The sequence below is a fragment of the Streptomyces sp. A0642 genome (assembly GCF_004795105.1).
Classification (GTDB): domain Bacteria; phylum Actinomycetota; class Actinomycetes; order Streptomycetales; family Streptomycetaceae; genus Streptomyces.
In genome coordinates this window covers 1-114975 of record NZ_SSBL01000006.1, presented here as the reverse complement: position 1 = coordinate 114975, position 114975 = coordinate 1, and the positions used below count along the sequence as shown (strand labels likewise).

The window sequence follows — 114975 nt, the reverse complement described above, 5'->3', positions numbered from 1 at the left end:
ATGCCGCTCGCGGCGACCCTCGTGCGGTAGGCGAGGGTCGCCGCGAGGAAGCGGAAGACGGGTCCGGGCAGCCGCCCCAGGACCAGGGCGGCGAACCAGCCGAACACCACGGTGAAGAACGCCGCGACCTCCAGGAGGACCAGCACGATGAAGTGCGGGATCAGCAGCAGAAGACGGAACAGGACGGTGAGACGGCGCTGGCGGACCGGCTCGATGATGTCCAGCACCGGCAGGAATTCATCGGCGTCCGCCGCCCTGCGTCCCGGACTCCACTGCGCGTCGGCCATGTCGCTCCCCTTCGGCGGGTGATCCGTACGCCTGGCGGACATGCGGCGTCCCCTCACGCTGGGTCAGCCGCGAGTGCCCCGCAATCGGCAGCGGGCCGAACGGGTGCCCGGCCCGCGTGCCGGTCGCCTCCCGCCGCGGAGCGCCCGGGCCCGGGTCAGCTCTTGCGGACGCGTCCGCGGGTGAGGCCGGCCCGTAGCGTGTGGAGCCTCCCCGTCCGCGCCGGGGCGGGCTCGGGCTCCGGCCGCGGGGCCGGTTCCGGCAGAGCCTTGGGCTCCGGTCCGGCCGCGAACACGTGGTAACGGTGACTCAGGCGCCGCCCCAGCAGGAAGTAACCCAGCAGGGCGCCCGCCGTGTTGAGGATGACGTCGTCGACGTCGAAGGCGCGCCCCGCGACCAGCGCCCCCTGCACCAGTTCGACCACGACGATGACGAGGACGGTCAGCAGGACCATGCGGATCATGCGCAGCCGCCGGGGAACGAGGATGGGCAGCAGGACACCGAACGGCATGCCCAGCACGAGGTTGCCGCCGGCCTGCTTGCAGGCGGCGAGGAAGGTGTAGTCCTCGGCGTACTGGCGCAGCGAGCGCCCCGGGCGGAGGTTGGAGGTGACGAGATCCTGCGAAGCGGGTGACGGTGTGAGCGTGACCTTGGCCAGCACGATCGAGAATCCGACCATGGCCAGAAGGGCCGTCACCAGGATGACGGCCTGGAGCAGCACCCGGCCCCAGGCCCGGTGACGTGCTCCTTGCCGCGCGTCTCTTTCCGCTTCTTTTTCCATGGGCGACAGATGCCCCCGCCCGGCGCGGCCACACCTGATGTCCGTACCCCGCGCGCAAGGGTGCGGTGCGACGGGGGCGGGTGCGGGGCAGACTGGTCGGAGCGGCCGGGTGGACGGACGGCCCGGAGGGCACGGCAGGTCCGACCGATGCGGAGATCCCATGACGAACGACCGCGGGAATCAGCCTCCGCGCTGTCTGGTCACCGGCGCCACCGGGTACATCGGGGGCCGGCTGGTCCCGGAACTGCTGGCGGCGGGGTACCGGGTGCGCTGCCTGGCCCGGACCCCGGAGAAGCTGCGGGACTACCCGTGGGCCGGTGAGGTGGAGATCGTGCGCGGCGACGTCACCGACGCTCGATCGCTCGCGTCGGCGATGAGCGGCGTGGACGTGGCCTACTACCTGGTGCACGCCCTGACGGCCGGCAGTGGTTTCGAGGAGACGGACCGCAGGGCGGCCACTGTCTTCGGCGAACAGGCCCGCGCCGCCCGGGTGGGCCGCATCGTCTACCTCGGCGGCCTCACCCCGTACGACGTCCCCGAGCAGGAACTGTCGCCCCATCTGCGGTCGCGGGCCGAGGTCGGCAGGATCCTGCTGGCCTCCGGCGTCCCGACCACCGTGCTGCGGGCCGCCGTCATCATCGGGTCCGGGTCGGCCTCCTTCGAGATGCTGCGCTATCTGACGGAGCGGCTGCCCGTCATGGTGACGCCGAGCTGGGTGTCCACACGGATCCAGCCGATCGCCGTCCGGGACGTGCTGCGCATCCTGGTGGGCAGTGCCCCGATGCCGCACGACGTGAACCGCGCGTTCGACATCGGCGGGCCCGACATCGTCACCTACCGGGACATGATGCAGCGGTACGCCGAGGTCGCGGGCCTTCCGCACCGGCTCATCCTGCCCGTGCCGATGCTGAGCCCCCGGCTGTCCAGCCACTGGATCGGACTGGTCACGCCCGTACCCCGGTCGCTCGCCCGCCCGCTCGCCGAGTCGCTGCGGTACGAGGTCGTGTGCCGGGAACACGACATCGCCGCCTACGTTCCCGACGGTCCCGGGCAGCCGTTCGGCCTCGACAAGGCGCTGCAGCTTGCGCTGCAACGGGTCAGGGATGCCCGGGTGACCACCCGGTGGTCGTCCGCGTCGGTGCCCGGGGTGCCCAGCGACCCCCTGTCGACCGACCCCGACTGGGCCGGTGGCAGCCTGTACACGGATGTGCGCCGACGGGACGTCGACGCGTCCCCGGAGGCCCTGTGGCGGGTGGTCGAGGGAATCGGCGGCGAACACGGCTGGTACTCGTTCCCCCTCGCCTGGGCGGTGCGCGGGTGGCTCGACCGGCTGGTGGGAGGGGTGGGCCTGCGACGGGGGCGGCGGGACACCGACCGGCTGCGCGTGGGCGATTCGCTGGACTTCTGGAGGGTCGAGGAGATCGAGCCGGGCCGCCTGCTGCGGCTGCGCGCCGAGATGCGGCTGCCGGGCCTGGCGTGGCTGGAGATGTACGTGGAGCCGGACGGCCGGGGCCGGTCGCGCTACCGCCAGCGGGCCCTCTTCCATCCGCGCGGGCTGCTCGGCCACGCGTACTGGTGGAGTGTGTGGCCCTTCCACTCGGTGGTGTTCGGCGGGATGGCCCGCAACATCGGCCGTACGGCAGCGGGCGCGGCTTCACCCGAACGGGCGAGCGCCGCGGTGTCGCCCTGAGGGTTGTCCGCGCCGGCGGCCCGGAGACGGCAGCATGGCACCTCCCCGGCCCCCCAGGAGTTGCGCCATGACCGTAGCGGTCGTCCTGTTCACCGCCGACCTCCGGCTGCACGACCATCCCCCGCTGCGGGCGGCGCTCGGCGCCGCGGACGAGGTCGTGCCGCTGTTCGTCCGCGACAGGGCGATCGACGAGGCCGGGTTCGCCGCCCCGAACCGCCTCGCCTTCCTCGCCGACTGTCTGCGGGATCTCGACGCCGGGCTGCGTGAGCGGGGCGGCCGGCTGGTGGTCCGCTCGGGCGATGTCGTCGAGGAGGTGGGCCGGATCGCCTCCGAGACCGGGGCGGTGGACGTCCATCTTTCGGCCGGCGGCAGCGACTACGCCCGTCGCCGTGAGGAGCGGCTGCGCAAGGCGCTGGAGTCGGGCGGGCGGCGGCTGCACGTCCACGACGGCGTGGTCACCGCGGTCCCGCCGGGCGCCGTGACGCCCGCGGCCTCCGACCACTTCGCCGTGTTCACGCCGTACTTCAGGCGCTGGTCGGAGGAACGGGTACGGGAACCCTTCGCCGCACCCCGGACGGTGCGGGTCCCGGACGGCCCCGGGTCCGAGGCCGTGATGTCCCGCGAGGCGGTGTCCGGGGTGTCGCGGGGCCTGGCCGAGGGCGGCGAGCGGCAGGCCCGCAGACAGCTCACCGCATGGCTGCGCGACGGGCTCTCGGCGTACGAGGAAGGACACGACGACCTGGCCGGCGACTCCACGTCCCGGCTCTCACCGCATCTGCACTTCGGCACCCTGTCCGCGGCCGAGCTCATCCACCGGGCCCGCGCCGCCGGCGGGGCCGGGGCCGAGGCCTTCGTCCGGCAGCTGTGCTGGCGCGAGTTCCATTACCAGGTCCTCGCGGCACGGCCCGCCGCGTCCTGGCGGGACTACCGCACCCGGCACGACAGCTGGCGGTCCGAGGCGGACGCGGCCGAGGACATCGAGGCCTGGCGGCAGGGGCTCACCGGCTATCCCGTGATCGACGCGGCGATGCGCCAGCTGCGGCACGAGGGCTGGATGCACAACCGCGGGCGGCTGCTCACCGCGGGCTTCCTGACCAAGACGCTGTACGTGGACTGGCGCATCGGCGCCCGGCACTTCCTGGACCTGCTGGTCGACGGCGATGTCGCCAACAATCAGCTGAACTGGCAGTGGATGGCCGGCACCGGGACGGACAGCCGCCCCAATCGCGTGCTCAACCCGGTGGTCCAGGGCAAGCGGTACGACCCGGACGGCCGCTACGTCCACCGCTGGGTACCGGAGCTGGCGGGGGTGCCCGGGCCCGCGGTGCACGAGCCGTGGAAACTGCGCGGCCCCGGGCGTACGGACCCGGACTACCCGGGGCCGGTGGTGGAGCTGGCCCACGGGCTGGCGCGCTTCAAGCGGGCGCGAGGGCTGGACTGACAAGGGGAAGCCCCGGCCGGATCGGGGGAATCCAGCCGGGGCGGCTACGGAGTGGGCGCTCAGCGCGTCATCCACATATAGGTGAACGATAAATCATCGCGCCCCGTTCCCGGGAATCCGCACCGAGGACTGTGATCCACAGCACGGAGGACCGGGCCGGAACGGGCGGGTCACTCGCCGGTGACGGGCAGCCCGGCGCCGTAGCGACGGTGGAACCGTTCGATCCGGCCGGTCGTGTCCAGCACCTGCCGGGATCCCGTGTAGAACGGGTGGCTCGCCGACGAGGTCTCCACGTCGATGACGGGATAGCTACGGCCGTCCTCCCACGTCACACGCCGATCGGAATCCGCGGTGGAGCGGGTGAGGAAGGCCGCCCCCGCGGCGCGGTCGCGGAAGACCACCGGACGGGAGACGGGGTGGATTCGGGACTTCATGGGTGTTCCTTCCCTGGTGCGAGGACGGACGGACGGACGGCGCGGGGCCGCCCGGCGAGGGTGTGGCGACGGTCAGCGTTCCTCGCGGAACAGCACGTGCCGGCCGGCCGCGGGGTCGTACTTGCGCAGAACCAGGCGGTCGGGGTCGTTCCGACGGCTCTTGCGCGTCACATAGCTCTGACCGGTTCCTGCGGTCGAGCGGAGGGTGACGACGGGGCGGGTCTCACTGCGGGCCATGGGCACCTCCGGGCTGCTGCACCGATCCCGACCCTTGATGGGAACGGGATTCGTTTTCGTTCTGCCGATGTAACGCGGGCGCACGCGGGAGCATTCCCGGCCCCCGGCCCGCCCTCCGGACGCCACCCGGGCAGCCCCCGGCGGCCGTCACGCGGGACCGGGGCGCTCGTTGATCTCTGCGCCCGGCATTCCCGCCGACTTCCCGAGGAACGTGAGACATGCGCCCGAAGAACACCCTGACCACGCTCGCGGCCGCCGCGATGATCACCGCCTGCTCCCTCACCGCGGCCGGCCCGGCGGCCGCCGCCGGGGACACCGCCCCCGCGTGCGTGGCGCGCGAGGTCGTCAAGCAGAACAAGACCGCCTGGACGACCAACAACTGCGGCCGGAACATGCACATCCAGCTGGTGATCGACCACGGCCCCGACCGGAGCTGCTGGACCACCACCCCCGGCGAGACCCTCGAGTGGAAGTGGAAGATGGGCTCCTACGGCCGCATCGCCCTCTGCTGACAGCGCGGACAGCCCTCACGGCCGGAGCCCCCGCCCCGCGTGGGGGCTCCGGCCCGCATATGCCCGGCCGGCCCGCGCGACCGCGCGAAAGCAGCGCTCAGGGGCGGGCGCGCAGGGATCGAGCCCGGGATGACTTGCATCAACAGCCGTAGACAGCAAGGGTGTTCGAAGGAAACCGGTTCCGATCAGCCGCTGACATATGCCAGCTGCAAGAACGCATCGAGTGTTGCCAAAGCACTTACGGGCTCATGGCGGCTGTGCGACAGTCGTATCCGGTCCACCCTCACACCTGGTTGTACCGCGCCTGTATCGGAGTACGACATGCAGCCCCACCCGCCGGCGGACCGCCCCGCCCCCCAGCCGCCCGAGCGCGATGCCGTCGACGCGTTGATCAACCGGACGCACCGGCTGCGCGGCGACGTGGACGCGGTGCGGCGGGAGACCGTCCTCGTCGACGAGGACGACCCCCAGCTCCGCTGGCAGCGTGCGCTGTGCGATCTGGCGGTCCATCAGCTCGACGACCTGGGCGCCCACCTGGGACAGCTCAGGCAGGGGCTGCCGTCGGAGGCCGCGGACCGGTTCGCCGCCGGAGCCGCGCTGCCGCCTTCCCGGAACGCGACCGCCGACGAACAGGCCGGTTCGCTGATCGGCCGGGTCGGCAGCGCCGAATGGAATCTGCTGACCGACGAGGTGAGCTGGTCGCAGGAGCTGCTCCGGATCTTCGGCCGCACCGCCGAGGCGGGTCCGCTCTCTCTGGACGACCTCCCCTCCGTGCTCGTGCCCGAGGACCAGCCTCTGCTCACGGCGCTGGTGACGGCCTGCCTGGTCGACGGCAAGCCGATAGACGGCGAGTTCCGCATCCTGCGCACTGACGGCCAGACCCGCACCCTGCACATGATGGGCGAACCCGTCCTCGACGCCGACGGCTGCACCGCCTCCATGTGGGCGGTCCTGCGCGATGTCAGCGCGCTGCGCCGCAGCCAGCAGGTTCTGGACCGGACGCAGGACTCGCTGCGCCGCGAGCAGCACATCGCCAGGACCGAACGCCGGATGGCCGTGGAACTGCGGGAGGCCGTGCTTCCGCCGTGGCGGGGTTCGCTGACCCTCCCGGACCAGGGGCCCGGTTCGCTGGACATCGCGTCCCACTACCTGCCGTCGGATTCGATCGCCCTGATCGGCGGCGGCTGGTACGACGCGATGGAGCTGCCGGACGGCCGGACGCTGCTCACGGTCGGCGATCTAACCGGTCACGGCATTCAGGCGACCTCCTCCATGGCGATGATCCTGGGCGCGCTGCGCGGCATGGCCGTGGCCGGGATCGAGCCCGGAGCCCTGATGGGCCACCTGAACCAGTTAATGGAGACATCGGTCCAGCCCGCGCTCGGCAGCGCGGTGTGCTGTCGGTTCGACCCCGCCACCCGCAGTCTGGAATGGGCGCAGGCCGGACACCCGGCGCCGCTACTCTTCCGCAACGGAGCCGGGCGTCCGATTCCCCCGCCGGACGGGGTGCTCCTGGGAGCGGCGTCCGGGGTCGCCTACGAGCAGGACGAAGTGCACCTGCTGCCCGGCGACGTGCTCGTCCTGCACACCGACGGGCTCGCCCGGGGCACCGGGAGCCCGCACAACGGCCTCCGGCCTGGCACCGACACACTGCTCGGACTGGCGCCGCGCTTCGCCGAAGCCCGTACGGCGCAGGAGTGCGTACAAGCGGTCGTCGAGGAGTTCGGCGGAGCCGAGCGACTGGACGACGCGTGCGTGCTGATCGCCCGCATCGGGGCGTAGCGCGAACCGGGCATGGTGGGTGGGGAGCGGCGCCGACGCGATGGAGCGCCCCTGTGCTTCACGGCACGCTTCTGGACCGCGCCTTCTGAATCCCGCCTTCTTCGCGGCCTCTCTTCTTCCTGGACCCTTGTCGTCACGGCGCCGTCGCCGTGGCGGCCGGGATCAGATCTCTGAATTCCTGGGCCTCTTGGTGCCGGAGGTCGGCGGCAGCGAGAGCTCGATCTCCTCGCGCAGGTCCTTGATCTTCGCGTAGCCCGCGAACTGGCCCGTCAGCCGGTACATCTCGCGCAGCCGGTCCCAGGTGCGGTGCGAGGAGGTCTCCCCCATCGTCACCAGGGCGAGCCGGGCGTAACGGTCGGCCTGCTCGGGGTCGTCGGCGATGAAGCAGGCCGAGGCGAGCGAGATGTAGTCGAAGATCTTGGAGCGTTGGCGTCCGTTGATCCGCAGCTCCAGTGCCTGCTTCGCGTGGCGCTGGGCGGTGACGGCCGCCGAGGGGTCGTGTTCGGCGAGCGTGCGGAACGCCAGGGCCTGCATGCCGTGCAGATCGGCCTCGTCGAACATCTGCATCCAACTGGGCGGTGGCACATCGCCCTTGTCGGAGACGAACAGCTCCTCCGCCAGGCCGAGCGTGCGCCGCATGGCCTGCCCCCGGCCCATGGACGCCTGCGCCCAGGCCTCGATGGTGTGCAGCATCGCCTGAGTGCGGGGCAGAACCATGTCGCCCGAGCCGGATTTGGCGAGTTTCATGAGGTCGAGCGCGTCGTCGGGGCGGCCGAGGTGGACCATCTGACGGGCCGCCCTGGACAGTGCTTCGCCCGCCCGCGGCCGGTCACCGCCTTCGCGCGCGGCGTGCGCGGCGATGACGAAGTACTTCTGGGCGGTGGGTTCGAGGCCGACGTCGTGGGACATCCAGCCCGCGAGTACGGCGAGATTGGCGGCAACGCCCCAGAGACGGCGCTGCAGGTGGTCGGGGTGGCGGTAGGCGAGCATGCCTCCCACCTCGTTCAGCTGGCCCACCACGGCCTTGCGCTGGAGGCCGCCGCCGCGGGCGGCGTCCCAGGCTCGGAACACCTCCACGGAGCGTTCCAGCGCCTCGATCTCCTCCGAGCCGATGGGCGCGGCCTCGTACCGGTCGTAGCCGGCCGGGTCCGCGTGCACGGGGTCGTCGATGCGTGGGGCGTCGGCCGCCAGTACGGGGTCGGTGTGCAGCCAGTCGTGCATGGGGCCGGCGATCGTGGAGCCGGCGGCGAGCGCGGCGCCCGCGCTCACCAAGCCGCGTCGGTTGAGCATGAGGTCCATTCCCGTGAATTCGGTGAGGACCGCTGCCGTCCGCTCGGGCGCCCACGGGAGTTGATCGGGATTGTCTTCCGTCCCGGTCTCTCGCCGCTTCCCCACACGCCCGCGTCGGCCGAACCCGAGGTCCTCGATGGTCACGACACGACCGAGCCGCTCGGTGAACAGGGCTGCCAGCACCTCGGGCACGGGATCGCGCGGGGATTCCCCCATGTCGATCCAGCGCCTGACGCGCGAGGTGTCGGTCGCCAGCTGCGGGTGGCCCATGGCCGCCGCCTTCCGGTTCACCGCTCTCGCGAGTTCGCCCTTGGACCAGCCGGCGAGGCCGAACAGATCTGACAGGCGGGTGTTGGGTTCTCCGGTCACGTCAAGCCCCCAGGTTCTCGGCTGTGTTGACAGTAACCCCGTGTCAGATGCCTCGCGACTATTCGCCAGGGTTCGCCAGGGTGCGCTAGGTCGAGAGACACCCGTGCTCCGGTGTCAGGTAGGAAAGCGCCACCCCGCCCGGCAGCCCTCGGTACTCCCCAGGGTGCCGGACGGCCGCCGGCCGGGGCGGCGCACGCAACTTGTCGGCGCACGAAGGGATCTGTCTCGCCCATGTACACAGCATCGTCCTCCGTGTCCGCCCCGCCCCGGCCGCTGCGTCCCCTGGGAGGCGGTGGCGGACCGTATCTCGACCCTCGCGCCGTCGTTCCCGCGCCCGCCATCGGCCGGACCCGGCGCGTGGCAGGGCCGGGCGCCCCTTCCCTCAGCGGGAGGCTGGACCTGTCCGGCCCGCAGGGCGCTCAGCTGAGGATGGCGATCGCCTCGGTGCACCGCATCTGCCCGGAGTTCAACCCCGTGCAGGTGCTGCGGCGCAGCGGCCGTTCGGTCCTCCTCGTCGGTTCCACCGGCCGCGCGACCGCGGTCGCCAAGTGTTTACTGGACCACTCCCCCGCGTGGTCGGAGCGTTTCAGGCACGAAATAGCGGCATACCGGGCGTTCGTCCGGCACCGCCCGCCGGTCCGGGTGCCCCGGCTCATCGCCGCGGACCCGGAGAACTGCACCCTGGTCATCGAGCGGATGCCCGGCCGGGTGGCGGCGTTGACCAGGCACCCGGCGGAGGCTCCGCCCCGGGCCGATCTGCGGGCCGTGCTCGGTGCGGTCAGCCGGGTCAACGCCTGGCGTCCGCCGGCCGGTCTGTTCGACGCCCCGCTGGACTACGCGGCACGCATCGCGCGCTATCACGAGCTCGGTCTGTTCACCGACCGTGATCTGGGCGACCTGCAGAAGCTGCTGCACGGCCTGGCCCACGCCGGGGGCCGGCAGGGCATGGGGCAGTTCTGCCACGGTGACGCGCTGCTCTCCAACATCCTCCTGTCGCCGACCGGTCCGGTCCTGGTGGACTGGGAACACGCCGGCTGGTACCTGCCGGGATACGACCTGGCGACGCTCTGGACGGTGCTGGGCGACGCCCCGGTGGCGCGGCGTCAGATCAGTCAGCTGGCCCAGGTCGCGGGCCCTGCGGCGCGGGACGCTTTCCTGGTCAACCTGATGCTGGTGCTGACCCGGGAGATCCGTACGTACGAGACGGCCCTCCAGCGGGCGATGCGGGACACCACCGCGCCGGCCAGGACGGGGCAGGACCGACCGGGGGCGCTCTCGTCGAGTGAGGAGCAGCGGCTGCTGCTGCGCCGCCTGCACGACGACTGCGCCATGGCGCGGAGTGCCGTGCGCGCTGCCGTCGGTACTCGCTGACCTGTCCGACGGGGGAAATGCGCGCTGCGGGTCCGGTGCCGACACACCGGCCCCGCAGCGCGCTGTCGTGCCGCCCCGGCCCACGGGGGCGTTCGCGCTCAGTGTGCGCGGACGATGTCCACGTCGGATGCCTTCACGAAGGCGATGCGGTGGCCGATCTGGACCGTCACGTACGTTTCCTTGCCGGGGAAGTACGCGTGGTCCAGGGGGTAGGAGGAGTCGATCGTCGGTGCGTAGAAGAAGCCGGTGGGGGCCTCCCCACCGCCGGGGTAGGACTGCCCGGACTTGATGGTGTAGGGCAGGGGCGTGCCGACCCGTTGGTCCGCGAAGCCCGCCGGGTACTCGGACTTCTCCGGGTAGGCCACCCCGTACACCGGCACCTCCGCCTTGCCTGCCTTCGGCTTGACGACATAGCCGGAGGTGGGGGTGGTGGTGCGGGTACGGTCCGGGGTGCTGAACCAGGCCTTCTTGCCATACCACCAGATCGCCGTCCAGCCGGGTGCGTGGTCGGCGACGACGGCCTGCTGGGTGGCGCTGATCTTGCTGCCCCAGTCGGCGGCGCAGTTGGTGCCCGGCGAGCCGTCCGTGTGCAGACCCGGGTCGGAGAACAGCGGTGAGTCCGCGGAGGGTTCCGTGTGGAGCGGGACGGCGCTGGAGCCCTGCACGGGGAGGTCGACGCCCTTCTCGCAGTCGCGGAACGCCTGCGGGTTGTCCTTGAACCGCGGGCTGACGGTGATGAGTTCGCTGCCCTTGTGGGCGGTCGGCACGGTGGGCTTGTGGAGGAGCGCCATGAAGCGGTTCCAGTCCCAGTAGGTGCCCGGGTCCCAGTGCATGTTCCTGGTGCCGGCGGCGCTGGTGGGGGGCACCCCGTCGTGGCCGATGATGTGCTGGCGGTCGAGCGGGATGTCGTACTCGGCGGCCAGGTAGCGCACGAGTGCGGCCGTCGAGCGGTACATCTCCGGCGTGTACCACTGCGCGCCCTCGGTGGCGACGCCTTCCTGCTCGATCCCGATCGAGTGGGTGTTGAGGTACCAGTTCCCGGCCTGCCAGGCGACGTCCTTGTTCTTCACCATCTGCGTGACATGGCCGTCGCCGGAGCGCACCACGTAGTGGGCCGAGGTCTGCTTCAGCGGGTTCTGGAAGATCTTCAGGGTGGTGTCGAAGTCCTCCTCGGTGTCGTGGAGGACGATGAATTTGATCTTGTTGCTGTGCGGCCGGTCCGCGGTGTCGAAGTTGCCGTACGTCTCCTTGTCGGCGGGGTTGCCCGTCTGCTGGTAGGCGGCCGGCACCCCGTCGCAGTCGAGACCGCGCGGGCACTCCGGCCGCACCCCGTCCGCGCCGGCGTGTGCCGCGGGACTGAGCAGCGCCAGACTCAGTGCGCCGGCGGTGGTCAGCGCGCGTGCGCGTCCGGTCCTCTGCTTGGACGTCATGACAACCCTTCTTGGTGCTGGGCGTGGGCGGAGCCGTGCGTAGGGAGAGGTGTGCGTGGTTCCGATCTCGTGTTCCGTGGTGCGCGCACACTCTCCGACCCCAGGTGATGGCACGTCAAGGGCGCTGGGAGGGCAGCCGGTCGAGCCAGTGGACCAGACCACTGGCAGGTGCTCTGACCTGCGGACCGAAAGGGCCGACGGGATTCTGGCGGTGGCGCGTTACCGGAGTTTTACGCGAGGGACGGCCCGGCCGCACCGTCCCTCGAACGAGCGCACTTCTTGTGTGACTAATAGCGGCTGCGCGTGCCCCGGACGGCCGAAGGGTAGTGCTCGCGCCGACAGGACCGATCCGCGTGGCACTCACGCGGAGGCTCTTCGAAAGGCCGGACGCACATGGCACAGCCCTTCACCCTGCCGGACTTCTATGTTCCGTATCCGGCGCGCCTCAACCCGCACGTCGAGGAGGCGCGTCAGCACACGAAGACATGGGCGCGGGCCATAGGGATGCTGGAGGGTTCCGGCATCTGGGAGGAGAAGGACCTCGACTCCCACGACTACGCGTTGCTGTGCGCCTACACCCACCCCGACTGCTCGGCCGAGGCGCTGTCCCTGGTCACCGACTGGTATGTGTGGGTCTTCTTCTTCGACGACCACTTCCTGGAGCTGTTCAAGCGCACTCCCGACCGCGCGGGCGGGAAGGCGTACCTGGACCGGCTGCCCGCCTTCATGCCGATGGAGCGGGGGGCGCCGACGCCTGAGCCGGCCAACCCCGTCGAGGCGGGGCTGGCGGATCTGTGGGCGCGGACGGTGCCCGGCATGTCCGACGCCTGGCGGGTGCGGTTCGCCGAGTCGACGAAGAACCTGCTGAACGAGTCGCTGTGGGAGCTCGCCAACATCAACGAGGGCCGCATCGCCAATCCCGTCGAGTACATCGAGATGCGGCGCAAGGTGGGCGGCGCGCCGTGGTCGGCGGGGCTGGTGGAGTACGCGGCGGGCGCGGAGGTGCCCGAGGCGGTGGCCGGCGAACGGGCACTGCGCGTGCTGCGCGACGCGTTCTCCGACGGTGTCCATCTGCGCAACGACCTGTTCTCGTACCAGCGAGAGGTCGAGGACGAGGGCGAGAACAGCAACGGCGTCCTGGTCCTGGAGCGCTTCCTCGGCTGCTCGACGCAGGAGGCCGCGGAGGCGGTGAACGATCTGCTGACGTCACGGCTCCAGCAGTTCGAGAACACCGCGCTGACGGAACTGGGCCCGCTCTGCGCCGGCAAGGGCCTCGACGCCGCGCAGACGGCGGCCGTGCTCGCGTACGTCAAGGGCCTGCAGGACTGGCAGTCCGGCGGCCATGAGTGGCACATGCGCTCCAGCCGCTACATGAACGACGGAGGGGCCGAGAAGGCCACGCCCGGCTTCGGGATGGCCGCCGCGTCGATCCGTTTCACGCCCCGTTCGGAATCCGCCAGGCTGCGCAGCCATACCCATCTGCCCTACCGGCACGTCGGCCCGTCCCTGCTGCCCGACTTCGACCTGCCGTTCGGTACGTCGCTCAGTCCGCATCTGGACGGGGCCCGGGTCCGCATCGTCGACTGGGCGGACCGGATGGGGATCCTGCAGGCGCAGCCCGGGGTGCCGGGTTCCCACATCTGGGACGAGGAGCGGCTGCTGGCGATCGACCTCCCGCTGTGCGCGGCGGGGATCCATCCGGACGCCACCCCGGACGAGCTCGACCTGTCCTCGCAGTGGCTGGCCTGGGGGACGTACGGGGACGACTGGTTCCCCGTGGTGCACGGGCGGTCCCGTGATCTGGCGGGTGCCCGGCTGGCCAACGAGCGGCTGTCGCTCTTCATGCCCTTGGACGGGGGCGTGCTGCCGGAGCCGGTCAACGCGCTGGAGCGTGCCCTGTCCGACCTCTGGGTGCGCACGTCGGCGCCGCTGGACGAGGGCGGCAGGCGTGCTTTCCGCAAGGCCATCGAGGACATGACCGCCAGTTGGCTCTGGGAGCTGGCGAACCAGGCGCAGAACCGGATTCCCGACCCGGTGGACTACGTCGAGATGCGGCGCATGACGTTCGGCTCGGACCTGACGATGAGTCTGTGCCGGCTCGCGCACGGCAGGAAGGTGCCGCCGGAGATCTACGAGAGCGGCCCGCTGCGCTCCCTGGAGAACGCGGCCGCCGACTACGCCGCGCTGCTGAACGATCTGTTCTCGTACCAGAAGGAGATCGAGTACGAAGGGGAGGTCCACAACGGGGTGCTGGTCGTGCAGAACTTCTTCGGGGTGGACTATCCGACCGCGATGGAGATCGTGTACGACCTGATGAAGTCCCGGCTGCGCCAGTTTCTGCATGTCGCCGAGCAGGAACTCCCGGTGCTGTACGACGACTTCGCCCTGGACTCCGAGGCGCGGGAGGTCCTTGCCGGTTATGTGCGGGAACTGAAGAACTGGATCGCGGGCATCCTGATCTGGCACCGGGGGTGCAGGCGCTACCGCGAGGAGGACCTGCGGCGGGGCACCGGGGCCCCTTGGCATCTGAACGGTCCCGTGGGGCTCGGTACTTCGGCGGCGCAGGTGACCGCGCTGTTCGCCCGGTTGTCGGGGGCCGGCGTGTAGCGCCGGCCCGGGTGCGGCCCGTCGTGATGACCGCTCGGCGGGCCTGCCCGGCTCCCCCCTTCCACGTCGGCGGGGAAGCCGTGCGCCGGGCTCAGCCCTGCTGGAAGAGCTCGGCGGGCAACGGCTTCAGGAGGGTGTACAGATCGTCGGTGATGGGCCGGTCCCAGCTGGCGATGGTGACGAGGACACCGTCGCTGCGGTCGAACTGGACGCAGGAGATGCGGCTCTCGGAGAGCTTCACCCGGCGGACGATCATCAGGTTGTCGCCCTGCATCACGGGCATGTCCTCGGTGCCGGTGACCTCGACCGGCTCGTCGTTCTCCAGCGCGAGCAGCAGCTGGGCCACCTCGAAGGGGACCTGGCCCTCCTCGGTCTCGCGGGCGGGCGAGCCCTCCGGGAGGTTGCCGATGATCATCGCGGGGCCGCGGCCGCCGAAGAGGTCGTAGCGCAGGAAGACGCCCTGACAGCTGCCGTCGGGGGCGGGCAGCAGACCGGCGCCGAGGTTTCCGGGCCAGTCGCCCGGGTCCATGGCCAGGACGTCGAAGTCGGGGCCCGCGGGTGTGGCGGCGCTACGGCGGCGGAGGAAGGACATGCAGACATGTTACGTGTCCTGGGCCGCCCCGCCGAGCCGGGCCGGGCAGCCTCCGCCCTGCCGCGGGTCCCGCGGTGGGCCGCGGGCGGCCTCTGCGCCCCGGCCGGCCGCCGGAGCCTCGCGCCCCGGGGTCATCCAGCAGCCGACTCCGCCGCAAGCGTCTCCAGCACGGCCACGGCCTCGGCGGCCCGGTCGTACGGGACGAAGAGGTGGTCGTGGTGGAATCCGGCCACCACGTTGCAGCTGATCCCCGCATCGGTGAGGGCGAGCGAGACGGCGGCGGTCAGCCCGACGGCCTCCAGGGCCGAGTGCACACGGAGGGTGATCCAGCCGGCGACGTAGGAGTACGGCAGCCGGGCGGCAGCGGCCTCGGCCTGCGGGAGTACCAGAGTGAGGCCTTCGGCCTCACGGACCGTGACGACGGGGCGCGCGCCCTCGGGCACGACTCCGTCGGGCGCGGTCACGTAGACGTAGCGCCCCGGGTTCAGCTCCGGACGCAGGCCGCTCAGCAGGACGCGAAGATCACTCTCACCTGTCACACCCCCGACGCTACCCAGGCCGGCGCGCTGCCGCGCGTGAGGGCGTGAGGCAGGGGGGGCGCGCGCCGCCCGGTGGGCGGCCGTCAGCCCGGGTCGAACTCGCCGTGCCGGGCGTTCACCACGAAGGTGCGCCATTGCGCCGGATTGAAGACCAGCGGCCGGCTGCCGGGGCGCCCGGCGTTGCGCATCGCGATGAAGCCCTCGACGAAGGCGATCTGGACGTCGCCGATGCCCTGACTGCCGGATGTCCACCGGGCGTTGCCGAGGTCGAGATCCGGCTCGTCCCAGTGGGCCACGTGCTGCCGGGGCGTCGTCCTGGGTGCCACATCGGCTCCTCCCGCTCGTCCTTGCGGCCGGAACAGAGCCTAGCCACCGCGGGCGCTCCCGAACAGGCCGCGGTACGCGGCGGTGCGGCCTGTCCGGGCGGCTGGTCGGGCGTCGGGCGGTTCGGCCCGCGCCGCTGGTCAGGCGTCGGGCGGTTCGGCGCCGACGAGCCACATGGAGAAGAACTGCGCTCCGCCGCCGTAGGCGTGCCCGAGCGCCCGCCGTGCGCCGTCCACCTGGTGCTCGCCGGCCCGGCCCCGCACCTGGAGTGCGGCCTCGGCGAAGCGGATCATTCCGGAGGCTCCGATGGGGTTGGTGGAGAGCACTCCGCCCGAGGGGTTGACCGGCAGGTCCCCGTCGAGTTCGGTGACTCCGGCCTCGGTGAGCTTCCAGCCCTCGCCCTCGTCGGCGAAGCCGAGGTTCTCCAGCCACATCGGTTCGTACCAGGAGAACGGCACGTACATCTCGACGGCGTCGATCTCCCGGCGCGGGTCGCTGATCCCGGCCTGCCGGTACACGTCCGCGGCGCAGTCCTTGCCGGCCTGCGGCGAGACGAAGTCCTTGCCGGCGAAGAGGGTCGGCTCGCTGCGCATCGCGCCTCCGTGCACCCAGGCGGGCGGATGCGGTGAACGGTCCGCGCCCGTGCGGTCGGTGAGGATCATCGCGCAGGCGCCGTCGGAGGACGGGCAGGTCTCCGAGTAGCGGATGGGGTCCCAGAGCATGGGCGCGGCCTGGATCTTCTCCAGGGTGACGTCCGGGTCGTGGATGTGCGCGTACGGGTTCTTCAGCGCGTTGCGCCGGTCCTTGTACGCGACGAGGGAGCCGACGGTGTCCGGCGCCCCGGTCCGCCGCATGTAGGCGCGCACGTGGGGGGCGAAGAAGCCGCCCGCACCGGCCAGCAGCGGCTGCTGGAACGGGATGGGGAGCGACAGGCCCCACATCGCGTTGGACTCCGACTGCTTCTCGAAGGCGAGGGTGAGGACGGTCCGGTGCACCCGGGCGGCGACGAGGTTGGCGGCGACGAGCGCGGTCGAGCCGCCGACCGAGCCCGCGGTGTGGACGCGGAGCATGGGTTTGCCGACCGCGCCGAGGGCGTCGGCGAGGTAGAGCTCGGGCATCATCACGCCTTCGAAGAAGTCGGGCGCCTTGCCGATGACGACGGCGTCGATGTCCGCCCAGCTCAGCCCGGCGTCCTGGAGGGCGGCCACGGCGGCTTCGCGGACGAGGCCGGCGAGCGAGACGTCGCGGCGTGCGGAGACGTGCTTGGTCTGGCCGATGCCGACGACGGCCACGGGCTCCTTAGGCATGAGCGCTCTCCCCTTCGAGAACGGCGACCAGGTTCTGCTGGAGGCAGGGCCCGGACGTGGCGTGGGCGAGCGCCCGGTCGGACTCGCCGCGGTGGATGCGGGCGGCGGCCTCGCCGAGGCGGATCAGCCCGGCCGCCATCATGGGATTGGCGGCGAGCGCACCGCCGGACGGATTGACCCTGACGTCGTCGCCGAGGCCGAGCGCCTTGCGCAGGACCACCTCCTGCGAGGTGAACGGGGCGTGCAGCTCGGCCGTGTCGACGGGGCGGTCGAAGGCCCCGGCACGTTCGGCGGCGAGCCGGGCCGACGGTGATTCCGTCAGCTCGCGCACCCCGAGGCCGTGGGCCTCGATGCGGTGGTCGATGCCGCGGATCCAGGCGGGCCGGGGGCACAGGGCCCGCGCGGTGTCACCGGCGGCGAGGATCACGGCGGCGGCGCCGTCGCCGACGGGCGGGCAGTCCCCGGTCCGCAGCGGCTGGACGAGGTAGTCGCCGGCCTCGACCGCCCCGCTGAGCTGGGCGTGCGGGTTGCCGGCGGCGTCGGCGCGGCTGCGGGCGGCGATGGCCGCGAGCGCGGTCTCGTCGGTGTCGCCCGCGTCGATCAGGGCCTGGGCCTGGAGGGCGGCGAGGGCGACGGAGTCGGGCCACAGCGGTGCGGTGTAGTACGGGTCCAGCTGCCGGGTGAGGACGTCGCGCACTTCGCCGGGCGAGGACTTCCCGTACGCGTAGACGAGCGCGGTGTCCGCCTCACCGGTCCGGATCTTCACCCAGGCCTCGTACAGGGCCCAGGCGCCGTCCATCTCGACATGGGACTCCGAGATCGGCGGGTGCGCGCCCACGCCGTCCAGCGCCATGGTGAAGGAGAAGGCCCGGCCGGCGAGGTAGTCGCTGGAGCCGGAGCAGGTGAAGCCGATGTCGCTGGTCCTCAGGCCCGTCGCGTCGAGGACCTGGTGCAGGACGGGCATCAGCATCTCGACTTCCGAGAGGTCGTCGGTGCGCCGCAGGTGGTCGGTCTGCGCGAAGGCGACGATCGCTACGTCCCGCATCTAGACCAGCTCCTTGTACGCGTCGTAGTCGGCGTCGGGCTCGCCGGTGGGCCGGTAGTGGTCGGGGTGCCGGCTTCCCTCGGCCCATACGGGCTCGACGCGCAGTCCCATCCGCACCTGGTCGTACGGGATGCCGCCGATCCGGGCGTGCAGGGCGAGGTCCGCGCCGTCGAGGGCGATGTGCGCGTAGACGTAGGGCACCTCGATGTCGAGGTTCTTCGCCTTGATGTTGACGACGCAGAACGTGGTGACCGTGCCGCGCGGCCCGACCTCCACCTGCTCGGCGGTGGCGACGCCGCAGGTGGGGCAGGCGCCGCGGGGCGGGACGTACACCTTGCGGCAGGACGGGCAGCGTTCCCCGACCACGCGCCGGCCGGCGAGTGCTTCGAGGTAGGCGCTCTGGGCGCGGCCGGGTGAGTAGGTGTAGTCGAGGCGTGCGGGGGTGACGATGCCGGTGACCGGGCTCGCGAACTCGCCGGCGTGCGGTGCGGGCGCGGATCCCCTTGGCTCGCCCTCGTACGGTTCGAAGCAGGCGATGTCCGTGATGGCGCCGGTGCGCGACCCGGCCCAGCGGACGCGGACGCGCATGCCGGTGCGGACGGCGTCGGGCCCCGGTGCGTCCAGGACGTGCAGGAGTGCGGTGTCGGCGCCGTCGAGGCGGACGAGCACCCAGGCGAAGGGGGTCCCCAGGGGCTGGTCGCGGCGGGGGGACGGGTTCCAGGCCCAGGTGGTGACCGTGCCGGTGGCGGCGACCTCGACCAGGTCACGGATCTCCTCGGCGGTGACGGGGTCGTACTCGACCGGCGGGACCAGGACCTTCCCGTCACCGGTCCGGACACCGAGCACGGTACGTTCGCGCAGGCCGGTGAGGAAGGCGCTCTGTACGGGGCCGAGGGAGCGGGTGAAGGGGAACTCGACCACCAGCGGTGCGCTGAGGACGTCGGGCACGGGTGCCTCCTTGGTTGGGGAAGTGTCCGCCGAACGGCCCTGGGGCCTTTCGGCGGACCGTCGGATGCGGTGCATCGCAAGGTGGAGAGGCGCCCGCATACGGGGTGTATTCGGGCGTTTCGACAACGCGGCGAGGTGCCGTGGCTGTCGTCGCGCGCCCGCCGGGAATCACGGGACAGCCCTTAGGCCCTGCGGTAGACGGGCGGGCGCTTCTCGGCGAAGGCGCGGGCTCCCTCCTTGGCGTCGGCGGTGGAGAACACGGGCCGGCCCCGCTCGAGTTCGGCGGCCAGTCCGTCGGCCTCGGTCATCTCCGCGGTCTCGTAGACCGAGGCCTTGACCTCCTCGACGGCGAGCGGGCCGCAGGCGTTGATCTGTTCGGCGACGCCGAGGGCCGTCTCCAGTGCGGCGCCGTCGGGGACGACCCGGCCGATGAGCCCGATCCGGGCCGCCTCGCCGGCCGTGTAGGGGCGGCCGGTGAGCAGCATCTCGAGTGCGTGGGTGCGGGCGATCTGCCGCGGCAGCCGTACGGTCGATCCGCCGATGGGGAAGAGGCCGCGCCGGACCTCGAAGAGGCCGAAGGTGGCACTCTCGCCGGCGATGCGGATGTCGGTGCCCTGCAGGATCTCGGTGCCCCCGGCCACGCAGTGGCCCTCGACGGCGGCGATGACCGGCTTGCGGGGGCGGTGGTGGCGCAGCATGGCCTTCCAGTGCAGATCGGGGTCGGCTGTCATCCGGTCCCGGTACTGCTCGCCCTCCATGCCGCCGCCCGCGAGGGCTTTGAGGTCCATCCCGGCGCAGAAGCAGCCGCCGGCTCCGGTGAGGACGACGGAGCGGATCTCCTCGTCCTCGTCGGCGGCGAGCCAGCCGTCGTACAGGCCGACCAGCATCGGCAGCGAGAGCGCGTTCTTGCTCTCGGGCCGGTTCAGGGTGAGCACCAGTGTGGCGCCTTCGCGCTGCACGGTGAGGTGTTCCGTACCGCCCATGGTCTGTCTCCCGTCTCAAGGCTAGAACAGGTTGCAGTAAGCGGGGAGGCAGTTCAATAGTTTTCTGACAGGCAGTCAGTTTTCTTCCCGGACCCCCTTCCCACTTGTGCCGGTGGGCGCTCTAATGACCGCCGGGCCACTCAGCAGCCGGGGTCAGGAGGAACGGTGGAGTACAACCTTGCCGACCTGTTCGAATCGGTCGTCGACGCGGTCCCGGAACGTGAGGCGCTCGTCTACCTCGACCACCCCGGCACGGGCGCCGAGCGCCGGCTCACGTACGCGGAGCTCGACGCCGCGGCCAACCGGATCGGCCACCACCTCATCGAGGCGGGCATCGGGCCGGGTGAGCATCTCGGGCTGCACCTCTACAACGGCGTCGAGTACCTCCAGACCGTGCTGGCCTGCCTCAAGGCCCGCATCGTCCCGGTCAACGTCAACTACCGCTACGTGGAGGAGGAGCTGGTCTACCTCTACCGTGACGCGGACCTGGCGGCGCTGGTCTTCGATTCCGAGTTCGACGAGCGCGTCGCGGCCGCGGCTCCGCAGGCGCCGAAGCTGCGCCACCTCTTACGGGTGGGCGCGGACACCCACGACGCGCCCCGGCCCGAGGCGGTCGCGTTCACGGAGGCGGAGGAGGGCGGGGACCCGGGGCGCGGCTTCCCGCCCCGCTCGGCCGACGACCAGTTCATCATCTACACGGGCGGCACCACGGGCATGCCGAAGGGCGTGATGTGGCGCCAGGAGGACCTGTTCTTCTCCGGCCTGGGCGGCGGAGCGCCGACCGGTGCCCCGGTGCGGGCCCCGCAGGAGCTGGCCGAGCGGGTCGCGGCGGGCGGCGAGGGCATCACCTTCTTCCCCACTCCCCCGCTGATGCACGGCACCTCGACCCTCACCGCGTTCATCGGCTTCAACTTCGGACAGCGGGTCGTCGTGCACCGCAAGTACGTGCCCGCCGAGGTGCTCCGCACCATCGAGAAGGAGAAGGTCACGAGCGTGTCGCTGGTGGGCGACGCCATGCTGCGGCCGCTGATCGACGCGCTGAAGGGGCCGCTGAAGGGCACCGACTGCTCGTCGCTGTTCTCCGTCTCCAGCTCGGGCGCGATCATGTCCGACTCGGTGCGCGCGGAGTTCCAGGCCCTGGTGCCCCACGTCATGCTGCTGAACAACTTCGGTTCGTCCGAGTCCGGCTTCAACGGAACCGCGACCGCCGACTCCGGCCCGGAGAAGGGCTTCCGGGTCCGGGTCAACGCCCGTACGGCGGTCGTCGACCCGGCGACGTACGAACCGGTCGTGCCGGGCGAACCGGGCCGGATCGCCCAGCGCGGCCACGTACCGCTCGGCTACTACAACGACCCGGGCAAGACCGCCGAGACGTTCTTCCGCAGGGGTGACGAGCGGTGGGTGCTGCTCGGCGACATGGCGACGGTGGACGCCGAGGGCATCGTGACGGTGCTCGGCCGGGGCTCGCAGTGCATCAACACCGGAGGCGAGAAGGTGTATCCGGAGGAGGTCGAGCAGGCGCTCAAGTCCCACCCGGACGTGTACGACGCCCTGGTGGCGGGCGCTCCCGACGAGCGCTGGGGCAATCGGGTCGCCGCCGTGGTGCAGCTGCGCGAGGGCGCCGACGCGCCCTCGCTCGACGACGTCCAGGCGCACTGCCGCACCCGGCTCGCCGGCTACAAGGTCCCGCGCCACCTGGTGATCGCCGCGCAGATCCAGCGCTCCCCCAGCGGCAAGGCCGACTACCGGTGGGCCCGCTCCGTCGTCGCCTCCCGGCCCGACGCCGGCTGAGGCCGACGGGCACACGGGGGGACGACGTGAGCCATTCGGGCACGGCCCGTGTCCAACCGCCCACCCTGCGTGGCACCGGACGGGGATCGCCCATAACTTCGGCTCATGAGCAAACGACACATCAAATGCCTCCTGAGCGTCGCAGCCGCTTCGGCAGCCGGACTGGGCGTCGTCGCTCCGTCCGCCCCGGCCGCAGCCTCGGCCGGCCACGTGGTACGTCCGGGTCAGTCCATCCAGGCGGCGGTGGACGCCGCACGGCCCGGTGACACCATCGTCGTCCGGCCCGGCACCTACCGGGAGAGCGTGCTGATCACGAAGCCCGGGCTGACCCTGCGCGGCTCCGGGCCCCGCACCGTCATCGCGCCCGGAGCGAGCGGGGCACAGCCCGGCAACGCCTGCGCGAAGGCCGGCAACGGGATCTGCGTGCTGGGCACGGCCCAGCACACCGTGGACGACGTGTCCGTCAAGTCCCTGAGCGTCTCGGGCTTCGCCAAAAGCGGCGTCTGGGCGTCCTGGACGGACGGGCTCGAGGTCCGCTCGGTGACCTCCACGTCCAACGGCGTCTGGGGCATCGCGCAGCAGCGGTCCACCCGCTCCGACATCCGGCGCAACACCGCCCGGTCCAACGGGGACGCGGGCATCTTCGTCGCCAACAGCGTCGACGAGGAGGGCGGCGCCACCGACACCGGCGGGACGCGTGTCCGGGGCAACACCGTCACCGACAACCGGATCGGGTTCACCGCACGGCGCGTGCGGAACCTGACGGTGAACGACAACACCTTCGCCGCCAACTGCAGCGGCGTGTTCGTCGTGGGCGACGAGGGCACGCCGCACGCCGGCGCCATGACCATCCGCTCCAACACGATCGAGGGCAACAACAAGTTCTGCGCCGCCACCCCTCGGCTGCCCGCGATCCAGGGTTCCGGGATCGTCCTCACCGGCACCGAGTCCACCGAGATCCGGTCCAACGTGATCCGCGCCAACGTGGGCGCCACCCCGCTCTCGGGCGGCATCGTGCTGTTCAAGAGCTTCGTGGGCGCGAAGAACACCGACAACACCATCAGCGACAACCTCGTCATGGGCAACCAGCCGGCGGATCTGGCCAACCAGGACACCGGCACGGGCAACCGGTTCACCGGCAACGTCTGCGCCACCTCCGCACCGGCCGGGATGTGCTGACCGGTGTCCCCCCGCACAAGCAGAAGCGAGACGGTATGACCACCGTGAGCACCACCCCCACCCACACCACCCCCGTCCAGCCCGTTCCGACGCCCCAGCCGGCCATGCGGCTGCGCGAGATCGTGTTCGGCGCGGCCCGCTCCGCGGCCGTGCGCGCCGCGGCCCGGCTCGGCGTCGCGGACGCGCTGGGCGAGACCCCGGCCACCGCGGCCGAACTCGCCGGGGCGGTGAAGACGCAACCCGTGCCGCTGCAGCGGCTGCTGCGTGCCCTGTCCTGCTACGGCATCTTCACCGAGAACGCCGACGGCACCTTCGCCCACACCGAGATGTCCCGGCTGCTGCGCGCGGACGACCCGCACAGCCTGCGGGACATCTCGCTGTGGTGCACGGAGCCCTGGACGTGGGAGGTCTGGCCCCGGCTGGACGACGCGGTGCGCTCGGGCGGCAACGTCTTCGAGGACGTGTTCGGCAAGGAGTTCTTCGACTACCTCCACCAGGACGCCCACGAGTCGGCCCAGGTGTTCAACCGGGCCATGACGACGTCCAGCATGCAGTCCGCACTGGACGTCGCCGCCCTGCTCGACCTCACCGGGGTGTCGGTCGTCGCCGACATCGGCGGTGGTCAGGGGCACGTGCTGGCGAGCCTGCTGGAGAAGCACCCGTCGGTCAGCGGCACCCTGATGGACCTGCCGGGTGTCATCGCGCGGGCGGACGAGCGGCTGCGGGAAGGCGGCGCGCTCGCCGGCCGGGCCACCATCGTCGCCGGCGACTGCCGCGAGGGCATTCCGGTCGCGGCCGATCTCTACATCATCAAGAACATCCTGGAGTGGGACGACGACAGCACTCGCCGGGCGCTGCGCGCCGTCATCGCGGCGGCCCGTCCGGGGGCCCGGGTCGTCGTCATCGAGAACCTCGTCGACGACACACCGTCGATGCGGTTCACCACCGCCATGGACCTGCTGCTGCTTTTGAACGTCGGCGGCGCCAAGCACACCCGCCAGAGCCTCGTCGACCGGCTGTCCGACGCCGGGCTGAGCATCGGCGAGATCCGGCCGGTCAACCCGTACCTCCACGCGTTCGAGTGCGTGGTCCCCGGCTGACGCCGCCTCATGTGAAAGGGCCCCGGGACCGGCCTTGCGGCCGGTCCCGGGGCCCTTCACGTGGTCAGGCGGTGGAGTCCGCGCTCCTGCCTGTCACGCGGTCAGGCGGTGGAGTCGCGCTCCCACCGGTAGAACTCCTGCGCCATCGCGTCCTTCGGTCCACGCCAGGTCTGCGGGTCGTAGGGGCTGACGAAGGCCGTGAGCCGGTCGCTGATGTCCTTGAACGCCGGATGGTTCGTCACCTTGGCGATCTCCGGGCCCGGCGGGCGCTCGGACTCGATCAGGTGCAGATAGACGTCGCCGAACTGGAACAGCTTGCGCCGGGTGACGCCCACCAGGTGCGGCAGCTCACTGCTGTCGGAGGCGGCGAACAGCTCGGCGATGTCCGGCGCCGATTCCGGCGCCATCCGGGCGACGATCAGAGCGTGGTGCATCGGGTGGGGCCTTTCTGGTACGCGGTCCGGGGCCCGGCCACGAGGGCCGGGCAGCCGTCCGTCGGCAGGCGGTGGGTCAGTTGGCCGGGACCGCGGCGGTGCGGCCCTCGCGGTCGCGCTGCTCGATCTTGTCCCGGATGAGTTCCATCTGGACCCGGGAGTTCCGGTTGATGTTCTCGGTCATCCACGCGTCGTCGACCGGGGCGTCGGGCCGCATCGCGAAGTCCTGCGTCCACCGCATGCGGGTGCCGCCGGGCGCCTCGGAGTACTCCCAGTGGATGTCCATGTGCTGGAACGGGCCGGGCTCGACGCGGCGGGCCCGGACGGTGCGTCCGGGCCGGTCCGTGGTGCGCTCGGAGACCCAGCTCCACACCTTGCCGTTCTCGTCGGGGTGCATGGTCAGACGGAAGACGGTCCGCTCGCCGTCCCGCTCGATGACCTCGACCGAGGCGTACTCGCTGAACAGCCGCGGCCAGTTCTCCAGGTCGTTCGTCATGTCCCAGACGAGGTCCAGAGGGGCGGCGATGACGATCTCGTTCTCGGTGTGTCCGGACACTTCAGGCTCCTGTCATGAGGCTGTTGTTGACGAGGTCGAGAAACTCGCGGGGGGTCTTGCAGCGGTCCGCGTCGGCCGGCAGCGGCCGCCCGTGCCGGTTCTCCAGGACGCCGACGATGCCGAGGAGGCCGAGCGAGTCGAGGCCGAACTCGTCGAAGGCCGTCTCGGACCGGTTCTCCATCTCGCGGGGGTCGACGGTCAGTCCGGCCCCCTTCTTCATCAGGGCGGCCAGCTCTTCGTAGGTCAGTCGGTCGGTCATGAGGGCTTCTCCTTCTCACGAGGGGTGTCGGGGTGGCTCATGCGGGGCGCCGGAGCACCATCGCCGCGTTCGAGCCCATGAGGCCGCGGCTGAGCACGAGGGCCGTGCGCAGTTCGGCGGGACGGGCCCGGCCCATGACGAGGTCGAGGTCGTGGCACACCTCGAAGACGTTGGGCGTGGGCGGGATCAGGCCGTTCTCCATGGCGAGGACCGCGGCGGCCGCGTCCAGGACGGGGGCTCCGCAGTAGGCGCGTCCGATGCCGGTCTTGGGCGCGGTCACCGGTACGCGCCGGCCGTGCCGTCCGAGCGCGTCGGCCAGGGCCAGCGCCTCGGCCCGGTCGGCCGCGGGTACTCCGAGGGCGTCCGCGAAGACCACGTCGATCTCCTCGGGTGCGCAGCCGGCCTCCCGCAGTGCGCCCTCGATGGCGTGGGCGAGTCCTTCGCGGGACTCCTCCCAGCGCATCGCGGTGGTGAACGTGGCCGCGTGACCGGCGAGTTCGGCGCGGACCCGGGCGCCACGCTCCCGGGCCACCGTCTCCTCCTCGACCACGAACATCGCGCCGCCCTCGGCGGGCACGAATCCGCAGGCGTCCGAGGTGAACGGGCGGTAGGCCCGCGCCGGGTCCTCCGCGGTGCTCAGGTCCCGGTAGCCGAGCTGGCAGACGACGGAGTAGGGCGCGAGCGGGGCCTCGGCCGCGCCGACGACCACCGCGTCGGTGCCGCGCCGGACGGACCGGTCGGCGTGCGCGAGGGCGTCGAGGCCGCCGGCCTCGTCACTGGCCACCACCGCGCACGGCCCCTTGAAGCCGCCGCGGATGGAGATCTGGCCGGTGCTGGCCGCGTAGAACCAGGCGATCGACTGGTAGGGGCCGACGTACTTGGAACCCTGGCCCCACAGGCGCTGCAGCTCGCGCTGGCCGAACTCGCCGCCGCCCGATCCGGCCGCGGTGACCACGCCCACGCTGAACGGCGCGTCCTCGTAGTCGGCGCGGCCCAGCCGGGCGTCGTCCAGGGCCATGTCGGCCGCGGCCATCGCGAAGTGCGTGAACCGGTCGGTCTGCACGAGGTAGCGCTCCTCGATCAGCGAGACGGGGTCGAAGCCCCGGACCTCGCCGGCCACGTGCAGCGGCAGTTCCTCGCACCCTTCGCGGGTGACCCGGTCCAGAACGCTCATGCCTTCCTGGGTCCGCTTCCAGAAGGCTTCGGTGTCCGTGCCGTTGGGGGCGACGACGCCGATGCCGGTGACGACGGTGCGCCGGGCCTTGCGGGTGCTCATGGTGTCCTCCCACCGCTTCTGGTCAGGGCCACCGCGGACTGGAATCCGCCGAATCCGCTGCCCACCGACAGGACGCTGCGCAGTTTGAGCGGACGTGCGGTGCGGGGCACGTAGTCGAGGTCGCACTCCGGGTCCGGGGACTCGTAGTTCGCTGTCGGCGGCACCGTCTGGTGGACCAGTGCCAGCACGCAGGCGGCGATCTCTATCGCGCCGATCGCCCCGAGCGAGTGGCCCACCATCGACTTGATGGAGCTCATGGGGACGTCGTAGGCGTGCGCTCCGAGCGCCCGCTTCACGGCGGCGGTCTCGTGCCGGTCGTTCTGCTTGGTGCCCGAGCCGTGCGCGTTGACGTAGTCGATGTCGGCCGCGGCGATCCCGGCGTGTCCCAGTGCCCGGTTGATGGCCTCGGCCATCTCCAGGCCCTCGGGGGTCAGCCCGGTCATGTGGTACGCGTTGCCGAACGTCGCGTAGCCCGCGATCTCGCAGTACACCGTGGCGCCGCGGGCGCGGGCGTGCTCCAGTTCCTCCAGGACGAGTACGGCTCCGCCCTCACCCATCACGAAGCCGTCGCGGCGGGAGTCGAAGGGCCGGGAGGCGTGCTCCGGGTCCTCGTTGTTGGCCGAGGTCGCCTTGATCGCGTCGAAGCACGCCACGGTGATCGGCGTGATCGGGGAGTCCGACGCGCCGGCGATGCACACGTCGACGCGGCCTTCCTCGATGGAGTGGAAGGCGTAGCCGATCGCGTCGAGACCGGAGGTGCAGCCGGTGGAGACGGTCTGCACCGGTCCGTGCGCGCCCACCTGTTCCGCGACGGCCGAGGCCAGGGAGCTGGGTGAGAAGGCGCGTTCCAGATGGGGCCCGGCCGGGCGGTGGTCGACGTCCCACCGTGCTCCGCTGCCGCTGACGGCGACGTAGTCGTGCTCCAGCCGGGTGGTGCCGCCGACCGCCGTGCCGAGCGAGACCCCCATGCGCCAGGGGTCGGTCCGCTCCGGGTCCAGGCCCGCGTCGGCGAGCGCCTCGCGGGCGGCCACCATCGCGAACTGCACGTAGCGGTCCGCGCGGGCGACCTCCTCCTCGTCCAGTCCGTACGCCGCCGGGTCGAAGTCGCACTCGGCGGCGATCCGGGACCGGAAGCCGGCCGGGTCGAAGAGGGTGATGCCCCGGGTCGCGGTGCGGCCGTTGGAGAGGAGGTCCCAGAAGGCCGGGGTGCCGATGCCGCCCGGGGCGACGACGCCGACGCCCGTGACGGCCACGCGCCGGGTCATGAGGCGGCCTCGGTTCGTTCTGGCGGCGCGCCCCGCTCGGCGGACTCGGTGACCTCGGTGTCGACGTGGCCGAGTTCCGGGCGGGGCGCGAGCGGGCCGAGATGGAAGACCATGCGCGCCTCGACGTCACCGACGTTGCGGAAGCGGTGGCGTACGTTCAGGGGAATCAGCAGCCCCTGGTCCCGTCGCATCGCGTACGGCTCGCCGTCCAGGTCCACTTCGAGCAGCCCGTCCACGACGTAGACGAACTCCTCCGAGTACGGGTGGTAGTGCTCCGCGATGCGGTCGCCGGGCTGAATGATGGCCAGCCCCATGAAGCCGCTGGTGGCGCCCACGGCCGTCGGGGTGAGAAGGGCGCGCAGGTCACCCCCGCGCCTGGTGTTGGGCTGGGTCTCACTGAGGTCCACGATGCGTGGCCGGTGCATGGTCATGAGTGCTTTCCTCCTGGCGCATGGCGCGTTGAGTCGACGGGTTGAGCGAGAACCCCCCAGGGTGCTGCCGCGCGGCTCAGGACTCCGCGGCCCGGCGGTCGGTGATCAGCTTCATCTCGGACCGGGCCAGGAAGCGGGCGAGGTCCGCGTCGCTCGCCGGCACGGCGTTCGCCTCGCCGTCCAGGAGGCGGGCGAGCCGGGCGGCCTTGCCGGGGCCGTGGATGCCGAGGGCCTTGGCGGGCTGCGCGTCGAGCGGGCCGCCCACCTCCAGCAGACGCACCACGATGTCGTCGCGCTGGAAGATCGTGCTGCTCTCGATGGGGCTGCCGGTGTTGTCGGCCTCCTCCTCGTCGTGCTCGGCCAGGAGGCGGGCCAGCGCCATTCCGCAGCCCTCCTTGGCCTGGTAGAACAGCGCGTGGCGCTTGCGCTCCCCGGCCGCGTGCCGGCCCGTCGTCACGTGGTGGACGGTGGGCAGGGCCGCCCGGGTGAAGAACATCCTGGCGGAGTCGGGGTCGGCCAGGTCGCGGTCCTGCTCCAGGTACGGGTTGATCGCTTCCTCGACCGCCCGGACCTCGGGCTGGCGGGAGACGTGGCGCAGGGCGGCGAGGAGGTCGCCCTCGACCTCCACCGCGCGCACCACCCGGTTGCCGTGCATGAACAGCGAGGTGCGGCGCAGTCGGGTGTGCTCGTCGACCCGGGCCTGCGGCGAGTCGTAGTCGGCGAGGATCTTGGCGACGATCTCCTCGGTGCCCGGCTTGACGGTGAAGGTCAGCGCGTGGCGCACCACCCCGTCCCCGAGGCGGGGCGCGGCCTGGAGACCGCCCTTGACGGGCTCGAAGCTCTCCTCGAAGGCCGCGCCGGTCTCGCGCAGCACGCTGAAGCGCAGCGAGCGGGTGTCGCGCACGCAGCTGTGGAGGGGCTGGACCGTGGCGACGTGGTCCTCGCTGTTGACCCAGGCGAGGAAGGGCGGGGCGCTCTCCCACTCGCTGGTGATGAGCCACTGCGAGGGGTTCTCGATGGACTGGCACAGCTGGTCGCTGATGTGGCCCGGGATCGAGGCGACCTGGTTGCGCATGTGCTCGTACGCCTCCAGGAACTGCTTCTGGGCGCCGTCGTGCAGGTCAAGGAGCAGGATGACCCGCAGCCTTGATCCGTCGAAGGCGGATTGGGACGTCCGTTCCGAGAGCGTGGTGGTCATCTTGCGAACTCCTTCGAGGCGAGGCGAGAAACCGGCCGGGCCGGTGGGAACCGTCGAGCCGGGGTCGGAGCGGGGAGTCTCCCGGCGGATGCGCACGGTCCGCCCGGACCGTGCGCGACGTCTCCGTGACCGATCGTGAAACGCTGGTCCGGCTGACGCGAGATTTATGAACCGTTCAGGTGAGCGGGCGTCCGAACCGCTCCTACAAGGGCATGGACACTGCATCTGTACGGCGTCCGAGCAGGAGCAACTGATGAACGAGAACGTCGACGTCCATGTACCGGTCCTCATCGTGGGCGGCTCCCTGGTGGGCCTGTCCGCATCCCTCTTCCTCGGCCGGCTCGGCGTCGAGCACCTGCTGGTCGAGAAGCACGCCGCCACCTCTACACACCCACGAGGGCGCGGCAACAACGTCCGCACGATGGAGATCTTCCGCAGGGCCGGCGTGGAGCCGCAGATCCGGGCCGCGGCGTCCGTCCTGGCGGAGAACCACGGCATTCTGCAAGCCGGTTCGCTGACCGGCGACGACCAGGAGTGGCTGTTCAAGGAGATCGACCCGGGTGGCGCACTCGCCCGCTTCAGCCCGAGCGGCTGGTGCCTGTGCAGCCAGAACGACCTGGAGCCGGTCCTCCTGGACCGTGCCCGGGAGCAGGGCGGGGATCTGCGGTTCTCCACCGAGCTGCTCTCGTTCGACCCGGACGGGTCGGGCGTGGGCGCGGTGCTGAAAAACCGGGAGACGGGCGAGCACACGACCGTGCGCGCGGACTACCTGATCGCCGCCGACGGTCCGCGCAGCCCGGTCCGCGAGCAGCTGCGCATCGGCCGTTCGGGTGCGGGAGACCTCTTCCACAACGTGAGCATCACCTTCCGGTCCCGCGGGCTCGCCGAAGTGCTGGGCGACCGGCGCTTCATCGTGTGCTACCTGACCAACCCGGAGGCGGACGGCGCGCTGCTGCCGGTGGACAACGAGCGGGAGTGGGTCTTCCACGCGCCGTGGCAGCCCGGCCGCGGCGAGACGCTGGAGGACTTCACGGACGAGCGGTGCGTGGCGCACATCCGCAAGGCGGTCGGAGCGCCGGACATCGACGTCGAGATCACCGGCAAGGCGCCGTGGCACGCGGCGGAGCGGGTGGCCGACCGTTACGCGCGGGGCCGTGTGTTCCTGGCCGGCGACTCGGCGCACGAGATGTCGCCGACGGGGGCGTTCGGTTCGAACACCGGCATCCAGGACGCGCACAACCTGGCGTGGAAGCTCGCGGCCGTGCTGCGGAGAGAGGCGGGCCCGGGCCTGCTGGACACGTACGAGGCGGAGCGGCGTCCGGTGGCCCGGGCGACGAGCGAGCGGGCGTCGGCGCGGTCCGGTGAGCACAGCCACCCGGGGTACGCGGCGCCGCCGACCGTGGGCGGCGGGAAGCGCGGCGGGATGCTGAACGTGGCGCTGGGCTACCGCTACGTGGACGGCGCGGTGCTGGGCATCGGCCCCGGCCGGCCGGTGGTCCCGGAGGGTGTGCAGCTGACGGGTGAACCGGGCAGCAGGGCGCCCCACCTGTGGGTCCGCCGGGCGGGCGAGCGGATCTCCACGCTGGATCTGTACGAGCGGTCGTTCGTGCTGCTGGCCGACGCGGCGGACGTGGCGTGGCGCCGGGCGGCCGCACGCGTCGGCGAGCGGCTCGGGGTGCGGCTCGACGCGTTCGGGATCGGCACGGGACCCGGCGGCGATCTGGAGCCGGAGGACGGAGCCGACTGGGCCGAGGCGCACGGGACGAGCTCCGAGGGAGCCGTGCTCGTGCGCCCCGACGGGTTCGTCGCCTGGCGCGCGGAGTCAGGTGTCGAGGACGCCGACAAGGCCCTGCACGAGGTCATGGTGGCGCTGCTGCGCCGGGACTGACGGGCCCGGGCGGGGCTGGGGATGCGGCCGGTTCAGCCGTTCGGCCCTTCGGCCCCGGTCACCCGTCCGGTCCTTCGGCCGCTTCACCCCACACCGAACGACCGGAGGGCCGCGAGGAACTCCTCCGGCCGTTCGGTGTGGACGAGATGGCCGGCGTCGATGGTGACGTGCCGCGCGCCGGGAATCTGCCGGGCCATCCAGGCGAGGTCCTCCTGGGCGATCTGGCTCGCGGGTCCGCCGCCGATGACGAGGGTGGGGGCGGTGATCTCGCCCAGGCGTTCGCGGCCGGCCGGATCGGGGTCGTTCAGCTGGGCGTCTATGGAGGGGACCACGGGCCAGTCGAAGTCGAGTGCCCCTTCGGGGCGTTCGACGGGGGCCCGAGGGGGGTCGAGCGGGAAGGGCGGCGGCGCCTCCTCGAGGACGAGGCGGCCGATGAGTCCGGGCTGCCGTTCGGCGAGCAGGTACGCGGCGGCTCCGCCCATGGAGTGGCCGACGACCGTGGCGCCGGAGAGGTTGCGGACCTCCAGGAAGGCGTGCAGGTCGTCGCGGAACAGCTCGAAGGAGTAGCGGCCGGTCCAGTCGCTGAGTCCGTGGCCGCGGAAGTCGAAGGCGTACACCCGGTGCCGGGCGGCGAGCCGCTCGGCGACGGTGACCCAGGTGGTGCTGGAACCGCACCGTCCGTGGACGAGGACGACGGGCGGTGCGGACGGATCCCCCCACACCCGGTAGGCGAGCCGGACCCCGCCGGCCTGGACGCTGTGCACGTCCGGGTCGAGGAAGGCGGTGAGGGTACGGACGAACGCCCCCGGGTCGTCCAGCCAGGGGAAGTGCCCGGCGCCGCCCTGCACGGCGAACTCCGATTCCGGGAAGAGCGCGGCCAGTTCGGCGGCGCGGTCCGGCGTGGTCACGCCGTCGTACTCGCCGGCGAGGACCAGAACCGGGGCGGGGAAGGTCCGCAGGGCGGCGACGGTCTCCGCGGGATCGAAGGCTCCGTGACCGTAATAGGCCTGTGCCGCTTCGGCGTTGATCTGCCGGGCGGACAGCGCGGCGTGGGCCTGTGCGGCGGCGTCCCAGCGTCCGTACAGGAACGGCCGGGAGGCGGCGCGCAGTTCGTCCGTCAGTCTTCCCGCCCAGATCTCCTCCAGGGCCGGGAGCGCCTGCGCGTACCAGGGTTCCGAGCGCCGGAGTCCGGCGGCCTCACGGGCTTCGCGCTCGACGAACGGGAAGCCGACCGCCCGCGTGGTGGGCGCGACGAGGATCAGGCTCCGCAAGGCATGCGGGTACCGGGCCGCGTAGAGCGCGGCGAGGTCACCGGCCGCCGAGTGGGCGAGCAGGTCGACACGGTCGGTCCCGAGGTGCCGGCGCAGCGCCTCGACATCGTCGACGAGCCGGTCGCAGCGGTACGTGGAGACGTCGTCCGGCACGGCGGAGTCCCCGGTTCCGCGCAGATCGAGCACGATGAGCTGTCGTACCTCGCAGAGCCCGCCGAGGTCCCCGAGGTAGGCGCCGGCCCGCATCGCGCCGCCCGGCAGGCAGATCAGCGGCGCTCCCTCCCCCATGACGTGATAGGCGAGCTCGGTTCCGTCGTACGTATGGAAAGTCGGCATGGACCTATCCAAACAGGGCTGGCCGGGTGATGCGCATGTGTTCGGTACGGGCGTAGCCGCGGCAGGCGCCGAATACGCCGCGCCTCTTGCCAGAGCGAGGAAGATCCTGAATTACTGCTCCCGGGACGGAACGACCGAATGATCGGTCGCCTGCACGGCACGGGAAGAGGGAGGTCCGCATGACGGCTCTGCTGGACGCGGCGGAACGGATGGGCCGCGAGGAGCTGGATGCCTTGCAGCTGGAGCGGCTGCGGGCGACCCTGCGTCATGCGTACGACCGGGTCGGCCACTACCGGCAGGCGTTCGACCGGGCGGGGCTGCATCCGGACGACTGCCGTTCGCTGGCCGATCTGGCCCGGTTCCCGTTCACCACCAAGGCCGATCTGCGCGACAACTACCCGTTCGGGATGTTCGCCGTACCGGAGGAGCAGGTGCGGCGGATCCACGCCTCCAGCGGGACGACCGGCCGGCCGACGGTCGTGGGCTACACCGAGCGGGATCTGGACACCTGGGCGGATGTGGTCGCCCGCTCGATCAGGGCGGCCGGGGGGCGGCCCGGTCAGAAGGTGCATGTGGCCTACGGATACGGCCTGTTCACCGGCGGCCTCGGGGCGCACTACGGCGCGGAGCGGCTCGGCTGCACGGTCATTCCCGCCTCGGGGGGCATGACGGCCCGCCAGGTCCAGCTGATCCAGGACTTCCGGCCCGAGATCATCATGGTGACGCCGTCCTACATGCTGACGCTCCTGGACGAGTTCGAGCGCCAGGGCGTCGACCCGCGCGCGACGTCGCTGAAGGTGGGGATCTTCGGGGCCGAGCCGTGGACCCAGGAGATGCGCCGCGAGATCGAGGAGCGGTTCGCCATCGACGCGGTCGACATCTACGGGCTGTCCGAGGTGATGGGGCCGGGTGTGGCGCAGGAGTGCGTGGAGACGAAGGACGGGCTGCACATCTGGGAGGACCACTTCTATCCCGAGGTGGTCGACCCGTTCACCGGCGAGGCGCTTCCCGAAGGGGCCGAGGGCGAACTGGTGTTCACCTCGCTCACCAAGGAGGCCATGCCGATGATCCGCTACCGGACCCGGGACCTGACGAGGCTGCTGCCCGGCACGGCCCGCGTCTTCCGGCGCATGGAGAAGGTCACCGGGCGCAGCGACGATCTGGTGATCCTGCGCGGGGTGAACCTCTTCCCGACGCAGATCGAGGAGATCGTGCTCCGTACTCCGGGGGTCTCGCCGCATTTCCAGCTGCGGCTGACCCGGGAAGGGCGGCTGGACGTGCTGACGGTGCGGGCGGAGGCGCGGGCCGGGGCGACGGCGGAGCAGCGGGCGGCGGCCGCCGCATCGGTCGCGGCGGCCGTCAAGGACGGGATCGGGGTTTCGGTCGGGGTGGAGATCCTCGATCCGGAGACGCTGGAGAGGTCGGTCGGCAAGTTCCGGCGGATCGTGGACGAGCGGGAGAAGTAGAAGACGGCCGAGGCTCCCGGGGCAGCGTTCGAGCGACCCCGGGCGTAGGGGGAGGGCGAGGGGCCGGTCCGGTCAGGCGAAGCGGTCGCGGAGCTCCCGCTTGAGGATCTTCCCGCTGGCGTTGCGCGGGAGGCCGTCCACGAACACGACCCTCTTCGGGGCCTTGAAGTGGGCGAGCTTCTCGCGTGCATGCGCGATGAGTTCGGCCTCGGTCGCCTCGCCGCGCAGGACGACGACGGCGGTGACGGCTTCGATCCACCGCTCGTCGGGCAGTCCGACGACCGCCGCCTCGGCGACGGCGGGGTGGGTGTAGAGGGCGTCCTCGACCTGGCGGGAGGCGACGAGGACGCCACCGGAGTTGATGACGTCCTTCACCCGGTCGACCACCGTGAAGTAGCCCTGCGCGTCGCGGACGGCGAGATCGCCGGAGTGGAACCAGCCGTCGCGGAACGCCTCGGCGCTCTCGTCGGGCTTGTCCCAGTAGCCGCTGCACAGCTGGGGTGAGCGGTAGACCACCTCGCCCGCCGTGCCGTCGGGCACGTCCTTGCCGTCCTCGTCGACGATCCTGGCCTCGACGAAGAGGACGGGCCGGCCGCAGGACTCCATCCGGCCCTCGTGCTCGTCGGGTCCGAGGACGGTGGCGAGGGGGCCGATCTCGCTCTGGCCGAAGCAGTTGTAGAAGGCGAGGCCCGGCAGGCGGGCGCGCAGGCGTTCCAGCACCGGGACGGGCATGACGGACGCCCCGTAGTAGGCCTTGCGCAGTCCGCCGAGGTCCCGGGCCGCGAAGTCCGGATGGTTGGCGAGGCCGATCCAGACGGTGGGCGGGGCGAAGAGGCTGTCCGCCCGGCCCGACTCGACGAGGTCGAAGATCCGGGCCGCGTCGGGGGCGTCGATGATCGTGTTCTCGGCACCGACCGCGAGGTAGGGCAGCAGGAAGACGTGCATCTGCGCGGAGTGGTAGAGCGGCAGCGCGTGCACGGGCCGGTCGGCGGCGCGCAGATCGAGCGCGGTGACGGCGCTGACGTACTCGTGGACGAGGGCGCCGTGCGTCATCATCGCGCCCTTGGGGAGAGCGGTGGTGCCGGAGGTGTACAGCAGCTGGACCAGGTCGTCGGCCGACGGTTCGTGCGCGGACGTGAAGGCGCGCGGAGTGCCGAGTTCCGCCAGGAGCGAGCCGGGCGCGTCGCGGAGCGGCCGTACGGGACGCCCCGGCGGCACCCGGCCGGCGAGGTCCGGGTCGGTCAGGACGAGGGAACTGCCCGACTGGTTCAGGATGTACGCGAGGTCCTCGCCTGTGAGGTTCTGGTTGACCGGCACATGCACGAGTCCGGCCCGGGCGCAGGCGAGGTACGTGATCAGGTACGCGTCGGAGTTGTGGGCGTACGAGGCGACCCGGTCCCCCGGGCGCAGTCCGTGCCCGTCCATGAGGACGGCGGCCGCGGTGCTGACCGCCTCGTCGAGACCGCGGTAGGTCCAGGTCCGGTCGGCGTACCGCAGGGCCGTGCGCTCGGGAGCGCGCCGCGCGCTGCGGGTCAGGACGCCGTCGACTGTGCTGCTGCGTACACCGGTCATGGCGTGATCCTGTGCGGCGCGGGTCCGGCGGTCAAGGGTCTGGATACCGCCCGGGATGTTGACAGACGTACGGGAGTGCTGGCTGAGTGGCCCACGACATCTCGAACTCCCGAGTAACCGTCGCTCGTACCCGCAGAGTTGGGAGGACCGTTGCCTCTCCGGAACCGTCTGATGATCCTCGCCGTATCCGGTCTCGCGCTGTTCACCGTGTCGGCGTCACTGCCGCCGGCCTCGGCGCACACCGCCCCTGCCCACCATCCGTCAGCCGGCGGACTCTCGGCCGTGATCCGCTACACGGAGTACGGCATACCGCACATCGTGGCCAGGGACTACGCGAATCTGGGCTTCGGCAACGGCTGGGCGCAGGCCGCCGACCAGGTGTGCACGCTCGCCGACGGCTTCGTCACGCTGCGCGGGGAGCGGTCGCGGTACTTCGGCCCCGACGCGGCGCCGGACGGCTCGCTGTCCTCGGCGACGAAGAACCTGTCCAGCGACCTGTACTTCCGCGGTGTGCGCGACACCCGGACCGTGGAGAAGCTGCTGGAGGCGCCCGTCCCGGCCGGGCCGAGCCGGGCGACGAAGGACCTCCAGCGCGGCTGGGCGGCCGGCTACAACGCCTGGCTGGCGCAGAACCGCATCACCGACCCGGCCTGCCGGGGTGCCCGCTGGGTGCGTCCGGTGACCGCCCTCGACGTCGCGGAGCGCGCCTTCGCGCTCTCCGTGCTCGGCGGCCAGGGACGCGGCATCGACGGCATCACGGCCGCACAGCCGCCCGCCGCCACGCCGGCGGCAGCTCCCCCGCCCGCTTCACCGTCGCCCGCCGACGCGGCGGACGCGGCGGCGCGGCTGCTGTCGACGCAGAACGCGGACATGGGGTCCAACGCCGTGGCCTTCCGCGGCAGTACGACGGCGAACGGACGGGGGCTGCTGCTCGGCAACCCGCACTATCCGTGGCAGGGCGGCCGGCGGTTCTGGCAGTCCCAGCAGACGATCCCCGGTGAGCTGAACGTGGCGGGCGGTTCGCTGCTGGGCTCCGCGACCATGTCGATCGGGCACAACGCGCACGTCGCCTGGAGCCACACGGTGGCCACGGGCGTCACCCTCAACCTGCACCAGCTGACCCTCGATCCGGCCGATCCGACCGTGTACCTGGTGGACGGGGCGCCGCAGCGGATGACGAAGCGCGCGGTCACCGTGGCGGTCGAGGACGGCCGGGAGGTGACACGTACGCAGTGGTGGACCCGCTACGGCCCCGTCGTCACCTCGCTGGGCGCGGGCCTGCCGCTGCCGTGGACGCGCACGGCCGCGTACGCGCTGGGCGACCCCAACGCGGTGAACCTGCGCTCGGGGGACACCGCGCTCGGGTTCAGCAAGGCCCGCAGCACGGCCGGGATCAAGGAGGCGCTGCGCCGTACACAAGGGCTGCCGTGGGTCAACACGATCGCGGCCGACTCCTCGGGGCACACCCTCTTCTCGCAGTCGCAGGTGCTGCCGAGGATCACGGACGAGCTCGCCGAGCGCTGCTCGACCCCGCTGGGCCGGGCCACGTACCCGACGTCGGGGCTCGCGGTGCTGGACGGCTCGCGGAGCGACTGCGCGCCGGGCTCGGACCCGGACGCGGTGCAGCCCGGGATCTTCGGCCCGGGCCGGATGCCGACCGTGGAGAACGCGCCGTACGTCGAGAACTCCAACGACAGCGCCTGGCTGGCCAACGCCGACGCCCCGTTGTCCGGCTACGAGCGTGTCTTCGGCACCATCGGCACACCGCGCTCGCTGCGGACCCGGGGCGCTGTCGAGGACGTGTCCGCGATGGCGGCGGAGGGCCGGCTGACCGTCGCCGGCCTCCAGCGCCAGCAGTTCGCGAACCGGGCGCCGGCCGGCGGCCTGGCCGCAGCCGATCTGGCCCGCGCCTGCGCGGCGCTGCCCGGCGGCACGGCCACCGGGAGCACGGGCGCACCGGTCGACGTCTCGGCGGCCTGCCCGGTGCTGAGCGACTGGGACCGGACGGTCGACACGGGGAGCCGGGGCGCGCTGCTCTTCGACCGGTTCTGGCGCAGGGCCGTGGCGGTTCCGGCGGCCGAGCTGTGGAAGGTCCCCTTCTCCCCCGCCGACCCGGTCGGCACGCCGAACACCCTGAACACCTCGGCTCCGCGGGTCCTGACCGCTCTCGCCGACGCGGTGGCGGAGCTGAGGGGCCTGGGCATCGCCCTGGACGCGCCGCTGGGCGAGCACCAGTCGGTGCTGCGGGGTGAGCGGCGTATCCCGGTGGGCGGCGGCACCGAGTCGCTGGGCATCTGGAACAAGACCGAAGGCGTGTGGGACGCGGCCGCGGGCGGGTACACGGACGTCTCGACCGGCTCCAGCTTCATCCAGGCGGTCGGCTGGGACGGCGGGCCCTGTCCGGTGGCGCGCACGCTGCTCACGTACGCGCAGTCCTCGAATCCGGCGTCGCCCCACTACAGCGACCAGACCGAGCTGTACTCGGGTGAGCGCTGGGTGACGTCGCGGTTCTGCGAGAAGGACATCGCGCGTTCGCCCGCGCTGAAGGTGGTGCGGGTGCGCGAGCACCGGTAGTCCGGGCCGGCGCGCGATCAGCCCCTGGACCGCCGTGGTCCAGGGGCTGATCGCGCCGCCGGGGCCGGCCGGCTCCCCGGGCCCGTGGCCGGACTCAGCCGTGCCCTTCCCAGTACGGTTCGCGCAGCCGCCGTTTGTAGAGCTTGCCGTTGGGGTCGCGGGGCATCGTCGTGATGAAGCCGAGCGTCTTGGGGCGCTTGTACCCGGCGAGCAGCCCCTCGCAGTGGCCGAGGATCCCGGCGGCGAGTTCCTCACCCGCCTCATAGCCCTCGGCGGCCTCGACGACGGCTCTGACCTCTTCGCCCCAGTCGGCGTGCGGAATGCCGAAGACGGCGGCGTCGGCGACGGCGGGGTGGCTGAGCAGGACGCTCTCGATCTCGGCCGGGTAGATGTTCACACCGCCGGAGATGATCATGTCGATCTTGCGGTCGCGGAGGAAGAGGTAGCCGTCCTCGTCCAGGACGCCGAGGTCACCGACGGTGAAGAAGTCCCCGATGCGGTTCTTCCGTGTCTTGCCCTCGTCCTTGTGGTAACTGAAGCCGCCGGTGCTCATCTTCATGTAGACGGTGCCGAGTTCGCCCGGGCCGAGCCGGTGTCCGTCGTCGTCGAAGACCGCGAGTTCACTGATCGGCCAGGCCCGGCCGACGGTGCCGGGCTTCTTCAGCCAGTCGTCGGCGGTGGCGAAGGCGCCGCCTCCCTCGCTGGCCGCGTAGTACTCCTCGACGCACCGGCCCCACCAGTCGATCATGGCCCTTTTCACGTGCTCGGGGCAGGGCGCGGCGCCGTGGATCGCGTGCCGCATCGCCGAGACGTCGTACCGCCGCCGGACCTCCTCCGGGAGCGCGAGGAGGCGGTGGAACTGGGTGGGGACCATGTGCGTGTGCGTGCAGCGGTGGGTGTCCATCGCCCGCAGCATCTCCTCGGGCGACCACTTGTCCATCACGACGAGGGGGTGGCCGATGTGCAGGGCGGCGCCCGCGAACTGCAGCACGGCGGTGTGGTAGAGCGGTGAGCAGACCAGGTGGACGTTGCCGTCGAACGGCTTGATGCCGAAGATGCCGAGGAAGCCGCCCAGGTAGCTCTCCTCGGGGAGCTTTCCGGGCAGCGGCCGGCGGATGCCGCGCGGGCGGCCGGTGGTGCCGGAGGTGTAGTTCATGACCCAGCCGAGCGTGCGGCCCTCCGGGGGCGACACCGGACGGTTCTCCAGCAGTTCGGCGTACGGGCGGAAGCCCTCGACCGCGCCGACTCCGTAGCGGTGGCTCGCGGGCAGTTCCGCCTCGTCGGCGGCCGCGGTCGCGGCCTCGGTGAAGCGTTCGTGGGCGATGAGCACCTTGGCGCCCGAGTCGGAGACGATCCAGGCGATCTCCGGCCCGACGAGATGGTGGTTGACCGGAACGAGGTAGAAGCCGGCCTGCGAGGCGGCGAGGTACGCGGTGAGGAACTCGACGCCGTTGGGCAGGACGACCGCGAAGGCGTCGCCCTCCTCGAGGCCGGCCGCCCGCAGCCCGTGCACCATGCGGTTGGCCTCGGCGTGGAGCCGTCCCGCCGTCCATGTCCCTCCGTCGGGGGCGACCAGGACCGTGCGGTCGGGGTCGGCGGTGGCCTGGGCCCAGAAGCCGTTGGGCGGCTGGTTCATGAGGCGCTCCGTCCGGCGATGCGGTTGATCCGGTCGACGGCTCGTTCGAAGCCGCTGGTCAGGTCGTCGAAGACGGCCTGCACGCTGCGTTCGGCGTTCATCCGCCCGACGATCTGGCCGACGGGCGTGCCGAGCAGGGCGCCCGTCTCGTACTTCTGGATACGGGACACGGCTTCGGCGACCAGGAGACCCTGGAGCGGCATGGGCAGGGTGCCGGGCCCCGACGGGTCGTCCCACGCGTCGGTCCATTCGGTACGCAGCTGACGTGCGGGCTTGCCGGTGAGGGCGCGCGAGCGGACGGTGTCGCCCGAGCCCGCGGCGAGGAGCTTGGCCGTCAAGGCCCGGGAATGCATGTCGGCCTCCTCGGTGGTGAGCCAGAGGGAGCCGAGCCAGACTCCCTGGGCGCCCAGCGCGAGTCCGGCGGCGACCTGTTCGCCGCTGCCGATGCCGCCCGCGGCGAGGACCGGGAGCGGGCCCACGGCGTCCACCACGTCCGGGACGAGGACCATGGAGGCGATCTCGCCCGTGTGGCCGCCCGCCTCGTAACCCTGGGCGACGACGACGTCGATGCCCGCCTGCGCGTGGTGGCGGGCGTGCCTGGCGCTTCCCGCCAGCGCGGCGACGAGAACGCCCCTGTCGTGGGCGCGGGCGACGACGTCGGCGGGCGGTGAGCCCAGCGCGTTGGCGAGGAGCTTGATCGGGTAGTCGAACGCCACGTCGAGCTGATTGCGGGCGACTTCCTCCATCCAGCCCGTGATGCGCCAGCCCGACGCCTCGCCCTCGTCCAGTTCGGGCACACCGTGCTTGGCCAGGGTCTCCTGGACGAACTGCCGGTGCCCGGGCGGGATCATCGCCTCCACTTCGGCCTCGCTCACCCCCTCCACCTTCTTGGCGGGCATGACGACGTCGAGGCCGTAGGGCTTGCCGTCCGTGTGTGCCTGCATCCAGTCGAGGTCGCGTGCGAGGTCGTCGGGGGCGGTGTAGCGGACCGCGCCGAGTACGCCGAATCCACCGGCCCTGGTGATGGCCGCGGCCACCGCCGGGAAGGGCGTGAAGCCGAAGATGGCGTGCTCGATCCCCAGTTTTTGACTCAGCTCCGTCTCCATGGGCGGCAGGATGCCGCAGTCCGACAACCGAGGGAAGAGATTTCCTGATGCAGTGTCAGATTCTTTGTGACTCCGGGGGCCTACGAGTCGGCGGAGGGTGACAGTACCCTGCTGTTCCGGCAGGAAGTTTCACACTCGGAAGACATTTCGAAAGTTACTTTCAGGCATGGGGAAGGGGTTCCGGATGACCGAGGACACGGCGGGCGGGGGCATCAGCCGGCGGAGGCTGGGCGGTGGGATGCTTGCCCTGGGCGGAGCACTCGCCCTGGCGCCCATTCCGTTCGCGGCGACGGCGTCTGCCACGGAGTCGGGGGCGGGGTCGTCGGACATGGGTACAGGCACCGCGGCGGGGACGCCGGCGGGTCGCAACAGGCCGACGCTGCGGCGCGGTTCGGCCGCGCGAGCGGGGCTGTTGCAGGAACCGCTGGACCGGCTCGTCACCGAGGCGGAGAAATACCTCGCCGCGTCTCCGAAACATCCGTGGTACGCGGGCGCCGTGCTGCTCGCGGGGCGGGGCGGCACGGTGGCGCTGCACCGGCCGATCGGCAAGGCGGTGCGCTATGCCGCGTACGACGAGAAGACCGACACCGGTGTGGAGTTCCCTGCGGACCAGCAGATCCCCATGGCCGAGGACACGGTCTTCGACCTGGCGTCGGTCTCCAAACTGTTCACCTCGATCCTGGCCGTGCAGCAGATCGAGCGCGGCGCGCTGGAGCTGGAGGCGACGGTCGCCTCGTATCTGCCCGACTTCGCCGGCGGCGGCAAGCAGGCCATCACGATCCGTCAGCTGCTCACGCACACCTCGGGCTTCCGCGCCTGGATCCCGCTCTACAAGGCGCCGACCCGGGAGGGGAAGCTGGAACTGCTCTGGAAGGAGGCGCCGGCCACCCCGCCCGGAACGGCGTATCTCTATTCCGACCTCAATCTGATCTCGCTCCAGCTGGTACTGGAGAAGATCACCGGCCGCACCGAGGACGTGCTGCTCCGCGAACAGATCACTGCTCCGCTCGGGATGCACCGCACGCGTTACAACCCGCCGGCCTCCTGGAAGCCGAAGATCGCGGCGACCGAGGACGCCCGGCTTCCCTGGTCCGGGCTGGAGCGGGGACTGGTCTGGGGCGAGGTGCACGACGAGAACGCGTACAGCCTGGACGGTGTCGCGGGCCACGCCGGGGTCTTCTCCTGCGCCTGGGACCTGGCGATCCTCGCCCGCACCCTGCTCAACGGCGGGGTCTACGGCCGCGCGCGGATCCTGTCAGCCGCCTCGGTGGACCTGCTGTTCACGGACTTCAACACCGCGTTCCCCGGTGACGAGCACGGCCTCGGCTTCGAGCTCTACCAGCACTGGTACATGGGGGCGATGGCCACCCCGCGCACGGCGGGCCACACCGGCTTCACGGGCACCAGCCTGGTCCTCGACCCGACGACGGACTCGTTCCTGATCGTGCTGGGCAACTCGGTCCACCCGGTGCGCACCTGGCGCTCCGGCAGCGCGCCGCGCGTCGCCACCGCCAACCAGATGGCCCGGGCGGTCGCGGTCCGCCCCGCCCGGAGCCGTACGGCCTGGTACTCCGGCATGGCGAGCGCCTCGTCGGCGACCCTGGCGCTCCCGCCGGTCGCCGTCACCTCCTCGCGGGCCGAGCTGACCTGCGCGCTGTGGTGGGACACCGAGCCCGGTTCCGACTTCCTCTTCCTGGAGGCGTCGGCGGACGCGGGGACCACCTGGCAACCGGTCCCCTTCAGCACCGCTCCGGCCGCGCAGAAGGGGCCCGAGCAGCCCGAACCCCATCCGGCGGGCAAGGTCTCCGGCTGGTCCGGCCGGGTCTGGCACCGGCTCGAAGCGGACCTCGCTCCGTGGCGCGGCGCGGAGTTGGTGCTGCGCTGGCGGTACGCCACGGACCAGTTGTACGTCGGCCGCGGGGTGTACGTGGACGCGATCCGGGTCGAGGACGGCGGGCGTACGGTCTTCGACGAGGGCAGACCGGCCGACGCCCGTCGCATCGAGGCGAACGGCTGGACCGCTTCGGCGGACTGACGACGCCGCCCGACGGGGCGCGGGCGGCCCGGACCGCCCCGGCCCCGGCGGGCCGGCGCCGGCCGGGGATCCGGTCAGGTCCGCCCGCGGACCCGCGGCAGTGCCGGCAGGCGGTCCGGTCAGCGTCCGCCCGCAGGCCCCCCGACGATGCCCGGCCGGTGGCCCCGTAACGGCCCACCCGCAGACTCCCCGGGGGTCATGCGGCGAGCGAGTGGCCGGGGCCTTCACAGCAGGCAGAACTCGTTCCCCTCAGGGTCCGCCATCATGTAGTGATCCGGCCTGCCCTGGGCCTCGTACTCGTGAACAACCCTCGCGCCCGCGTCGGTCAGCCGCCCGAGCGCCTCCCGCACGCGCGGCCACCGCACCTCCCACTGCACCTCGCGGCCACCGCCGGCCTGTACGTCCAGGTGGAGCCGGTTCTTCCCCGCCTTCGGCTCGGGCACCTTCATGAACGACAGGGCAGGCCCTTCGCCGTCCGGATCCGTCAGGTAGGCGCCGTCGTCCCATTCCTCCTCCGGGACGTCGTAGTGCGCGAACCACTCCTCCCAGTTGCCGAAGCCCTTGGGCGGCGGCTTCCGCGCGTAGCCCAGGGCGAGCGCCCAGAACTCCGCGAGCCGCGCGGGGTCCGCGCAGTCGATCGTCAGACTCCACCGTGTCGACATGGGTCCCTCCCGCCGGTGCAGCCGGCTCGTCGACCGGTTGCGGGTCCACCGATCATGGACGCGGAAACGCGGAATTCTCCACTCCCCTACGCAAGATTATTTTCCTGCCGAAATATTTCGCCCCAACGGCGGGTGACTTTCGAATCAGTTACCAGGCAATTCTCGCGGGCGCACGGGAAATCCCCAGGTCAAAGAAGGACCGACGGCTCACCGACTCGGCAAACCGCGCCCTCGTCCCGGGTGCCAACCCCCAAACATTCGGATGCCTTTCGTAACTCTCGGGGGCGAATGTGCCCATGCGCCCCATCCGTCAGCTCGACAAGTGGGAGATGGAGGATAAAAGAGCAGGCCAGAGGCATAGCACGCCACACCTGACGAGTTAACACCGTCGAAATATTTCGGAAATGCAGCGTTGACGAGCCGCCCAGGCGCGCGCATACTCTCCCTCGCTCCCTGCGACACCGATCAACTCCTCGCCACGGAACCGCCTTTGACCGGCGGTCGCCGTGGCGGGCGTACCGCACTGCGCACACAGACCCCCACCCGTCCGGGCGGCCCGCCTCATGCCGCCCGGCGACCCGAAGAAGGTGTTGGAAAGTGAACGTCAATTCCGCGCACGGCATGGCCGCACGACCGCGGCCGCGCTCGCTGGCACGAAGGGCAGGCGTGCTCGCCACGGCCGGCCTGCTGACCGCGGCGGGGGTCCTCTCGCTCGCCGGCACCGCCGAGGCCGCGACGACGCTCGGGGCGTCCGCCGCCGCCAAGGGACGCTACTTCGGCACCGCTGTCGCCGCCAGTCACCTGGGCGAATCCGCCTACGCCTCCACTCTGGACACCGAGTTCAACATGGTGACCCCGGAGAACGAGATGAAGTGGGATGCCGTCGAGCCCTCCCGGGGCAGCTTCAGCTTCGGCTCCGCGGACCAGATCGTCAGCCATGCCCAGGGCAAGGGCATGAAGCTGCGCGGCCACACCCTCGTGTGGCACTCCCAGCTGCCCGGATGGGTCAGCGGCCTCGGCGCCACCGACCTGCGCTCGGCGATGAACAACCACATCAACCAGGTGATGGCCCACTACAAGGGCAAGATCTACGCCTGGGACGTCGTCAACGAGGCCTTCCAGGACGGCAGCAGCGGCGCCAGGCGCAGCTCTCCCTTCCAGGACAAGCTGGGCAACGGCTTCATCGAGGAGGCCTTCCGCACCGCACGGGCCGCCGACTCCGGGGCCAAGCTCTGTTACAACGACTACAACACCGACGGCCAGAACGCGAAGAGCAACGCGGTCTACGCCATGGTGAAGGACTTCAAGCAGCGCGGCGTACCGATCGACTGCGTCGGCTTCCAGTCGCACTTCAACAGCAACTCGCCCGTCCCCTCGGACTACCAGGCCAACCTGCAGCGCTTCGCCGACCTCGGGGTCGACGTGCAGGTCACCGAGCTCGACATCGAGGGCTCGGGATCGGCGCAGGCCGCGAGCTACACGAAGGTCGTGAACGCCTGCCTGGCCGTGACGCGCTGCAACGGCATCACCGTATGGGGCATCCCGGACAAGTACTCGTGGCGCAGCAGCGGCACCCCGCTGCTGTTCGACGACAACTACGGCAAGAAGCCCGCCTACACCGCCGTGCTCGCCGCACTGGGCGGAACCAGCGGCGGTGGCGGTGACGGCGGCACGGGTGGCGCGTGCACGGCCACGTACACCAAGACCAGCACCTGGGGCGACCGCTTCAACGGGCAGGTCACCATCACGGCCGGCAGTTCGGCGATCAGCACCTGGAGCGCGACGGTCACGGTGACGTCACCGCAGAAGGTCGTCTCCACCTGGAACGGCACCCCGTCCTGGGACGGCAGCGGCAACGTGATGACGATGAAGCCCAACGGCAACGGCACTCTGGCCGCCGGCGCCTCGACGTCCTTCGGGTTCACCGTCATGACGAACGGCAACACCTCGGCGCCCGGCATCGGCGCCTGCACCGCTTCCTGACCCCGCGCGCACAGGGCGCCGGTCATCGGCGTGAGGGCATCGTCTCCCGGACGGTGCCCTCACGTCGTCCTCGCGCCGGCCGGCGCGGCACGAACCGGTGCCTCACAGCAGCGCACGCGCATCGGCCGGCGCCGCCGCCCCGACGGGCGCGGGCGCCGTCGACTCGCGGACCACCAGTCTCGGCCTGATCAGGAGCGAACGCCCGGCGACGGGCGCCGAGTCGATACGGGCACGGAGCTGCTGGAACGTCTCGGCGGCCATCTCCGGCAGCGGCTGGCGGACGGTGGTCAGCGGCGGTTCGAAGAGGTCGGCGAGCAGGATGTCGTCGAACCCGACCACGGAGACGTCCTGTCCGGCGCTGCGCCCGGCGTCCTTCGCGCCCCGGCAGATCCCGATGGCGCACATGTCGTTGATGGCGACGAACGCGGTGGGCGGACGAGGGCCGCAGAGCAGTTCCCGGGCGGCCTTGCGCCCCAGTTCGGCGGCGTCCTTGTCGCCGAACTCGGTGGTCTCGGCGCCGGGCCACACGATCGCGTCGGCGGGGTCGAGGCCCGCCGACTCCAGGGCGGCGCGGAAGCCGCGCAGCCGTTCGCGGCGGTTGACGCTGTTGACCGATCCGGAGACGAACGCCAGCCGCCGGTGGCCCAGTTCGAGCAGATGACGCGTGGCGAGCTCCGCCCCCATCGCGTTGTCGACGCTGATCGAGGCGAGCGACGGCGGGTCTCCGGCCTGGGCGGTGCGGTCGAAGGCGACCATCTTCAGACCCCGCCCGAGCAGCGGCGCCACATGGTCGAGCGAGGGCAGCGAGGAGCAGAGCACCACTCCGCTCACTCCGTCGGCCAGCAACTCCTCGCCGTACTTGAGCTCACGGGCCGGATCGCGCTCGCTGTTGCAGAGCAGTACGTGATACCCCTCGGCCAGCGCGATGGCCTCCAGCTCCCGGGCGAGCGCACCCCAGAAGGGGTTGGCGACGGACGGCACGATCAGGCCGATGACCTTGATCCGGCCGGTGCGCAGCATGCGGGCCGCACGGTTGGGCCGGTAGCTGAGCTGCTCGATCACCTGCTCCACGCGGGCCAGGGTCGCCGCCTGCATACGGTCCGTACGTCCGTTGAGGACGTTCGACACGGTGCTGGCGGAGACACCCGCTGCCTCCGCGACCTGATGGATCGTTACCCCGCTCATGCCACCTCCGGTTCGGAACGTGTTCAGCCACACTAGTGTACCGATTTACTGAACTCTCTTCACCGGTACACCCGTTAACTTTCCCGAAAATTGTTGTGCATCAGCTGTTGACGCGCCTCTCAGGGCATTCCTAGTCTCAGTGCATCGATTTACCAGCGCTTCCCAGCCATGGCCGGGTTGCCATCGCTGGATCGATCCACTGCCTCCACCTCAAAAGGGGTGCCCAATGGAACTCACACGACGGACGCTGCTCGCCGCGATCGGCGCCGGGACGGCTGCGGCCGCCCTCTCGGGCTGCGGCACCGGCTCCGCGACGGCCGGCTCCGCCGACGGTCCCGCCGAGGGCGAGATCACGCTGCTCACCCCCATCTTCGAAGGCGCCAACGGCAAGACGCTGCTGGAGAAGGAGATCATCGGCGGCTTCCGGAAGAAGCATCCGGACGTCAAGGTGAACGTGGACTACACCACGTACGCGCAGCTCAACGAGAAGATCACCACGGGCCTGGCCGGCGGGCTGCTGCCCGACGTGATGATGATGGGCGTCGGCTGGATCCCGCCGTTCGCCGCCAAGAAGGCGATCGCCGAGCTGCCGGAGAAGTTCGCCACCGCGCACGACTACGAGAAGCGGGTGCTGGAGCCGTCGCGCTACGACGGCAGGCTGTACGCGCTCCCGGTGGTCCTCGACACCCGCATCGTCGTCTACCGCAAGGACCACTTCGCCGAGGCCGGCATCAAGAAGACCCCGGCGGACTGGGCGGAGCTGCGGGCCGTGGCCAAGCAGCTGACGAGGAACGGCCGGATCGGTTTCGACCCGTTCTCCATCGATCTGCGCCAGTGCTGGGAGACCTTCCTGTTCGCCAACGGCGGTCAGCTGTTCAGCGCCGACGGCAAGAAGGTGCTGTTCACCGACAGCCGGGGAGTCGAGGCGCTGCAGTTCTTCAAGGACCTGACGGCGGACGGCTCCGCCGACTACACGAAGAAGACGGCTGCCGGCGCACCCTCGAACGTCCAGACCGGCAAGGCGTCCATGATGATGACGACCAGCGCCCTGTGGGAGCAGGTCCGCGCCCAGAACCCGGAGCTGCTGAAGGACGACACGCTCGGCGCGTTCGTGCTGGCCAACCGCAAGCCGGCGATGCTCCAGGGCGGCACGCTGGTCACCCAGTCGGCGAGCTCCAAGCACCCCGCGGCGGCCCGGGCCCTGGTCGAGTACCTCGCCACCCCCGAGTCCATCCTGGGCGCGGCGAAACAGCGTGGCTCCGTGCCGGGCCTCAAGGACCTCAACGAGTCCGGCTACGTGAAGGAGAACAAGTTCGTCGATCTCTCGCTTCGGAACATGGGTGCGGCCCATTCGGAGGGCGGCACCGCCGCCTGGATGGAGATCCGCGAGAAGATCAAGCCGACGCTGGAGCCGGCGATCGTCGGCGGTCAGTCCGCGAAGGACGCCATCGCGGAACTCGGCCGTCTCGCCGAGGCCGCCATCGGCCGGATGTGAGGCGTCGCTGTGGGAGCAACATCCGTACTGAAGGCACGGCCCGCGAGGCCGCCCTCCCCGCCCGAGAACACCCGGCCGGCGAAGCAGCGGGCAGGCAGGACCCCGACGGGCCCCGGGCGCCGCAGGCAGCGGGCCGGCATGCTGATGGTGGCGCCCGCCCTGCTGCACGCCGCCCTCTGGATCGGCCTGCCGGTCGTCGCCTCGGTGGTCCTGGCCTTCACGAAGTACGACGTGCTGACGCCGCCGCAGTTCGTGGGGCTGGACAACTTCAAGGAGATGCTGGACGACGCGGTGTTCCGCAAGTCCATCGTCAACACCGTCGTCTACACGTTCTTCACCGTGCCGTTCGGCATGATGCTGGGTCTGCTCCTGGCACTCGCCCTGCACACGGGTCTGAAGGCGCGCGGCATCTTCCGCACCGCGATCTTCCTGCCGCAGGTCACCGCGACGGTGGCGATCGCCCTGGTCTGGCTGTGGATCTACAACCCGGGCAACGGACTGTTCAACGCCCTGCTCTCGTTCGTCGGGATCGACGGTCCGGCCTGGCTCTCGTCGACCACCTGGGCGCTGCCCTCGGTGATCCTGGTCGGGGTCTGGCAGGGCATCGGCATGAAGATGCTCATCTACCTGGCCGCGCTCCAGTCCCTGCCCAAGGAGCTGTACGAGGCGGCGTCGGTGGACGGCGCGTCCAAGGTGCGGCAGTTCTTCTCGATCACGCTGCCGCTGCTGAAGCCCGCGACGTTCTTCGTGCTCATCACCTCGATGATCAGCGCGTTCCAGTCGTTCGACCAGGTCTACATCCTCACCGAGGGCGGGCCGGCCAACAGCACCACGATGATGACGTATGAGATCTACAAGTCCGCGTTCCGGGAGTTCCGCGTCGGCTACGCCTGCGCGCAGTCGCTGGTGCTGTTCGTCCTGCTGATGGGCTTCACCCTGGTCAACCGGCGGATCATGGGAGGCACCCGTGGCCACAACTGAGCTGCACAAGCCCGGAGTCGCACGCACCCCCCGCCCCGCGGCGCGGCAAAAGCCGCTCTCCGTCGGCCGGATCGCGCTCTACGCGACGCTGTCCGTCGTCTCCCTGCTGATGGTGGTGCCGTTCATCTGGATGGTGCTGACCTCGCTCAAGACACCGGTGGAGATCGCGTCGCAGGACACCGGACTGCTGCCGGAGCACTGGGACTTCGGCAACTACGCCGAGGCGCTGAAGGCCGCGCCCTTCGCCACGTACGCCCGCAACAGCTTCATCATCGCGTCCAGCCACACCGTGCTCAATCTGCTGATCGCCTCGATGGCCGGGTACGCACTGGCCCGGATCAGGTTCCGGGGCAGCGAGGTCATCTTCTACCTCTTCATCGCGGCCCTGATGATTCCCACGTACACCAAGGTGCTGCCCGAGTTCCTGATCGTCCGCTTCATGCCGCTGGCCGGCGGCAACGACCTGTTCGGCCAGGGCGGAAGCGGCTGGCTGGACACCTGGTGGGCGCTGATCGTGCCCGGTGCGGTCACCCCGTTCGCCGTCTTCCTCTTCCGCCAGTTCTACCTGGATCTTCCGGTGGAGCTGGAGGAGGCGGCCCGGCTGGACGGCCTGGGCGAATTCCGGATCTACGCCCGGATCATGACGCCGCAGGTCAAACCCGCGCTCATCACGGTGGCGCTGCTGACCTTCGAGTCGTCCTGGAACAACTTCCTGTGGCCGCTGCTGGTGACCCGGACGGACAGTCTGCGGGTCATCCAGGTGGGGCTCTCGGTCTTCAAGACGGAGAACGGCCCCCAGTGGCACTTCCTGATGGCGGGCACCACGCTCGCCACCCTGCCCATGGTCGTGCTCTTCCTGATCGGCCAGCGCTACTTCGTGCAGGGCTTCGCCACCGCCGGTCTCAAGTGACCGGTCCCGGTCCTCAACGGCCGGTTACTGAAAGGGCTACCCCTTATGTCTGCTGATCTCCAAGGTTCCCGCGCACTGGTGACCGGGGCGGGCCACGGCATCGGCCGCGCCATCGCCCTCGCCCTGGCCGAGGCCGGCGCCGATGTCGCCGTCCACTACCACTCCTCCGCCGACGAGGCCGCGAAGACGGTCTCGGCGATCGAGGCGCTGGGCCGCCGCGCCAAGGCCTTCCAGGCCGATGTGACGGTGACGGCCGAGGTGGACCGCTTCGTCGAGGAGGCCACGGGATTCCTCGGCGGGCTGGACGTCCTGGTCTGCAACGCCGGTCATCTGATCGGGCGGACGACGATCGCCGAGATGTCCGACGAGCACTTCGACCGGGTCATCGACACCAATCTGACCTCGACGTTCCGTACGGTACGGGCGGCGCTGCCGCAGCTGAAGGCATCGCCCGCAGGGCGCGTCATCACCATGTCGTCGCTGGCCGCGCACAACGGCGGCGGCCCCGGGTCGGTCGCCTACGCGGCCGCCAAGGCCGGGATCCGCGGGTTCACCAAGGGCCTGGCCAAGGAGCTCGGCGGCAGCGGGATCACGGTGAACACGGTCGCCCCCGGCTTCATCAAGGGCACCGCCTTCCACGACACCTTCACCGCGCCGGAGGCGCAGCAGGCGATGGAGGCGGGCATCCCGGTGGGCCGGGCCGGCACGCCGGAGGACGTCGCCGCGGCCGTCGTCCATCTGGCGTCGCCGTCGTCCGGCTTCCTGACCGCGACCACGGTGGACATCGACGGTGGCGTATGGCCGCGTTGAGGCGGATCGCGCGGGAGCGCGGCGGCTGGTGGCACGCGTACGTCTGCCCGGCACACGGGGTGGAGCTGGACCACGGCGACCTGCTCGCCGGGGTGTTCCCCGAGGGCGGTGCGCGGTGCGCGTACGGCTGCAGGGTGGACGACGAGGCGGTGCGCGGGGCCTGGCTGGTGCTGTCGCACCAGGCGTGGGCGCGGCATCTGCGGGTGCTCGCCCACCGCGGGAAGCGCGGCGAGGCGGTGGCGCGGCTCGTCGAGTACGCCGCCCTGTACGAGGAGCTGGCCACCGCGCAGCACGGCGAGGCACAGGGCTGGATGCTGCGCGGCCGGCTCTTCCACCAGGCCCTGACCGACGCGATCTGGGCGGTGAACATCGGGCACGCCGTCCTGACGCTCGCCGAGCAGGGCGCGGACGACCTGTCCGGGGTGCTGCCGCTGCTCGACGCTCTGGAGCACGCGGCCCTCGACGCCCGGGCCGTGCTGGTCGGCAAGGGGCAGCTGGCCTCGAACTACACCGCGTGGCTGAATGCCGCGGGCGTCGCCGCCGGGCGGGGAGCCGCGGCGGTGCGCGGGCAGGAGTGGGGCGGCGGCAAGGAGTGGCTGGAGGGTGACAGCGGGCTGTACGCGCATCTGCGGGTCGCGGTCGCCGAGGACGGATGGGAGTGGGAGGGAAGCACCTACTACCACGGGTTCGTGCTGCGGGCGGCGCTGCTGGCGCTACGGGGCACCGATCCCGCGGCGATCCCGGCGGATGTGGCGGGTGTGCTGGCGGGGATGACGGACGCTCTGGCGGCGATCGCCACGCCGGGTGGCATTCTGCCGGCGCTGCACGACGGCCCGTACCTGCGTGGTCCGCTGGCCCTCGAGTGGCTGGAACTGGTGGCGTTGGCGCAGCAGTTGACGCCATCGGCCGCGCTGGACGCGGTGGCCGGCCGGGCCCGGGCCGAGCTGAGCACGGGCGACGACGGGCTGGACCGGGAGCTGGGCGGCTGGTTCGCCGGACCGCCGCTGCCGAAGCGCCCGGCACCCGGCGCGCTCACCCTGTTCACCGCGGCGGGCTATGCGGTGCTGCGGGTCGCGGGTATCCACGCGCTGCTGGACTTCGGCCCGCACGGCGGTTCGCACGGCCACCGGGACAAGCTGTCCCTGTATCTCTACGGCGACACCACGCCGTGGCAGCCCGACCCCGGTCAGGTTCCCTACGCCCACGCCGGGTTCCGTGATCTGTACGCCTCGACCGAGGCCCATCCGGCGTTCCGGGTGGACGGCCGCGAACAGGCGGAGTGCACGGGAACGCTGCTCGGCTCGGACGACCGTTCCGTGACCGCCGAGGTGACCACCGCGTACGAGGGCGTGCGCGCGGTCCGGCGGATCGTGGCCGGGGCCGGCTATCTGGTGGACCTGCTGACCGTGACCGCCGACGAGCCCCGCCGCATCACCGCGCAGCTGCGCCCGGGCACCGCGCTGGACGTACAGGTGCAGGCGGCGGGCGCGGCGCGCACCACCTGGTACGGCGACGAGATGCTGCACGGCTGGCACACCCACCGGGCCGGCGCGCCGGTGCACCCGGTGAGCCGGCCGGGCCCCGGCACGGCCGACGATCCGCAACGCGTGCGGACCCGGGTGGACTTCACCGCCGACACCGGCACGGTCACGTTCGCCTCGGTCTACCAGGCCGCGTCGGCCGGGCCCGCCGTGAGCGACGTGCGGCTGGACGGTGAGGGGCTGACGGTCCGCCTGGCGGACGGCAGTACCGCACGTTTCCGGACGGAGGACTGACCCTTGCTGCTCTCCGCGACCCCGCCGCCCGGCCCGCGTCCCGCGCAGGAGCTGCGGCTGTACGAGGAGGCGGCCCGCCACCGCGGGCTGACCCCGCCCCGTACGCACCCCCTGGCCAGCATCACCTGGCTCGGCCCCGCCGCCTCCAACCCGGCCCTCGCCCACCGCGTCGGCGGCGACCCCGCCCATCTGGCGGAGAGCGCGCGCTGGATCGAGGCCGCCGTGCGGCTGCCGCACTGGGGCCGGGCGCACATGCCGGACCACGACCTGGACGCCGGCTGGCTGCTGCACCACCTGGCCCTGGCGTACCAGTGGACCGGCGACGACCTGCCGGATGAGGTACGGCTTCCGCTGCGGCGCAAGCTGCTGCTCCAGGGGCGGCGGATGTTCGCGTTCGCGGTGGCGAGCGAGGGCCGCTGGTGGTCGTCGTCGTACTGGCAGAACCACAACTGGATCTGTTATGCCGGTCTGGCGACGGCGGGCTACGTGCTGGGCGAGGAGGAGTGGACCGCGCGTGCCAAGGACAATCTCGGGACCGTCCTGGACCTGATGCCCGAGGACGGTTCTCATGCCGAGGGCGTCGTCTACTGGCGTTACGGCGTGCCGTTCCTCGCCGCCCATCTGGACCTCCTGAAGGAGGCCGAGGGCGTCGACTGGTGGGACAGGGGCGGATTCATGTCCCGGACGTTCCGCTACCGGCTGCATCAGACGGCGCCCGGCTTCGCGTTCAACGTCGACCACGGCGACTGCCACGACCGGCGCAGCGGCCACAGCGCCGGGCTCTACTACCGCCTGGCCGCCCAGTATTCGATACCGGAGGCCCAGTGGATGGGTGATCTGGCATCGGGCGAACTGCTGCGGGCGGAGGCGGAGGAGAGCGGGGTGCGGCCGGGCATCCTGCCGGAGGCCTCCCTCGAATACCTCTGGTACGACCCGTCGGTCCCGGCCGCCCGGCCGACCGAGCGGCGGGCGTTCTTCCCGGACCTCGGGCTGCTGGCCGCCCGCACGGGCTGGGACGACGACGCCACGCTGGTGTCGTTCAAGGCGAGTCCCGGAGGCGGCCACCGGGCGTGGGAGACCGCTGAGAAGCACCGCTCGGAGAAGGGCTGGGACACCCTCAACCAGGGTCACCACCACCCGGATTCCGGATCGTTCGTGCTGGTGTCACAGGGTGCGTTCCTCGCCGTGGACGAGGGCTACAGCAACCGCAAGCGCGCCGCGCACCACAATCTGCTGCTCGTGGACGGACAGGGGTACGCGGACGAGGACCGGTACCACGTCTACCGTGACATCCCCTTCGAGCGGCAGGCCCGGCAGCGCGATGTCCTCGTCTCCGACGACTGCGGATGGGCGCACTCCACGGCGGAGATCGCCGCGATGTACGACCCCGCGCTGGGGGTGCGGCGGCTCGACCGGACGCTGGTGTTCACGCCCTCGGGGCGGCTGGTCCTGCTGGACCTCGCCGAGGCGGACACGGCCCGGGAGTGGACGTTCCTGCTCCAGACGGACCGGCCGACCGAGCCGCGGCCGGACGGAAGCCGGCTGATCCGCTCCGGGACGGCCTCGGCCCGGCTGCGGCAGTTCGCGCCCTCCGAGGGCCGCATCACCTCGGAGGTCACCGAGGTGGAGGCCAACCCGACGTCCAGCACGCCGGGACTGCGCCTCACCCGCACCCTGCACACGCTGCGCGCGACCACGGCCCGGTCACCCGGGGGGCTGTTCCTCACTGTGATCACGCCCGCGACGGACGCGGCCGCCTCCCTGGTGCCGTGTGCGGAGGGCCAGGGCGTCGGGTTCGGGACGGAGACCGTGCTCCTGTCCCCCGTCGCCCGGCGGATCCGCACCACCGGTATCCACGCCGATGCGGCGGCCGTGCTGCTCACGGACGGCGGCGAACCCTGCGTCGTCGCGGCGACCCGGCTGGAGCTGGCCGGGCGGGTCCTGCTCGACGTGGCGGAACCGTACACAGGAAAGGTCGGCTGATCATGCGGGCAACTCTCTCGTCCGGCTGGCCGACACTGCTGCGGCGACTGGAGTTCGTGGCCTACCCTGCCGTCGCCGGGGCCGCGTTCGCCGTGCTCGCACTGGGCGTCGTGACCTGGCTTCCCGCGCTCGCCGCGATGGCGTACGGGCTCCAGCGGTGGCGGGCCGAGGGGGACAGCCGCTGCTTCGTCCACACCTTCAGGGCCTTCCCGCGGTACTGGCGGGCGCTGTGGCGGCACTCGCTCGTCTCCACCGCGGCCGCGGGCGTGCTGGCCGCCAACGTGGTCCACCTGCTGGGCCGTTCGGAGCCGTGGACCTTCGTCCTGCTCGCCGCCCAGGCCGGCATCTCGGCCGCCCTCGTCATCCATCACGTGGCGCTCGCCGCCGAGGCGGGACGCGCGCCGGGCGGCACCGTCCGCGGCTGGACCCGCGGCGCGCTGGCGCTCGGCTTCGGTTCGGCCGCCCGGGGCACCGCGCTGCTCGGCGCGGTGGTCTCCGCCGTGCTGCTCTCCCTCGTCGTACCGCTCGGGCCACTGCTGCTCGGTCCGAGCATTCCCGTACTGCTCGCTCTGTCCTTCGCCGATTCCAGGAGGCACACCCCATGAGCCATGCACTGCGCACCATCCTCGTCGCCGCGCTCGCCGCCGGCGCCCCGCTCGTCTTCCCCCCGCCCTCCGTGGCCGCCACCGCGGACACCGCCTACTACGTCTCGCCGACCGGGAGCGACGCCAACGCCGGCACGTCGGCCGGCGCCCCGCTCGCCACCATCCAGAAGGCGGTCGATCTGGCGCCCACGGGAGCGGTGGTGAACCTCGCCGCCGGTACGTACAGGCAGGACGTCGTGACCAAGCGCGCCGGGGTGACGATCACCGGCCCGTCGAACGCCGTGGTGAAGGGGGCGGGCGACGCGCGGATCATCCAGGTGCAGCACGATTCGACGACGCTGAACGGCTTCACCGTGGACGGGCTGCACGGGTCGTCCACCGATGTGTCCGGGTACCGCCTCAAGCTCATATATGTCATGAGCACGACTCCCGGTAACGGTGTGGGCGGTCTGCGCGTCACCGGGATGACCCTGAAGAACGCCGCCGACGAATGCCTGCGGGTGCGCTATCTGGTGACCGGCGCCGACATCTCCGGCAACACGATCACCGACTGCGGCGTCGCCGACTTCAAGTTCGCCGGCGGCGGCAAGAACGGCGAGGGCATCTACCTCGGCACCGCGCCCGAACAGCAGGGCGCGAACGGCGCTCCGGACGCGGCTCCTGACATCAGCAGGAACAACCGCATCCACCACAACACCATCGCGACCCGTGGCAACGAGTGCGTCGACGTGAAGGAGAACGCGACGAACAACTACGTCGAGTACAACGACTGCAGCCAGCAGAAGGACTCCAGCTCAGCAGGGCTGGACGCGCGCGGCAGCGGCAACATCTTCCGCTACAACACCGTCCACGACAACGTCGGCGCGGGCGTGCGGCTCGGCGGCGACACCGCCACCGACGGCATCGACACCAGCGTCTACGGCAACACGATCACCGCGAACGCCGGCGGCGGCATCAAGTTCATGCGCACCCCGCAGGGCCCCGTCTGCACGAACACGATGAGCGGGAACACCGGCGGCGACGCCGTGGGCACCTACGGCAGCGCGTACGACCCCACCGGGGCGTGCCCCCAGTGAGCGGCCGGGGACCCGCGAGACGCGGGGTGCTGACGGCGGCGGCCGGGCTGGCCGCGGTGGTGGCGACGGCTCCGGGCGCGCGGGCCGCGGAGGCGCCGGGCAGCGCCGTGCGCCGCTCGCGCTGGACGACGTCATGGGCGACCGCGCAGACGGCGCCGACGCCCGCCGACACGGTGGCGAGCACCGGCCTGACGCAGGGCACGGTCACCGCGCACGTACGGCTGTCGGCCGGCGGTCAGGTCCGGCTGCGCTACGGGCACGCCTTCGGAACGGCGCCGGTCCTCATCGGTCCGGTCACCGCGGGCGGCAGACCCGTGACCTTCGGCGGGCAGCGGCGGGCCTGGCTCGCCGCGGGCGCCTCGCTGACCAGCGACGCGGTCGCGGGAATGCGGGCCGCCGAGCACGCGCTCCTGACGGTGCGGACCGAACTGCCCGGTCCCACCGGGCCGCTGTCCTTCCACCGCAACACCCATGCCTCGCACGAGGTCGACGGGGTGCGCACCACGTCGGTGTTCCTGCTGACCGGGGTCGAGGTGACCGGCGCGCACGGGCCGGTGGTCGCGGTGCTGGGCGACTCCATCGCGGAGGGCGTCGGAGCGCCCGACGACTCCGGACTCCGCTGGCCCGACCAGCTGGCCCGGCGCCTGCCCGGGGCCGCGATCGCCGGCCTCGGGATCAGCGGCAACCGGCTGCTGCTGGACGACGCCCGGTTCGGCCCCGGCGGACAGGCCCGGTTCGACCGCGACGTGCTGTCCCTGCCCGGGCTGCGGACCGTGCTGATCCACCTCGGCGTCAACGATCTCCAGCAGCCGCCGAGCCAGACCGATCCGGCGCTCGTCCTGGCCGGCTACCGGCAACTGGTGCTGCGCGCCCGCGATGCGGGGCTGCGCGCGGTCGGAGCGACCATCACCCCGTTCGGCGGCTGGAGCCGCTGGACGCCCGAGCTGGAGACGGTGCGGCAGCGGATCAACGCCGCCGTGCGGACCGGCCGGGTCTTCGACGCCGTCACCGACTTCGACGCGGCCCTGCGCGATCCCGACCACCCGGAGCGGATGTCGCCCGCGTACGACAGCGGCGACGGTCTCCACCCCGGTCCTTCCGGCCACGCGGCGCTCGCCGCGGCCGTCGACCGCCGACACCTTCTGTGAGGTCCCGCATCATGAACCCAGGCACCACCAGAGGCACCACCCGCCGCAGCGTCCTCGCCGGCGCGGCGGCCCTCGGCGCGGCCGCCGCCCTGCCGCTCACCCTCCCGCCGGGCACCGCCCACGCCGCGGACACCGTCGACGACGCGGCCTCGTTGCGCACCCGGTGGCACACCCTGCTCACCGGCGGCCCCGGCCTCGACCTCACGGACGCACGGATCGCCGCCGCCGTGGCCAGGACCGGCAAGGCCGCGACGACCGCCGCGAAGGGCCTGGACCCGTCCCGCGATGACGGGCTGTTCCCCGACCTGACCAGCACCACGCTCTCCAACCACGTCACCACCTCGTTCAAGCGCCTGGCGACCGTCGCGACGGCGTGGGCCGTCCCCGGCACCGTCCAGTACGGCGACCCGGCGCTGCGGGACCTGCTCCTGGCCGGCGTCGACTGGATGCTGACGCACCGGTACGGACCCGGGCACACCCGGTTCGACAACGACTGGGACTGGGAGATCGGCTCCGCACTCGCGCTCAACGACACCGCCGTACTGCTGTACGACGTTCTCGGCGCGGAGCGGCTCGACCGGATCAACGCGGCCGTCCGCGGCTACACCCCCGACCCGAACCTCTGGCGGGCCGACCGGCAGATCGCGACCGGCGCCAACCGGGTGTGGATCTCCACCGTCGTCGCCGTGAACGCGGTGCTCCGCGGCAGCGGCGAGGACCTCGCCCGGGTGCGGGACGCTCTTTCGGACGTCGAGGGTTCGGGCGCCAACAGCGTCCTCGCCTTCAACGACGCGAGCACGGCGGCCGAAGGCACGGGCGAGGGCTTCTACTCCGACGGTTCCTTCCTCCAGCACTACAAACACCCCTACAACGGCGGCTACGGCAAGGAACTGCTGAACAGCCTCTCCCGCCTCCTCAACCTGCTCGCGGGCACCGCCTGGACGGTGACCGACCCCGACCTCGACAACGTACGGCTCTGGGTCGACGAGGGCTTCGACCCGCTGCTGGCGCGCGGCGACGTCATGGCGTCGGTGTGCGGCCGGGAGATCGCCCGGCCCAGCAAGCAGGGCCACGCCTCGGCGCAGACGGTCATCGAGGCGGTGGTGCGGCTGATCCCGAGCTTCCCCGGGGCGACCGCCGAGCGGTTCACCGCCCTGGTCAAGCAGTGGATCGCCGAGGACACCTACCGGGACTTCCTCGCCGTCACCGACCTCGCCTCGCTCGTCGCGGCCCGCGACGTCATCGCTTCGACGGTGCCGGCCCGCGGTCCGCTGGTCGCCCACAAGCAGCACCCCCGGATGGACAAGGCCGCCCACCACCGGCCCTCGTTCGCGCTGGGCATCTCCGCGTACTCGTCGCGGATCTACAACTACGAGTCGATCCAGAACGAGAACCTGCACGCCTGGCACCTCTCCGACGGCATGGTGCTGCTCTACACGGACGACCTCGGCCACTACAGCGAGGACTACTGGCCCACCGTCGACCCCGCGCGGCTGCCCGGCACCACCGTCCTCGCGGGCCGGCCGGCCGATGCGGCGGGGCAGCGCACCACCAGCACCGCCGACTGGGCCGGTGGCGCCGCGCTTCCAGGTACGACGCTCGGCGCGTACGGCATGGAGCTGCGGGCGTTCGGCAGTTCGCTGCACGGCCTCAAGAGCTGGTTCTGCCTGGACGACGTCATCGCGTGCGTCGGCTCGGGGATCGCCGCGGACGCGGGTACGGCCGAGACGATCGTGGAGAACCGCAAGCTCCGGGACCCGGCGGCGACGCTGCTCGTCGACGGGCGGGCCGCCCCCGCGGACACCGGATGGTCGACCACCCTGGACGAGGTGCGGTGGCTGCATCTCGCCGGGACGGGCGGCTACGTCTTCCCCGAGGCCGTCACGCTGCGCGCTCTGCGGGAGGACCGGACCGCGACCTGGCGCGAGATCAACCTCAAGTACGGGACGGACACCCCCGTCACCCGTCCGTACCTGACGCTCTGGCAGGACCATGGGACCGCACCGGACGGAGCCGGCTACTTCTGGCTCCAGGCCCCCGCCGCCTCCGCCGAGCGGACCGAGCAGTGGTCGTCCGCGCCCCCGGTGAAGCTGGTCGCCCGCTCCACCGCCGTCCACGCGGTACGCCGCTGCGCGGACGGGCTGCTCGCCGCGAACTTCTGGGCCGCCGGGAGCGTGCAGGAACTCGCCTCGGACGGGCCGGCGTCGGTCCTGGTACGTCCGGAGGGGAAGACCGTGACCGTCTCCCTGTCCGACCCGACGCATCTGCGGTCCGCCGTCGTGCTGGACCTCGCCCGGCGCGATCTGACCGTCGTCTCGGCCGACCCGGGCATCACCGTCACCCGGGCCGGCGCCGGCATCCGGATCACCGCTGACACGGCTGAACGCCACGGTGCGACGCTCAACCTCACCCTGAAGAGGAGCTAGACCCTTGCTGTTCGACATGCCCCTGGAGCGGCTGCGCGACTACCGGCCGGAGCCGGAGGAGCCGGCCGACTTCGACGCCTTCTGGGAGAAGACCCTCGCCGAAACGGCCCGCCACGGCCTGGACGCCTCATTCGTCCCGTACGACGCCGGATTCGCCACCGTCGACGCGTTCGACGTGACGTTCCGCGGCTGGGGCGGGCAGCCGGTGAAGGCCTGGCTGATGCTCCCCCGGGACCGCCCGGATCCACTGCCCGCCGTCGTGCAGTACATCGGCTACAACGGCGGCCGGGGCATCCCCTACTCCTGGCTGACCTGGAGTGCCCTCGGCCACGCCCATCTGGTGATGGACAACCGCGGGCAGGGCGGCGGCGGCAAGAACACCGCCGACACCGTGGACATCGGCCCCGAAGGGAACGGCTCCTCCTCCCCCGGCTTCCTGACCCGCGGCATCGAGGACCCGTACCGGCACTACTACCGCCGGCTGATCACGGACGCGGTCCGGGCCGTCGACGCGGCGAAGGCGCACGCCTCCGTGGACGCCTCACGCGTCGCGGTGCTCGGCGGCAGCCAGGGCGGCGGGCTCGCGCTCGCCGTGGCGGGGCTGCGCGACGACGTCGCGGCGGCCGTCGCCGATGTGCCGTTCCTCTGCCACTACCGGCGCGCCTCCCAGATCACGGACGCGGGCCCGTACGCGGAGATCGCCCGCTGGCTGTCCGGGCACCGCTTCCGCATCGACGAGGCGATGGAGACCCTCTCCTACTTCGACGGGGTCAACTTCGCGGCGCGGGCAACCGCACCGGCATGGTTCTCCGTGGGGCTGATGGACAAGATCTGCCCGTCGTCCACCGTGTTCGCCGCCTACCACCGCTACGCCGGTCCCGCTCAGATCGAGGTGTTCCCGTACAACGGGCACGAAGGCGGCGCGGAGTACGACCTGCCGCGCAAGATCGCCGCGCTGCGGGGGGTGTTCGGCCGGTAAGGGCTCCTTGCGGTCAGGAGCCGATGCCGGTCACCGGCCCAGCGCCGCCATCGCGGCGTTGTGGCCGGGGACGCCGCTGACCCCTCCGCCGCGCACCGCCCCGGCCCCGCACAGCAGGACGTTGGCGTGCGCGGTCTCCACTCCCCAGCGGCCGGTCTCCGCCGTCGCGTGCGGAAACGCGAGGTCCCGGTGGAAGATGTGGCCGCCGGGCAGCCGCAGCTCCCTTTCGAGGTCGACCGGTGTCTTCGCCTCGATGCACGGGGCGCCGTTCGCGTCGAGCGCCATGCAGTCGGAGAGCGGCTCGTCCAGATGGGCGTCGAACTCGGCCAGCGTCGCTCCGAGCAGCGCGGCACGGGCGCCCTCGTTGTCCGCGGCGAACAGGCGCGCCGGAGCGTGGAGGCCGAACAGGGTCAGGGTCTGGTAGCCGCGGGCGGCAAGATCCGCGCCGAGGATCGAGGGGTCGGTGAGCGAATGGCAGTAGATCTCCGAGGGCGGGGAGGCGGGCAGCTGGCCCGCCGCCGCGTCCCGGTAGGCGTCGGCCAGCTGCCCGTAGCCCTCGGCGATGTGGAAGGTCCCGGCGAACGCCCGACGCGGGTCCACGGACCGGTCCCTGAGCCGGGGCAGCCGGGTGAGCAGCATGTTCACCTTCAGCTGGGCGCCTTCCGCGGCGGCGGGCGGTGCGTCGCCGAGGAGGGCGGCGAGTGCCTGCGGTGAGGCGTTGACCAGGACGCGGCGCGCACCGACGGCCGACTCGCCGCTGTCCGTCCGCACCGTCACCTCGGCGTGCGTCCCGTCGGTGTCGATGCGGACCGCCTCGTGCCCGGTGCGGATCTGCGCCCCGGCGGCCAGCGCCGCGCCCGCGAGGGCGTCGGTGAGCGCGCCCATGCCGCCGACCGGGACGTCCCAGTCCCCGGTCCCGCCGCCGATCACGTGGTAGAGGAAGCAGCGGTTCTGGAGCAGGGAGGAGTCGTGCGCGTCGGCGAACGTTCCGATGAGCGCGTCCGTGAGGACGACGCCTCGCACGAGGTCGTCGTCGAAGGTGTCCTCGACGGCCATGCCGAGGGGTTCCTCGAACAGCATCCGCCAGGCGTCCGCGTCGTCGATCCGCTCCCGCAGCGCCTCACGGGTGGGCAGCGGTTCGGTGAGCGTCGGGAAGACCCGTTCGGCGACCTGCCCGGTGCGTCCGTAGAACCGCTGCCACGCCTCGTACTCCCGGTCCGAGCCGGTGAGCGCGGCGAAGGAGTCGCGGGTGCCCTCGCCGGCCACGAGCAGGCCGGTGGGGCGGCCGGCGCGGACGGCCGGGGTGTAGGAGGAGACGGTCCGCTTGCGTACGGCGAAGTCCAGGCCGAGATCGCGGACGATCTTCGAAGGGAGCAGGGACACGAGGTAGGAGTAGCGCGACAGCCGGGCGTCGACTCCGGCGAACGGACGGGTCGAGACGGCCGCTCCCCCGGTGGCGCCGAGGCGTTCCAGGACCAGGACGGACTGCCCGGCGCGGGCGAGGTAGGCGGCGGCGACGAGGCCGTTGTGGCCGCCGCCGACGATCACGGCGTCGAAGCTGTCTCGTACGGGCATGCCCCTTGGTAACACGGACGCGCGGCCCGGGCCAGGGCTTCCGCCGGGGCGCAGCGCTCACTGCGCCGGGATGCCCCGTTGCCGTCGCAGCGCCGCCACCTGCCGGTAGAGCTCGACGGCCTCCGGGCCCCTGCCCAGCTGTTCGAGGCAGTGCGCCTCGTCGTTGCGGCCGGCGAGTGTGTCGGGGTGGTCGGCGCCCAGGACGCGGGTCCGTGCCTCGGCGACCTGCCGGTAGGCGGTGAGGGCCTCGGCCCAGCGCCCGAGCCAGCCGAGGGCGACGGCCACCTCGCGCCGGCTGACGAGGGTGTCGGGGTGGTCGGGTCCCAGGACGCGTTCGCGGAGCCCGCACACCTCGCGGGATTCGGCCAGCGCCTCCTCCCAGCGGGCCAGCCGGCCCAGGTTGACGCCCAGCCCGTGGCGGGCGCGGAGGGTCTCGGGGTCGGCGGGGCCGCTGACCCGGGTGCGGTCCGCGACGAGTGCGCGGTAGAGCTCCAGCGCCTCGGCGCTGCGGCCCAGGCGGCCGAGGCTGATGCCGGCTTCGTAGCGTGCCGCGAGGGTGTCGGGGTGGTCGGCGCCCAGCGTCTGCGACCGGGCGTGGACGACTTCCCGGTAGGTCTGCAGGGCCTCCGGCCAGCGGCCGAGCCGGCCCAGGGTGTAGCCGACCTCGTACAGGGTGACGAGGGTGTCGGGGTGGTGGGCCCCGAGCAGCCGGGCGCGCGCCGCCGCCACGTCGCGGGCCATGCCGTACGACTCCTCCAGCCGCCCGAGCCTGCTGAGGTTGAACGCCAGGTTGTGCCGGCAGCGCAGGGTGTCGGGGTGGTCGGGGCCCATGGAGCGTTCGCGGGAGGCGAGGACGGCGGCGTACAGCTGGTGGGCCTCGAAGTGGCGGCCGAGCTGGCCCAGGACGTACGCCATCTCCTGGCGGGCCGCGAGGGTGTCGGGGTGATCAGGCCCCAGGCCGCGTTCGCGGCCGCCGGCGACCCGGGCGAACTCCCGCAGCGCCTCCGCCGCGTGCCCCGTCCGGCTGAGGGTGAACCCGACCTCGTACCGGCTGGAGAGGGTGTCGGGGTGCTCGGGCCCGAGCACGCTCTCCCGTTCGACGGCGACCGCCCGGTGGACTTCGGCCGCCTCCTCCCAGTGGCCGAGCCTTCCGAGGTTGAGGCCTGCGCTGTGCCGGCTGGCGAGGACCGAGAGGAGTTCCGGGTCCGGGGTGGCCCGCGGGGCGCCGGCCGGGCCGCGCCGCTCGGTGGCGGTGGTCCATTCACCGGTCAGGCCCGCCGCGTGGTCGAACGAGTCCGGCAGCAGGGCCACGCTGCCGGTCGCCTTGTGCCCGCTGGTCATTCCGCGGGTCCAGGCGGGCAGGCGCGGTGCGGCGGCGGACCCGCCGGGGAGTTCGACACGGGCCGGCGGCGCGAGCAGCACCCGTCCGGTCGGCTCCGGATACGGCTGTTCGCCGGTACGGCCGAAGGCGATGCGCCGGCGCAGGTCGCCCGCGTCGGCCGGCCGCTCGTCCGGCGTCTTGGCGAGCAGGTCCAGCACGACACGGTCGAAGAAGCCGGGCAGTTCCGCCCGGTGGGTGCGCAGGGGTTCGGGCGGGGTGTCGCGGTGCCCGACGAGCACGCCCCAGGCGTCGTCGAGGTCGAACGGCGGTGCGCCGGTGGCGATCTCGTACAGCACGCAGCCCAGCGAGTAGAGGTCGCTGCGGTGGTCGACGTGGCCGCCGCTGATCTGCTCCGGCGACATGTAGTGCGGAGTGCCCATGGCGATGCCCGCTCCGGTGAGGCGGGAGGTGACGGAGATGTCGTGGCCGAGCCGGGCGATGCCGAAGTCGCAGATCTTCACCGTGCCGTCGGCGAGCCGCATGATGTTGGCGGGCTTGAGGTCGCGGTGGACGATGCCCTGCTGGTGGGTGTAGCCGAGGGCGTCCGCGACCTGTTCGGCGATGTCGACGACGTCGTCGACCGGCAGGGGGTGCTGTTTGTTGTCCTCCAGCAGCTGACTGAGGTTGCGGCCGTCCAGGAGCTCCATCACCAGGTAGAGCACGCCGTCGTGTTCGCCGAAGTCGTGGACGACGGTGACGCCCCGGTGCTGGAGGGCGGCGGCGACGCGGGCCTCCCGGCGGAAGCGTTCGCGCAGGATGCGGGTGAAGTCCTGGTCGTGCTGCGGGCCCATCGGCTTGAGGCATTTGACCGCGACCTGTCGGCCGAGCGACTCGTCGCGGGCACGCCACACCTCGCCCATGCCGCCCCGCCCGATCAGATCGAGCAGTCGGTACCGGCTCTGGATCAGCCTGGTTTCCGCCATCCCTGCTGTCGCCCCCGTCACTCCGACTACTGCTGCTGCGCCCTCCCCGGCGCGTCCAGTATGGCTGCCTGCCTTTTCCGTGTGTACGGGGTGGGGCGGCTGCCGGGTCCGAGGCGGGCCATCGCGTTCACGATGTGACCGGGCGGGAGCTTCCAGCGCAGCCGCGACGGGATGCTGCGCAGGACGGTTCCGGTGGCGCGCAGGCGGCGGTCGACCGTGGCAGGCGGCGGTGCGGGTCTGCCGTACAGCTCGTGCGCGAACGGCGGCAGCGACTGGTACGCCAGCGTCGCCACGTGCCGCCACACGGTGGCGCGCGCCGGTACGAGCAGGGGGTGGACCGGTGGCCGCCGCAGGAAGTCGTCGACGTCCCGGGCCTCGGGAGAGGATGCCAGTTCGCCCCGGACTCGCTCGAAGTACGCGGCCAGTTGCGCGACGGTCGCGGGAACCCCGTCCGGGTCGAGACCGACGAGGCGGGCGCCCGTGCGGTGTTCACCGACGTACCGGTCGGCCTGCGCGTCGGTCAGCGGGTAGCCGGAGCGGCGCTGGACCTGGAGGTAGGAGTCGACCTCCGCGCAGTGCACCCACAGCAGCAGGTCCGGCTCGTCGACCCCGTACGTCTCACCGGTCACCGGGTCGGTGGCCTTGAGGAGCCGGTGGATCCTGCGGACCCGGGCCCCGGCCTTCTCGGCGGCGTCCGTGGTCCCGTAGGTGATCGTCCCGACGAATCCCGCCGTGCGCATCAGCCGGCCCCAGGCGTCCTTGCGGAAGTCGGAGTTCTGCATGACACCGCGCAGCGCGCGCGGATGGAGCGCCTGGAGGTACAGGGCGCGCACTCCGGCCACCCACATCATCGGGTCGGCGTGCATCTGCCAGGTGACCGATGAGGGCCCGAAGAGCCCGGGGTCGGGGTCCGTCATGTGCTCCTACCTCCCGTTGCTCCCGCTCGGCGCGCGCCGGCGCACGCGTCGTGTGCGGGCGCTCCGGGCCGGATCGCAGCCCCGGAACGGCGCGCCTCCCAGCATCCGCTGTCCGCCACCACCCCGGCAACTCCCCGTCGGTCACTCTGACCCAGCCTCAGATGACGGCCGCCGCCCCCTTCTCGGGCCAGTCGTGGATCATCTGCAGCGGATCCGTGCAGGAGCCCCCGTCGAAGAGCACACCGTTGAACGTCTCCTGGGCGACCGGGTCGGGTGGGGTCGAGCGGCCTGCGTGGCGCGGATTCCGACGCGGCCCTGCGAATCGTGCGGTACCGCGCCTGGGGTACTCGGCTCCGCCTGCTCGTTCGTACGCCCCTCGGAGGCGGAGGCGAGGGGTTCGAGGCCGGCGGCGGCTCTCCGGCGCCGCGGAAGGCCGGGCTCGGAGGCCGGGCGAGAACCGAGTAGCGAGCCGCCGACGGCCCCCCGCACCACCGGCCGCGGTGCCTCGGCCGTCCGACGACGACGATGGCGAGGCCGGCCCGCCGCACGCCTCACGGCTGCGCGCCGAAGTCCTGCGTCCACCACGGTCCGCCGGGACCCTGGTGGATTCCGATACCGATGTCCTCGAAGGCGCAGTTGAGGATGTTGGCCCGGTGGCCCGGGCTGTTCATCCAGGACTCCATCACCGCTGCGGGCGTCTGCTGGCCCCGGGCGATGTTCTCGCCGTACGTCGACCAGCGGTACCCGGCCTCGGTGACCCGTTCTCCCGGGTCGGCGCCGTCAGGGTTGGAGTGCTCGAAGAAGTTCCGGGCGGCCATGTCGTCGGAGTGGCGCTGTGCCGCGTCCGTGAGCTGTGCGTCCTCCGTGAGCGGTCCGCATCCGGCGGCCCCCCGCTCCTTGTTCACCAGGGCGACGACCTGGGCCGCGGTGCTCTGCGGCGGGGCTTGTGCGGCCGGGACGCCCGACACCCGGGGGACGGCCGTTGCCTTCGGCGCCGGAGGGAGACTCTTCTTCGGTTTCCGGCTCGGGGAGGCCGGGGCGCTCTTCTTCGCGGACGGCGAGGGCGACGCGGGCACGGACACGGACACCGACGGCGAGGGTGACGGGGCGGCCGGGGGCTCGGGGGCGGCGAGATCGGTGAGGGGTTCTGCCGACGTACGTGACGCCGCTTCGTCCTCGGGGCCGGTACCGGGCCCGAGGGACCCGTACCACAGCCCCCCGCCGGCCACGCATGCCGCCAGGATCGCGCCGCCGACCACCCGCCGCCGGACAGTCCGCCGGCGCCGGCGCGCGTCGGCGCGCGAGATGCCCCGGCCGCCCGTGCCCCGCCCGCCCGAGGACCGGTGCCGGCCGGGCCCGGCGGGTATCGCCCCGCCGCCCGTCGCCACGCCGAGGGCGTGCGCCGCGGCTACGGGCGACGTTCCGTCCCGCGCCGGCCACAGCGCGAGCAGGGCGACCGGCACCGCCACCAGCGCCGAACCGGCGAGCAGGCCCTCGGCGGGCATGAGGCCGTTCCGGAGTCCGGCACACCGGAGGCAGTCACCGGCGTGCCGGGCTATGCGCTTGCGCCACAGCGCCGAGGGACGGCCGTCCCACGTCACCAGGACGCCTCTGAGGTCCTCGCACGGCGGCTGCGCGTCGAGCGCCCGCACGACGACGCGGGCCGTCTCCAGCTGCGCCTTCATCCGCTGCACCCGGACGGCCGCGTACTGCGGCGAGAGGTCCAGTGCCCCGGCGACCTCCGCGCGGGTCAGCTCCCCCGCGCATTCCAGCCACCACAGCGACAGCAGCCCCCGGTCCTCCGGTTCCAGCCATCGTGTCGCGCGGGCCGTCTCCTGCCGCTGCCCGGACAGTTGCAGGCGCGTCATCGTCAGATCGACGAAGTCGGCCCCGGGATCGGCGACCTGTCCGGCCTCCTCCAGCGTGCCCGGCGCACCGCTGCGGCCCTGCCAGTACGCGCGGACCTGGTTCATCGCGATCGCCACCAGCCAGGAGCGGAAGCTCTCCGGGACCCGCAGGCCGCCGAGCCCGCCGAGCGCCCGGAGCATGGTGTCCTGCACCACGTCGTCCACGTCCGCCGAACCGTTCAGAGCCCGGCCCACGATGTTGTAGACGAGCGGAAGGTACGCCCCGGCCAGCGCCGCCTTGGCCCCCTCGTCCCCCTCGCGGGCGGCGGTCACCAGTGCCGCCGGGTCCACCGTGTGCTGATGGCTCATGAAGAAGTTCCCTGTCCTGTAGACCGCTGATGATGCCCGACGGCTGGGAGACCGCCGAGGGCGGTTCGCATATCAGTTTTCTACGGCCGGGATTCCTCCGGCGGCTCAGCGGCGCACGCGGGGCATCCCGAGGCCGATCCACGAGATGATCTCCCGCTGGATCTCGTTGTTGCCGCCGCCGAAGGTGAAGATGACGGCGGAACGGTATCCGCGTTCGAGTTCGCCGTGCAGGACCGCGCCCGCCGAGCCCTCCTTGAGGGGGCCCGCCGAGCCGAGGACCTCCATCAGCCAGGCGTACGCGTCGCGGCGCGCCTCGGAGCCGTAGACCTTGACGGCGGAGGCGTCCTGGGGGGTGAGCGTGCCGTGCTGGACGGCGGACACCATCTGCCAGTTGAGGAGTTTCATCGCGTCGAGCCGGGCGTGCGTGCGCGCGAGGCGGGCCCGGACCCAGCCGAGGTCGATGACGCGGCGGCCGTCGGCGAGGCGGGTGCCGGCGGCCCAGCGGCGGACGTCGCGCAGGGCGCGGACGGCCATGGTGCCGTGGGCGGCGAGGGTGACGCGTTCGTGGTTGAGCTGGTTGGTGATGAGCCGCCAGCCCTCGTTCTCCTCGCCGACCCGGCGGGAGACGGGGACACGGATGTCCTCGTAGTAGCTGGCCGTGGTGTCGTGCGAGGCGAGGGTGTTGATGAGGGTGCAGGAGTATCCGGGGTCCGTCGTCGGGACGAGGAGCATGGTGATGCCCTTGTGGGGCGGGGCGTGCGGATCGGTGCGGGCGGCGAGCCAGACCCAGTCCGCGGTGTCGCCGTTGGTCGTCCAGATCTTCTGCCCGTTGACGACGTACGTGTCGCCGTCGCGCACCGCCCGCGTCTTGAGGGCGGCGAGATCGGTGCCCGCGTCGGGTTCGCTGTAGCCGATGGCGAAGTCGATCTCCCCGGCGAGGACCTTCGGCAGGAAATACGCCTTCTGCTCGTCCGTGCCGAACCGCATGATCGTGGGCCCGACGGTGTTGAGGGCCATCAGCGGCAGCGGCACCCCCGCCTGCGCCGCCTCGTCGAAGAAGACGAACTGCTCCATGGGCGACAGTCCGCGCCCGCCGTACTCCGTGGGCCAGCCGACGCCGAGCCAGCCGTCGGCTCCCAGACGCCTGATGGTCTCCCGGTAGAAGCGCTTCTGCGCGGCGGGATCGACGGCGGGGGCGCCTCCCGTGCCGTGTGGGCTCCGGGGGCGGGCGTCGCCGGGGACGAGGCCGGCGAAGTACGTCCGCAGCTCGGCGCGCAACCGCTGCTGTTCCGGCGTGTATTCGAGGTGCACGGCCCCTCCAGGAGTCTCGCTTCGCGTCGCCCGTGTGCGGCGGCGCACACAGTAGAACGTGTTGCAAGAATCCGGAAGGGGCATGGGCTCCCGGGCGGGGCCGTCAGCGCTTGACGGCGCGCAGGACGACGAACTTGGGGTCACCGGCCACCGTGGTGCAGTTGCCGAAGATCCGGCGCAGCTGGGTGTGGTAGGCGAGATGCCGGTTACCGACCACCCACAGTTCGCCGCCCTGGCGCAGCGCGGTGCGCGCCCCGTGGAACATGTTCCGGGCGGTGGCGTCCGTGGTGGCCTGGTGCGAGTGGAACGGCGGATTGTTGAGGACCAGGTCCGCGCTGCCGGGCTCGGTGTCCGCCATTGCGTCACCGACCACGAAGCGGGCTTCGGCGTCCGGTCCGGCGTTGGCCCGGAAGGTCTCCTCGGCCGAGGCGAGGGCCTGGTAGGACTCGTCGATGAACGTCAGCTCGGCCTCGGGGTTGGCGAGCGCGGCGGCCAGGCCGAGGACGCCGTTCCCGCACCCGAGGTCGACGACGCGGTCGGGGCCGGTGCGCACCGGCAGGTGCTTCAGGAAGAAGCGGGTGCCGATGTCGAGCCGCTCCGCGCAGAAGATCCCGGCGTGGTTGACGACGGTGCGGCCCGCGACGGTTCCGGTGTCGTCGGGCAGCTCGTAGTGGAAGGGCCAGGGACTGGCGGTGCGGGCGAGGGAGGGGTCGGGCGTGCACTGGATGAGCCGGGCCTTCTTCACCGCGAGCGAGGTGCGGGTGGGGCCGATGATCCGCTCGAACAGCTTGAGGGTGGAGGTGTGGATCTCCTTCACCATGCCGGTGCCGATGACGACCGTGCCGGCGTGGACGGCGGGTGCGAGCCGGTGCAGCTGGTCCTCCAGGAGCGCGAGGCTCTTGGGCACACGGACGAGCAGCACGTCGATGCGGTCCGGCGGAGTGTCGCGTACGGACAGCAGGCGCACGGCATCGGGGGCGAGACCATTGCGTTCCAGGTTCGCGGCCGTCGCCCGCTGCGCGAGGTAGGAGTCGGTGATCTGTACGGGGCGGTGTGCGGCCAGCGCCGTGCTCAGCGCACCCCAGCGGTCGCCGACGATCACGACGCACCCGGAGAGGGCGACCGGTTCGGCTCCGTCGATCCCCTCCAGGTGCTTCAGCAGGTATTCGTCGGCCGCGTCCCACGCTCGGAACGGGTCGCGGGGGTTCTCGGGAAAGCGGGCGAGGTCGTAACCGGCCCCTGACGTCGTCAAACGGTTCATATTGCGTTCAGGCTAACCGAGCGGCGCCGCGCGGCTGCACGGAGCGGCCCCGCGGCCCTCCACGGGCTTGTGGCCGGGCGCCCCCGCACCACCCGCGTCCGCCCATGGCGGGCCGCGGGTGAACACGGCGGGCTCCCGGCCGCGGGTGGCTACGGCAGCTGCTTGTCGATGGCCGCCCTGCCCTCCGTGGCCAGCCTGCGTTCCGCCCATTCGAGATTCCGGGGTGTCAGGTCCCGCCCGGAGGCGAGCACCAGGTCCTCCGCCGAAGGGTTGTCGCTGGCACCGGTGTGCAGAAGGCTGTCGGGGGTCACACCCCGTACGGATATGGATTCGGGATCGTCGCTCATGCCGCCTCCTCGTCCTTGCGGCAATTCTCGCTCCCCGCCGACAGGGGCGCATCCGATGCCGGGAGGGCGTCGGTGCGCGGGTACGCGGCGTGCCCGTCCGGTCGCCGGGCGTGCGCGCTTCCCGCCCGCCCGCCCGGCCGTCAGCCGCGCTCGGCCTGGGCGATCCGGGGGAACGATTTGACGCCGGCGGCCTTGCGGCTGTTGGCGTGCTGACTGACCGTCCGGTTCGGCGGGGCGTCGGCGAAGCCGAGCACCACGGAGTCGAGGACCTTCCCGGACGCGTCCACGAACTCCACTCGCACCGCGTAGAAGGCGGCCTTGCCGGTGCGGTTGGTGACCCGGACGAGGGCGCTGCGGAACTGCTCCGACGCCGCCACCGGCAGGCCGTTGACCGACACGTCCTGGACGGCGTTGCCCTTGCCGTCGACACCCTTGAGCGTCGTCACCGCCTTCTGGCGGTTGCGTTCCAGGTCGGCGGAGACCGAGGCCGCGAAATCCTCCTGGCTGCGCGGGCTCTCGGCGGCCGTGGGGGACGCGGTCGGCTCAGCGGACACCGTACGGGTGCTTCTGGCCGTGCCCTGTTTCGGACTGCTCTCGCTGTCGCAGGCCGCGGCGCCGGCGACGATCACCGCGGCGAGCGCGACGGGGGCCAGGCGGCGGGCGGCGCGGCGGCCGAGGGCGCGCCGCGCGGGACTGGTCTGGTTCACGGACGCTCCGTCTGCTCGGAAGTGCTGAGGGAAGGGGGGACCGGCGAGGCGGGACCGGCTGGGGTACCTCTCGAACCCGCAAGACCCAATTCGCTCACATTAGGTTGAAAAGGTATGAATTGACTCGTCGAATCACCCATTCCGCACGCCAGTGCGCGCATGTCCCCCGGGAGGGAACTGATGGATACGGATGCCCTGACCGCCGGTCTGTTGCAGGAGCTCCGCGCGGTCAAGCCCTATCCGGCCGTGACTCTCACCATGCCGACCCACCGGCGGGCGCCCGACAACGCCCAGGACGCCGTGCGGCTGCGCAATCTGGTCTCCCGGGCGGGCCACCGGCTCGACGCCGACCCCGAGGTCACCCGGGAGGTGCGCGCGGCCGTCAAACAGCAGCTCGACCGCGCGGTCGACGCGATCGATCCGCGCCGCGCCCTGGACGCGCTGGTGATCCTCGCGACGCCGGACGAGTTCCAGATCTGGCAGCTGCCGCGCACCGCACCCGAACGGGTGGTGCTCAGCGACACCTATCTGACCCGCAACCTGGTCGCCGCGAAGGCGCAGGCGCAGCCGTTCTGGACGCTCACCGTGGCGGCGGACCACGCCGTCCTGTTCAGCGGCACGTCCGAGGCCGCGCACGAGGCGCCCAACGGCGGCTTCCCGCTGACGGCTCCGCGCGAGGCGCCCAACCCGCAGCGCGAGGAGCGGGTCGGCGACACTCCGAGCACGTTCACCGGCGAGGAGACCCGGCAGTTCCTGCGCACCGTGGACGAGAAGATGCGCGTCGTGCTGGCCGCCGATCCGCGCCCGCTCTACCTGGTCGGCCTCGCTCCGGCGCTCGCGCTGCTCGACGAGGTCGGCGAGGTCGCCAAGGAGGCGGTCGGGCGGGTCACCAAGGGGGCGCCTGCGGACACCACGCCCAGTGATCTGCTGACCGAGCTGCGGCCCGCGCTGGAGGCCCGGCGGAAGCGGTTCGCCGCGGAGATCGACGGAAAGCTGGACGAGGCCCGCGGACGGCACGCCTTCGCCGGCGGCCTCGACGAGGTGTGGGCCGCCGTGCGGGAGGGACGCGCCGGCCTGGTGGCGGTGGAGGAGCACTACCAGCAGACGGTCCGGGTCGACGAGGAGCACCTGGTGCCGGTGAGCGGCGACGCGGCCGATCCGGCGGACGCCAATGTCCGGGAGGACATCGTCGACGAGCTCGTCGAGGCGGCGCTGGACAGCGGCGCGGAGGTCGTCTTCGTCGCGGACGACTCGCTCAAGGGCCACGGCCGGATCGCCGCGTCACTGCGCTTCTGAACGGATGGCTGCGGCCCGGCCCCTTTTGCCACACTTGAGGGGTCCCGGGCCGGAGCGTCCGAGAGGGGAGCGCGTCATGCCACGCGGACCGAGTCCGAAGCGGGTACGGCAGTACGAGCACGTCAAGGAGAGCGCCCAGGAGCGCGGCGTCGGCGAGGACCGGGCGGAGGAGATCGCCGCCCGCACCGTCGGCGAGGAGCACGCCCGCGCCGGTGAACCGCGTACCGCGAGCCGCACGCCCCTCGAGGGCGTGCCGTCCTCGCGGCGCGGCGGGCAGGGCGCGCACCCCGGCGGAACGGGCCCCACCCGCGACCAGCTCTACGAAGAGGCGAAGCGCAAGGACGTCAAGGGGCGTTCGGCGATGACGAAGGCCGAGCTGGCCCGCGCGGTCGGCCACTAACCCTCGCGAGACGCCCGCGGTCGGCCACTGAACCTCGCGCAACGGCACGGGCCCCGGACCGGTGAACCGTCCGGGGCCCGTGCGTCACGCGGTCGCGCTCAGCCCTCCCAGCGCCAGTCGGCCACTTCCGGCAGGTCCGTGCCGTGGGCGCGGATCCAGTCGTGATGGCGCGCCCGGGTGTCCGCCATCGCCTGGCGCACGGGCACCGCGCGCACACCCAGGCCCGGGACGCGGTCGATGACGTCCATGACGAGGCGGTAGCGGTCGAGGTCGTTGCGGACGACCATGTCGAAGGGCGTGGTCGTGGTGCCCTCCTCCTTGTAGCCCCTGACGTGCAGGTGGGGGTGCCCGGCGCGTCGGTAGGCCAGCCGGTGGATCAGCCAGGGGTAGCCGTGGTAGGCGAAGATCACCGGCTTGTCGCGGGTGAAGAGGGCGTCGTACTCGGCATCCGGCATCCCGTGCGGATGCTCGGAATGGGGCATGAGGCGGGCCATGTCGACGACGTTCACCACCCGCACGGACAGCTCGGGCAGGTGGCGCCGCAGCAGGCCGGCGGCCGCCAGGGTCTCCAGAGTGGGTACGTCCCCGGCACACGCGAGCACGACGTCCGGCTCGCGGCTGCCGTCCTCGGTCCCGGCCCACTCCCAGACGCCCGCGCCGCGCGCGCAGTGTGCGCGCGCCTGGTCGAGGGTGAGCCAGTCGAAGCTCGGCTGTTTGCCCGCGACGATGACGTTGACGTAGTCCCGGCTGCGCAGGGCGTGGTCGGCCGCGGAGAGCAGGGTGTTCGTGTCCGGGGGGAGATAGACGCGCACGACCTCGGGGCTCTTGTTCAGGATGTGGTCGACGAAGCCCGGGTCCTGGTGCGAGAAGCCGTTGTGGTCCTGGCGCCAGACGTGCGAGGTGAGCAGGTAGTTGAGGGAGGCGACGGGGCGGCGCCAGGGCAGCCGCCTGGAGGTCCGCAGCCACTTGATGTGCTGGTTGACCATCGAGTCGACGATGTGGGCGAACGCCTCGTAGCAGGAGAAGAGTCCGTGCCGGCCGGTGAGCAGGTAACCCTCCAGCCAGCCCTGGCACAGATGCTCGGAGAGGACCTCCATGACGCGGCCGTCGCGGGCGAGGTGCTCGTCGGTCGGGAGGGTGTCGGCCTGCCATGCCTTGCCGCTGGCCTCGTAGAGGGCGTCGAGGCGGTTGGACGCCGTCTCGTCGGGGCCGACGACCCGGAAGTCCCGCCGGTCGGCGGTGGCGGCCATGACGGCCTCCAGCAGGCCGCCGAGGATCTTGGTCGGCTCGTGCAGCACGGTCCCCGGCCTGTCCACCCGCACCGCGTGCTCGCCCAGGTCCGGCAGCGGCAGGTCGCGCAGGAGCAGACCGCCGTTGGCGTAGGGGGTGGCGCCGAGCCGTGCGGCGCCCTGGGGCACGCACGCGAGGACCTGGCCGGTGGGGCGTCCCTCGGCGTCGAAGAGTTCCTCGGGGCGGTAGGAGCGCAGCCAGCCCTCCAGTTGCCGCAGGTGCTCCGGATTGTCGCGGACACCGGGCAGCGGGACCTGGTGAGCGCGCCAGGTGCCCTCGACGGGCACTCCGTCGACCTCGGCCGGCCCGGTCCAGCCCTTCGGGGTGCGCAGCACGATCATCGGCCACCGCGGGCGCCCGGTGTCGCCGCCGGTCCGGGCGGCCGCCTGGAGCTCCCGGATACGGTCGACGGCGCGGTCCATGGCCGCGGCCATCGCCCGGTGCACGGTGAGGGGGTCGTCCCCCGCCACGTACAGCGGTTCGTGGCCGTATCCGCGCAGCAGGGAGTCGAGTTCCGCCTCGGGGAGGCGGGCGAGCACGGTCGGGTTGGCGATCTTGTAGCCGTTGAGGTGCAGGACCGGAAGGACGGCCCCGTCATGGACGGGGTCGAGGAACTTGTTGGCATGCCAGGAGCCGGCGAGCGGTCCGGTCTCCGCCTCGCCGTCGCCGACGACGCAGGTGACCAGCAGGTCCGGGTGGTCGAGTGCGGCCCCGTAGGCGTGCGCGAGCGCGTATCCCAGTTCGCCGCCCTCGTGGATGGAACCGGGGGTCTCCGGGGCCACGTGGCTGGGCACGCCGCCGGGGAAGGAGAACTGCTTGAACAGCAGCCCCATGCCGGCCGCGTCCCTCGTGACGTCGGGGTACGTCTGCGTGTAGCTGCCCTCCAGCCAGGAGTTGGCGAGGACGGCCGGACCGCCGTGCCCGGGGCCCCAGACACACAGCGCGGGGATGCCGCGTGACGCGATGACGCGGTTGAGATGGGTGTAGACGAGGTTGAGGCCCGGCGAGGTCCCCCAGTGGCCCAGGAGCCGGGGCTTGATGTCCTCGGGAACGAGCGGCCGCGTCAGCAGCGGGTTGTCCATCAGATAGATCTGGCCGACGGCCAGATAGTTGGCGGCCCGCCAGTGCGCGTCGAGCGCGGCGATCTCTTCTTCGGTCGGGCCGGTCGTCGACGACGGCGGGGCGTCGCTCATGGTCACCTCTCAGCGGGCGTGGGGTATGGCTGCCGTGGGCCGGGCGTCGTGGGAGCGGGGCGGGGCCTTCGGGTGGCTGCCGGGGGCCGGGCGCCGCGGGGGCGGGGCGTGGCTTTCAGAGCGAGCCCTGGGCGCCGTACCAGACGGTGGTGGCGTTGCAGAACTCGCGGATGCCGTGGCCGGCGAGCTCACGTCCGTATCCGGAGCGCTTCACCCCGCCGAACGGCAGCGCGGGGTGCGAGGCCGTCATGCCGTTGAAGAACACCCCACCCGCCTGGAGGTCGCGGACGCAGCGGCGGCTCTCCTCGGCGTCACGGGTCCAGACGTTGGAGCTGAGCCCGAAGGGCGTGTCGTTGGCGACGTCCAGGGCCTCGTCGAGACTGTCGGCCCGGTAGAGGGTGGCGACGGGGCCGAACGTCTCCTCGTGGTGGATGCGCATGGCGGGAGTGATCCCGGAAAGGACGGTCGGGGCGTAGAACCAGCCCCGCTCCAGTCCCCCGGTCAGCCCCTCGGGCCGCCCGCCGCCGCACAGGACGTTCGCGCCCCGGCGCACGGCGTCGTCGACGAGTTCCTCCAGGTCGCTGCGGCCCTGTTCGCTGGCGAGCGGGCCGATGTCGGTGGACTCCTCCAGCGGGTCGCCCACGGTCAGGTCGCGCATGCCCACGGTGAAGCGCTCGGCGAACTCCTCGTACACCTCCGTGTGCACGATGAACCGCTTGGCCGCGATGCAGGACTGCCCGTTGTTCTGGACCCGGGCGGTGACGGCCGTACGGGCCGCCTTGGCCACGTCGGCCGACGGCAGGACGAGGAAGGGGTCGCTGCCGCCCAGCTCCAGCACGGTGTGCTTGACCTCGTCGCCCGCGACGGACGCGACGGCGCGGCCGGCCGGTTCGCTGCCGGTCAGGGTGGCCGCCGCCACTCGGCCGTCCCGGAGGATCGCCTCGATGGCTCCCGAGCCCACCAGCAGCGTCTGGAAGCAGCCGTCCGGGAAGCCGGCCCGGCGGAACAGCTCCCCCAGGTACAGCGCGGTCTGCGGCACGTTAGAGGCGTGTTTGAGCAGACCGGTGTTGCCGGCCATGAGGGCGGGGGCGGCGAACCGCACCACCTGCCAGAGGGGGAAGTTCCACGGCATCACGGCGAGCACGGTGCCCAGCGGCCGGTAGTGGACGTACGCGCGCGAGGCGCCGGAGTCCTCGACGTCGGCGGGCGAGGGGTGCTCGTCGCGGAGGAGTTCCTCGGCGTGGTCCGCGTACCAGCGCATGGCCTTGGCGCACTTCGCGGCCTCGGCCCTGGCCGCCCCGATGGGCTTGCCCATCTCCAGGGTCATGGTGCGGGCGATGTCCTGCTGGTCCTCGTCGAGGAGGTCGGCCGCCCGGTTCAGCAGCCGTGCCCGCTCGCCGAAAGCGGTGGTGCGGTACTCCCGGAAGGCGGCGTCCGCCGCGGCGAGCCGCCGCTCGATCTCGTCCGCACCCTGCGCGTCGAACGTCCTGAGGGTCTCGCCGTTCGCGGGGTTGACCGTCGCGATGGGCATGACAGTGGCCTCCTTGCCTTCGGTACTTCGACCGTGCCGCGCCGGGGACTCCGGCGCAAACGCGGCCGCCGTCCTCCGCATACCCGACCGGCGCGGACCATGCATGCGTGAGGCATGCGGTCCGCGCCGGAAGGGGCAGCGGTGAGGACGGGCGGGCCCGGGGGCCGCTCCGTGCCGCGTGTCAGACCAGGGCGAAGGCCTCGGTCCGCTCCGGGGTGGCCGCCGGGAGGTCCGTGACCACGGCCGGCGTGCGGCGGGACTCGCGGACTCCGGGCAGCGGCGGCAGCGGAACCCGTTCGATGTGCTGGGGCTCCTGCGCGTAGCGGGTGAACCAGACGACCTTGCCCTGGGTGGTCCGGCAGGTGCCCCAGCTGTCGCTGAGGGCCATGACCCGGCTGAGGCCGCCGCCCTCGTGGAGCAGCCGCGGCATGTCGGAACCGTTGTCGGCGACGGAGACCGTGAGGTGCCGTCCGGACCAGCGGAGTTCGACGACGCAGTGGTTGTCGTCGCCGACGTGCCGCTGGACGTTGGTCAGCAGCTCCTCCACGGCGCGGCACACGGGCCGGACGTGGAGTTCGAGACTCCAGTGGCGGAGATGTGCGGCGACTATCCGTCGCAGCTGGGACACACGCTCTGCCGAAACCTGTAGTTCGACCTGATAGTGCCGGTCGAGTGGAACGGTCATCGTCGAGGCTCCTCACATCGAGGCCCACATGCTTCGCCCCGTTCAACCAACGACCCCCGAATACGAAGAGTGAGCAGATGTCACTTCTGGGTCACTCCTCAGGGTGAGGCCGCAGAGCCGATTGCGCAACACGTCCGGCCGTACACCCGGGGTGACCGGCGCGGATGCGCCCGGCGCGTGATCCGTCAGGCGAGGTGCGGCAGCAGCCGGTCCGGGGTCAGCGGGAGGGTGCGCAGCCGCACACCGGTGGCGTGGTGGACCGCGTTGCCGAGCGCCGCGGCCGCTCCGACGATGCCGATCTCCCCGATCCCCTTGCTGCCCATGGGGTTGAGGTGGGGATCGTCCTCGTCGATCCAGTACGCCTCCATTCCGGTCGCGTCGGCGCAGGCGGGCACGTGGTACGAGGCGAGGTCCCGCTCGGCGAAGTCGCCGAAGGCCGTGTCCAGCGTGCTGCCCTCGGTCAGGGCCATGCCGAGCCCCATGGTCATGCCGCCGATGAACTGGGAGCGTGCGGTGCGGGAGTTGAGGATGTGTCCGGCCGCGAAGACCCCGAGCATCCGGCGTACCCGGACCTCTCCGGTACGGGAGTCGACCGCGACCTCGGCGAAGTGTGCGCCGAACGCGTGACGTGCGTAGGGGGACTCGGCGGCCGTCTCCTCGGTGGTGTCCGCGGTGACGGTCACTCCGGTGGCGGGCAGCGGTCCGGAGCTCTCGCCGAGCCGCTTCCTGAGAGCCGTGGCCGCTTTGTGCACGGACCAGCCCCAGGAGGCCGTGCCCGAGGAACCGCCGGCCAGCGGGGCCTCCGGCAGATCGCTGTCGCCGATGTCGACGGTCACGTTCTCCACCGGCGTCTCCAGCACGTGGGCCGCGACCTGGGCCAGGACGGTCCGGGCGCCGGTGCCGATGTCGGTGGCGTTGACCGCGATGCGGTAGGAGCCGTCGGAGGCCGCGTGCGCGGAGGCGTGGGAGGCGCTGGCGTAGACGGGGTACGTGGCGGCGGCGACGCCCGTGCCGAGCAGCAGGGGGCCCTCACGGCGGGCTCCCGGACGCGGGTCGCGGTCGTTCCAGCCGAAGCGTGCGGCGCCGTCCCGGAGGCAGGCGGCCAGGTTGCGGCTGCTGAACGGCTTCCCGGAGTCGGGTTCCTCGGCCGGGTCGTTGCGCAGCCGCAGTTCGACGGGGTCGATCCCGAGGGCCGAGGCGAGTTCGTCGACGGCCGACTCGAGGGCGTACATGCCGGGCGCCTCGCCCGGCGCCCGCATCCACGAAGGGCTCGGCACGTCGAGCGCGGTGACCCGGTGGACGGTCCGGCTGTGCGGGGATCCGTACATGACGCGGGCCGGTACGGCGGCCTGCTCCACGAACTCCTTGACGGCGGAGGTGTGGGTGATGACCTCGTGGGCCACCGAGGTGAGGGTCCCGTCCTCCTCCGCGCCGAGCCGGACGCGCTGCACGGTGGGCGCCCGGTGGCCGACCACGGCCGCCATGTGGGGCCGGGGCATGGCGAGCTCGACGGGGTGTCCCGTGTGCAGCGCGGCCATGGCGGCGAGTACGGCCTGGGGGCGCGGCGTGCCCTTGCTGCCGAACCCGCCGCCGACGTGGCGGGAGATGACGGTGACCTGGTCCTTGCGGAGTCCGAAGACGGTCGCGAGGCTGTCACGCACCTTGGTGGCGCCCTGGCTGGAGTCGTACACGATGAGGCGCCCGTCCTGCGACCAGTGGGCGGTGGAGGAGTGTGGCTCCATGGGGTGGTTGTGCAGCGGCCCGATGCTGTACGTGACGTCGACCTGCACGGGCGCGGCCGCGAAGGCGCTGTCGAAGTCGCCGCGCTCCCGGACGGCCGGGTAGCCGCCGTTGGCCTCCTGCGGGGTGTACAGGCCGGGGTGGTCCGCGGTGAGGACCACGTCGTGCGGGGAGGTCTCGTAGGTGATGTGCAGCGCCTCGGCCCCCTCCCGCGCGCCTTCGAGGGTGTCCGCCACCACGACGGCGATCTGCCAGCCCCGGTGCGGTACGTGGCTGTTCTGGAGCACGGCGAGGATGGGGTCGTCCGGCTCCTGGATCCGGGGCGCGTTCTCGTGGGTGAGGACGGCGCGGACGCCGGGGACGGAGAGGGCGTCGGTGGTCCGGATCTCGGTGACCCGGCCGCGGGGCACGGTGGCCGGCACCGGCCAGGCGTACAGACAGCCGGACAGGTTGCGCTCGGCGGCGTAGCGCGCGGCGCCGGTCACCTTGTCCCGGCCCTCACGGCGGACGACGGGGGCGCCCAGCGGCTGGGGGGCGTGGTTCATGGCGGGTGTCCTCGGCTCTTCAGGGGCGGGCGGCGAGCGCGGTCAGGGCGTCGACGGCCAGGTTGCGGGCCAGGCCGACCTTGAACGCGTTGTCGCGCAGCGGGCGGGCCGCGGCGAGTTCGGCGTCCACGGCGCTCAGGTACACGGCGGCGTCGGCGGGTGCGCCGCGCAGCGCCTCCTCGGCGGTGCGGGCGCGCCACGGCCGGTGGGCGAGTCCGCCGAACGCCAGCGCGGCCTGCTCGATGCGCCCGTCCCGTACGCGCAGGACCGCCGCCACGGAGGCGAGGGCGAACGCGAAGGAGGCACGGTCGCGGGCCTTGCGGTACAGGGTGACCGTGCCGTCGGGAAGCGGCGGCAGGACCACCTCGGTGATCAGCTCGTCCGGCCGGATCACGGTGTCGGTGCTCGGGTCGTCCCCGGGCAGCCGGTGGAAGTCGGTGACGGCCACGGTCCGTTCCCCGTCGGGTCCGTGCAGGAGGACGGCGGCATCGAGGGCGGCGAGCGCCACGGCCATGTCCGAGGGGTGGGTGGCGACGCACTCGGAGGAGTGACCGAGGACGGCGAGATCGCGGTGGACGCCCTCCCGGGCCGGGCAGCCGGTACCCGGCTCCCGCTTGTTGCAGGGCTTCGACGTGTCCTGGAAGTACGGACAGCGCGTGCGCTGGAGCAGATTGCCGCCGGTGGTGGCGGCGTTGCGCAGCTGCCCCGAGGCCCCGGCCAGCAGCGCCTGGGAGAGCACGGGGTAGCGCGTGCGCACGGCGGGGTGTGCGGCCAGATCGCTGTTGCGCACGGTGGCGCCGATGCGCAGTCCGCCGTCGGCGGTGTCCGTCACCCGGTCCAGGGGGAGCCGGCTCACGTCGATGAGGAGGCCGGGGCGCTCCACGCCGAGTTTCATCAGGTCGACCAGATTGGTACCGCCGCCGAGGAACCGGGCGCCGGGACGGGAGGCGCTCGCGCGGACCGCTTCGGCGACCGACGCCGCGCGCAGATAGGCGAAGGGTTTCACGAGGCGACGTCTCCGATCGCCTCGACGATGCGGGGGTACGCCCCGCACCGGCACAGGTTGCCGCTCATCCGTTCACGGATCTCCGCGGCGTCGAGCGCCACCGGGCCGACGGGCGCGGTGGGCGCGGTGACGTGGGACGGGAAGCCGTTCCGCGCCTCGCCCAGCATCCCGATGCCTGAGCAGATCTGCCCGGGCGTGCAGTAACCGCACTGGAACGCGTCACGCTCCAGGAAGGCTTCCTGAAGCGGGTCCAGCCGGTCGCCGTCGGCGAGGCCCTCGACCGTGGTGATCCGGGCCCCGTCCTGGGCCACGGCGAGCAGAAGGCAGCTGTTGGCGCGCCGGCCGTCGACGAGCACGGTGCACGCGCCGCACTGTCCGTGGTCGCAGCCCTTCTTCGCCCCGGTCAGGCCCAGGTGGAGACGGAGTGCGTCCAGGACCGTGGTGCGGTGGTCGAGCGTCAGGGTGCGTTCGGTTCCGTTGATGATCAGAGTGACGGCGGAAAGGTGGGCGGTCGCCGGGTCCGCACCCTCGTCGCCCCTCCCCCGGCTGGTCGGGTCCACGTGAGAGCACCTTTCGAGAGCGATCGTTTTGTCTGCTTTCTACCAGTCGGGCAGCGGCTCCGCGTGAGGAACGCCGGCCGGCGGAGCGTTCGGCCTACTTGTTCTCCAGCCTCAGCCGGACCTCCTCCTCCTGGTCTCCGGAGACGGTGCCCACAATCCGCACGTCAAAGGCGTCCGCCAGGCCCTGCCGGAGCCGGTCGACCGCCCAGTAGCCGCCCTGCACGTCGGCGGTGACGGGCTCACCGAGCCGCACCGGACCGGACACCACCCGGGCTTCGGACACGTCGACGGTCACGAACCACGCCGTGGGCCGCTTGCCGGCGACCTCCTCCGGCACGTCGACCGAGGCCCGGTCGGTGACGAAGGCGGCCCGCAGCACGTCGAAGACGGTGCGCGCGTCTTCCTTCCCGCACCCGCTCACCACGACCGACACCTCACGGCCCTCGGCGCCTTCCTCGGACTGCTGCTTTTCGTGTGTGCTGTTCACCGCTGTTCCTTCCCAAGGGGTCACCTCCAGGCTCGCCCCGTGGGCGGCCGCCTGCGACAGGAGCGGCCCGGAGGTTCTGCGGGTACCCGGGAGGCCGAGCCTCACGCCATTCCAAACATTTCGGATGGCGATATCCACTTAAAACATGAATTAGATGGCAGGGCGGAGTGACAGCGCTGTCCGGGGGTATCCGGCAAGCATGGATGTATCGGATGGAGTCTTGAATTCACTGGCCATCACGCTCGCGGACGGACGGGGCGCGACCGGGGTGGTGCTCGGTGTGGTCGGGGTGGCGTTGGTGGCCGTGCTCATCGGCGGGTTCCTGCTGGGCAAGCGGCGGCATGATCAGGAACTGCCGCCGCCACGGCCCGAGGAGCAGCCGCCCGTTCCGGATCACCGCACGCACATGGAGGAGCCCGACGTCCACGGCAAGGACGACTTCCCCGCCGACGGCCGGGGGCTGTCGCCGTACGAGCTCAGTGATCGCGGGAGCGAGACCATTCACCCGGACACCGACGAGCGCCGCGACTGAGGTCGCCCCGGCTCCCTGCGGCGATTCGCACCTTTGCGGAAGGCTTCCCGGCCAGGCCGCCCGGCTCGGTAACCGCGCCGGGCGGTTTTGCCGCGTGTTGCGGGACCGGCCGCCCGCGGTGAGGCTGGTGGAGGTCCCCGTCCCCAAGGCCACCGGCACACCTGCCGCACCCCCAGGAAGGCAGGAGAACCATGACCGGAAGCACCTCCGGCACGGCGCCCGCGCCCGCACCGCTGACCGGGCCGGCGGCGCCCTGCTGGGTCAATCTGATGACCCGGGACCTGGAGTCCGCCCAGGCGTTCTACGGCCCGGTGATGGGCTGGACGTTCCGTCCGGGCAAACTCGGCCAGGAGTTCTCCGTGGCCCGCCGTGGTGAGGTGCCCGTCGCCGGGATCGGAGCGGTGGCCACCCGGTTCAGTGTCGCGGTCGCGTGGACGCCCTACTTCGCCGTGCCGGACGCCGATGTGACCGCTGGCCGGATCCGGGAGCGGAGCGGCACCGTGGCGGTCGGCCCGCTGGCGCTGGGCAAGGGGCGCGGCGCACTGGCCGCCGACCGGGACGGTGCCGGGTTCGGTATCTGGGAGCGGACCGCGCCCGCGACCTCACCGGCCGCGCCCGACGACGCTTCCCACGTCTGGCTGCGGCTGCGCACGCGCAACGCCTTCGACGCCGCGATCTTCTACGGCGAGGTCCTGGACTGGGCGAGCGGACGGCCCGGCTCCTGCGAGGTGGCGTACACGAAGGACGAGGTGACCGTGGAGTGCGGCGGGCGTCGGCTGGCGCGGATCAGCTCGGGGGCGGTCGAGGCCGCACCCGATCCGCTGGTCCGCCCGCACTGGCAGGTCATCTTCCCGGTGGACGACCTCGGCGCCGCCGTCGCGTCCGCGCAGGAGCGGGGCGGTTCGCTGGTCGAGGAGCTGTCCCGGCCCGACGCGAGCGAGGCGACGCTGGTCGACCCGGACGGCGGGCTCTTCACCCTCACGCATGCCGGCAACGGCGAGGCCACCGGCGCCCCGTGACCGGTCGCGGTCACTTCTCGTGACGGTCGTGGGACCGTGCCAGGGCTCGGGCCGGAAAGACGAACCAGCAGATCAGGAACCAGAGCGCCATGCCGCCGACCAGCCAGAGGGCGAGCGCGTTGTGCAGCGCCACGCGCAGGATGAGCAGGAGCGCCGAGCACATCGTGCAGAACAGCAGGATCAGTCCGATCACGGTCAGGCGTGAGGCCCAGATGACCGTCTGGGGCTTCATCCGCCGCCCCGTGAGCAGCCGGTGGTAGGACACCGGTCCGATGAGCGCGCCGGCGGTGGCGGAGCCGAACATCACCGTGACCACGTAGATGGCGCGGTCGGTGTCGGAGAGGTCGGCGAAGCGCGGCTGGAAGACCACGGCGAGCAGAAAGCCGAAGAGGATCTGGACGCCGGTCTGGGCGACGCGCAGTTCCTGGAGCAGATCGGTCCACCGGCGGTCGGCCCGTTCCTCCGGCGTTTCGTGGCGCCCCCATCCGTCTTCCCGGCCTCGCTCGTGGGACGGGCTCATCGCGGACCTCCCTCCGGACGGGCGGAGCGCCTGCACGCACCGTGGTCCTTCCCCACAAAGTAGACCTCCTGGCAGGCGCGCGCCCGCCCGGACCGGCCGCCTGCCGCGCCGCAAGGGCGCCGGGCCCGCCTTCAGACGACCGGCAGCACGAGTTCGGGACGGTCCCACATCACCGCGGGCGGTGCGGCCCGGACGGTGCCGGTCCGGCGGGCGCCCACGCTCGTGTAGAAGGCTTCGGCCGGCGGATGCGACACGATGCGCACCTCGGTGAGTCCGGCCGTGCGCGCTTCGTCCCTCAGATGCCCGATGAGGAGGCGGCCGATCCCGGCGCCCTGCGCATCGTCGGCGACGAACATGAGGTCGAGTTCGGGCGGGTCGAGGATGAGGGAGTAGAAGCCGAGCAGCCGTCCGGTGGTCTCCCCCACGGCCGCGAAGACCTCGTGCGTCTCGACGTAGTCCTGCCCCACCCGGTATCCCGCGACCATGGGCGCGTACGGGCCCTCGTAGGCCCGGGAGTGACGGACGAGACGCGTCAGCCGCTTCACGTCCCGCCCACCGGCCCGCCTGACCCCGACGTCTTCCCCCAGCAGTCGGCGCGCGCCTGACGTAATGCCTGATCTCATGCATGAAGTATTACGTATCCCGGAGAGGGGTCATCATCGCGCAGGCGCCGATGGCTGTCCCGCGATGCCCGGTGGATCAACGCGCGGCGTCAGATGCGGCGCATCGCGACGCGGACGGATACCCGCACACTCCCTGCGCGGCGGCGTTTCGAACACGTGGCGAGGCGCCCCGGCTGCCGTCGTGCGCGCGCCAGGAACCGCGGGGGCCTCAGGCGGGCAGCACGAGTGCGCGGCGCAGCCGCCGCAGTGCCGGTTGGGGGATGCGCAGGCCGTCGCGCGCGTAGCCGTCGATCCCTCCCCAGCGCTCGTCCATCGCGTCCAGCGCCGTGTTCAGGTAGCGCGGCCGGACCTCGATGATCGCCGAGGCGATGTCCGGGTCGCCGCCCGCGTCGAGGTAGCTCTGCACGGAGGGCCGGAAGGCGACCCGCATCACCGGGTTCACCGCGAGGAACTCGGTCATCACGACATCCCGTGGGGCGCCGAGGAGGAGCAGCAGCAGGGCCGCCGCCCAGCCCGCGCGGTCCTTGCCCGTGGTGCAGTGGAAGAGCACCGGGCGTGCGGCGTCGTCGGCCGCGGTCTCCAGAAAGGCGCGGTAAGCGGCTGCGGCGCGCGGCGAGAGCACCACCTGCCGGTACGTCTCCGCGAACATCCCCTCGGCCTTTCCGCCCCCGAGCAGCCGCTCCGCCTCCACCGGATCGGCGAGCAGGGCCCTCAGCCGGGCCGGCGCCACGCCCGGATCGTCCCCGAGCACATCGGCGACGAACAACCGGGCGCCCGGCGGCAGGCGGTCGGGGGCCGAGGCCCGCTCCTCGGCGGTCCGCAGGTCGACGACCGTACGGATACCGAGCTCGGCCACCGCCGCCTCCTGCGCCGGATCGGGCCCGCCGAGGTGGCCGGAGCGCAGGACCACGCCCGGCCGCACCTGCCGGCCGGGCCCCAGGGGGATGCCGCCCAGGTCCCGCAGGTTGAGAACAGAGGCTGCCGGGACGGCCCTGACGGTTTCCACGATGAGAATCCTCTTTTCCCGACACGTGTCCGAAATTGATTTCGGCCTGGCCGGATCAAAAGTCGCATGATGCCGGGATATCGACAAAGTAAAACGCCGGTGATCATCGATCAGCCGCGTCGGGCAGGCCGGGAGGGAAGAGGGGTGCGGAAGGCCGCGCGGCCCGCAGTTCGCACCGGCCACCGGAAGGCGCGCCGGGGCCCCTCCGGACGGGGCGCATCGCTGTTACCGCAGCCGCACGCGCGCGAACCCACCTCGCGGCGGGAAAAGGGCGGGACGGGATCAGTTCCGGGCGAGCCCGCCGCCGGCTCCGGCCCGGTGCGGTCAGTCCGCCAGGAGTTTCGCCTTCTGGGCCTCGAACTCGGCGCTGGTCAGAATGCCCTGGTTCTTCAGCTCCGCCAGGCGTTCCAGCCGGCTGATCACGTCGTCGACGGGCGGCTCGGCACTCCGGCCCCCGGCGGCCTGCTGCCGGCCGCCCTGCGCCTGCCGGCGCATCTGCTCGTCAGCCATCCGCTCCGCGTCGTCCTCGGCGAATCTCGCCTGCTGCCGGCGCTGGACGCGGCCGCTGACCGCGGAGGCGGTGCCCGCCACGACTGCCGTGCACGCCACCGACCCGAGCAGGCCGGGGCCGCCACGGTTCATTCCAGGTCCTCGAAAGATCGGCATGCCGTGCGCCTTTCCGGTGCGGTGCGTTGTCAGCGTGCGGAAACGGCGGCCGCCACGGCGGCCTCCGCGACGTCTGCGGGAATCCGCTCATGGGCGACGAGCAGGCCACCCGACGCGCGGACCGCTTCGGTGAGGGGCAGCGCCCAGAGGTCTTCCCAGACGATCAGCGCCGCGGAGCTGCCGGGCGGCACGCTCTCGCCGAGGGCTCTGATGTCGTCGCTGTTCAGGAGGCCCGTGACCTCGCCCTCGACCGGTTCGAAGGAGATGAGGTCGTCGGGGTCGAGGTCCTCCAGTTCGACGGTCTCGAGCGCACCGTCCTCCGTCCGGTACACGAAGGTGAGGTCGAGGATGCGCACCGCCTTCGACGCCACCGCTTCGGCCAGCGCCGGCGCGATGGCGCCGGTGAACCGACTGCCGGGAAAGGCGACGACGAGGTACTCCACGGGTCCCACAGCCACGGGCGTGTCCTCTCCGAAAGGATGAATTGCCAGCAGCATAACTTCGGACATTTACTGCCGCACTGCGGCAAATCGCACCGGTCAGACGATCCGCGTCGGCTACGGCCGCTGGAATCCGGCCGCTGCGAGAATCTTCTGGGCCTGGGGGGCGGTCAGCCACCTGACGAAGGCGGCCGCTGCCCGGCTGTTCGCGGAGCCCTTGAGGGTGGCGGCGGGGTAGGAGGCGAGCGCGTTCTGCCGGTCGGGGATGGCGACGGCGTCCACCTTGCCGGTCGCCGAGGCCGCGTCCGTCTTGTAGACGATGCCGGCGTCGGCCTCACCGAGTTCGACCTTGCTGAGGACGGCGCGGACGTCCGGCTCCTCGGAGACGGGCTTGACGGTGAGCCCTTGCGCGTCCAGCACCTGCTCGCTGTAGCGGCCGGCCGGCACCCCGGAAGCGGCGAGGACGACCTTCAGCCCGGGGTCCGCCAGGTCCTTCAGCCCCCGGATTCCCTTCGGGTTGCCCTCACCCGTGGCGATGACCAGGCGGTTGCCCGCGATGACGGCCGGGGTCCCGGTCTCCGACGCCAGGCCGTCCATCGTCTTCGTATCCGCCGTGACCAGCACGTCGGCGGGTGCGCCCTGCTTCACCTGCGCGGCAAGCTGCTGCGACCCGGCGAAGGAGAACGTCAGCTCGGTGCCGGGGTGCCCCTTCTCGTACGCCGCCCCCGCGGTCCGGAACACATCGGTCAGCGACGCCGCGGCCAGGACGGTCAGCTTCACCTCCGGCGCACCGCCCGCACTCCCCTCGCCTCCCCCCGCCCTGACGTCACTGCCGCAGGCGGCCAGCGACAGCAGGAGGGCGGCGGCGCCGGCCGCCGCGGCCGTACGGCGTCCGGTGAGGCTGAGTGACATCTGAGGGGGCTCCTTCGGACGTACTACGCGGACATCGGCAGGTCATCGACGCGACCCCCGCACCCGAGGAGCCCGAACCGCACCGACTTCCCCCGCGCCTGGCCGCGCATGCCATACGATAGGAGATTTGATCTGGCATCTGCAATGTAGTCGAGCCATCTATGGAGCAAATGCCAGACCCGCTGGAGGAAACACCCATGCCCTGACGTCCCGTCGGCTACGCCACCGTATGTAAAGGATCAAGTGCGTTCGGAGAGGGCAAGGTCACAGGCCGAGCCTCTGCTGCTCATCTGGGAGTTGTCCTAGCATCTGGGCATGACGGTCCAGCCTGCCGACGGGTTTTCGTTGGCCGCCGAATTCCCTGACCCCTCCCACGAGCAGTGGCAGAGCCTTGTCGAAGGTGTGCTGCGCAAGTCGGGCAAGGACGTCTCGGGTTCGGCCGCCGAGGAAGCACTGTCCACCACGGTGGAGGACGGGCTCATCACGCGCCCCCTCTACACCTCGCGCGACGACGCGCCCGACGCCGGCCTCCCGGGCTTCGCCCCGTTCACCCGCGGCAGCACTCCGCAGGGGAACGCGGCGAGCGGCTGGGGCGTACGGCAGCGGCACACCTCGACGGACCCCGTCCGGCTCAACGAGGCCCTGCTCGGAGACCTGGAGAACGGGGCCACCTCGCTGTGGCTGACCGTCGGGGGCTCCGGTGGCGTGCCGGTCACCGGTCTGGCACGGGCGCTGGAGGGCGTCCACCTGGACCTGGCGCCGCTCGTGCTCGACGCCGGGGACGACCTCGACGCCGCCGCCACGGAGTTGCTGCGGCTCCACGAGGAGCGCAGGGTGCCGGCGGACGCGGTACGCGGCGGCCTCGGGGGCGACCCGCTGGGGCAGGCCGCCCGCAGCGGCGGCGCGGCGGACCTGACGTCCGCCGTCCGCTGGGCGAAGCACTGCGCGGCCGCGTTCCCCGGGCTGCGGGCGCTGACCGTGGACGCGCTTCCGTACCACGAGGCCGGCGGCTCGGCGGCCCAGGAGCTGGGCAGTTCGCTGGCCACGGGCGTCGCCTATCTGCGTGCCCTGACCGAAGCGGGACTCGGCGTCGAGGAGGCCTGCGCACAGCTGGAGTTCCGGTACGCCGCCACCGCCGACCAGTTCCTGACGATCGCCAAGCTGCGGGCCGCGCGCCGGCTGTGGGCGCGGGTCGCCGAGGTCTGCGGGGCCCCGGAGGCCGGGGCGCAGCGCCAGCACGCGGTGACGTCACCGGTGATGATGACCCGGCGGGACCCGTGGGTGAACATGCTGCGGACCACCCTGGCCTGTCTGGGCGCGGGGGTGGGCGGCGCGGACGCGGTGACCGTGCTGCCCTTCGACCACGCCCTGGGGCTGCCGGACGCGTTCGCCCGGCGCATCGCCCGCAACACGTCGACGATCCTGCTGGAGGAGTCCCACCTGGCCCGGGTCATCGACCCGGCGGGCGGTTCCTGGTACGTGGAGCGGCTGACGGACGAACTCGCGGAGGCGGCCTGGGCGTTCTTCCGGGAGATCGAGCGGGACGGCGGTCAGGCCGCGGCCCTCGCTTCGGGCCTGGTCGCCGAGCGCATCGCGGCCACCTGGGCCGCCCGCAGCAAGGATCTCGCCCGGCGGAGGGAACCGATCACCGGCGTCAGCGAGTTCCCCCACCTGGCGGAGCGCACGGTGGAGCGCGAGCCGGTGCCGTCGGCCGCGACCCGGGGCGGCGGCCTGCCGGTGGTCCGGCGCGACGAGGCCTTCGAGGCACTGCGGGCCCGTTCGGATGCCCACCTGGCGGCGACCGGCGCCCGGCCGCGGGTGTTCCTCGCCGCGCTGGGGCCCGCCGCGGCGCACACCGCGCGCGCGTCCTTCGCCGCGAACCTGTTCCAGGCGGGCGGCATCGAAACCGTCCACGACCCGGTCCAGGTCGACGCCTCGTCGGCCGCGGCGGCTCTCAGGGCCGCGGGAACGGACGTGGTCTGTCTGTGTTCCAGTGACGCGCTCTACGCCGAACACGCCGGTGAGGTCGCCGAGGCGCTCGCCGCCGCCGGTGCGCGGCGGGTGTACCTGGCCGGACGGCCCGGGGCGTACGCGGGTGTCGACGCGTACGTCTTCGCCGGCTGTGACGTGGTGTCCGTGCTCTCTTCCGTTCTCGACCGTATGGGTGTGGCGTAATGCGGATCCCCGACTTCTCCGACATCGAGCTCGGGCCGGGCGCCGGCGCCGAGGTGACCGAGGACCAGTGGCGTGCCGCGGTCAAGGAGTCCTCCGGCGGCTCCGACGGCGACCTCCTGTGGGAGACCCCGGAGGGCATCGCGGTCAAGCCGCTGTACACCGGCCAGGACCTGGAGGGGATCGACTTCCTCGGCACGTACCCCGGGGCGGCTCCGTATCTGCGCGGTCCCTACCCGACGATGTACGTCAACCAGCCCTGGACGATCCGGCAGTACGCGGGTTTCTCCACCGCCGAGGAGTCCAACGCCTTCTACCGCCGCAACCTCGCGGCCGGGCAGAAGGGTCTCTCGGTCGCCTTCGACCTGCCCACCCACCGCGGCTACGACAGCGACCACCCGAGGGTGACCGGTGACGTCGGCATGGCGGGCGTGGCGATCGACTCGATCTACGACATGCGGCAGCTGTTCGACGGCATCCCGCTCGACAAGATGTCGGTGTCGATGACGATGAACGGCGCGGTGCTGCCCGTCCTCGCGCTGTACATCGTGGCCGCCGAGGAACAGGGCGTCGCGCCCGAGAAGCTGGCCGGAACCATTCAGAACGACATTCTGAAGGAGTTCATGGTCCGCAACACCTACATCTATCCGCCGAAGCCCTCGATGCGGATCATCTCCGACATCTTCTCGTACACCTCGCAGAAGATGCCGCGCTACAACTCGATCTCCATCTCCGGCTATCACATCCAGGAGGCCGGGGCCACGGCCGATCTGGAGCTGGCGTACACCCTGGCCGACGGAGTGGAGTACCTGCGGGCCGGACGGGACGCCGGGCTCGACGTCGACGCGTTCGCACCGCGGCTGTCGTTCTTCTGGGCGATCGGCATGAACTTCTTCATGGAGATCGCGAAGCTGCGGGCGGCCCGGCTCCTCTGGGCCAAGCTGGTCCGGGAGTTCGAGCCGAAGAACGCCAAGTCCCTCTCTCTGCGCACCCATTCGCAGACCTCCGGATGGTCGCTGACCGCGCAGGACGTCTTCAACAACGTCACGCGCACCTGCGTCGAGGCGATGGCCGCGACCCAGGGCCACACCCAGTCGCTGCACACCAACGCGCTCGACGAGGCCCTCGCGCTGCCGACGGACTTCTCGGCACGCATCGCCCGCAACACCCAGCTCCTCCTCCAGCAGGAGTCCGGCACGGGACGGGTCATCGACCCGTGGGGCGGCAGCGCGTACGTGGAGAAGCTCACCTACGACCTGGCGCGGCGGGCCTGGCAGCACATCGAGGAGGTCGAGGCCGCCGGCGGCATGGCCAAGGCGATCGACGCCGGAATTCCCAAGCTGCGCATCGAGGAAGCGGCCGCCCGTACCCAGGCGCGCATCGACTCCGGGCGCCAGCCCGTCATCGGCGTCAACAAGTACCGCGTGGAGACCGACGAGAAGATCGACGTCCTCAAGGTCGACAACTCCTCGGTGCGCACGCAGCAGATCGAGAAGCTGCGCCGGCTGCGCGGGGAGCGCGACGAGCAGGCCTGCCAGGACGCGCTGCGCGCGCTGACGGAGGCGGCCGGGCGGGAGCCGGGTCCCGGCCTCGAAGGAAATCTGCTGGCGCTCGCCGTCGACGCGGCGCGTGCGATGGCGACCGTGGGTGAGATCTCGGACGCGCTCGAGAAGGTGTACGGCCGGCACGCGGGCCAGATCCGTACGATCTCCGGGGTGTACCGCAACGAGGCAGGGGAGTCGCCGTCCGTGGACCGCACGCGCACACTGGTCGGCGCTTTCGAGGAGGCCGAGGGCCGGCGCCCGCGCATCCTGGTCGCCAAGATGGGCCAGGACGGGCACGACCGCGGCCAGAAGGTGATCGCGACCGCCTTCGCCGACCTGGGCTTCGACGTGGACGTGGGCCCCCTGTTCCAGACGCCGGGCGAGGTCGCCCGGCAGGCGGTCGAGGCGGACGTGCACATCGTGGGCGTCTCGTCGCTGGCCGCAGGACACCTCACGCTCGTCCCCGCGCTGCGTGAGGAACTCGCGGCCGAGGGCCGCGAGGACATCATGATCGTGGTGGGCGGGGTGATTCCGCCGCAGGACATCGACGCGCTGCACGAGGCGGGCGCGGCGGCGGTGTTCCCGCCGGGCACGGTGATCCCGGACGCGGCCCACGATCTGGTGACGCGGCTCGGCGCCTCACTCGGTCACGAGCTGTGAGCCGCTGAACCGATGGCTCCGACGATCGATCTCGACAGCTATGTGAAGGGGGTGCTCGACGGGAAGCGGGCGCACATCGCGCGCGCCATCACCCTCGTCGAGTCCACCCGGCCCGATCACCGGGCGCTGGCCCAGCAGTTGCTGAGGGAGCTGCTGCCGCACTCGGGCAAGGCCCGGCGCATCGGCATCAGCGGGGTGCCGGGCGTCGGCAAGTCCACGTTCATCGATGCCCTGGGAACGATGCTCACCGGGCTCGGGCACCGGGTTGCGGTGCTCGCGGTGGACCCGTCCTCCAGCCGTACCGGCGGCTCCATCCTGGGTGACAAGACCAGGATGGAGCGGCTCGCGGTGGACCCGGCCGCCTTCGTGCGCCCCTCCCCCACCGCCGGCACGCTGGGCGGGGTGGCGAAGGCGACCCGCGAGTCCGTCGTGGTGATGGAGGCGGCCGGCTACGACGTGGTGCTGGTGGAAACGGTCGGCGTCGGCCAGTCGGAGACCGCGGTCGCCAACATGGTCGACACGTTCCTGCTGCTGACGCTGGCCCGCACCGGTGACCAGCTCCAGGGCATCAAGAAGGGCGTGCTGGAACTGGCGGACGCCATCGCGGTGAACAAGGCCGACGGCCCGCACGAGCGCGACGCCCGCTCCGCGGCGCGTGAACTGGCCGGCGCGCTGCGGCTGATGCACCCCGCGGACGCGGCGTGGACCCCGCCGGTACTGACGTGCAGCGCCCGGGAGTCCAGCGGTCTGGACACCTTGTGGGAGCGGCTGGAACAGCACCGGGCCCTGCTCGAGTCGACGGGCCGGCTCGCGGCCAAGCGAAGCGAGCAGCAGGTCGACTGGACGTGGACGATGGTCCGCGACGACCTGCTGGACAGCCTGCGCGCGCACCCCGGAGTGCGGGCGCTCGCCCCGGAACTCGAACGGCGCGTACGGGAGGGTTCGTTGCCCGCCACGCTGGCAGCGGAGCAGATCCTGGAGATGTTCCGGGGGACGATGCCCGACAGCCGGACGTGATCGGCCTCAGAGGTCGAGCTGGTACGTGAACGAGCGGTGCGTGGGCTCGTATCCGAGCGCGTCGTTGACGGCGCGCATGTACGTGCTGCCGTCTGCGGTGTCCGCGAGCAGGCCGCCCGGGTCCGGGTGGCGCTCACGGGCGCCGAGGATGCAGGCGGCCTTCATCCAGCGGGCCAGGCCGCGGCCCCGGTGCTCGGCAGGACGCCGGTGCCGCACTGCTGTCCGTCGCCGGGCCCGTCGCCCGGCACGACCAGTTCGGTGAAGCCGGCGACGGACCCGTCGCTCTCGTCGACGGCGGCCACCGTCCCCAGCAGGTCGACGCGGTCGGCGACGGCCTGCGCGACGGCCCTGACCCGGTCGACGTCCCCCACCGTGGTGCCGGAGTCGGCGCCGTCCATGGGCATGTCGTCCAGGGCGCGGCGCGAGGCGGTGAAGGTGCGCGCCAACGGGGCGGGGACCGTGCCGTCCCAGGACTCCGGCCCGTAGCCCGGACGAGGCGCGCGGACGAGGGCGGTCAGGGCAGTGAGGCGTATCGACAAGGCGACTCGGTCGGCGGGGGAAGTGTCCGGAGTACGAAACCACCCCCCGTGATCGGCAGGGGAAGGCCCCTCGGTGCGAAACGTCCCCCGCTCCCCCGCCGCACCAGGGTCACGACCGCACGCGAGGGCGTCGGCCACGCCACATCGGTGCCAGGAGCGCCGCAGTCGTGCTACATTGCCCTCGGTACATGTGCATGCCTGTCCTTCAGGCTCCGGTACCGGATCACCTTCACCACGCTGATGCGCCCGTCGTCTCCGACCGGCGATCCGGCTTCCTCGTCTTACTTCCTTCACACCGGTCCGGGCTCTCCCACCGGTGTTTCCCTGCCCGTCGTCCGGGGCGTGAGTTCTCCGCCCCGTCCCAGCCGGGCCCCTTCATTCGCATGTCCGCGAGAGGACCACCCCGCATGACCACCACACTCGAACACCCCGTCACCACCACCGCCCGGCCGGCGGCCGCCACGGCCGCCCACGGCATCCTCGACCTGGGACAGCAGGGGCACGGCTCCCTGCGCGGCCCGGCCGGCCACCCCGCGCCCGGAGACGTCCAGGTCCCTGCGGCACTCGTCCGCCGGTACGGCCTGCGCAAGGGCGATGTCGTAGAGGGCCTCTGCGAGCGGCCCCGGGTCCTCGGCTCCGTCGCACGCGTCAACGGGCTGCCCCCGCAGTCACTGCGGGGCCGGCCGCACTTCCGTGACCTCACCCCGCTCCACCCCCGGCAGCGGCTGCGCCTGGAGACGCCGTCCGGCGGCCCCTCGACGCGCATCGTCGATCTCGTCGCCCCGGTCGGCAAGGGGCAGCGCGGGCTGATCGTCGCCCCGCCCAGGACCGGAAAGACGGTCCTGCTCCAGCAGATCGCGGCCGCCGTCGCCGAGAACCACCCCGAGTCCCATCTGATGGTGGTGCTCCTGGACGAACGACCCGAGGAGGTCACCGACATGCGCCGCTCGGTACGCGGCGAGGTCTACGCCTCGACCTTCGACCGGCCCGCCGGGGAACACATCGCCCTGGCGGATCTCGCCCTCGAACGCGCCAAGAGGCTCGTCGAGCAGGGCCGCGACGTCGTCATCCTGCTGGACTCCCTCACCCGGCTCTGCCGGGCCCACAACCATGCGGCGGGCAACGGCGGACGCACCCTCAGCGGCGGTGTGGACGCCGCCGCCCTGACCGGTCCCAAGCGGCTCTTCGGCGCCGCCCGGCTCACCGAGGAGGCCGGCTCCCTGACCATTCTGGCGACGGCGCTCGTCGACACCGGGTCCCGGGCGGACGAGTACTTCTTCGAGGAGCTGAAGGGCACCGGAAACATGGAGCTCCGGCTCGACCGCTCACTGGCCGAGAGGCGCGTCCACCCCGCGGTGAACATCGCCGCTTCCGGTACCCGCCGCGACGAACTCCTCGTATCCGCGGAGGAGTTGGCCGCAGTACGCGGACTGCGCCGGGCCCTGCACTCCAGGGACGCGCAGACCTCCCTGGAGACGCTGCTGGAGCGGGTCCGCAAGACGGCGGACAACGCCGCCTTCCTGCGCCTGATCCGCACCACCGTTCCGTCGGTCTGACAGGGCCCGTCGCCGGCTCACGTCATCCGGGCGTTCAGGGACGCGGTGTGCTCACGCACCTGGTCCGGGGAGAGATAGCTGTCCGTGTACTCGAAGTCCCGCAGGGTCGCGGGCTTGCGGGCCTGGAAGCCGGTCCGGACGAAGTCGTCACCCGCCGTCGCGTTGATCAGCCAGTTGGCCATGACACGCGCCTTGGCCACATTGGTCCGCAGCGCCGACCAGTGGTAGCCGCGGGCCACGGCCTGGGCGGTGATGCCGTGCATCTCGATGCCGAGGGGCTTGGAGACGGCGTCCTTGCCGCCGAGGTCCACGACGAGTCCGAGGTCCTTGTGCACGTACGGGCGCAGCGGCTGGTGCCGGAGCGTGGCCAGCAGGTTGTCTGCGAGCTTGCGGCCCTGGCGCATCGCGTGCTGGGCCGTCGGCGGGCAGACCGCGCCGTCCCCCTTGGCGAGGTCCGGCACGGCCGCCACGTCGCCGAGGGCGAACATGCCGTCGAAACCGGGCAGGCTCATCTCGGGAGTGACCGCCAGCCTGCCGCGTACCGTCTCCGCGTCGAAGGTGGAGACGAGCGGACTCGCCGTCACACCCGCCGTCCAGATCAGCGTGCGGCAGGGCAGTTCCCTGCCGTCGGTGAACTTCACCTTCTCCGGGCCCGCTTCGGCGATCGAGACGCCCAGCGACACCTCGATGCCGCGCTCCCGCAGCACCTTCAACGCGCTTTCGCCGAGCTTGTCGCCCAGTTCGGGCATCAGCTTCGGGGCGATGTCGATCAGGTGCCACTTGATCAGTTTCGGGTCGAGGCGGGGGTAGTGACGCACCGCGTTGCTGGTGAGGCGTTGCAGACAGGCCGCCGTCTCGGTGCCCGCGTACCCGCCGCCGACCACCACGAACTGCAGCCGGGAGGCCCGCTCCTCCTCGTCGCTGCTGGCGTCCGCGAGGTCGAGCTGGGCGATCACGTGGTCCCGTACGTAGGCCGCCTCGGCCAGCGTCTTCATCCCGCGGGCGTTGTCCAGCAGCCCGGGGATGTCGAAGGTGCGGGTGACGCTGCCCGGGCTGAGCACGATGTAGTCGTACGGCTCGTAGACCACTTCGTCCGTGATCTTGCGGATGACGCAGACCTTCGCCTTGGGGTCCACTCCGATCGCCCCGCCGGGAATGATGCGGGTGCGGTGCCGACTGCTCCGTCGCAGTGACACCGCGACCGACTGGGGGGTGAGGACGCCGGAGGCGACCTGGGGCAGCAGGGGCAGGTAGAGCTGGTACGAGAACGGGGCGACGAGCACGATGTCCGCTTCACCCGGGCGGAGCCCGCGCTCCAGACGGCGTACGCACTCGACCCCGGCAAATCCGGCTCCGACAACGAGAATCCTGGGTCGTGCCACAGTGTTCGTCCCTTCTCGGGGTCTGCACGGTCGTCCGTTCGCCTGCCCCGTCACACGCGCCCGTCACCTCTCATCTTCACGAAGCGGGCGCGAGTCCGCCTGCTGGGACGGCGGAACGGACGACCGGCGGGTCATCTGGCCAGGTAGGTCCAGGCCGTGCAGGCGCCGCCCGCCGTGCTCGCGAGCACGGCGCCGGCGACGCAGCGGGCCCTGAGCCTGCGGTAGCGCTCGCTGTACTCGCCGCGCAGTTCGGCGGCGCGGACCGAGACGCGTACGAGCATCGCCCGTGAGACGGCGGCCCGGTCGGCGGTGTAGACCCGCTCCACGTCCTCGCGCTGGGCCCTCGTCAGCCACGGCAGCTCGTCCGTGAAACGACGGGCGCACCTGCGCGCCTGGGCGATCTCGGCGTTCCACAGCAGATAGCCCTCCATCTGGGCCAGGCCGCGAGCGCTGTCCTTCTCGGGATCGGTCCCCATGCGCCTCTCCTCTTTCCCGGCCCTGCCGCTCACGCCTGCTTGTCCCCCGGCGCCACCGTCACGGAACGGTCGGTGCGGTTGATGACGTCGTCGAGCTCGCGGACCGCGGGGTGGTGGAGGTCGAAGGCCGGGGACTCGGAACGGATCTTCGGCATGGTGACGAAGTTGTGCCGCGGCGGCGGGCACGAGGTCGCCCACTCCAGCGAACGGCCGAAGCCCCACGGGTCGTCGGCCTCGATCAGCTGTCCGTACTTCGCCGTCTTCCACACGTTGTAGAGGAACGGCAGCATCGAGAGGCCGAGAACGAACGAGGAGATCGACGAGATCGTGTTCAGCGCGGTGAAGCCGTCGGCGGCCAGATAGTCCGCGTACCGGCGCGGCATGCCCTCGGCGCCCAGCCAGTGCTGCACCAGGAACGTGCCGTGGAACCCGACGAACAGGGTCCAGAACGTCATCTTCCCGAGCCGCTCGTCCAGCATCTTGCCGGTGAACTTGGGCCACCAGAAGTGGAACCCGGCGAACATCGCGAACACCACGGTGCCGAAGACGACGTAGTGGAAGTGCGCGACCACGAAGTACGAGTCGGAGACGTGGAAGTCCAGCGGCGGTGACGCCAGGATGATTCCGGTCAGACCGCCGAAGAGGAACGTCACGAGGAAGCCGGTGGACCACAGCATCGGCGTCTCGAAGGACAGTGAGCCCTTCCACATCGTGCCGATCCAGTTGAAGAACTTCACCCCGGTGGGCACCGCGATGAGGAACGTCATGAAGGAGAAGAACGGCAGCAGCACCGCGCCGGTGACGAACATGTGGTGCGCCCACACGGTGACCGAGAGGCCGGCGATGGAGATCGTCGCGGCCACGAGGCCGATGTAGCCGAAGACCGGCTTGCGGCTGAAGACGGGGATGATCTCCGTGACGATCCCGAAGAACGGGAGCGCGATGATGTACACCTCCGGATGGCCGAAGAACCAGAAGAGGTGCTGCCACAGGATCGGGCCGCCGTTGGCCGCGTCGAAGACGTGGGCACCGAACTTCCGGTCGGCCTCGAGCACCAGGAGCGCCGCGGCGAGCACCGGGAAGGCCAGCAGGACCAGCACAGCCGTCAGCAGGACGTTCCAGGTGAAGATCGGCATGCGGAACATCGTCATGCCGGGTGCGCGCATGCAGATGATGGTGGTGATGAAGTTGACCGAGCCCAGGATCGTGCCGAAGCCGGAGAAGGCCAGCCCCATGATCCACAGGTCACCCCCGACCCCCGCCGAGCGCACGGAGTCCGTGAGCGGGGAGTAGGCGAACCAGCCGAAGTCGGCCGCGCCGTTCGGGGTGAGGAAGCCGGCCACCGCGATGAGCGAGCCGAAGAGGTACAGCCAGTACGCGAACATGTTCAGCCGCGGGAACGCCACGTCGGGCGCGCCGATCTGCAGCGGCATGATCCAGTTGGTGAACCCGGCGAACAGCGGCGTCGCGAACATCAGCAGCATGATCGTGCCGTGCATCGTGAACGCCTGGTTGAACTGCTCGTTCGACATGATCTGCGTGCCCGGGCGGGCCAGCTCTGCACGCATGAAGAGCGCCAGCACCCCGCCGAAGATGAAGAACGCGAACGACGTGATCAGGTACAGCGAGCCGATCGTCTTGTGGTCGGTGGTGGTCAGCCACGTGACGACGACGTTTCCCGGCTCCCTGCTGTGTACCGGAAGTTCGTTGGCGTACGACTCCTCTTCGTCCGTCGGCCCTGTCGTTCCCGTCGTCGTCACTGGGACGCTCCTTCGGTTGTCATCCGCGGGTGGACTGCGCACCCGGCGTGGCGCCGCTCCAGCGGGGGTCGGCCGAACGGCCCTTCCCGCGCGCCGCGCGTGTTTCCGTTGCAGCAAACCAGCCACGGTCCGTCCGGGCGCGGCCCGGCACCCGTCGCGGCGTCACTTTCACTCGTCAGGGTGTCCCCAGGCCCGCTCCGGCCTTCGCGCGCGCGAGGATGACGAAACAGCTCCGCCCCGGTCGACGGAAGGCCGGCCGGGGCGGAGCTGTCACAAGGTGCGTGCGGAGAGAGGCGCGGGCCCCTCCCCCGGGTCACCTCAGGCGAGGCTCGCGATCGCCTGGTTGAACGTGGCCGACGGGCGCATCACGGCCGCCGCCTTGGCCGGGTCGGGCTGGTAGTAGCCACCGATGTCGGCCGGCTCGCCCTGGACGGCGATCAGCTCGCCGACGATGGTCTGCTCCTGCTCGGCCAGCGTCTTGGCGAGCGGGGCGAAGGCCGTGGCGAGCTCCGCGTCCGCGTTCTGCTGCGCCAGCTCCTGGGCCCAGTACAGGGCGAGGTAGAAGTGGCTGCCGCGGTTGTCGATGCCGCCGAGCTTGCGGCTGGGCGACTTGTCCTCGTTCAGGAACGTGGCGGTGGCCCGGTCCAGCGTGTCGGCGAGGACCTGGGCGCGCGCGTTGTCCGTGGTCTGCGCGAGGTGCTCGAAGCTGACCGCGAGGGCGAGGAACTCGCCCAGGCTGTCCCAGCGCAGGTAGTTCTCCTTGACGAGCTGCTGGACGTGCTTGGGCGCGGAGCCGCCGGCGCCCGTCTCGAACAGACCGCCGCCGTTCATCAGCGGGACGACCGAGAGCATCTTCGCGCTGGTGCCGAGTTCCAGGATCGGGAACAGGTCGGTGAGGTAGTCACGCAGCACGTTGCCGGTCACCGAGATGGTGTCCTCGCCGCGGCGGATGCGCTCCAGGGAGAAGGCGGTGGCCTCCTGCGGCGACATGATCTCGATCCGCAGACCGTCGGTGTCGTGGTCGGCCAGGTAGGTCCTGACCTTCTTGATGAGTTCGGCGTCGTGCGCGCGGCCCTCGTCGAGCCAGAACACGGCCGGGTTGCCGGTCGCGCGGGCGCGGGTGACGGCGAGCTTGACCCAGTCCTGGATCGGCAGGTCCTTGGTCTGGCACATCCGGAAGATGTCACCGGCCCCCACGGCCTGCTCCAGGACGGTGTCGCCCGCGGCGTCGACGACCCGCACCGTGCCCGTGGCGGGGATCTCGAAGGTCTTGTCGTGGCTGCCGTACTCCTCGGCCTTCTGCGCCATCAGGCCGACGTTGGGCACCGAGCCCATGGTCGAGGGGTCGAAGGCGCCGTGCGCGCGGCAGTCGTCGATGACGACCTGGTAGACACCGGCGTAGCTGCTGTCCGGCAGGACGGCGATGGTGTCGGCCTCCTGGCCGTCCGGGCCCCACATGTGGCCGGAGGTGCGGATCATGGCCGGCATGGAGGCGTCGACGATGACGTCGCTGGGGACGTGCAGGTTGGTGATGCCCTTGTCCGAGTCGACCATCGCCAGGGCGGGGCCCTCGGCGAGCTCGGCCTCGAAGGACGCCTTGATCTCGGCGCCCACGTGCGGCACCGAGTCGAGGCCCTTGAGGATTCCGCCGAGGCCGTCGTTCGGGGTGAGACCCGCGGCGGCGAGGACGTCGCCGTACTTGGCGAAGGTGTTCGGGAAGAAGGCGCGGACCACGTGGCCGAAGATGATCGGGTCGGAGACCTTCATCATCGTGGCCTTGAGGTGGACGGAGAACAGCACGTCCTCGGACTTGGCCCGGGCGATCTGTGCGGTGAAGAACTCACGCAGCGCGGCGACGCGCATGACGGCCGCGTCCACGACCTCGCCGGCCAGGACCGGTACGGACTCGCGGAGCACGGTGGTGGTGCCGTCGTCGCCCACGAGCTCGATGCGCAGCGAGCCGGGCTCGGCGATCACGGCGGACTTCTCGGTGGAGCGGAAGTCGTCGACGCCCATGGTGGCCACGTTCGTCTTCGAGTCGGCGGTCCAGGCGCCCATGCGGTGCGGGTGGTTCTTCGCGTAGTTCTTGACCGAAGCGGGGGCGCGGCGGTCGGAGTTGCCCTCACGGAGGACCGGGTTGACCGCGCTGCCCTTGATCTTGTCGTAACGGGCGCGGACGTCCTTGTCCTCGTCGCTCTGCGGGTCGTCCGGGTAGTCCGGAAGCGCGTAGCCCTGTCCCTGCAGCTCGGCGATCGCGGCCTTCAGCTGCGGGATCGAGGCCGAGACGTTGGGCAGCTTGATGATGTTCGCACCGGGAGTGGTGGCCAGCGCGCCCAGCTCGGCGAGAGCGTCGTCGATGCGCTGGTTCGCCTCGAGGTGGTCGGGGAAACTGGCGATGATCCGGCCCGCCAGGGAGATGTCACGGCTCTCCACGGTGACACCGGCCTTCGAGGCATAGGCCTCGACCACGGGCAGGAAAGAATACGTCGCCAGGGCCGGGGCCTCGTCGGTGTGTGTATAGATGATGGTCGAGTCAGTCACCCTGTGCTCCGCTCCACGTCTGCAACATTGCTTGACATCAAGATATCTCGTGATCGCCGCTGTCTCGACAGGGCCCCGCCCCCTCCGTTCCGGAACCGCCCGTACCGCACACGCTGCACGGATTTGCGGTCTCCGCACCGCCCTGGCAACGTGCGGCGGCATGAGCGCGGAGAGCGGACACGATGAGGCGCTGGCGGAGGCGGTACGGCTGCGCGCACTGCGGACACCACAGGCCCACGAGCGCCTGCTGAGCCTGGCCGCCGGGCATCCCGGCCACGCGGGGATCGCCTACCAGACCGCCTGGGCCCACGACTCCCTCGGCCTGGAGGCGCAGGCCGTGCCGTTCTACCAGCGCGCGCTGGACGGCACCGGCCTCCCGGCCGAGGACCGCCACGGCGCCTTCCTCGGACTCGGCAGCACCTTGCGGGTGCTGGGACGGTACGAGGAGGCCCGCGCCGTGCTGGGCCGGGGCCTGACGGAGTTCACGGACGACGCCGCCCTGCGCACCTTCCTCGCCATGACGCTGTACAACCTCGGCGAGGCGCGCGAGGCCGTGAGCACCCTGCTCAAGGTGACGGCGGCCACCTCCGCGGACCCTGGCATCCAGGCGTACCGCCGGGCGGTCGAGCACTACGCCGATCGCCTCGACGAGACGGAGTAGGGACGCTCAGGGGCGGTGCCGCGGAGGGACCTGTTCACCCGCCGCAACGGGACCGGGCGGGGTGCCGTCGCCGAACGGCCGGCCGCCGAGCTGCTCGCGGTGGTGCGGGGTCAGGAAGCCGGAGAGGTCCGGCCCCGCGGGCACGATGCCGGTGGGGTTGATGCCGGTGTGGACGCGGTAGTAGTGCTGCTTGATGTGGTGGAAGTCGACCGTGTCCCCGAATCCGGGGGTCTGGTAGAGGTCCCGGGTGTACGCCCACAGGACCGGGTCCTCGGTCAGTTTCGAGCGGTTGCACTTGAAGTGGCCGTGGTAGACGGCGTCGAAGCGCACCAGTGTGGTGAAGAAGCGGATGTCGGCCTCGGTGATCGTGTCGCCGACGAGGTAGCGCTGGCCCGCCAGCCGTTCCGATACCTGGTCCAGGCGGCTGAAGAGCGCCTCGTAGGCGTTCTCGTACGTGCTCTGGCCGTCCGCGAACCCGGCCCGGTAGACGCCGTTGTTGACGTCGCGGTAGATCCCGTCCATCACCTCGTCGATCTCCTCGCGGAGCGGCGCCGGGTAGAGGTCCGGTGCTCCGGGGCGGTGCAGCGCGGTCCATTCGGTGGCGAGGTCCAGGGTGATCTGCTGGTAGTCGTTGGTGACGAGCCGGCCGGTGGGGACGTCGACGATCGCGGGGACGCTGACGCCGCCGGGGTAGCCGCGCTCCCGGGCGTCGTACGCCTCGCTCAGATAGCGGATGCCGAGTACGGGGTCCCGGCCGTCCGGGTCGAGGGTGAACCGCCAGCTCCGGTCGTCCTGCAGCGGGTCGGCGACGGCCAGCGACAGGGCGCTCTCCAGACCCAGCAGCCTGCGGGAGACCAGGGCACGGCTCGCCCAGGGGCAGGCGCGGCTGACGACGAGGCGGTAGCGGTCCGCCTCGACGGGCCAGCCGTCGCGCCCGTCGGCGGTGATGCGGTCGGCGAAATGGCTACGGGACCGTTTGAAGGGTTTGTGTCCGTACGAACTGTTGCCGTCCTGCGCGGTGCCGTCGTCGTGGGCGGCGCTGTCCGGGTCGTTCATCGCGTCTCCTTGGGGTCGGCCCGTGAGGGCGCGGACTGCTGCTCCGTACGGTCTCTGCCCCGCCGCGGCCCGCGTACGTCGGCCAGCGCCACGAGGAGTCCGGCGAGCACGAACGCGACCGAGACGATGAGCCCGTGGTCGTAGGCGGTGGACCATGCCTGGGAGCCGACCTGGGCGAAGAAGACCGAGCCGACGGCGGCGATTCCGATCGCGGAGCCGACGCGCTGGCCGGTCTGCAGGGTGCCGCCGGCGCTCCCCGCGGTGGCCACCGGCACCTGCGACAGGGTCAGGGTCTGGTTGGGGGCGATGACGAGGCCGCTGCCCAGCCCGGCCACCAGCAGCGGGACGGCCATCGCCCATCCGGCGCCCCGGCCCGGCACCAGGTGGACGGCGAGCGCGGTGGCCGCCAGTCCGACCGCGACGGTGGACATGCCCGCGACGACGAGTGGACGCCCGTAGCGGCCGACCAGTCTGCCGCCGGGTCCCGCGGCGACGGCGGACCCGAGGGCGAACGGCGTGATCGCCAGGCCCGCCTGCAGGGCGGTGTAGTGCAGCCCGCTCTGGAGGTAGAGCGTGGTGATGAAGAAGATCGAGGTGAATCCGGCGAAGTACAGCAGAACCAGCAGGCAGCCGAGCCAGTAGGAACGGACCCGGAAGAGCCTGAGGTCGACGACCGGCTGGGTGCCGCGGCGACCGCACCGGGACTCCCAGGCGACGAACGCGACGAGCAGAACGGCGGCGACCACCAGGAGCAGCCACTTGCCGTTGCCCGGCCACTGATGGGCCTGGACGAAGGGCAGCAGCAGGGCCAGGACCCCGGCGCCCAGCAGCAGGATGCCCAGGGGGTCGAGGTCGCGCAGCCGCACCGGCCCCGCGGAGGGAGTGTCCGGGAGCAGCCGCCGGGCCAGCAGGAGGCAGACGAGCCCGAGCGGCAGGTTGACGTAGAACACCCAGCGCCAGCCCTCCTCGGCCCCCGCCGCCTGGATGAGCAGCCCGCCGAGCAGCGGGCCGACGGCCGTGGAGATGCCGACCACCGTGCCGAACATGCCGAAGGCCCGGCCCCGCTCGCGCCCCGAGAACATCTGCTGGATGAGAGCGGAGATCTGCGGTGAGACCAGACCGCCGGCCAGCCCCTGGACCAGCCGGGCGACCACCAGCCACGTACTGGACTGGGCGGCGCCGCACGCCGCGGACGACAGGGTGAACAGGACCAGCCCGGCCATGAACACCTCGCGGCGCCCGCGCGCGTCGCCGAGGCGCCCCGCGGGGATCAGGAAGAGGCCGAAGGCGAGCGCGTATCCCGAGAGCACCCACTGCAGATCGGACTCGGGGGTGTGCAGCCCTTCGCGGATCGACGGCAGGGCCACGTTGACGATGGACACGTCCAGGAGGGTCATGAAGCCCGCGACCAGACAGACCGCGAGCGCCTGCCAGCGCCGGGGATCGGGGGCGTCCGCTCCGGCGGCGGAACCCGCATCCCGCCCCGCAGAACCCCGGTACCCCGCGCTCTCTGCCATGGCTCGCACACTAGGGCGCAGGCCGCGATTCCTCATCCCGGCAGGGCCACCCGGAGCACCGGCCGGTGGTTTCCGGCCACCCACCAGGACTTCCCCCGCGCATGCTTGTATCTGCAAGCTTATCGCCCCTACAGTGCGGCATATGCAGTCCTACACCATTGGGCAGGCCGCTCGCCTGCTCGGCGTCAGCCCGGACACCGCACGGCGCTGGGCGGATGCCGGCCGTGTCGCGACCCACCGCGAGGAGGGCGGCCGCCGCCTGATCGACGGCCGCGACCTGGCCGCGTTCTCCGTCGAGGTCGCGCAGAACGGCGCCGGCGAGGAGGAGGTCTCCTACACCTCCGCGCGCAATGCCTTCCCGGGCATCGTCACCGCGGTCAAGCTGGGGGACGTGGCGGCGCAGGTGGAGATCCAGGCCGGGCCGCACCGGCTCGTGTCACTGCTGACCCGGGAAGCCGTCGAGGAGCTGGGGCTGGAGGTCGGCATGACGGCGACCGCCCGGGTCAAGTCGACCAGTGTGCACATCGACCGCACCTGACCCGTCCTCCCGTCCGGCCCACCGCGAGCCACCGTTCGCGCCTCACGGGCGGCACCCCGTCCGCCCGAAGCCCCAGGGATCCACGATGAAACGTCTCCGCGGCCGCCCAGCGCGCCCCCGCACGCCCATCGCCCTGGCGATCCCCGCGCTCCTCGCCATCGCGTTCCTGCTGATGCCTCTGATCGGGATCCTCGCCCGCACGTCCTGGGGCGACGTCGGAGCCCATCTCAGCAGCCCGGGCACGACCGAGGCGCTGCGGCTCTCCCTCGTCGTGTCGTTCTGGTCGCTCGGTCTCTCCCTCGTCCTCGGTGTCCCGCTGGCCTGGCTGCTGGCGAGGACCGACTTCCCCGGCAAGGCGTTCGTCCGCTCACTCGTCCTTCTGCCGATGGTGCTGCCGCCGACCGTGGGCGGTGTCGCCCTCCTCCTGGCCTTCGGCCGGCGCGGGCTCCTCGGCCCGTGGCTGGAGGACACCTTCGGCATCACCTTCCCCTTCCACACCTCCGGCACGGTCCTCGCGGCGACCTTCGTGGCGATGCCGTTCCTGGTCATCAGCCTGGAAGGGGCGCTGGGCGGACTGCACGCGCGGTACGAGGAGACGGCCGCCTCCCTGGGCGCCTCACCGTTGCGGGTGTTCCTCACGGTCACCCTGCCCATGGTCGCGCCGGGGCTCGTCGCCGGAGCCGCCCTGACCTGGGCCCGGGCACTCGGCGAGTTCGGCGCGACCATCACGTTCGCGGGCAACCTCCCGGGGACCACTCAGACGCTTCCGCTCCAGGTGTACCTGCTGCTCCAGGAGTCCCCCGAGGCCGCCACCTCGGTCTCCCTGCTGCTGCTCGCCCTCGCGATGATGGTGCTGATCGCGCTGCGCGGACGCTGGACGGGGGCGCCGGCCCGCCACAGCCGTCCCGCGGTGCCCGCCCCGGAGGAACCGGCGCCGTTCGTCGCACCGGCGGCCCCCGACGGCGCGGCGGTACGGGAGGAGTGGGCGCTGCACGCCGAAGTCACCGGGTTCAACCAGCTGACGCTCAGCGCAGGACCCGGCACCACCCTCGCCGTCGTCGGGCCCAACGGCGCGGGCAAGACCACTCTGCTGCGGGCGCTGCTCGGCCTCACGCCACGCTCACGCGCCCGGCTGCGCCTCGGGGACATCGACGTCGGCGACCTGCCCCCGCACCGGCGCGGGGTCGCCTGGGTACCGCAGGACGGCGCGCTCTTCCCGCATCTGACGGCCCTCGGCAACACGGCGTACGGGCTCCGCGCCCACGGGGTGCCGCGCCGCGAGGCCCGCCGCCGCGCCCAGGAATGGCTCGACCGGCTCGGCGTCGGTCACCTCTCCGCGCGCCGCCCGTCCCAGGTCTCCGGTGGCCAGGCGCAGCGCGTCGCCCTGGCCCGGGCTCTCGCCGCCCGGCCCCGGCTGCTGCTCCTGGACGAGCCGCTCGCCGCACTCGACCAGACCACCCGTGCGCAGGTGCGGCACACGCTGCGCACCCATCTCGACGGCTTCGGCGGCGTCTGTCTGATCGTCACCCACGACCCCGTGGAAGCGGTGTCCCTCGCCGACCGGGTCCTCGTGCTCGACGAAGGCCGGGTCCTGCAGGACGCGCCGCCGCCGGAGGTGACCCGTCATCCCCGCTCCCCCTGGGTGGCGCGGATGCTGGGGCGCAACGCCTGGCCGGGCACGGCCACCGCGGAAGGGCTCGCCCTGTCCGGGGGCGGCCGGCTCGTCGTGGCGGAACCGCTGCCCGTCGGTACTCCGGCGCTCGCGGTGATCGCGCCGGAAGCCGTCTCCGTGCACCGCGAGAAGCCGGCCGGCAGCCCGCGTAACGTCTGGCCCGGAACGGTCCGGGAGATCACGTCCAGCGGGAGCCGGCTGCGGGTCCTGGTCGCGTCGGACCGGGCCCCGGACCTCGTCGCCGAGATCACGCCGCAGGCCGCAGCCGAACTCGGCCTCGCCGACGGGGTCGCGGTGTGGACCGGCGTGAAGGCCACGGAGGCGACCGTCGTACCGCTGTGAGGCGGAGTGCGGCGTTCGCTTCCCCGCTGAGACGCGCCGCGGCCCTGCGGCCCGTCCGTCAGGCCGTGCCCTTCTTGGCCGCGTCGAGGATCTTCACGACGGTGTGGAAGAAACGCGTCGTCGCGTCGTGGCCGAGGACGCGCTCCTGGAAGCCCTTCGCGGCCGGCGCCTTCCCCTTGATCAGGTACCAGACGACGAAGGCGTCGCATCCGGCGCTGCCGATGATCTCCATGTCCTTCTTCGGGGAGAGCATCGGCAGCGCGAGCTCCGGATCGACCGGCCGGGTCGTGAACACCACGCAGCAGCGCAGGTCGTCGGTGACCGTCACGTCCTTGAACGGATCGAGCGCGATGAGCGCCTCCAGTTCGGGCACCGTACGCAGGCAGACCGCGACCTCGTAGCCGAGTGTCCGGGTGAGCTCGTCGCGGATGCGCGCGCCGAGCGCGCCCCGGTCGGTCTCCTCGGACTCGAAGAAGACGTTTCCGCTCTGGATGTAGCTGCGCACGGAGCCGAACCCCATGTCCGTGAACAGACTGCGCAGGTACTCCATCTTCACCGAGCGGCCCGGCACGTTCAGCCCGCGCAGGAACGCGATGTACAGCAAGTCCGATCACCTGTCCGCTGGAGGAGGGGAAGCACGCCGGCGCCCGACAGCGTAGCCCGCGCGCCGTTCGCCGGGGGGGAAGGCAGGCCCGCGCGCTCCGGCTGTGCCGCCGCCGGTCTACGCCGTATCCGCAAGCGCACGCCGGGGGGTCGACTGCGCGATGCCCGTCACCGTACCGGTCAGCGCGACGCACAGGACGGCGGCGCCGACGGCCACGAAGACCGTGGTGACCCCGAAACCGGCCGCGGCCGCCGTGGCGGCGGCCGCGCCCAGGGGGCCGAGTGCGGAGTGGATGGTCCAGAACGTGGAGGTGACCCTGCCCAGCAGCGGGCTCGGGGTCACCTCCTGGCGGAGCGACATGGAGGAGATGCCGGCGACACCGGTACCCATGACGTTGAGCGTCATCAGGACGGCGATCACCGGCACGCTCCGCGACAGCCCCAGACAGGCGACGGCGGCCCCGGCGAGCGCGAAGGCCGCGATCCAGCTCGCCCCGAACCCCATCCGCGCACGGACCCGGGCGACGACGGCGGAGGCGAGGAACGTGCCGACCGTCCCCGCCGCCAGCACATAGCCGACCGTGGTGTCGCCGTGGCCGAGATCGTGCTTCAGGAGGTAGATCACGAGGTCCGTCGTCCCGTAGGTGAGGAAGGTCAGCAACGAGAGCAGCACGGTCAGCGGGCGGAGGACCGGGTGCGCCCACAGGAACCGTGCACCCGCCCAGAACTCCCGCCGCACCCCGCCGCGTCCGGCCCCCTCTGCGGCCGCGGCCGCGTCGACGCGCGGGGCCGGGCGGATCCTGACGAACAGCACGCCGAGGGCGGAGACCGCGAAGGTCACGGAGTCGATGCCGATGGCGGCCGCGGGACCGGCGGCCGCGGCCACGAAGCCGGCGAGTGCCGGGCCGGCGACTCCGGCGACGGCGAAGGTGGCGAAGAGGTGCCCGTTGGCCCGCGCGATCTGGTCCGGCGCCACGAGGGCCGGAACCACGGTCACATAGGTGACCTGGAAGAGCATGGAGAAGACGCCGACGACCGGCACGAGGGTGTAGATCAGCCAGAGCGGCGTCGCGAACAGCCAGACCAGCGGAATGATCGCGTAGAGCAGACAGCGGGCGGCGTCGCTGATCATCAGGAGCCGCCTGCGGTCGAACCGGTCCGCGACCACACCGGCGAAGACCCCCGTGATGATCGAGGCGACTCCCGTGAGGCCCGTGACCACCCCCATCTGGACCACCGACCCCGTGCTGTGCAGCACCAGGAGCGGAATCGCCACGTACGAGAAGGAGTCCCCGAGGGCGGACAGGGACTGGATCACCAGGAAGACGCGGTAGGCGCGATTCCTCCGGAGCGGGAGGGAGACGGGCTCCCCGGCCGCCGCCGTCGCCGCCTCCCTCTCCGACGGTTCACCTGCATTCACCACGTACCCTCCTCGATGCCGCCCGGCCGCCGACGGTATGCGGGCCGGCCCCGGAGGGCCCGTCATTTTCCGGTCGCGCGACGGGCCTCGGGTGCGAGCGGACCGGGTGCGGTTCTTCGCACGGGGCCTTCGGCGTCCTACGGTGGTGGTCCAGCGCCGCCAGCCTTCCTGGGAGATTCCGTTGCGCATGCTGATCAACGTCCCCGAAACCGTGGTCGCCGACGGGCTGCGCGGCATGGCCGCCGCCCACCCCGAACTGACCGTGGACGTGGAGAACCGTGTCGTCGTACGACGCGACGCGCCCGTGGCCGGAAAGGTCGCGCTGGTGTCCGGGGGCGGGTCCGGGCACGAGCCGCTCCACGCCGGGTTCGTCGGCCCCGGCATGCTGTCGGCCGCGTGCCCCGGCGAGGTGTTCACCTCACCCGTACCGGATCAGATGCTGCGGGCGGCCGCCGCCGTCGACAGCGGCGCGGGCGTGCTGTTCGTCGTGAAGAACTACACGGGCGACGTGCTCAACTTCGAGATGGCCGCCGAACTCGCCGACGAGGAAGGGGTGCAGGTCGCCCAGGTGCTCGTGAACGACGACGTGGCGGTGACCGACAGCCTCTACACGGCAGGGCGACGGGGCACGGGAGCGACCCTCTTCGTCGAGAAGATCGCCGGGGCCGCGGCGGAGGAGGGAGCGCCGCTGGAACGGGTGGCGGCCCTCGCGCGGCAGGTCAACGAGGCGTCACGGAGTTTCGGGGTGGCGCTGACGTCGGTCACCACGCCCGCCAAGGGCTCCCCCACGTTCGACCTGCCGCCCGGCGAGCTCGAACTGGGAGTGGGGATCCACGGCGAGCCGGGACGGGAACGCCGCCCGATGATGACCTCGCGGGAGATCGCGGACTTCGCGGTGGACGCGGTGCTGGAGGACCTCCGGCCGCAGAGTCCGGTCATGGTGCTGGTCAACGGCATGGGTGCGACACCGCTGTTGGAACTGTACGGATTCAACGCCGAGGTGCAGCGGGTGCTCTCCGAACGCGGCGTCGTGGTGGCCCGTACCCTCGTGGGCAACTACGTGACCTCGCTCGACATGGCGGGCTGTTCCGTGACGCTCTGCCAGGTGGACGAGGAGCTGGTACGGCTCTGGGACGCACCGGTGCAGACACCCGCCCTGCGCTGGGGCCGCTGACCCGTACGGCCTCGCACGGGAAGGCCGATCCATCCGACGCACCGAGGAGCGCATGTGCTCGACGCCGAATTCTTCCACCGCTGGATGACCACGACCGCTGCCTCCGTCGACCGTGAGGCCGCCCGCCTGACCGAACTCGACTCCGCGATCGGGGACGCGGACCACGGCAGCAATCTGCAGCGCGGGTTCACCGCGGTCTCCGCCGCCCTCGGCAAGGAGCCCCCCGGGACTCCGGGCGGCGTCCTCACGCTGGCCGGGAGGCAGCTGATCTCGACCGTCGGCGGGGCGTCCGGGCCCCTGTACGGAACGCTGCTGCGGCGCACGGGCAAGGCACTGGGCGACGCGCCCGCCGTCAGTGCCGATGAGCTCGCGCGGGCGCTCGGGGAGGGCGTGGCGGCGGTGGCCCAGCTGGGCGGGGCGCAGGCCGGCGACAAGACGATGCTCGACGCGCTGCTGCCGGCCGTCGAGGCGCTCGGGACGTCGTTCGAGGCGGGGCGGGACGCCGCACAGGCGGGCGCGGAGGCGACGGTCCCGCTGCAGGCGCGCAAGGGCCGGGCGAGCTATCTGGGTGAACGGAGCATCGGGCATCAGGACCCGGGGGCCACATCGGCCGCCCTGTTGATCGCCGCGCTGGCGGAGACCGCCGCGGCGGCCGGAGGCGACGCGTGAGCGCGGGCAAGCAGGTCGGGATCGTGCTGGTGTCGCACAGCGGGGCGGTGGCCGAGGCGGTCGCGGAACTCGCGAGGGGGCTCGCGGCGGGCGGGGCGACGGCGCCGGTGGCGGCGGCCGGCGGCACACCTGCGGGCGGTCTCGGGACGAGCGCGGAACTCATCGCGGAGGCCGCCCGGACGGTCGACGGGGGCGCGGGGGTCGCGGTCCTCGTCGACCTGGGCAGCGCCGTGCTGACGGTGAAGGCGATGCTGGCCGAGGGGGACGAACTCCCGGACGGGACACGGCTGGTCGACGCGCCGTTCGTGGAGGGCGCGGTGGCGGCAGTGGTCACCGCGTCGGCCGGCGGCGACCTCGACGCCGTGGCGGCCGCGGCCTCGGAGGCGTACGACTACCGCAAGGGGTAGGCGGCCTGTCGTCCGGGCCTTCGCGGGCGGTGGCGCGGACACTTGACGGCATGACACCCCACAGCGCCGGTCTCCTTCTGTTCCGCCGTCGTGGCGCCGGCTTCGAGGTCCTCGTCGGGCACATGGGCGGTCCGTTCTGGGCGCGGCGGGAGACCGCGGCATGGTCGGTGCCCAAGGGCGAGTACGGAGGCGAGGAGGGGGCGGAGGCGGCGGCCCGGCGGGAGTTCGAGGAGGAGTTCGGCCGTCCCGTGCCGGACGGGGTGTGGCTGCCGCTGGGTGAGTCGCGTCAGGCAGGCGGCAAGACCGTGACGGTGTGGGCGGTGGAGGCCGACCTCGATCCGGCGGCGGCGGTCCCGGGGACGTTCACGATGGAGTGGCCGCGGGGTTCGGGTGTGCAGCGGGAGTTCCCGGAGATCGACCGTTTCGCCTGGTGTGCGCCGGAGGTCGCCGCCGAGCGGCTGGTCAAGGGGCAGCGGATCTTCGTGGACCGGCTGCGGGATCGTCTGGCGGGCGGACCGGCACGCGCCGTCCCCGACGACGGGGGCTGAGCCCGGGCCCGCCCCGTCGTCGCGCGTGGCCGTGGTCAGGTGCGGGCGACGGGCCTGCCCGCGTGGAGGTCCAGCCGGTCGCCCGTGAAGCGGCTCCGGAAGCTGCGGTCGTGCGAGACCACCACGACGGCTCCCTCGTACGCCGCCAGCGCCGCCTCCAGTTCCTCGACCAGGGCCAGGGCGATGTGGTTGGTCGGTTCGTCGAGAACCAGCAGATCGGCGGGCCGGGTGACCAGCCGGGCCAGTGCCAGCCTGCGCTGCTGTCCGACGGAGAGGGCGGCGACCGGGACGTACAGGTCGTCCGGGCGGAAGAGGCCGAGCGCGAGGAGCATGCCGGTGTACTCGTCGGCGTGGCCGGGCCGTCCGGCCGCGAAGGTGTCCAGCAGGGTGCGGCGCGTCGGCCGGGCCGGGAGCTCCTGCGGGAGGTAGCCGATCCGGGCCCGACGGCGCACTGTGCCCGTGTCGGGGGCGAGGTCGCCCGCGAGGACCCTGAGCAGGGTCGACTTCCCGGCCCCGTTGGGCCCGTTGACGAGCAGGCGCTGCCCGCCGTGCACCCGCAGCGCGGGCATGTCCAGCCGGTCGCCCACCGATACGGACGCGAGTTCCACCAGCGGCCCGGGGCGCCTCGCCGCGTCGGAGGCCAGGGTCGGTGCGGCGGAGAACCGCAACGGCCGGGGCGGGGCCGGAACCGGCTCTCCGCGCAGCTCCTCCAGCCGTCTTCTGGCCGCTCGGACCTGGCCGGACAGCTTCGACTCGTGGGAGCGGCGATGCTTGCCCCAGCCCTCCCCGGGGTCCTTTCCGGTGGCGGCGAGCCGATGTCCCGAGGTGTTCACGAGTTCTTCGGTACGGGCCAGTTCGTCCAGCCACTCCTGGTGGTCCTGCGCCCAGCGGCGGCGGGCCGCCGCCCTCGCCGCGCGGTAGCCGTCCCAGCCGTCGCCGTACCGGGCGACGCTGCGCAGGTCGCGGTCGACCTCGACGATGACGGTGGTGGTCCGTTCCAGGAACGCGCGGTCGTGCGTGATCACGACGAGGGTGCCGCGGTGGGCGCGCAGCTGGTCCTCCAGCCAGGTGACGGCCCGGAGGTCCAGGTGATTGGTCGGCTCGTCGAGCAGCAGCAGTTCGGGGCCGGACGCCAGGACGCAGGCGAGCGCGAGCCGGGACTGCTCACCCCCGGAGAGGCTGCCGAGCGTGCGCTCCCGGGTGAGGTGCCCGAGTCCGAGGCCGTGCAGTGCGGCCTCGGTCCGGGCGTCGGCCCGGTAGCCGCCGCGCTCTTCGTACTCCGCCAGCAGGTCTCCGTACGCGGCGAGTTGGGCGTCGTCGGCGCCGCCGGGGGCGGCGAGTGCCGCCTCGGCGTCGCGGATCCGCCGCTCCAGCGCGCGCAGTTCGGCGAGGGCGGCGTCGACGGCGTCCTGGACGGTGCGGGCGGGATCGAGGGCGAGCGTCTGCGAGAGGTGGCCGATGCCGCCGTGGAAGCGGACGGTGATCTCGCCGCTGTCCGGCGTCTCGGCGCCGGCGATCAGCCGCAGCAGGGTGGACTTCCCGGATCCGTTCTCGCCGATGACACCGACGTGGTCGCCGGGGCGGACGGTGAGCGACACCTGGTCGAGGACGGCCCGGTCTCCATACGCCTTGGAGACGTCCTTGAGGGTCAGCTGGGCGTGGGCGTGCGCGAGGGGCATGGCGGCGTTTCCCTGGGGGTGCGTGCCTCGGCGGCCCCTGACGGGGCGCGGCGGGCGGGGCTTCCGGACGGATCCGAGGGAGGGCGGCAGGCCGCGTGGCCCGGGCGTCGGCCGACGACGTCCCGGCGGTGCGCGGCGGCGGCCCTGCGCGGCGTCAGCGGAAGAAGTAGGACGAACCCATGGGGGGAGTGTAGCGGCGGCGGGGTGGCGGCTTCCACGTCTTTGAGCGGCCCTGCGGCCTCCTTACCCCTTGCCGCCAGCGCCTCGGCCGTCGCGGAAGCCGGACCGGGCGTTACGGGCTCTCGCCCTGCGCGACCTCGATGCTGCTGTGCAGGTCGTACGTGGCGTCGAGTGCCGCCGCGCCCGAAACGGCCAGACAGATCAGCAGGGTCGCGGCGGCGGCCCGGCCCACGCGGGAGGCCGTGGCGCCCTTGCCGAGCAGGGCGGCGACCCGGCGCGGGACGGGGCCGGCGGCGGCCGGTACTCCCGCGGCCGTGGTGGGCGTCCGGGACGGCTCCGCGGAGGGTGCCGGGGTGGAGGGGGCGAGTCCGCTGCCGAGGGCCCGGGCGAACAGCGGGCTGTTCTCGTACGGACG

General features: G+C 72.0%; 98 protein-coding genes and 1 pseudogene (1 of these 99 only partly in view). 40 read left to right on the top strand and 59 right to left on the bottom strand.

The window, feature by feature from the left end:
• Positions 1-287: the 5' portion of a DUF4389 domain-containing protein gene (locus E6R60_RS14135; RefSeq protein WP_136326897.1), read on the bottom strand. Its footprint begins 496 nt before the window's first position; the window shows 287 of its 783 coding nt (coding positions 1-287); its start codon is at positions 285-287; its stop codon lies beyond the left edge, outside the window.
• 155 nt (positions 288-442) lie between these two features.
• Positions 443-1066 carry a VanZ family protein gene (locus E6R60_RS14130; protein WP_136326896.1) on the bottom strand — a complete coding sequence of 208 codons (624 nt, stop codon included), beginning with the start codon at positions 1064-1066 and terminating at the stop codon, positions 443-445.
• A gap of 160 nt (positions 1067-1226) precedes the next feature.
• Here E6R60_RS14130 and E6R60_RS14125 point away from each other — a divergent pair, with 160 nt between their 5' ends.
• Positions 1227-2756 carry an SDR family oxidoreductase gene (locus tag E6R60_RS14125; protein WP_136326895.1) on the top strand — a complete coding sequence of 510 codons (1530 nt, stop codon included), beginning with the start codon at positions 1227-1229 and terminating at the stop codon, positions 2754-2756.
• Positions 2757-2823: 67 nt separating this feature from the next.
• Positions 2824-4197: a deoxyribodipyrimidine photo-lyase gene (locus E6R60_RS14120; protein ID WP_136326894.1), complete on the top strand. Its 1374-nt coding sequence runs from the start codon at positions 2824-2826 to the stop codon at positions 4195-4197.
• 170 nt (positions 4198-4367) lie between these two features.
• Here E6R60_RS14120 and E6R60_RS14115 read toward each other — a convergent pair whose 3' ends face one another.
• Both E6R60_RS14115 and rpmG read right to left on the bottom strand, forming a co-directional pair.
• Positions 4368-4631, bottom strand: a complete 264-nt coding sequence (locus tag E6R60_RS14115; RefSeq protein ID WP_136326893.1) for a type B 50S ribosomal protein L31 — start codon at positions 4629-4631, stop codon at positions 4368-4370.
• 72 nt (positions 4632-4703) lie between these two features.
• Entirely contained in the window at positions 4704-4868 is a 165-nt protein-coding gene (rpmG, locus tag E6R60_RS14110; protein WP_136326892.1) for a 50S ribosomal protein L33, read from the bottom strand.
• Positions 4869-5086: 218 nt separating this feature from the next.
• Between rpmG and E6R60_RS14105 the strand changes: the two genes are divergently transcribed.
• Positions 5087-5380, top strand: a complete 294-nt coding sequence (locus E6R60_RS14105; protein WP_136326891.1) for a hypothetical protein — start codon at positions 5087-5089, stop codon at positions 5378-5380.
• A gap of 321 nt (positions 5381-5701) precedes the next feature.
• Complete coding sequence (locus tag E6R60_RS14100; protein WP_136326890.1) at positions 5702-7162, top strand: SpoIIE family protein phosphatase; 1461 nt, start codon at positions 5702-5704, stop codon at positions 7160-7162.
• A 162-nt stretch (positions 7163-7324) separates the two neighbouring features.
• Here the strand turns inward: E6R60_RS14100 and E6R60_RS14095 are convergent, their stop codons facing one another.
• Complete coding sequence (locus E6R60_RS14095; protein ID WP_136326889.1) at positions 7325-8821, bottom strand: hypothetical protein; 1497 nt, start codon at positions 8819-8821, stop codon at positions 7325-7327.
• Positions 8822-9052: 231 nt separating this feature from the next.
• Here E6R60_RS14095 and E6R60_RS14090 point away from each other — a divergent pair, with 231 nt between their 5' ends.
• On the top strand, positions 9053-10192 hold the full coding sequence (locus E6R60_RS14090) for an aminoglycoside phosphotransferase family protein (protein WP_136326888.1): 1140 nt from the start codon (positions 9053-9055) through the stop codon (positions 10190-10192).
• Positions 10193-10290: 98 nt separating this feature from the next.
• Here E6R60_RS14090 and E6R60_RS14085 read toward each other — a convergent pair whose 3' ends face one another.
• On the bottom strand, positions 10291-11622 hold the full coding sequence (locus E6R60_RS14085) for a peptidoglycan recognition family protein (RefSeq protein ID WP_136326887.1): 1332 nt from the start codon (positions 11620-11622) through the stop codon (positions 10291-10293).
• Positions 11623-12015: 393 nt separating this feature from the next.
• On the opposite strand from E6R60_RS14085, the gene E6R60_RS14080 reads away from it, so the two are divergent.
• Positions 12016-14229 carry a germacradienol/geosmin synthase gene (locus E6R60_RS14080; protein ID WP_136326886.1) on the top strand — a complete coding sequence of 738 codons (2214 nt, stop codon included), beginning with the start codon at positions 12016-12018 and terminating at the stop codon, positions 14227-14229.
• A gap of 91 nt (positions 14230-14320) precedes the next feature.
• Here E6R60_RS14080 and E6R60_RS14075 read toward each other — a convergent pair whose 3' ends face one another.
• The 7 genes from E6R60_RS14075 to E6R60_RS14045 all read right to left on the bottom strand — a co-directional run bounded on the left by E6R60_RS14075 (position 14321) and on the right by E6R60_RS14045 (position 19967).
• Positions 14321-14821: a hypothetical protein gene (locus tag E6R60_RS14075; protein WP_136326885.1), complete on the bottom strand. Its 501-nt coding sequence runs from the start codon at positions 14819-14821 to the stop codon at positions 14321-14323.
• Between the two features lie 131 nt (positions 14822-14952).
• Positions 14953-15360 carry an ACT domain-containing protein gene (locus E6R60_RS14070; protein ID WP_136326884.1) on the bottom strand — a complete coding sequence of 136 codons (408 nt, stop codon included), beginning with the start codon at positions 15358-15360 and terminating at the stop codon, positions 14953-14955.
• Positions 15361-15443: 83 nt separating this feature from the next.
• Positions 15444-15686 (bottom strand): DUF397 domain-containing protein, encoded by a 243-nt coding sequence (locus E6R60_RS14065; RefSeq protein ID WP_136326883.1) that lies wholly within the window; start codon positions 15684-15686, stop codon positions 15444-15446.
• A gap of 138 nt (positions 15687-15824) precedes the next feature.
• Positions 15825-16991 carry a thiolase domain-containing protein gene (locus E6R60_RS14060; protein WP_136326882.1) on the bottom strand — a complete coding sequence of 389 codons (1167 nt, stop codon included), beginning with the start codon at positions 16989-16991 and terminating at the stop codon, positions 15825-15827.
• The gene (locus E6R60_RS14055) at positions 16984-18036 is read right to left on the bottom strand and encodes a thiolase domain-containing protein (RefSeq protein ID WP_136326881.1); all 1053 of its coding nucleotides are present in this window, start codon (positions 18034-18036) and stop codon (positions 16984-16986) included. Before E6R60_RS14055 ends, E6R60_RS14060 begins: the two co-directional genes overlap by 8 nt.
• Entirely contained in the window at positions 18037-18984 is a 948-nt protein-coding gene (locus tag E6R60_RS14050; RefSeq protein WP_136326880.1) for an OB-fold nucleic acid binding domain-containing protein, read from the bottom strand.
• A 182-nt stretch (positions 18985-19166) separates the two neighbouring features.
• Positions 19167-19967, bottom strand: a complete 801-nt coding sequence (locus E6R60_RS14045) for a crotonase/enoyl-CoA hydratase family protein (RefSeq protein WP_136326879.1) — start codon at positions 19965-19967, stop codon at positions 19167-19169.
• Positions 19968-20132: 165 nt separating this feature from the next.
• Between E6R60_RS14045 and E6R60_RS14040 the strand changes: the two genes are divergently transcribed.
• The 3 genes from E6R60_RS14040 to E6R60_RS14030 all read left to right on the top strand — a co-directional run bounded on the left by E6R60_RS14040 (position 20133) and on the right by E6R60_RS14030 (position 24037).
• On the top strand, positions 20133-21758 hold the full coding sequence (locus E6R60_RS14040) for an acyl-CoA synthetase (protein WP_136326878.1): 1626 nt from the start codon (positions 20133-20135) through the stop codon (positions 21756-21758).
• A 105-nt stretch (positions 21759-21863) separates the two neighbouring features.
• Positions 21864-22937 (top strand): right-handed parallel beta-helix repeat-containing protein, encoded by a 1074-nt coding sequence (locus E6R60_RS14035; RefSeq protein WP_136326877.1) that lies wholly within the window; start codon positions 21864-21866, stop codon positions 22935-22937.
• A gap of 35 nt (positions 22938-22972) precedes the next feature.
• Positions 22973-24037 carry a methyltransferase gene (locus tag E6R60_RS14030; protein WP_136326876.1) on the top strand — a complete coding sequence of 355 codons (1065 nt, stop codon included), beginning with the start codon at positions 22973-22975 and terminating at the stop codon, positions 24035-24037.
• Positions 24038-24138: 101 nt separating this feature from the next.
• Here the strand turns inward: E6R60_RS14030 and E6R60_RS14025 are convergent, their stop codons facing one another.
• The 7 genes from E6R60_RS14025 to E6R60_RS13995 form a co-directional block, all read right to left on the bottom strand.
• Positions 24139-24471 carry a TcmI family type II polyketide cyclase gene (locus E6R60_RS14025; RefSeq protein WP_136326875.1) on the bottom strand — a complete coding sequence of 111 codons (333 nt, stop codon included), beginning with the start codon at positions 24469-24471 and terminating at the stop codon, positions 24139-24141.
• 76 nt (positions 24472-24547) lie between these two features.
• A complete protein-coding gene (locus tag E6R60_RS14020; RefSeq protein WP_136326874.1) occupies positions 24548-25027 on the bottom strand; it encodes an SRPBCC family protein in 480 nt (159 codons plus the stop codon).
• A gap of 1 nt (position 25028) precedes the next feature.
• Positions 25029-25286, bottom strand: coding sequence for an acyl carrier protein (locus E6R60_RS14015; RefSeq protein WP_136326873.1), 258 nt, complete (start codon positions 25284-25286; stop codon positions 25029-25031).
• 37 nt (positions 25287-25323) lie between these two features.
• Entirely contained in the window at positions 25324-26562 is a 1239-nt protein-coding gene (locus E6R60_RS14010) for a beta-ketoacyl synthase N-terminal-like domain-containing protein (RefSeq protein WP_136326872.1), read from the bottom strand.
• The gene (locus E6R60_RS14005) at positions 26559-27827 is read right to left on the bottom strand and encodes a beta-ketoacyl-[acyl-carrier-protein] synthase family protein (protein ID WP_136326871.1); all 1269 of its coding nucleotides are present in this window, start codon (positions 27825-27827) and stop codon (positions 26559-26561) included. Before E6R60_RS14005 ends, E6R60_RS14010 begins: the two co-directional genes overlap by 4 nt.
• Positions 27824-28258: a cupin domain-containing protein gene (locus E6R60_RS14000; protein ID WP_136326870.1), complete on the bottom strand. Its 435-nt coding sequence runs from the start codon at positions 28256-28258 to the stop codon at positions 27824-27826. Before E6R60_RS14000 ends, E6R60_RS14005 begins: the two co-directional genes overlap by 4 nt.
• A 76-nt stretch (positions 28259-28334) precedes the next feature.
• Positions 28335-29456, bottom strand: coding sequence for a SchA/CurD-like domain-containing protein (locus E6R60_RS13995; RefSeq protein WP_136326869.1), 1122 nt, complete (start codon positions 29454-29456; stop codon positions 28335-28337).
• 253 nt (positions 29457-29709) lie between these two features.
• On the opposite strand from E6R60_RS13995, the gene E6R60_RS13990 reads away from it, so the two are divergent.
• The gene (locus E6R60_RS13990) at positions 29710-31344 is read left to right on the top strand and encodes an FAD-dependent monooxygenase (RefSeq protein WP_136326868.1); all 1635 of its coding nucleotides are present in this window, start codon (positions 29710-29712) and stop codon (positions 31342-31344) included.
• An 83-nt stretch (positions 31345-31427) separates the two neighbouring features.
• On the opposite strand, the gene E6R60_RS13985 is transcribed toward E6R60_RS13990, so the two are convergent.
• A complete protein-coding gene (locus tag E6R60_RS13985; protein WP_136326867.1) occupies positions 31428-32951 on the bottom strand; it encodes an alpha/beta hydrolase in 1524 nt (507 codons plus the stop codon).
• A gap of 179 nt (positions 32952-33130) precedes the next feature.
• On the opposite strand from E6R60_RS13985, the gene paaK reads away from it, so the two are divergent.
• The gene (paaK, locus tag E6R60_RS13980) at positions 33131-34417 is read left to right on the top strand and encodes a phenylacetate--CoA ligase PaaK (RefSeq protein ID WP_136326866.1); all 1287 of its coding nucleotides are present in this window, start codon (positions 33131-33133) and stop codon (positions 34415-34417) included.
• A gap of 72 nt (positions 34418-34489) precedes the next feature.
• Here paaK and E6R60_RS13975 read toward each other — a convergent pair whose 3' ends face one another.
• Complete coding sequence (locus E6R60_RS13975; RefSeq protein WP_136326865.1) at positions 34490-35989, bottom strand: acyl-CoA synthetase; 1500 nt, start codon at positions 35987-35989, stop codon at positions 34490-34492.
• 150 nt (positions 35990-36139) lie between these two features.
• Between E6R60_RS13975 and E6R60_RS13970 the strand changes: the two genes are divergently transcribed.
• On the top strand, positions 36140-38563 hold the full coding sequence (locus E6R60_RS13970; protein ID WP_168713599.1) for a penicillin acylase family protein: 2424 nt from the start codon (positions 36140-36142) through the stop codon (positions 38561-38563).
• Positions 38564-38657: 94 nt separating this feature from the next.
• Here the strand turns inward: E6R60_RS13970 and E6R60_RS13965 are convergent, their stop codons facing one another.
• Positions 38658-40199 (bottom strand): acyl-CoA synthetase, encoded by a 1542-nt coding sequence (locus E6R60_RS13965; RefSeq protein WP_136326863.1) that lies wholly within the window; start codon positions 40197-40199, stop codon positions 38658-38660.
• Positions 40196-41305, bottom strand: coding sequence for a nitronate monooxygenase family protein (locus E6R60_RS13960; RefSeq protein ID WP_136326862.1), 1110 nt, complete (start codon positions 41303-41305; stop codon positions 40196-40198). The genes E6R60_RS13965 and E6R60_RS13960 overlap by 4 nt, the downstream gene beginning before the upstream one ends.
• Positions 41306-41489: 184 nt before the next feature.
• Here E6R60_RS13960 and E6R60_RS13955 point away from each other — a divergent pair, with 184 nt between their 5' ends.
• Positions 41490-43340, top strand: a complete 1851-nt coding sequence (locus tag E6R60_RS13955; RefSeq protein ID WP_136326861.1) for a serine hydrolase domain-containing protein — start codon at positions 41490-41492, stop codon at positions 43338-43340.
• Between the two features lie 224 nt (positions 43341-43564).
• On the opposite strand, the gene E6R60_RS13950 is transcribed toward E6R60_RS13955, so the two are convergent.
• A complete protein-coding gene (locus E6R60_RS13950) occupies positions 43565-44002 on the bottom strand; it encodes a VOC family protein (RefSeq protein ID WP_136326860.1) in 438 nt (145 codons plus the stop codon).
• A 621-nt stretch (positions 44003-44623) separates the two neighbouring features.
• On the opposite strand from E6R60_RS13950, the gene E6R60_RS13945 reads away from it, so the two are divergent.
• Positions 44624-45985: an endo-1,4-beta-xylanase gene (locus E6R60_RS13945; RefSeq protein WP_136327104.1), complete on the top strand. Its 1362-nt coding sequence runs from the start codon at positions 44624-44626 to the stop codon at positions 45983-45985.
• A 102-nt stretch (positions 45986-46087) separates the two neighbouring features.
• On the opposite strand, the gene E6R60_RS13940 is transcribed toward E6R60_RS13945, so the two are convergent.
• A complete protein-coding gene (locus tag E6R60_RS13940; protein WP_136326859.1) occupies positions 46088-47170 on the bottom strand; it encodes a LacI family DNA-binding transcriptional regulator in 1083 nt (360 codons plus the stop codon).
• 226 nt (positions 47171-47396) lie between these two features.
• Between E6R60_RS13940 and E6R60_RS13935 the strand changes: the two genes are divergently transcribed.
• From E6R60_RS13935 to E6R60_RS13885, 11 genes are read left to right on the top strand one after another with little or no spacing between them, the layout of a single operon-like run.
• Positions 47397-48665, top strand: coding sequence for an ABC transporter substrate-binding protein (locus E6R60_RS13935; RefSeq protein ID WP_136326858.1), 1269 nt, complete (start codon positions 47397-47399; stop codon positions 48663-48665).
• Positions 48666-48674: 9 nt separating this feature from the next.
• Positions 48675-49646 carry a sugar ABC transporter permease gene (locus E6R60_RS13930; RefSeq protein WP_240802546.1) on the top strand — a complete coding sequence of 324 codons (972 nt, stop codon included), beginning with the start codon at positions 48675-48677 and terminating at the stop codon, positions 49644-49646.
• Complete coding sequence (locus E6R60_RS13925; RefSeq protein WP_240802545.1) at positions 49633-50556, top strand: carbohydrate ABC transporter permease; 924 nt, start codon at positions 49633-49635, stop codon at positions 50554-50556. The genes E6R60_RS13930 and E6R60_RS13925 overlap by 14 nt, the downstream gene beginning before the upstream one ends.
• A gap of 45 nt (positions 50557-50601) precedes the next feature.
• Positions 50602-51366, top strand: a complete 765-nt coding sequence (locus E6R60_RS13920; protein WP_136326857.1) for an SDR family NAD(P)-dependent oxidoreductase — start codon at positions 50602-50604, stop codon at positions 51364-51366.
• Entirely contained in the window at positions 51354-53141 is a 1788-nt protein-coding gene (locus E6R60_RS13915) for a heparinase II/III family protein (RefSeq protein WP_168713598.1), read from the top strand. Before E6R60_RS13920 ends, E6R60_RS13915 begins: the two co-directional genes overlap by 13 nt.
• 3 nt (positions 53142-53144) lie before the next feature.
• Positions 53145-55124, top strand: a complete 1980-nt coding sequence (locus E6R60_RS13910) for a hypothetical protein (RefSeq protein WP_136326856.1) — start codon at positions 53145-53147, stop codon at positions 55122-55124.
• Positions 55125-55126: 2 nt separating this feature from the next.
• Positions 55127-55729, top strand: a complete 603-nt coding sequence (locus tag E6R60_RS13905; protein ID WP_136326855.1) for a hypothetical protein — start codon at positions 55127-55129, stop codon at positions 55727-55729.
• Complete coding sequence (locus E6R60_RS13900; RefSeq protein WP_136326854.1) at positions 55726-56805, top strand: right-handed parallel beta-helix repeat-containing protein; 1080 nt, start codon at positions 55726-55728, stop codon at positions 56803-56805. Before E6R60_RS13905 ends, E6R60_RS13900 begins: the two co-directional genes overlap by 4 nt.
• Positions 56802-57953, top strand: a complete 1152-nt coding sequence (locus E6R60_RS13895) for an SGNH/GDSL hydrolase family protein (RefSeq protein WP_136326853.1) — start codon at positions 56802-56804, stop codon at positions 57951-57953. Before E6R60_RS13900 ends, E6R60_RS13895 begins: the two co-directional genes overlap by 4 nt.
• Positions 57954-57964: 11 nt before the next feature.
• A complete protein-coding gene (locus E6R60_RS13890; protein ID WP_136326852.1) occupies positions 57965-60379 on the top strand; it encodes a polysaccharide lyase 8 family protein in 2415 nt (804 codons plus the stop codon).
• A 4-nt stretch (positions 60380-60383) separates the two neighbouring features.
• Complete coding sequence (locus E6R60_RS13885; protein ID WP_136326851.1) at positions 60384-61358, top strand: acetylxylan esterase; 975 nt, start codon at positions 60384-60386, stop codon at positions 61356-61358.
• Between the two features lie 30 nt (positions 61359-61388).
• Here E6R60_RS13885 and E6R60_RS13880 read toward each other — a convergent pair whose 3' ends face one another.
• The 8 genes from E6R60_RS13880 to E6R60_RS13845 form a co-directional block, all read right to left on the bottom strand.
• The gene (locus E6R60_RS13880) at positions 61389-62933 is read right to left on the bottom strand and encodes an NAD(P)/FAD-dependent oxidoreductase (protein ID WP_136326850.1); all 1545 of its coding nucleotides are present in this window, start codon (positions 62931-62933) and stop codon (positions 61389-61391) included.
• Positions 62934-62990: 57 nt separating this feature from the next.
• Entirely contained in the window at positions 62991-65237 is a 2247-nt protein-coding gene (locus E6R60_RS13875) for a serine/threonine-protein kinase (RefSeq protein WP_136326849.1), read from the bottom strand.
• Positions 65238-65263: 26 nt separating this feature from the next.
• On the bottom strand, positions 65264-66154 hold the full coding sequence (locus E6R60_RS13870) for an oxygenase MpaB family protein (RefSeq protein WP_136326848.1): 891 nt from the start codon (positions 66152-66154) through the stop codon (positions 65264-65266).
• Between the two features lie 551 nt (positions 66155-66705).
• Positions 66706-68370, bottom strand: a complete 1665-nt coding sequence (locus E6R60_RS13865; RefSeq protein WP_136326847.1) for a sigma-70 family RNA polymerase sigma factor — start codon at positions 68368-68370, stop codon at positions 66706-66708.
• A gap of 105 nt (positions 68371-68475) precedes the next feature.
• The gene (locus E6R60_RS13860; RefSeq protein WP_136326846.1) at positions 68476-69681 is read right to left on the bottom strand and encodes an acyl-CoA dehydrogenase family protein; all 1206 of its coding nucleotides are present in this window, start codon (positions 69679-69681) and stop codon (positions 68476-68478) included.
• Between the two features lie 103 nt (positions 69682-69784).
• The gene (locus E6R60_RS13855) at positions 69785-70942 is read right to left on the bottom strand and encodes a methyltransferase (RefSeq protein ID WP_136326845.1); all 1158 of its coding nucleotides are present in this window, start codon (positions 70940-70942) and stop codon (positions 69785-69787) included.
• 149 nt (positions 70943-71091) lie between these two features.
• Positions 71092-71289, bottom strand: a complete 198-nt coding sequence (locus E6R60_RS13850) for a hypothetical protein (protein ID WP_136326844.1) — start codon at positions 71287-71289, stop codon at positions 71092-71094.
• A 140-nt stretch (positions 71290-71429) separates the two neighbouring features.
• Positions 71430-71996: a hypothetical protein gene (locus E6R60_RS13845; protein ID WP_136326843.1), complete on the bottom strand. Its 567-nt coding sequence runs from the start codon at positions 71994-71996 to the stop codon at positions 71430-71432.
• 180 nt (positions 71997-72176) lie between these two features.
• On the opposite strand from E6R60_RS13845, the gene E6R60_RS13840 reads away from it, so the two are divergent.
• Positions 72177-73292 carry a chemotaxis protein gene (locus tag E6R60_RS13840; RefSeq protein ID WP_136326842.1) on the top strand — a complete coding sequence of 372 codons (1116 nt, stop codon included), beginning with the start codon at positions 72177-72179 and terminating at the stop codon, positions 73290-73292.
• 76 nt (positions 73293-73368) lie between these two features.
• Complete coding sequence (locus tag E6R60_RS13835; RefSeq protein WP_136326841.1) at positions 73369-73692, top strand: plasmid stabilization protein; 324 nt, start codon at positions 73369-73371, stop codon at positions 73690-73692.
• 98 nt (positions 73693-73790) lie between these two features.
• On the opposite strand, the gene E6R60_RS13830 is transcribed toward E6R60_RS13835, so the two are convergent.
• From E6R60_RS13830 to E6R60_RS13800, 7 genes are all read right to left on the bottom strand, one after another.
• On the bottom strand, positions 73791-76175 hold the full coding sequence (locus tag E6R60_RS13830; RefSeq protein WP_136326840.1) for a phosphoketolase family protein: 2385 nt from the start codon (positions 76173-76175) through the stop codon (positions 73791-73793).
• Between the two features lie 115 nt (positions 76176-76290).
• Complete coding sequence (locus tag E6R60_RS13825) at positions 76291-77706, bottom strand: NADP-dependent succinic semialdehyde dehydrogenase (protein WP_136326839.1); 1416 nt, start codon at positions 77704-77706, stop codon at positions 76291-76293.
• A 181-nt stretch (positions 77707-77887) separates the two neighbouring features.
• The gene (locus E6R60_RS13820) at positions 77888-78391 is read right to left on the bottom strand and encodes an ATP-binding protein (protein WP_136326838.1); all 504 of its coding nucleotides are present in this window, start codon (positions 78389-78391) and stop codon (positions 77888-77890) included.
• Positions 78392-78576: 185 nt separating this feature from the next.
• Positions 78577-80676, bottom strand: coding sequence for a xanthine dehydrogenase family protein molybdopterin-binding subunit (locus E6R60_RS13815; RefSeq protein ID WP_136326837.1), 2100 nt, complete (start codon positions 80674-80676; stop codon positions 78577-78579).
• Positions 80677-80695: 19 nt separating this feature from the next.
• On the bottom strand, positions 80696-81682 hold the full coding sequence (locus E6R60_RS13810) for a xanthine dehydrogenase family protein subunit M (RefSeq protein WP_136326836.1): 987 nt from the start codon (positions 81680-81682) through the stop codon (positions 80696-80698).
• The gene (locus E6R60_RS13805; RefSeq protein WP_136326835.1) at positions 81679-82242 is read right to left on the bottom strand and encodes a 2Fe-2S iron-sulfur cluster-binding protein; all 564 of its coding nucleotides are present in this window, start codon (positions 82240-82242) and stop codon (positions 81679-81681) included. The genes E6R60_RS13810 and E6R60_RS13805 overlap by 4 nt, the downstream gene beginning before the upstream one ends.
• A gap of 94 nt (positions 82243-82336) precedes the next feature.
• Positions 82337-82729 (bottom strand): hypothetical protein, encoded by a 393-nt coding sequence (locus E6R60_RS13800; RefSeq protein WP_136326834.1) that lies wholly within the window; start codon positions 82727-82729, stop codon positions 82337-82339.
• A gap of 199 nt (positions 82730-82928) precedes the next feature.
• Here E6R60_RS13800 and E6R60_RS13795 point away from each other — a divergent pair, with 199 nt between their 5' ends.
• Positions 82929-83261 carry a DUF6479 family protein gene (locus E6R60_RS13795; RefSeq protein WP_136326833.1) on the top strand — a complete coding sequence of 111 codons (333 nt, stop codon included), beginning with the start codon at positions 82929-82931 and terminating at the stop codon, positions 83259-83261.
• Between the two features lie 191 nt (positions 83262-83452).
• Complete coding sequence (locus E6R60_RS13790) at positions 83453-84280, top strand: VOC family protein (RefSeq protein ID WP_136326832.1); 828 nt, start codon at positions 83453-83455, stop codon at positions 84278-84280.
• 10 nt (positions 84281-84290) lie between these two features.
• Here the strand turns inward: E6R60_RS13790 and E6R60_RS13785 are convergent, their stop codons facing one another.
• From E6R60_RS13785 to modA, 6 genes are all read right to left on the bottom strand, one after another.
• On the bottom strand, positions 84291-84800 hold the full coding sequence (locus tag E6R60_RS13785) for a DUF6328 family protein (protein WP_136326831.1): 510 nt from the start codon (positions 84798-84800) through the stop codon (positions 84291-84293).
• A 131-nt stretch (positions 84801-84931) separates the two neighbouring features.
• A complete protein-coding gene (locus tag E6R60_RS13780) occupies positions 84932-85423 on the bottom strand; it encodes a GNAT family N-acetyltransferase (protein WP_136326830.1) in 492 nt (163 codons plus the stop codon).
• Positions 85424-85631: 208 nt separating this feature from the next.
• Positions 85632-86429 carry a tyrosine-protein phosphatase gene (locus E6R60_RS13775; RefSeq protein ID WP_136326829.1) on the bottom strand — a complete coding sequence of 266 codons (798 nt, stop codon included), beginning with the start codon at positions 86427-86429 and terminating at the stop codon, positions 85632-85634.
• A gap of 324 nt (positions 86430-86753) precedes the next feature.
• A complete protein-coding gene (locus tag E6R60_RS13770) occupies positions 86754-87071 on the bottom strand; it encodes an SHOCT domain-containing protein (RefSeq protein WP_136326828.1) in 318 nt (105 codons plus the stop codon).
• Between the two features lie 53 nt (positions 87072-87124).
• Positions 87125-87553 (bottom strand): DUF6325 family protein, encoded by a 429-nt coding sequence (locus E6R60_RS13765; RefSeq protein WP_240802544.1) that lies wholly within the window; start codon positions 87551-87553, stop codon positions 87125-87127.
• 99 nt (positions 87554-87652) lie between these two features.
• Positions 87653-88447 (bottom strand): molybdate ABC transporter substrate-binding protein, encoded by a 795-nt coding sequence (gene modA / locus E6R60_RS13760; RefSeq protein ID WP_136326827.1) that lies wholly within the window; start codon positions 88445-88447, stop codon positions 87653-87655.
• Between the two features lie 315 nt (positions 88448-88762).
• Here modA and mutA point away from each other — a divergent pair, with 315 nt between their 5' ends.
• The 3 genes from mutA to meaB are packed head-to-tail and all read left to right on the top strand — an operon-like array spanning position 88763 to position 93840.
• The gene (gene mutA / locus E6R60_RS13755; protein WP_136326826.1) at positions 88763-90622 is read left to right on the top strand and encodes a methylmalonyl-CoA mutase small subunit; all 1860 of its coding nucleotides are present in this window, start codon (positions 88763-88765) and stop codon (positions 90620-90622) included.
• Positions 90622-92823: a methylmalonyl-CoA mutase gene (scpA, locus tag E6R60_RS13750; RefSeq protein WP_136326825.1), complete on the top strand. Its 2202-nt coding sequence runs from the start codon at positions 90622-90624 to the stop codon at positions 92821-92823. The genes mutA and scpA overlap by 1 nt, the downstream gene beginning before the upstream one ends.
• Before the next feature lie 12 nt (positions 92824-92835).
• Entirely contained in the window at positions 92836-93840 is a 1005-nt protein-coding gene (gene meaB, locus E6R60_RS13745) for a methylmalonyl Co-A mutase-associated GTPase MeaB (RefSeq protein WP_136326824.1), read from the top strand.
• 6 nt (positions 93841-93846) lie between these two features.
• Here the strand turns inward: meaB and E6R60_RS37945 are convergent, their stop codons facing one another.
• Together E6R60_RS37945 and E6R60_RS13740 are read right to left on the bottom strand one after the other, a co-directional pair.
• Positions 93847-94005, bottom strand: a complete 159-nt coding sequence (locus E6R60_RS37945; RefSeq protein WP_168713597.1) for a hypothetical protein — start codon at positions 94003-94005, stop codon at positions 93847-93849.
• Positions 94002-94379 carry a hypothetical protein gene (locus tag E6R60_RS13740; RefSeq protein WP_136326823.1) on the bottom strand — a complete coding sequence of 126 codons (378 nt, stop codon included), beginning with the start codon at positions 94377-94379 and terminating at the stop codon, positions 94002-94004. Before E6R60_RS13740 ends, E6R60_RS37945 begins: the two co-directional genes overlap by 4 nt.
• A 407-nt stretch (positions 94380-94786) precedes the next feature.
• Between E6R60_RS13740 and rho the strand changes: the two genes are divergently transcribed.
• The gene (rho, locus tag E6R60_RS13735) at positions 94787-95935 is read left to right on the top strand and encodes a transcription termination factor Rho (RefSeq protein ID WP_136326822.1); all 1149 of its coding nucleotides are present in this window, start codon (positions 94787-94789) and stop codon (positions 95933-95935) included.
• A 17-nt stretch (positions 95936-95952) separates the two neighbouring features.
• Here rho and E6R60_RS13730 read toward each other — a convergent pair whose 3' ends face one another.
• The 4 genes from E6R60_RS13730 to E6R60_RS13715 all read right to left on the bottom strand — a co-directional run bounded on the left by E6R60_RS13730 (position 95953) and on the right by E6R60_RS13715 (position 102094).
• The gene (locus E6R60_RS13730; RefSeq protein ID WP_136326821.1) at positions 95953-97317 is read right to left on the bottom strand and encodes an NAD(P)/FAD-dependent oxidoreductase; all 1365 of its coding nucleotides are present in this window, start codon (positions 97315-97317) and stop codon (positions 95953-95955) included.
• Between the two features lie 131 nt (positions 97318-97448).
• Positions 97449-97793 (bottom strand): hypothetical protein, encoded by a 345-nt coding sequence (locus E6R60_RS13725; RefSeq protein WP_136326820.1) that lies wholly within the window; start codon positions 97791-97793, stop codon positions 97449-97451.
• A gap of 29 nt (positions 97794-97822) precedes the next feature.
• Positions 97823-99553, bottom strand: a complete 1731-nt coding sequence (ctaD, locus tag E6R60_RS13720) for a cytochrome c oxidase subunit I (RefSeq protein ID WP_136326819.1) — start codon at positions 99551-99553, stop codon at positions 97823-97825.
• Positions 99554-99871: 318 nt separating this feature from the next.
• Positions 99872-102094 carry an NADP-dependent isocitrate dehydrogenase gene (locus E6R60_RS13715; protein ID WP_136326818.1) on the bottom strand — a complete coding sequence of 741 codons (2223 nt, stop codon included), beginning with the start codon at positions 102092-102094 and terminating at the stop codon, positions 99872-99874.
• A gap of 160 nt (positions 102095-102254) precedes the next feature.
• Between E6R60_RS13715 and E6R60_RS13710 the strand changes: the two genes are divergently transcribed.
• Positions 102255-102755, top strand: a complete 501-nt coding sequence (locus E6R60_RS13710; RefSeq protein WP_136326817.1) for a tetratricopeptide repeat protein — start codon at positions 102255-102257, stop codon at positions 102753-102755.
• Positions 102756-102761: 6 nt separating this feature from the next.
• Here E6R60_RS13710 and E6R60_RS13705 read toward each other — a convergent pair whose 3' ends face one another.
• Positions 102762-103811 (bottom strand): glutathione S-transferase C-terminal domain-containing protein, encoded by a 1050-nt coding sequence (locus E6R60_RS13705; protein WP_136326816.1) that lies wholly within the window; start codon positions 103809-103811, stop codon positions 102762-102764.
• Positions 103808-105328: an MFS transporter gene (locus E6R60_RS13700; RefSeq protein ID WP_136326815.1), complete on the bottom strand. Its 1521-nt coding sequence runs from the start codon at positions 105326-105328 to the stop codon at positions 103808-103810. The genes E6R60_RS13705 and E6R60_RS13700 overlap by 4 nt, the downstream gene beginning before the upstream one ends.
• A 142-nt stretch (positions 105329-105470) precedes the next feature.
• Between E6R60_RS13700 and E6R60_RS13695 the strand changes: the two genes are divergently transcribed.
• Together E6R60_RS13695 and E6R60_RS13690 are read left to right on the top strand one after the other, a co-directional pair.
• Positions 105471-105866 carry a helix-turn-helix transcriptional regulator gene (locus E6R60_RS13695; RefSeq protein WP_136326814.1) on the top strand — a complete coding sequence of 132 codons (396 nt, stop codon included), beginning with the start codon at positions 105471-105473 and terminating at the stop codon, positions 105864-105866.
• Positions 105867-105951: 85 nt separating this feature from the next.
• Positions 105952-107880 carry an ABC transporter permease gene (locus E6R60_RS13690; RefSeq protein WP_136326813.1) on the top strand — a complete coding sequence of 643 codons (1929 nt, stop codon included), beginning with the start codon at positions 105952-105954 and terminating at the stop codon, positions 107878-107880.
• 58 nt (positions 107881-107938) lie between these two features.
• Here the strand turns inward: E6R60_RS13690 and E6R60_RS13685 are convergent, their stop codons facing one another.
• Both E6R60_RS13685 and E6R60_RS13680 read right to left on the bottom strand, forming a co-directional pair.
• The gene (locus E6R60_RS13685; RefSeq protein WP_136326812.1) at positions 107939-108484 is read right to left on the bottom strand and encodes a DUF1697 domain-containing protein; all 546 of its coding nucleotides are present in this window, start codon (positions 108482-108484) and stop codon (positions 107939-107941) included.
• Positions 108485-108601: 117 nt separating this feature from the next.
• Entirely contained in the window at positions 108602-109906 is a 1305-nt protein-coding gene (locus tag E6R60_RS13680) for an MFS transporter (RefSeq protein ID WP_240802543.1), read from the bottom strand.
• A 178-nt stretch (positions 109907-110084) separates the two neighbouring features.
• Between E6R60_RS13680 and dhaK the strand changes: the two genes are divergently transcribed.
• From dhaK to E6R60_RS13660, 4 genes are read left to right on the top strand one after another with little or no spacing between them, the layout of a single operon-like run.
• A complete protein-coding gene (dhaK, locus tag E6R60_RS13675) occupies positions 110085-111077 on the top strand; it encodes a dihydroxyacetone kinase subunit DhaK (RefSeq protein WP_136326810.1) in 993 nt (330 codons plus the stop codon).
• A gap of 54 nt (positions 111078-111131) precedes the next feature.
• Positions 111132-111746 carry a dihydroxyacetone kinase subunit DhaL gene (gene dhaL / locus E6R60_RS13670; RefSeq protein WP_136326809.1) on the top strand — a complete coding sequence of 205 codons (615 nt, stop codon included), beginning with the start codon at positions 111132-111134 and terminating at the stop codon, positions 111744-111746.
• Complete coding sequence (locus E6R60_RS13665; protein ID WP_136326808.1) at positions 111743-112153, top strand: PTS fructose transporter subunit IIA; 411 nt, start codon at positions 111743-111745, stop codon at positions 112151-112153. Before dhaL ends, E6R60_RS13665 begins: the two co-directional genes overlap by 4 nt.
• Before the next feature lie 50 nt (positions 112154-112203).
• Complete coding sequence (locus tag E6R60_RS13660) at positions 112204-112701, top strand: NUDIX domain-containing protein (RefSeq protein ID WP_136326807.1); 498 nt, start codon at positions 112204-112206, stop codon at positions 112699-112701.
• A gap of 35 nt (positions 112702-112736) precedes the next feature.
• On the opposite strand, the gene abc-f is transcribed toward E6R60_RS13660, so the two are convergent.
• Both abc-f and E6R60_RS36680 read right to left on the bottom strand, forming a co-directional pair.
• On the bottom strand, positions 112737-114380 hold the full coding sequence (gene abc-f / locus E6R60_RS13655) for a ribosomal protection-like ABC-F family protein (protein WP_136326806.1): 1644 nt from the start codon (positions 114378-114380) through the stop codon (positions 112737-112739).
• A 292-nt stretch (positions 114381-114672) separates the two neighbouring features.
• Positions 114673-114975: pseudogene (locus tag E6R60_RS36680) on the bottom strand (hypothetical protein); the annotation flags it as partial.

Excerpts from the sequence above, each read along its gene's own strand:
- E6R60_RS14130 (WP_136326896.1), bottom strand. The coding sequence starts at position 1,066 with ATGGAAAAAGAAGCGGAAAGAGACGCGCGGCAAGGAGCACGTCACCGG.
- E6R60_RS14125 (WP_136326895.1), top strand. The coding sequence starts at position 1,227 with ATGACGAACGACCGCGGGAATCAGCCTCCGCGCTGTCTGGTCACCGGC.
- E6R60_RS14120 (WP_136326894.1), top strand. The coding sequence starts at position 2,824 with ATGACCGTAGCGGTCGTCCTGTTCACCGCCGACCTCCGGCTGCACGAC.
- E6R60_RS14115 (WP_136326893.1), bottom strand. The coding sequence starts at position 4,631 with ATGAAGTCCCGAATCCACCCCGTCTCCCGTCCGGTGGTCTTCCGCGAC.
- rpmG (WP_136326892.1), bottom strand. The coding sequence starts at position 4,868 with ATGGCCCGCAGTGAGACCCGCCCCGTCGTCACCCTCCGCTCGACCGCA.
- E6R60_RS14105 (WP_136326891.1), top strand. The coding sequence starts at position 5,087 with ATGCGCCCGAAGAACACCCTGACCACGCTCGCGGCCGCCGCGATGATC.
- E6R60_RS14100 (WP_136326890.1), top strand. The coding sequence starts at position 5,702 with ATGCAGCCCCACCCGCCGGCGGACCGCCCCGCCCCCCAGCCGCCCGAG.
- E6R60_RS14090 (WP_136326888.1), top strand. The coding sequence starts at position 9,053 with ATGTACACAGCATCGTCCTCCGTGTCCGCCCCGCCCCGGCCGCTGCGT.
- E6R60_RS14085 (WP_136326887.1), bottom strand. The coding sequence starts at position 11,622 with ATGACGTCCAAGCAGAGGACCGGACGCGCACGCGCGCTGACCACCGCC.
- E6R60_RS14080 (WP_136326886.1), top strand. The coding sequence starts at position 12,016 with ATGGCACAGCCCTTCACCCTGCCGGACTTCTATGTTCCGTATCCGGCG.
- E6R60_RS14075 (WP_136326885.1), bottom strand. The coding sequence starts at position 14,821 with ATGTCCTTCCTCCGCCGCCGTAGCGCCGCCACACCCGCGGGCCCCGAC.
- E6R60_RS14060 (WP_136326882.1), bottom strand. The coding sequence starts at position 16,991 with ATGCCTAAGGAGCCCGTGGCCGTCGTCGGCATCGGCCAGACCAAGCAC.
- E6R60_RS14055 (WP_136326881.1), bottom strand. The coding sequence starts at position 18,036 with ATGCGGGACGTAGCGATCGTCGCCTTCGCGCAGACCGACCACCTGCGG.
- E6R60_RS14045 (WP_136326879.1), bottom strand. The coding sequence starts at position 19,967 with ATGGGCGGTACGGAACACCTCACCGTGCAGCGCGAAGGCGCCACACTG.
- E6R60_RS14035 (WP_136326877.1), top strand. The coding sequence starts at position 21,864 with ATGAGCAAACGACACATCAAATGCCTCCTGAGCGTCGCAGCCGCTTCG.
- E6R60_RS14030 (WP_136326876.1), top strand. The coding sequence starts at position 22,973 with ATGACCACCGTGAGCACCACCCCCACCCACACCACCCCCGTCCAGCCC.
- E6R60_RS14025 (WP_136326875.1), bottom strand. The coding sequence starts at position 24,471 with ATGCACCACGCTCTGATCGTCGCCCGGATGGCGCCGGAATCGGCGCCG.
- E6R60_RS14015 (WP_136326873.1), bottom strand. The coding sequence starts at position 25,286 with ATGACCGACCGACTGACCTACGAAGAGCTGGCCGCCCTGATGAAGAAG.
- E6R60_RS14010 (WP_136326872.1), bottom strand. The coding sequence starts at position 26,562 with ATGAGCACCCGCAAGGCCCGGCGCACCGTCGTCACCGGCATCGGCGTC.
- E6R60_RS14005 (WP_136326871.1), bottom strand. The coding sequence starts at position 27,827 with ATGACCCGGCGCGTGGCCGTCACGGGCGTCGGCGTCGTCGCCCCGGGC.
- E6R60_RS14000 (WP_136326870.1), bottom strand. The coding sequence starts at position 28,258 with ATGACCATGCACCGGCCACGCATCGTGGACCTCAGTGAGACCCAGCCC.
- E6R60_RS13995 (WP_136326869.1), bottom strand. The coding sequence starts at position 29,456 with ATGACCACCACGCTCTCGGAACGGACGTCCCAATCCGCCTTCGACGGA.
- E6R60_RS13990 (WP_136326868.1), top strand. The coding sequence starts at position 29,710 with ATGAACGAGAACGTCGACGTCCATGTACCGGTCCTCATCGTGGGCGGC.
- E6R60_RS13985 (WP_136326867.1), bottom strand. The coding sequence starts at position 32,951 with ATGCCGACTTTCCATACGTACGACGGAACCGAGCTCGCCTATCACGTC.
- paaK (WP_136326866.1), top strand. The coding sequence starts at position 33,131 with ATGACGGCTCTGCTGGACGCGGCGGAACGGATGGGCCGCGAGGAGCTG.
- E6R60_RS13975 (WP_136326865.1), bottom strand. The coding sequence starts at position 35,989 with ATGACCGGTGTACGCAGCAGCACAGTCGACGGCGTCCTGACCCGCAGC.
- E6R60_RS13965 (WP_136326863.1), bottom strand. The coding sequence starts at position 40,199 with ATGAACCAGCCGCCCAACGGCTTCTGGGCCCAGGCCACCGCCGACCCC.
- E6R60_RS13960 (WP_136326862.1), bottom strand. The coding sequence starts at position 41,305 with ATGGAGACGGAGCTGAGTCAAAAACTGGGGATCGAGCACGCCATCTTC.
- E6R60_RS13955 (WP_136326861.1), top strand. The coding sequence starts at position 41,490 with ATGACCGAGGACACGGCGGGCGGGGGCATCAGCCGGCGGAGGCTGGGC.
- E6R60_RS13950 (WP_136326860.1), bottom strand. The coding sequence starts at position 44,002 with ATGTCGACACGGTGGAGTCTGACGATCGACTGCGCGGACCCCGCGCGG.
- E6R60_RS13945 (WP_136327104.1), top strand. The coding sequence starts at position 44,624 with ATGGCCGCACGACCGCGGCCGCGCTCGCTGGCACGAAGGGCAGGCGTG.
- E6R60_RS13940 (WP_136326859.1), bottom strand. The coding sequence starts at position 47,170 with ATGAGCGGGGTAACGATCCATCAGGTCGCGGAGGCAGCGGGTGTCTCC.
- E6R60_RS13935 (WP_136326858.1), top strand. The coding sequence starts at position 47,397 with ATGGAACTCACACGACGGACGCTGCTCGCCGCGATCGGCGCCGGGACG.
- E6R60_RS13920 (WP_136326857.1), top strand. The coding sequence starts at position 50,602 with ATGTCTGCTGATCTCCAAGGTTCCCGCGCACTGGTGACCGGGGCGGGC.
- E6R60_RS13915 (WP_168713598.1), top strand. The coding sequence starts at position 51,354 with ATGGCCGCGTTGAGGCGGATCGCGCGGGAGCGCGGCGGCTGGTGGCAC.
- E6R60_RS13905 (WP_136326855.1), top strand. The coding sequence starts at position 55,127 with ATGCGGGCAACTCTCTCGTCCGGCTGGCCGACACTGCTGCGGCGACTG.
- E6R60_RS13900 (WP_136326854.1), top strand. The coding sequence starts at position 55,726 with ATGAGCCATGCACTGCGCACCATCCTCGTCGCCGCGCTCGCCGCCGGC.
- E6R60_RS13890 (WP_136326852.1), top strand. The coding sequence starts at position 57,965 with ATGAACCCAGGCACCACCAGAGGCACCACCCGCCGCAGCGTCCTCGCC.
- E6R60_RS13880 (WP_136326850.1), bottom strand. The coding sequence starts at position 62,933 with ATGCCCGTACGAGACAGCTTCGACGCCGTGATCGTCGGCGGCGGCCAC.
- E6R60_RS13875 (WP_136326849.1), bottom strand. The coding sequence starts at position 65,237 with ATGGCGGAAACCAGGCTGATCCAGAGCCGGTACCGACTGCTCGATCTG.
- E6R60_RS13870 (WP_136326848.1), bottom strand. The coding sequence starts at position 66,154 with ATGACGGACCCCGACCCCGGGCTCTTCGGGCCCTCATCGGTCACCTGG.
- E6R60_RS13865 (WP_136326847.1), bottom strand. The coding sequence starts at position 68,370 with ATGAGCCATCAGCACACGGTGGACCCGGCGGCACTGGTGACCGCCGCC.
- E6R60_RS13855 (WP_136326845.1), bottom strand. The coding sequence starts at position 70,942 with ATGAACCGTTTGACGACGTCAGGGGCCGGTTACGACCTCGCCCGCTTT.
- E6R60_RS13850 (WP_136326844.1), bottom strand. The coding sequence starts at position 71,289 with ATGAGCGACGATCCCGAATCCATATCCGTACGGGGTGTGACCCCCGAC.
- E6R60_RS13840 (WP_136326842.1), top strand. The coding sequence starts at position 72,177 with ATGGATACGGATGCCCTGACCGCCGGTCTGTTGCAGGAGCTCCGCGCG.
- E6R60_RS13835 (WP_136326841.1), top strand. The coding sequence starts at position 73,369 with ATGCCACGCGGACCGAGTCCGAAGCGGGTACGGCAGTACGAGCACGTC.
- E6R60_RS13830 (WP_136326840.1), bottom strand. The coding sequence starts at position 76,175 with ATGAGCGACGCCCCGCCGTCGTCGACGACCGGCCCGACCGAAGAAGAG.
- E6R60_RS13825 (WP_136326839.1), bottom strand. The coding sequence starts at position 77,706 with ATGCCCATCGCGACGGTCAACCCCGCGAACGGCGAGACCCTCAGGACG.
- E6R60_RS13820 (WP_136326838.1), bottom strand. The coding sequence starts at position 78,391 with ATGACCGTTCCACTCGACCGGCACTATCAGGTCGAACTACAGGTTTCG.
- E6R60_RS13815 (WP_136326837.1), bottom strand. The coding sequence starts at position 80,676 with ATGAACCACGCCCCCCAGCCGCTGGGCGCCCCCGTCGTCCGCCGTGAG.
- E6R60_RS13795 (WP_136326833.1), top strand. The coding sequence starts at position 82,929 with ATGGATGTATCGGATGGAGTCTTGAATTCACTGGCCATCACGCTCGCG.
- E6R60_RS13790 (WP_136326832.1), top strand. The coding sequence starts at position 83,453 with ATGACCGGAAGCACCTCCGGCACGGCGCCCGCGCCCGCACCGCTGACC.
- E6R60_RS13785 (WP_136326831.1), bottom strand. The coding sequence starts at position 84,800 with ATGAGCCCGTCCCACGAGCGAGGCCGGGAAGACGGATGGGGGCGCCAC.
- E6R60_RS13780 (WP_136326830.1), bottom strand. The coding sequence starts at position 85,423 with ATGAGATCAGGCATTACGTCAGGCGCGCGCCGACTGCTGGGGGAAGAC.
- E6R60_RS13770 (WP_136326828.1), bottom strand. The coding sequence starts at position 87,071 with ATGAACCGTGGCGGCCCCGGCCTGCTCGGGTCGGTGGCGTGCACGGCA.
- modA (WP_136326827.1), bottom strand. The coding sequence starts at position 88,447 with ATGTCACTCAGCCTCACCGGACGCCGTACGGCCGCGGCGGCCGGCGCC.
- mutA (WP_136326826.1), top strand. The coding sequence starts at position 88,763 with ATGACGGTCCAGCCTGCCGACGGGTTTTCGTTGGCCGCCGAATTCCCT.
- scpA (WP_136326825.1), top strand. The coding sequence starts at position 90,622 with ATGCGGATCCCCGACTTCTCCGACATCGAGCTCGGGCCGGGCGCCGGC.
- meaB (WP_136326824.1), top strand. The coding sequence starts at position 92,836 with ATGGCTCCGACGATCGATCTCGACAGCTATGTGAAGGGGGTGCTCGAC.
- E6R60_RS37945 (WP_168713597.1), bottom strand. The coding sequence starts at position 94,005 with ATGAAGGCCGCCTGCATCCTCGGCGCCCGTGAGCGCCACCCGGACCCG.
- rho (WP_136326822.1), top strand. The coding sequence starts at position 94,787 with ATGACCACCACACTCGAACACCCCGTCACCACCACCGCCCGGCCGGCG.
- E6R60_RS13725 (WP_136326820.1), bottom strand. The coding sequence starts at position 97,793 with ATGGGGACCGATCCCGAGAAGGACAGCGCTCGCGGCCTGGCCCAGATG.
- E6R60_RS13710 (WP_136326817.1), top strand. The coding sequence starts at position 102,255 with ATGAGCGCGGAGAGCGGACACGATGAGGCGCTGGCGGAGGCGGTACGG.
- E6R60_RS13705 (WP_136326816.1), bottom strand. The coding sequence starts at position 103,811 with ATGAACGACCCGGACAGCGCCGCCCACGACGACGGCACCGCGCAGGAC.
- E6R60_RS13700 (WP_136326815.1), bottom strand. The coding sequence starts at position 105,328 with ATGGCAGAGAGCGCGGGGTACCGGGGTTCTGCGGGGCGGGATGCGGGT.
- E6R60_RS13695 (WP_136326814.1), top strand. The coding sequence starts at position 105,471 with ATGCAGTCCTACACCATTGGGCAGGCCGCTCGCCTGCTCGGCGTCAGC.
- E6R60_RS13690 (WP_136326813.1), top strand. The coding sequence starts at position 105,952 with ATGAAACGTCTCCGCGGCCGCCCAGCGCGCCCCCGCACGCCCATCGCC.
- E6R60_RS13660 (WP_136326807.1), top strand. The coding sequence starts at position 112,204 with ATGACACCCCACAGCGCCGGTCTCCTTCTGTTCCGCCGTCGTGGCGCC.
- abc-f (WP_136326806.1), bottom strand. The coding sequence starts at position 114,380 with ATGCCCCTCGCGCACGCCCACGCCCAGCTGACCCTCAAGGACGTCTCC.